Below are 95068 nucleotides of genomic sequence, written 5' to 3'. Positions count from 1 at the left end.
TAAAGCTTTTTTAGAAAGAGCTCTAATTGATGGTTTTTTCTCTTTTATTAAACTCATTATTAACACAATTAAAATTTCTTTTATCTTTTTTCTTAAAGAAAAATCTGGTAGAATATTAATGACCATAGTTTTCACCTCCCGGGGTTTGGATGTTATCTCTTTCTAATCTAATTCTAACCCTGGGAGGTTTTTCTTTTCAAAAACTGATTACAGGTCAGAAGTTATAATGCTTGATTGATTGTTTGTTTAATATTAAAATATAAAAATCATGGGATTTATTATAAGTTTAAAAAAGAAGGAGGAGTTTTATGCCTCTTGCACAAAGATCTGTAGAAGAGTTTATAATGTTGTTGGCCTCTAAGGAGCCAGCACCTGGGGGAGGCTCTGCTTCTGCCTTACTTGGGGCAGTTGGCACTGCTCTTTCCTCGATGGTAGCAAATTTAACGGTTGGTAAGGATAAATATAAAGATTATGAGGAGCATTTACAAGAATTTTTAAAAGAATTAGAAAGTCTTAATAAGGATTTTTTATCCCTTATAGAGGAAGATACGAATGCTTTCAGCAGAGTGGCGAGAGCATATAAAATGCCTAAGGAAACAGAGGAGCAAAAATTAGCAAGAAACGAAGCTATTGAAAAGTCTTTAAAAGAAGCTACTTTGGTTCCTGTTTATATTATGGAAAAATGTATTTCTACCTTGAGACTTATAGATAAAACTTTCAATATGTTGAATCTTAAGGTCATTAGTGATATAGGGGTATCTGTGTTGTGTTTGAGATCCGCTCTTCAAGGTGGATGGCTCAATGTAATGGTGAACCTAAAAAGTATTAAAGATGAGGAATTTAGAGAAGAAGTAGGGAAAAAATGTGAAGATATGTTAAAAGAGGGGCTGGAACTGGCAGATAAAATCTACAGTGATGTGGAGAAGTTAATCTTAAAATAGTAGTTGAATTCCTTGGGGAGGGGGTTTTTTCTTATCTTTAAACACTCTAACTTTTCATTGGTTGTTTAGGTAATAACTATTAGAAAAAGGATATTATAAAACGATTGTTTTAATGATATACTTGTAATAAAATAATAGAAAAAAAGGAGGAGTTTGAAATGGGATTTGTAGACCATCGTCCTCAGAAGATTTTAAGGAGTAAAGAAGAACTTTTGAAACATCTCAAAACTTTCAAGCTTGATTTGAAATTTTCAGTAGGTATTTGGTATTTTTCTCCATCTGCAAATAGGTTTCACGAGCCTTATGGTGAACCGAAAGATATAAAGCAGAGATTAGAGATGATAGCAGAAACTGCAAAATATGGAGTTAAAGGTGTAGAAGCCCATTATCCTAATGAAGTGAATGAAGAAAACTTACATCTATATAAACAGTTGGAAAAGGAAACAGGAATAAGGTTAGTAATGGTAGCTCCCCACATCTTTTATTCAAGAATGTATGAGTTTGGCTCCTTATCCAATCCCATAGAAAAGTATAGACAGAAGGCAATTGAAACCTTAATATCCACTTTGAAGATTGTTAAAGAGGCAAATGCGGATGTTTGTGTTATTTGGCCAGGAATTGATGGATATACTTATTCTTATGGTCATCTCTATTATCACATGTGGTCTAATTTTGAGTCTGCAGTAGCTTATGCTATGGATCAGGTTCCAGGAGTTAGGGTAGCTATTGAGCCAAAACCATATGAACCTGCTCCTAATAATATATATAGAACTACTGCAGATGGTATTCTTGCTGCCAGAGATATTGAGGCTCAGCTTAAAAATCCAGAGAATTTAAAGATTCTTCAAGAGGGGCATGCATTAGTAGGGTTAAATCCAGAGGTTGGACATGTAAGGATGGGCTTTGAGGATTTGCCTTATGCCTATATGAGGGTTGCAAGAGAAGGAAGACTTTTCCATACTCATTGGAATAGTCAGCCCATGGGAAACTACGATCAGGATCTAAATGTAGGTGTAATTGATTGGGATAATACAGAGGCTCTTTTATATGCTTTGAAAATGGTTGGTTATCAAGGATATTTTGGAATTGATATAAATCCTGAGAGAATGCCAGTTTTGAAAGCAATAGAGATTAATACTAAGGTCATGGAGATAATGAATGAGCGAATAGAAAAACTTCCTCATGAAAGGATCCTTGAGTGTTACTTTGACCCAGAAAATCACCGTGGTGAATTAGAATTAATCTTAGCAGAAAGTAAAAGATAAAAAGAGGGGGGGGGAATTTCTTTCCCCCCTTTAGATAGATTTTACAATTGGTCAAAATCTGAAGAAAAACAAAGAAAAGAAATAATTTTAGGTAAAAAACCAGGTAAACTCTTTCAAATCCCCTTTTGACTCTATATATAGTATATGTTAATATTTAGTAACACTATATGTAGTAATGAGGTTTATATGAGATGTCCTTTTTGTGGTAATCCAGAGACAAGTGTCTTAGATACAAGAGAGATTGAGGATCAAACAGTTGTTAGGAGGAGAAGATTTTGCAATGTTTGTGGGGGGAGGTTTACCACCTATGAGAGGATCGAAGATAAACCTATATTAGTGATTAAGAAGGATGGAAGAAGAGAGCCTTTTGATAAAAATAAGCTTCTTTTAGGGCTTCAAAGGGCTACAGTAAAAAGGAATATTGAGAATGAAAAGTTGGAAGAGATAATAGATGATATCTTAAGAGAGATAAGAAAACAAGGACTTAGTGAGATTAGATCAAAGGATTTGGGTATGATGGTGTTGGAAAGATTAAGAAAATTGGATGTGGTAGCCTATATTAGATTTGCTTCAGTTTATCAAGAGTTTAGCTCTGTAGATGAATTTTCTAAGCTTCTTTCAGAATTGGAAAAAGAGAAAAATCTTTGAGGAGGGTTTTTTATGGGAAAGGATTTTAATGATTTAATTAGGGAGTATTTGGATAGGAGTGATTGGAGAGTAAATGAAAATTCAAACATGTCCTATTCTTTGCAAGGCTTAAACTATTATTTATATTCAACGTTAATTGCAAAATATTGGTTAGAAAGCATATATCCCAAGGATATAGCAAGGGCACATCAAGAAGGAGATTTCCATATTCATGATCTTGGTTCTCTTTCTGTTTATTGTGTAGGATGGGATTTAGAAGACTTATTGATAAGAGGTTTTGGGGGAGTTGAAGGAAAGGTTGCAAGTAAACCTGCAAAACATTTCAGGACTGCTTTAGGACAGATTGTGAACTTTATGTTTACCCTCCAAGGAGAGGCAGCAGGAGCCATTGCTTTTTCCAATTTTGATACCTTTTTGGCTCCCTTTATTGCTTATGATGGGCTCAGTTATAAAGAGGTTAAGCAAGCCTTACAAGAATTTGTTTTTAATCTAAATATTCCTACGAGAACTGGATTTCAATGTTTAAGTGAAGACACAGAGATACTAACTTGTGATGGTTGGAAAAAATACTATGAGGTAAAGGAAGGAGATTTGATCTATACCTTTAATATAGAAAGGAATCAGATAGAGATAAAGAAAGTAGATTATGTCCATAGGAGTTATTATGAAGGTATTATGTATAACCTAAAAGGGGAAAGTCAAGATCAGCTTATATCTCCAAGACATAGAGTAGTAAGAAAGCTCGATAATTCAGATAAATTTATATTACAGCCTATTGAAGAGGTTTTGGAGACCTCATCTTCTCTCCTAATTCCAGTATTTGGAGAAAATGTTAATTTTGATTATCCTATCCCTGATGATAAATTGCAATTAATAGCAAGAGCGTTGAGAGAAGATAAAGAAGAAAATGAGGAAGGTATTTATCAAGTAAGAGAAGGAAGCTCTTCTATCCACACTTTAGTTAAGATAAAGGAAAAAGAGTTTCCAGTCTTTTTATATAAACTAAGTAAGAGACAAGCGGGGCTTTTTATAGAAAGTTTTGTGATGGATGAGATAGATGGAAAAGATGTAGTTCAAATTGTAGTAAATAGTGAAAATCTTGCCCAAGGTTTTTCTACTATTGGCGTTTTAGCAGGTTTTAACGTGTCTGTAGGTAGAGAAAAGGATAAATTTATAGTTACCTTAACAAGGAAGGCTATAGACTCTATAGAGGAGATTAGGAAGGTAGATTATAATGGAATAATTTGGTCTGTACATACAGAGAATGAAACGGTAATAGCAAAGAGAAATGGACAAGTCTTTATTACTGGCAATACTCCCTTCACAAATCTTTCCTTTGATCTTATAGTACCTCAGGATCTTAAGGATAAAAAGGTTATAGTAGGAGGGGAAAGGAAAGAAGCAAGGTATGGAGAATTTCAAAAAGAAATGGATATGTTGAATGAAGCTTTTGCAGAGGTTATGCTGGAGGGAGATGCTAATGGAAGAATATTTACCTTCCCTATTCCTACTTACAGTATTACAAAGGACTTTCCTTGGGAGAAAAGTACTCTAACAAAAATATGGGAGATGACAGCTAAATACGGTACTCCTTATTTTAGCAATTTTGTTAATTCCAATATGGATCCTTCTGATGTGAGGTCCATGTGTTGCAGGCTTAGATTGGATAATTCTATGGTAAGACAGAGAGCCTTAAGTTTTACTTTACAAACCAACAATAAATCAGTAGATGAATTGAAACATAGAGGAGGAGGTCTTTTTGGGGCAAACCCATTAACAGGTTCTATAGGAGTTGTAACTATAAATCTTCCAAGAATTGGCTATTTATCAAAGAGTGAAGAAGAGTTTTTTGAAAGGCTCTCATATCTTATGGATCTTGCAAAGGAAAGCTTAGAGATTAAGAGAAAAGTCATAGAAGATTTAACACATAAAGATTTGTATCCATATTCTAAGGTTTATTTATCAGGAGTTTATGAATTAACGGGGCAGTACTGGGGTAATCACTTCTCTACAATAGGTATTGTTGGAATGCACGAAGCTTGTATGAACTTCTTAGGAGAGGGTATTGAGACTCCTTCAGGAAGAGAGTTTGCTATTAAAGTTTTGAAGTTTATGAGGGAAAAACTATTGGAGTATCAAAAGGAGACAAACAATTTGTATAATTTAGAGGCAACTCCGGCGGAAGGTACTTCTTACAGGTTAGCAAGAATAGATAAAATGAAGTTCAAAGATATATATACTTCTGGTAAAAATGAGCCTTTCTATACAAATTCTACCCAACTTCCTGTGGATTACTCTGCAGATCCTTTTGAGGTTTTGGAGCACCAGGATGAGCTTCAAAGCCTATATACCGGTGGAACAGTACTCCATATATATCTTGGAGAGGCAATTGAGGATATTAATCTTGTAAAAGAAGCAGTTAGACTTATCTCTCATAATTACAGACTTCCTTATTTCACACTAACTCCAACCTTTAGTATTTGCCCAGAACATGGATATTTAAGGGGAGAAAAGAAAACATGTCCTTATTGTGGCAGAGAAACAGAAATTTACTCAAGGGTTGTAGGTTATTATAGACCTGTAAAGAGTTGGAATAGAGGAAAGCAAGAAGAATTTAGTCTTAGGAAGCCATTTGTTATTGCGTTAAAGGAGAGGAAGAAAATTGAAAATCTCAGGCTACCTGGGATTTAGTCTTATAGATTATCCAGGAAAAGTAGCATTTGTTATATTCACTCAGGGGTGTAATTTTAGATGTCCTTTTTGCCATAATCCGGAGCTAATATCTACAAGAAAAAAGGGATTATACTCTGAAGATTTTATTATAGAGGAGCTATTAAAGAGGAAAAAAATAATAAATGCAGTGGTAATAACAGGGGGAGAGCCAACCATTCAGGAGGACCTCCCCCTCTTTCTATTTAAGTTGAAAAAAAGAAGACTAAATATAAAGCTGGATACAAATGGAAGTAACCCTAAAATGCTTATGGAAATTGTAAAGAGTAGATTAGTTGACTATGTAGCTGTTGATTTTAAAACAAGTAGAGTGAAATATCATTTGGCTATAGGTTTAGAAAAGGAGGAAGGAGAAAGATATTACAAAAAGCTTCTTGAGTCCCTAAAGATTTTAAAAGAAGGAGATATCGAGTATGAGGTAAGAACTACAGTGGTGCCCGAAATTGTGGAGGAGGAGGATTTAAAGTTGATTAGAGATGAAATAGGAGATGTCCCCTATTATCTACAAAGGTTTAATCCCGAGAATGCTCTAAGTTTTGAATTTAGAAAGAAGATTTCTTATCCTGATGATAAGCTAATAGAATTTAGAGAAAGGTTGCACTGTGAATTAAGAGGAGTTGTTAATTCTTTTCAGAATAAGGAGAGCTAAAGCGGAGGCTATAGTCCCCTGAAGGAAATTTACTTGATAACTGCCATAATCTATAATAAGCCCTGAGAGAAAATAGGAAACAACTTGAGCAGTAGATATTACCAGATTGTTTATCCCTACAAAGCTTCCTGCTTTTTCCTTTGGTATATAGCTGAGAAGTAAGCTATAAGGGACAATCATGAGAATTGAGGAACTTATCCCATAAATAATTAAGGTAGGGTAAATATGGATCAATCTACTGCTTTGGGAAAACAAGAAGCTACTAATGGCAAATAAACCAAGACCAATTGCAGTAATCTTCCCTTTTGAATGCTTGTCCGCAATATAGCCAATAGGAATTGTTGATAGCCATGATATTATTCCAAAGAATCCTAAGGCTAAGATATAATCTTTCAGTGAGGCGGATAGAGCATCTCTGAAGAAAAGTAAAAGGAAGGAACTAACAGAAGATATCCCATACCATATTAACCACTGTAGTGAGAAAAGCTTAATCCATGTTTTTCCTTTAAAGTAATTAAAGTCTATATCAGGTTTCTTAAAGTTTTGAGGATCCTCCGTAAGAAGAAGTAGAGAAAGAGCTGATAAAATAACTCCTATATAGATGATTAGAAATCTTAAAAATTCGCTATGGGATAAAAGGACTAAAATAACATAAAGTCCTTGAGCAAAATATGATGTAAAATTAGTTATGCCTGTTGCTGTTGCGAAAAAATTTTTAGGGATGAGATCAGGTACTAAGCTCTGGAAAGGAGCAAAGGCAGAATAGAAGAAGATAGAAACGAGTAATAGGTTAATATAAAGATTATAAACATCCTTTGTATGCTCTAATCTTAGAAGAGCCAGAATAAATAATAATAGGCTAAAAATTATTAAGTATTTTCTACCTCTTAGAATTTTTCGCATTTTATCAGATATTATTCCAATGATTGGGGGTATTACTATTCCAACAAAACTGATTATAGACATAAGAATTCCTATATGGGTTTTGGATGTAGTAAATTTATTTAGAAAAAAGATAAGATAAAAGCTTCTAAAGGCTGAAAACAAAGAGAAGCCTATATTCCCCACACCCAATATAGCAATCTTTTTATATACTTCTCTGACTTCTTTTATCTTTTCCATTTTTGTTAGTTGATTATAACATATTTTGAAAATTAATATTTTTTTGGTATTATTTTTAGAAAAAAGAAAGAGAGGGTTATTTATGGAAGAAATATACGAAAAATTAGAGAGACTTAAAAAATATATAAGGGATCTTGGGAAGGTTGCTGTTGCCTATTCTGGGGGTGTTGATAGTACTTTTTTATTGAAAGTATCAAAAGAAGTTTTAGATAATAACGTTATAGCTATAACTCTTGTTTCTCCTTTATATCCACGTTCTGAAATAGAATTTGCTAAAAATATGGCAAAGGAATTAGGAGTGAGACATATAATTATACAAGAGGAGAATATTTTTAAAAATGAGGAGTTTATAAAAAATCCTCCAGATAGATGCTATATTTGTAAAAAAATGGAGTTTAGAGAAATAATTAAATATGCAAAAAAGAAAGGGATAGAATACGTTTTGGATGGAAGTAATGCGGATGATTTAAAAGATTATAGACCTGGAAGAAGAGCTCTCTTAGAGCTTAATGTAAAAAGCCCCCTCTTAGAATTGGGATTCACAAAGGAAGAAATTAGAAAACTTTCCTTAGAATATGGATTACCTACTTACAATAAACCGTCTTTTGCCTGTCTTGCTTCAAGAATTCCATATGGTGAGACTATTACTATGGAGGAGCTGAAAAGAATTGATGAGGGAGAAGAGTTTTTAAGGGGTTTAGGGTTTAAGCAGGTTAGATTAAGAAGTCATGGAAGTATTGCAAGAATAGAAGTGGATAGTGAGAGCTTTAATATAATACTGGAGAGGAGAGAAGAGATTCTTGAGAAATTGAAAAAATTGGGCTATATATATGTTACTTTGGATTTAGAAGGTTATAAAATGGGAAGTATGAATAAAATTTTAAAGGAGAAAAGCTATGAATAGAGAAAAATTAAAGGAATTGCTTTTAAGGTTTAAGGATGGAGAGATAGGAATTGAAGAGGTTGTTGAAAAGTTAAGCGTTATGCCCTATGAGGATCTTGGCTTTGCAAAGGTTGATCATCAAAGAGGTCTTACAAGGGGTTTTTCAGAGGTAATATTTTCCCAGGGAAAAACTCCAGAGCAAGTAGCAATGATTATGGAAAGAATTTTGGAAAGGTCTAATAGGGTTTTAGCTACAAGGGCAAGCAAAGAAATTTTCCAATATGTGAAGGAAAGAATAAAGGATGCAGAGTATAATGAACTGGCAAGAACCATAAAAGTGGTGAGGGAAGATATAGTTAAAAAAGGAAAAGTAATTGTTGCCTGTGCAGGAACGGCGGATCTTCCTGTGGCTGAGGAGGCTGTAGAGACTGCGGAGATTATGGGAAGTAATGTGGAAAGGGTATACGATGTGGGAATTGCAGGTCTTCATAGATTATTAGATAAAATAAGTTTGTTAAGAAGCGCAAATGTAATAGTTGCTGTTGCAGGTATGGAGGGTGCATTGCCCAGTGTTTTGGGAGGGCTTGTAGATAAGCCTGTTATAGCTGTTCCTACAAGTGTAGGTTATGGTGCTAATTTTAATGGTCTTTCTGCTCTTTTAACTATGCTGAATAGTTGTGTGCCTGGAATTGCAGTTGTAAACATAGATAATGGTTTTTCAGCAGGGTATTTAGCCAGTATGATAAATCTATTAGTGGAGGGAAAAAGATGAAGATATTATATTTTGATTGTTTCTCAGGGATAAGTGGGGATATGATTTTAGGTGCCTTAATTGACTTAGGTGTTTCTCCTGATCTCTGGTTAGAGCATTTAAGAAAAATTCCTATTGAAGGTTATGAAGTAAAAATAACTAAAAAAAGGAAAGGATTTTTATATGGAACTGATGTAGATATTATAACTCGGGAAAGTCAACCCCATAGACATTTACATCATATTTTGGAGATAATTGAGAAAAGTGAAACCTCTGATTGGGTTAAGGAAAATTCAAAAAAAGTATTTGAGAAGATAGCAATAGCGGAATCAAAAATTCACAATGAACCTATAGAGGAAGTACATTTTCACGAGGTAGGAGCTATAGATACTATAATTGATGTAATGGGAAGCTTTATTGCATTAGAGCTTTTAGGAGTGAAGGAAGTATATTCATCGCCACTCCCCTTAGGGAGAGGTTTTGTAAAGGCTCAGCATGGAGTAATTCCTGTACCTGCCCCTGCTACTTTAGAAATATTAAAAGGTATCCCTGTTTACTCTAATGATATAGAGGGAGAACTTGTTACGCCTACTGGAGCTGGAATAATATCAGTTATTGCTAAGGAGTTTGGAAATATTCCCCTTATGAAGATAGAAAGAATTGGATATGGCACAGGAAAGAAAGATTTTAGTATTCCAAATTTGCTTAGGGTTTTCTTGGGTGAAAAAATAGAGGCACCAAAAGAGGAAAAAAATCTTGTTATCGAAGTGAATATAGATGATATGAATCCGCAAATTTATGGCTATCTTGTGGAAAAATTATTTGAGAATGGTGCTTTAGATGTGTTTATGACTCCAATATTTATGAAAAAGGGAAGACCAGGGGTACTTTTAACAGTTTTGATTGAGCCTTGGAAGGAAGAGGTTATATCAGAAATAATTTTTAAAGAAACTACCACTATTGGTTATAGAAAATACTATGTAAATAAGAGAATGATGGATAGAGAAATAAAAGAGGTAGAAACAAAATGGGGAAAAGTTAGAGTAAAATTATCAAAATATGGTGGTATAGAAAAGTTTGCACCTGAATATGACGATTGTAGAAAAATTGCTGAAGAGCATAATATTCCATTAAGGGAAGTAATAAAAGAAGTGGAAAAATCTGTAAGGGGCGAGTAAATCTCGCCCCCTTTACTTACTAAGTTCCTGAGAGGGAGCCTGCAAGAAGCCCTCTCATAAAGTATCTACCAAGAAAGATGTAAACAAGTAGCGGGGGAAGAGCGGTTAGAAGGGCTCCAGCCATTTGTATATTCCACTCTACAAAATAACTTCCTGCAAGATTATTTAAAGCGACGGTTATTGGCTGTACTGATGGATTTGGTGCGACAACAAGTCCAAATAAAAAGTCGTTCCAAATGGATGTAAATTGCCAGATCATAACTACTGCAAAACCCGGCATTGATACTGGAAATATTATTCTTCTGTAGATTCCTGCAAAGCCAGCCCCATCGATCTTCGCCGCTTCTATTATCTCTGAAGGGATGGTAGCATAGTAGTTTCTAAAAATAAGAGTAGTTATAGGGATTCCATATACCGAGTGGACAAAAATGAGTCCCAGAATAGAGCCATAAAGCTTTGTTTTTTGGAGCACTTGGACCAGTGGTATAAGGATGCTTTGATAAGGAATAAACATACCGAAGAGAAGTATGGGAAAGATTATATCTGCCCCTTTAAATCTCCATTTTGTAAGGACATAACCATTCATGGAGCCCAAGAGGGCGGAGATTATAGTAGCAGGTATAACAAGGTATATACTATTCATAAAGTTTTGTGAAAGCCCTCTTAATCCTCTTTGTGGGTTTCCTTTCCATGCAGTGATAAAGCTTTCAAAACTTAGATTTTTTGGTAGTTTCCACATATCTCTTAAGTTAACTTCCGCAAAGCTTTTAAAACTTGTAGCCAATAATACATAAACTGGCATCAAATAGAAGATAGCAAAGATTATAAGGACAATATAGATTAAAAGTCTTGAAATTTTCATTATCTTTTTACCTCCGACCTTAGACTATATCTCAAATAAGGAATTATTAATACTGCTACGGAGATTAATAAGATTATGGCAATACTTGCCCCTTGGGAGAAGTAGTTTCCTCTAAAAGTGGTATCGTACATAAATAAAGCAGGAACATCACAAGAAAAACCTGCCCCACTCCCAGTCATTGCAAAAACTAAATCAAAGATCTTAAGAGATATATGTCCTAATACGATGATAGCACCAAGAGTAATTGGTCTTAGGAGAGGAAGCACAATAAATCTATATACTCCCCAGGTGCTTGCACCATCTACTTGGGCTGCCTCAAAAAGCTCTGTAGGTATTCCTCTGATACCTGCCAAATACATAGCCATAACATATCCAGACATTTGCCATACTGCAGCAATTACTACCGCCTTTATTCCAATTCTTGGGTCTGTATACCATCCACTTTTTAAGAAAGAAAGTCCAATCTTATCCAGCAACATATTTATTCCTACACTTCCACCAGCACCACCTGTCCCAGGATTTAGGAGCCATCTCCAAACAACACCAGTCACTACAAAAGAAATTGCCATAGGGAAAAGATAGATATTTCTAAAAATATTCTCTCCCTTTATTTTTCTATCTAATAATATGGCAAGAAAAAGACCAATTATTAAACTTGATGTGATAAATAGTATGGTGAAAACAAAAAGATTTTTGATAGATATTTGAAATCTATAATTCCCAAAAAGTTCTATATAATTTTTTAGTCCTACAAAGGTATAATCAGGAAATACATTATTCCAATTAACTAATGAAACTACTCCTGTCCACGCAATAAATCCATATACAAAAATTGCTATAAGAATTACAGAGGGTAATAAGAATAAAATTGGAACAATCTTCTCTTTGTTTACTTTTTTCATATTATTCCCCCTTAAAAAAGAAGGGGAGAGGATTTTCTCCTCTCCCCTTTTATTTTTACTATTGTTTTACTCCTTGCTTAACTGCAATATTTACTAAAGCTTTTTGGGTTGTCTTCACATCAGGTCTTACTACAAATAGGGAAATTACATCTTTGAACTCTGTTACCCATCCTTCAGATGCTGCAGCACCATGCATTACACTTGGTACAATTTTGTAAGTTTGCCAGTACTTCATTGTTGCCTGTTGATAAGCAGGGAATTTAGAGGCATCCACGTCAGTTCTTGCTGGAATTGATCCCTTCTTAATATTAAATGCTTCTTGTCCTTCCTTAGAACCTAAGATCTTTAAAAAGGCTATTACATTCTCTCTGTTCTTTACGCCCTTTGGTAATCCAAAGCTATCGGATAATGCATCAAATATATCCGCATTGTTTGGAGCTGAGTACCAGCCAAAATCATTAAATCCTTTTGCGAGGAAGTACCCTACAGCCCAATCTCCCATTATATTCATTGCCGCTTTCCCTTCTACAAGTAATGCACATGCCTCATCCCATGTGCGGGCAGAATGGTCTGGATTTACATAAGTAAGCATCTTTTTGAAGGTTTCTAATGCGTCTGTTACTCTTGGGTCCGACCACTTTGTCCTTCCATCCCAAAGCCCTTTATATCCTTCAGCTCCTAATTTTCCTATGAGAACTGTTTCAAAAACATGGGCAGCTTCCCATCCATCCTTTGTTCCAAGGGCAAGAGGAATAATACCTTTCTCTTTTAATGCTTCTGCTACTTTGAAGAACTCATCGAAGGTTTTAGGGGGTAATAGATTATTTTCATTGAAGATCTTTTTATTGTACCAGAGGACATTTGCTCTATGGATGTTTACAGGAACAGACCAGTACTCACCATTGTAGGATACTATATCAAGAATTCCCTTAGGCATTACTTTTGTCCAACCTTCTTGTTTATAAATGAAAGTGATTGGTTCCATAAATCCTGTTTTAACCCATGTATCAATTAACTCATGTCCTGCATGAACTTGGAATGTATCTGGAGGATCTCCACCAAGCATTCTGGTTTTTAATACTGCTTTTGCATTGGCACCTGCGCCACCAGCAACTGTCGCATTAATAATCTCTACATCAGGATATTTTTTATGGAAGATATCAAATAGTGCTTGAAGCCCTTCCGCCTCTCCTCCTGCAGTCCACCAGGAGAAAATCTCAATTTTACCTTTTAACTGTGCAATCGAGGGTAAAACAAGGAGAAGTAAAATCAAGGAAAATATTACTAAGCCCTTCCTCCACATAACTAAACCCTCCATTTTTTAAATTTTTTTAGGGGAAGGAACAGTTTAAATTGGAAAGCTTTTTACCACCTCCTAACTTTTATTTCTGAAAGAAACTTACATAAATATTTTAAACCTACATTTTTTTAAAATCAATATTGACAAATTGCACATATGTGGTAAAATATCATTACAAAAAAATAGGAAAGGAGGAATTATGAGAAGAGGATTTGGTTGCCGTAAATGGACAGTCTTGACTTCTCAAAGCTTATTGAGTGCTCTTATTTTGTCTGTTTTGGCAAAGAAAAGCCTTCATGGTTATTCTTTACTTGATGAGTTAAAGGAGATGGGGATAGATACAAGCTTGATTCATCATACAGTTATCTATAGATTACTGAGATTTATGGAAGTTAATGGACTTGTAAAGTCTGAATGGGAAACTGGAGGAACAGGACCTGCAAGAAGAATTTATATGATTACTGAATTGGGGATTGAGTATCTAAAAGATTGGTATATGAAGGTAAAGGATGATCTAAACATAATGGAGAAAATAATGAAGAATATAGAGGAAAGTATTTTGAAAGGAGGTGAATAAAAATGTTTGGATGGAGAGGAAGAGGATTTAGAGGTTGGTCTCCTGATTGGCCCTATGTAGGGATTGGTAGAGGTGGTCTTCCAAGATGCTGGTATCCTGGTTTTTGGGGTTGGTGGAGATATAGATATCCTTACACCTATTCCAAAGAAGATGAACTAAATTTTTTAAAAGAAGAGGCGGACGCCTTAAAGGCATACTTGGCGGATTTAGAGGCGAGAATAAAAGAATTAGAATCTAAGTAATTCTGAAAAATGGGGGAGAAAATAATCTCCCCCATTTTATTTTTTTGGCGGAGAGGGTGGGATTCGAACCCACGAGGCAGTTTCCTGCCTACTCGCTTTCGAGGCGAGCGCCTTAGTCCACTCGGCCACCTCTCCCTATTCAGACCTTAAAGCCTGAATAGGATCAAGATTTCCAGCCCTTACAGCGGGCACAACCCCAAAAACTAATCCAACAAAGAAGGAGAACAGAAATCCTAAGATAATTATATTTAAATTTATAGAGAAAGGAATATCAAAATTTTTTAGAATATTTCCTGCAATAAGGGCTAAGAAGATTCCAATAAGTCCTCCTAAAATTCCTAATATAGACGACTCTATGAGGAATTGAATTAGTATATCTTTTTTCCTTGCCCCAACTGCCTTTCTTATTCCAATCTCCTTAATTCTCTCCATTACTGATACAAGCATTATATTCATTATCCCAATTCCTCCAACTATGAGGGAAACTCCAGCAATTCCTGCTAAAGTTAAAGTTAGTATGTTTAGTATTTCATTCATTGCGGAGAGCAAATCTTCTTGTTTAGCAATTACAAAATTAGTTCTTCCTCTTCTCTGCTTTAATATCAAAATTAATCTTTGTCTAAAGCTTTCCAGCTCTTCCCCCCTTTTAACCTCTATTGCTATAAAATTAATGTTTTGACTACCTCTTAAAGTTAAAGCTAAAGTTAGAGGTATTATTATTCTTCTATCCAAGTCGTTCATATTAGAGGAGATACCTTTTTCCTTTAGAACGCCTATAACTCTATAGTTTTGTCCTCCAATATTTAGTTCTTTTCCTATGGCGTCTTTGAAACTTCCTGCTATATCTATGGCTATTTTGGGACCAATGATACATACTTTCTCCCTTCCTTCTATTTCAGAGTCTGTAAAAAATCTTCCTGCAAGAAGTCCCTCCCTTGATATTATTAGTCCGTCCATATCAGTTCCAACAATTGAGCCAGAAATTTCAACGAATTTATATTTGATATCTAAGCTAAGATTAACTGACGTAGAGACTAATAAATCATCTTTGAATAGTAGTTTTAAATATTTTAGATCGTCATAGGTAAAGGGCTTGGGGATACCACGGGATGCTCGAGAGGAATTACGGAAAGAATTGAAATCTCCTTGGGTTTCTACAGCGGAAGGGAATATAATTAAAGTATTTGTACCTAAATTTTCCATGACTTGGGTGACCCTATTTTTGGCTCCCTGCCCAATGGATATGAGGAGAATAACTGTAAATACACCTATAATAATTCCTAATATGGTTAGAAAGGATCTTAATTTACTTGTTCTTAAAACATAGAAGGCGCTTTTAAAAGCCTCAATTATTTTCATAAGTAATCCCCCGTACCTTGCTCTTATTTTTAAGATTTTTGGGAGGTGAAAGAATTATAAAGTCTCCCTCTTTTATTCCTTTTAAAACCTCAATCTTATCTCCTAATATATCGCCTAAAGTTACCTCTTTTTCTATGGCATGATTATCATTAATAATATAGGCATAGGTTTTTCCTTCCTTAAACTCAATAGCACTTAGAGGAATGACTAAAGCATTTTTCTTTACCCCCACATATATATTACAAGAAACGGACATCCCCTCTTTTACCTTATCACCTAATGTAGGCACTCCAATCCTTACCTCATAAGCATAGGTTCCATCCTTTCCTATGGATGGTGAAAAGGATACGCTTTTTACATAGCCTTCCCACCACTTATCTCCTAAGGCGTCTACTTTTACATCAGCTTTTTGTCCTTCCTTTATCTTCATAACATTTGTTTCATCAACTCTTACCACTGCGTTTATTGAACTTATGTCCACGATGGTCATGATGCTATTTGTAGTAGATCCTCCTATCATCCCTAAAAGGGAGGAAAAATTGGAAAGACTTCCCAAATTTAATAAATTTGTAGAGGAGGATGAAGTATTTGGGGATACTTTTTGCCCCTTTTCTGCATTTACACTAACAACTATACCATCTATGGGTGATTTTAGGTATTTTTCTTGCAGCATCTCTTTCAAATTGTTGTAATAAATTTCTAAGAGCCCTCTTATACTCTCAAAGGACATACTATTGTTACTACTATTATTAGTTTGCATACCTAAGAAATTGCCTAATATGTTTCCTCTTGAGGATAGAAGCTCTTGGGTTTTTACAAGCTCCAGCATAAGCTCCAAATTCTTAATTTGGCTCTCTATTTCTTTAGTATCAAGAGTGGCTAAAATGTCCCCTTTTTTGACTCTTTGTCCCTGTTTCACCCTTATATCCAAAAGGGTTGAGGAGAATTTAGGATAAATATCTACTTTATTATTGAAAGATATATAACCTGAGGCAGAAATGATAATAGGTAAATCTTCCCTTTGAGCTTTGTAATAGTATACCTCAATAGGTGGCTTAAAAAGGTCTGTTGTAAAATAAACTGTAATAATTGTAACAAGTATTATTGCAATTCCTATTATTGATTTTTTCATTTAGCTCCCTCCAACTTATTCAAAAAATTCTCTAAGTAATTTACATAACCTTTTGTCCATCCTGCACAAAGTTCTAAGGCTTGCAAAATGACGCTATCATATTCATCCCTTATTGGTGATACATAATCCTTAAAAAATTTAGGATCTGCCTTAAAGTTTTTAACCTTGTTAATATCATCTCCATAATACTTTATTTGTAGATCCCAGAGTTTGCCCATAAATCTTCGAGAAAGCCATGCCGCTTTTACACCTGCCTCTTCAGGATTTGTAATCTCCAAGGGTTTTGCCTCTTTAAGCACCTTTATATACTTTGGATTTCCTGATTTTATTTGATACTCTTGGTAATCTTCTAAGGTATAATGGTGGTTTTCTCCCTGCATTATGAGTTTGTCAAGATTAAATATTCCAAAAACTACATTTTCTAAAGGCATGGGATAGGCATGAAAGGGCATTGATAAATCTTGAAGGTAGTGAAGACTATAAGCAAAGAACCTGAATCCCCAATAATAATCTCCTTTTTGAAAAGCCTCTCTTGCTAAGTTCCAAAAATGTATGATCCTTTTTGGTGCTTCACCAAGCTTTAATGCCCCCTGAAAGGTTATAAAATACATATGTCTCCAACCAGAGCTTCCTCCCATAAGTTTTTGCATAGAACTAAGATTAAGGTTTTCATCCATGCCATTATCAGGTTCTGTTACATATCTTGTAATTATAGTTTTTGCAGAGATTTTTTCTCCAATTTTCTCTCCTCTATATGGAATTACATAATTGGGATTATAAGGAGAAGGATCGTTATAAGTATAGGGTGTTACAGGTATATTATTGTATTTATCAAGCCAAGGAAAATTCTCCAAAATTATCTGGGTCATCTCAGCATGGGCAGACCAGGAAAATATGGGCATTATAAATAAAATTATCCCTAAAATTAAAAGCAATACTTTCTTTTTCATAAATTTCCCTCCTCAATTAATATATTCTTTCTTCAGTATCAGGATCAAAAAAGTAGAGCTTTTCAGGAAGCTCTAAATATATCTTTTCTCCTACTCTAAATCTATAGTCTTCCTTTGGTATTTTAATCTTTATGGTTTTTTTTGCAACGTCTATATGTAATGTTTGAAATTTATCAGACGGCAAGTTCTCAATAAAATATAATTCTCCTATTAATCCTTCCCCTCTATCATTTATCTTTACCTTAGACGGTGAAAATCCCCATATAATTTCCTTTTTATTAAAATCAAAATTTATAGGAATCTCTATGTTTTCAAAAATAATTTTTCTGTCTATCACTTTACTTCTAAAAATATTCATAGGAGGATCTCCCACAAAGCTTGCAACGAAAGCATGTTTTGGATCTTCGGTAAGATCCTCGTAGGTTCCCACTTGTAGTATTCTTCCTTCATGCATAACTGCTACCAGATCTCCAAGGGCAAAGGCTTCTTTCTGATCGTGGGTCACGTAAACGGTAGTTACCTCAAATCTAACCAAAAGTTTTTTAATCTCTGCTCTTGTAATAACTCTTAGCTTGGCATCCAAATTTGATAGGGGCTCATCCATAAGCATTATGGTAGGATTCCTAACTATACATCTTCCAATTGCAACTCTTTGCTTTTCTCCTCCTGACAATGTACGAGGTTTTCGAGGAAGTAGATCTTCAAAACCTACACCAAGGATCTTTGCAGTCTCTTTTATTCTTTCATCGATCTCCTCTTTAGGTCTCTTTCTAATCCAAAAATAAAAAGCTAAATTACCTCTCGCCTCATAATGAGGATATAGAGCATAATCTTGAAAAACCATGCCTATGCCTCTATCCTTTGGGGGCAAGTCATTAACTATTTTTTCATTGAAATAAATATTTCCATAATCAGGCTTTTCAAGACCTGCTATTACCTTGAGAAGTGTGGTTTTTCCACAGCCAGTAGGTCCTATAACTGATAAAGTTTTACCTTCTGGAATTATGAGGTCTACATCTCTTAATGCATAAATTCTTCCCTCTTCCTCTATAGGAAGATCTTCAAGAAGCTTTTGCTTTTTTTCTCTTTTAAAAAGAGTGAATTCAAACTCTCTTTTAAAAGTTTTTGTTACTCTTTCTAATCTTACCCTTACCCCATTTTAATCTCTATCCTCTCCATTCCCTTACACATAGTATAGGTATCCTGTCCTAAATACATAGATGGGCTAAAGTTTTCTAAATTGTAGATCCTATCAAACTTATCCTCTTCTACTTCGCTATAAACTACTTTACCTATTACTAATACATGATCTCCTTTCAGATCTTTTATATCTTCTAAAGTGCACTCTATATGGGCAGGGCATTCCTTAATGACAGGAGCTTTTATCTTTTTTGCACTTATAGGGGTAAGATTAGCTAATTTAAACTTTTCATGATCCCTACCTGAATATCTCCCACATATTAATGTAGCTTTAGAAAGCTCATAGGAGGGTATATTGATAGCAAATTCTCCCGTTTCTTTAATTAATTGAAGAGTAAATCTTTCAGGTCTCAGACTCATGACTACTAAAGGTGGATTAATGCTAAAGGGAACAAGCCAAGATACTGTCGTTACATTAGGTCTTCCAATTTTACTAATACTTGTTATTAAAAAGGCTGGTAATGGATGTAAAAGGTATATAAAGTTGTGTTTTAACTCCTTCATACTATCACCTCATAATTTTAATATCCATTCCCAATCATACTTGGTAGATACAAAAGTGCCTTTATTATAATTTAGTTTTTCTGTTTCTAAAGCAACTACCATTTGTTTTGCAAAAGCATCTTGATCCTTTTTGCTCATGTAATCTTTTAATGCAGAGTAAGGGAAGCCTATGAATAGGGTTTTACCATTGAAGGGATCCTTTTTATCTTCTACCATTACTATAATGTTTATCATGGTCTTTGGAGGGAGGGTGATATCATTCAAGATAGGCAAAAGCTCTTTTAATACCCTATTTGCCAGGGTGGGATAAGGGAGCCCGTCCTTATGGGATTGTGTATAGCAGGATATAACAAGTCCAGTTATAGGATGGTATACACAAGATCCGAATTTAAAAGTTTCATCAAAGGCTTTGACGTTTTTCTCGAAGTTTGATTTATAGACTTTACTGAAGGATTCTATATGTAGAACAAATATGGTGGCTGGTCTTGTCTTTTGATTTGTTTGGGTTTGGGTTGAGGTTTGAGCATAAACAAGCCCTAATACCATGATGATAATAAGAGACAAAAATAAATACCTTTTCATAATTTTACACCTCCAAATTCCTTTTTTCATATTATACACCATTATTAAGTTGAGATTAATTTTAAACTATGATAAACTTTATAAAAGATTATTTTTTTTGTGAGCTTAAAAATTAATGGAGGTAGGAATATGATAAATGATATTGAAAAGTTCTTATCTTCATATGGTTGGAAAATATATCCTGGTTCCTTTAGAAAATTTTCTGAAGATAAATATTTATTTGTTGGTAAAAAGGATAAAGAGAAAAAAATAGGATTAGTAAATGGTCAATCACTTTTACTTTCTTTCCCTTATTACTCTCAGGATTTATACTATGGACCTCAAAAGATCTATATAAATTTTTACCCGTTAACTTTTGAAAATTATTTAAAACTAAAAAAGGTTTATAATCTAAGTCCCACTGTTTGTGATAAGAAAACATCCTTTGGTACAGGAGATAGATTAGGGCTTGTTTCCTCAGCTCACCTTAGGGTACTTAAAGATTATGAGGTTTTTCCTGTGATTATTCAGCAGTCCCCAAGGGAACTTATAAAAACTCATAGAGATTTTAAGGATGTATTGTTAAAAGGTGTTTTAGGATTCTTAGAGTCTGGATATAATGGAAATTTTGGGGCAGATGCGGATCATATAAAGGATGAGGAATATTTAAAATCCGCTATAGAGGCAGGCTATACAATGTATACCATAGATATTAGTGATTTTCTCGTAAAAATATCTTCTTTAGATAAAGGGGATATTTATGATAGAGTAAGAAATATTTCGGATTTTGGGAAAAAAATTATTAATAAGTATGCAGGGAAGAAACTAAAGGAAAAAGATTTTGAATATGAATTTAATGAAGATAGGCTAATTGAATCTGCAATTACCTATGAAAATGGACTCAAGTTTATTGAGAAGGTTTATGCTATTCTTGAGGATAATCTTAAAGACTACAATCTTGAGGTATCTATTGATGAAGGGGAGAGAGATACAACCTTAGAGGACCATTTGTTTGTGGCAGAGTATCTTCATGAGAGAGGTATAGACTTTTGGAGTTTAGCTCCTAAGTTTCCTGGGGAATTCCAGAAGGCTTTAGATTATAAAGGAGATATTAATAAATTTGCTGAGGAATTAAGAAAGCATTATATAGTTGCTAAGAAGATTGAAGGATATAGATTAAGTTTGCATTCTGGAAGTGATAAGTTCAGTATTTACAAAGATTTTTCTAAAATTACTGAGAAAAACTTTCATATTAAGACTTCAGGTACCAGTTGGTTACAGGCAATAAGACTTATTGCAAAATTTGATAAAGAATTGTTCTTGGAATTGTATCATATAGCATTAGAAAATTTAGAGGAGAGTAAAAAAGCCTACAAGGTAGACATAAAAAAAGAAGATTTTCCAAAGGAACCTAATTTAGATCTCTTAGAATTTTTCGAAAAGCCAGAGGTCAAACAGTTATTCCATATATCTTATGGAGCTCTCTTAGATGAGAGAAGGAGTGAAATTTACAATATATTAGATAGATATGAAGAAGAGCATTACGAGCTTGTAGCAGAGAATATTAAAAAACATTTAGTAAAGATCTTTGAGGAGGTTTGAGATGGTTAGGATTGCCATTGTAAATTCCAGTAGCTTTGGTAAATATTTTCCTGAGCATATAGAAAGGTTAAAGGCTTTAGGAGAAGTAGAGAGGTTTGAATTTCCAGAGGATATTGCCGGAAAGACATTAGCGGAAAAATTAAAGGGATTTTCTATTATTATTGCCAGTGTTAAGCCCTATTTTAATGAAGAATTTTTTAGGTACAAGGATGAGACCATTCTTATTGCAAGACATGGTATAGGATACGATAATATCGACATTAAATCTGCAACAGAAAAAGGAGTTATTGTTACTAAGGTAACAGGAGAGGTGGAGAGGGAGGCTGTAGCAGAAACTGCAGTGGCTCTTCTTATGGCTGTTATGAGGAAGGTGAGAGAGGCATCTTTAAAGGTTAAAGAGGGAAAATGGAAAGAGAGAGCAAGATTCATAGGTTGGGAGATAAAAGGAAAAACGGTGGGAGTTATAGGCTTCGGGAATATTGGAAGTAGAGTTGGGGAAATCTTGAAAAATGGTTTTAATGCAAGACTTGTTGCTTATGATCCAAAATTACCACCGGATGAGATTAGGAAGAGGGGAGCAGAACCTGTTTCTTTGGAGGAACTTTTAAAAACTTCAGATATTATTTCTCTTAATGCATCATTAAGTGCAGAAAATTATCATATGTTATCTGATAGAGAGTTTTCATTAATGAAGGATAATGTCTTTATAGTGAATACAGCAAGAGGAGAGCTAATAGATGAGAAAGCTTTAATAAAAGCTATTGAGTCGGGAAAGGTTGCAGGAGTAGGTATGGATGTGGTGGAGGGAGAGCCTATTGATGAAAATCACCCGCTTCTTAAGTACGAGAATGTATTAATAACTCCCCATATTTCTGCTTACACCTATGAATGTTTAAAGGGTATGGGAGATAAAGTGGTATCAGATGTGGAAATGGTGCTAAGAGGTGAAATACCAAGTGAAGTGATAAATAAAGAGGTAATTGAAAAATTTATGAAGAGGAGGGGACATGGAGGACTTAATTCTTGCTGTTGATATTGGTACCACCAATGTAAAGGCTGGGGTTTTAGATTTTAATGGAAATATTCTTCGTATTGCCAGTAAAGAGGTCCCTCTTGAAAGGGATGATACAGGAAAGGCGGAGCATAACCCCGATACCCTTTTTGAGACTTTTATTAAGATTTGTAGAGAAGTTTCAGAAGGATTTGAAGATAGAATAATCTTGTTAGTGCCCTCTACTTATATGTTCGCCTTACTTCCTGTAGATAAGGATTTAAAGCCTCTTACTGGGATTATTACCCTTTTAGATACTCGTTCTCAAGAGACCTTTGAAGAGTTATCTAAGGTTGTTGACTTTGAAGAGATTTATAACAGAACAGGATGTCCCCCTTTATTCCATTACCCATTTGCTAAGATCTATTGGTTGAAGAAGAGGCATAGGGAAATTTTTGAAAAGGCAAGATATTTTTTATGTTCAAAAAGTTTTATAATCTCTAAACTGATAGGAGAGGTAATTTCTGAACCAAGTGTTTCTGCAGCAACCCAAATGATGAATATAAATAAATTGGATTGGGATGATTACGCACTAAGCTTCTTAGAAATAAATTACAGTAATCTTCCTAAGCTTGTCTCCTCAGAGACCATACTGGGAAAGGTCTCTAAGGAAGTATTAAAAATGATGAACTTGAAAAGGGATGTAGAGCTTCTAACAGGGGTATATGATGGGGGAGCTGTAGGTCTTGGAATAGGAGCCATGGGAGGCTCTGTGGGGGTCATAAATCTTGGAACAACAGGGATGCTTAGAGTAACTTATGATAAGCCTGTAGTGGATAAGGATAAAAGCATGAGATTTCAGGCTTACTATCTTTGTAATAATAAATGGTATATTGGGGGAGCAGTAAATAATGCTGGTATAATCTTGAGATGGTTTAGAGATAATATATTTAATTTGAGCTATGAAGAACAAACTCTTCTTGCTGACCAAGATAATTCTAAAAACCTCTTCTTTTTACCCTTTATTACTGGAGAAAGATATCCAGAGATTGGAAATATTGCATCTGGTGTGTTTTTTGGACTGAAGAGTTTTCATACAAAAAATCATATGATTAGGGCAGGTATGGAAGGAGTTACTTATTCTCTAAAGCTTTCCTATGATGCCCTTTTGGAAAACGGAATAGATATTTTTGAGTTAAGAGCAGGAGGCGGAGGGTCAAAATCTTCATTATGGATGAATATATTTGCAAATGTATTCAATAAGCCTATAAAAGTGATTGATTCTGAAGAATCTGCCCTTTTAGGCTCTGCAATTCTTGGAACTTACTCCTTAGGGGTTTATAAAAACCTTAAAAGCGCGACTGATAAACTGGTAAAGATTAAAGAAGTTTATATGCCTTCAGAAGACCTCGCCCAATACTACTCAAAAAGATACGAGTTTTTTAAGTATCTGGTAAGATATATGAAAGAAGCCTTCGAAAGGCATAATAAATTATAAAGGAGGTAATCTTAATGAAGGGAGATATTGGTTTAATAGGATTAGCAGTTATGGGGCAGAATTTAGCCCTAAATATAGCAAGAAAAGGTTACAAAGTATCTGTATATAATAGGACTTCCTCAAGGACTGAAGAATTTGTAAAGGAAAAGGTTAAGGATGAGAAAATAATCCCTTGTTACGATATTAAAAGTTTTGTAGAATCTTTAGAGACCCCAAGAAAGATTATATTAATGGTTAAAGCAGGACAGCCAGTTGATGATACTATAAAGGAGCTCCTGCCCTACTTAACTCCAGGAGACTTAATTATTGATGGAGGGAATTCTCATTATTCAGATACTTCCCGAAGATTAAAAGAATTAAGAGAAAAAGGTATTCTTTTCTTAGGAATGGGAGTTTCGGGGGGAGAATATGGAGCTCTTCATGGTCCCTCTTTAATGCCAGGAGGCACAAGAGAGGCTTATCAATTAGTGGAGGAAATATTGTTAAAGATTTCAGCACAAACCGAGGATGGACCCTGTTGTACCTATGTAGGAGATGATTCCGCAGGACATTTTGTTAAGATGGTACATAATGGTATAGAGTATGCATACATGCAGGCAATTGCAGAAGTTTACGATATTATGAGAAAGGTTTTGAAAATGAATAGTAAGGAGATAGGAGATGTTTTTGAGGAATGGAATAAAGGGGATTTAAACTCCTTTCTAATGGAGATATCTTACAAAATAATGAGATTTATTGATGAGGAAACTGGAAAGCCTCTTGTGGAACTAATTTTGGATAAGGCAGAACAAAAGGGAACTGGGAAGTGGACAGCCCAAACTGCTCTTGACTTAGGTGTCCCAACACCTTCCCTTGATCTTGCAGTATCTGCAAGAACTCTTTCCCATTTCAAAGATATGAGAAGAGAACTCTCTAAGAGATATGATAAGGTTGTTTCTATCTTTTCATTAAATAGGGATGAGGTTTTAGAGGATTTAAGAAAATCTCTTCTCTTTGCCATGTTCATGGCTTTTTCTCAGGGCTTGTGGCTGATTAGTGTTGCAAGCAAGGAATTTAATTACAATATTGATCTTACTGAGGTCGTAAGAATTTGGAAAGGAGGCTGTATAATTAGGGCAAGACTACTAAATCTTTTTAGGGATATTATTAAGGAAAATCCAGAAAATGTTAATCTCCTTAATAGTGATAAGGCATATAATTTTATTAAGGAGAAATTAGAGTCTATCAAGAATGTGACAAAAATCTCAAAAGCATACAATATTCCTACATTAGTCTTGAACTCTTCCTTAGACTATTTCTTGTCTATAACAGAAGAGAATCTTCCTGCAAACTTAATTCAAGCACAAAGAGATTTCTTTGGTGCTCATACTTATCAGAGAATTGATAAAGAAGGAATATTCCATACTGTTTGGGAAGAGTTTTAAAAAGGAGGTTGAAATCTATGAGTTATGTAGAGGAACTATTTTCTGTAAAGGATAAGGTAGCTGTTTTTACTGGTGGTGCAGGAGTCTTAGCAGGTGCTATTGCAAAAGGATTGGGAAAGGCAGGAGCAAAAATAGTTGTTACTGACATAAGTCCTCTTGATGCAAGACTTGAAGAACTAAGGAAGGAAGGAATTGAGTGTGAAGGCTATTATATGGATGCATTGGATAAGAAGAGTGTAGAAGAGGTAGCACAAAAGGTAAAGGAAAGGTTTGGAAGAGTGGATATACTTTTAAATGCTGCAGGAGGAAATGATCCATCCGCAACTACATCTAAGGAAGTATCCTTTTTTGATCTAAGCATTGAAGCATTACAAAAAGTAGTTAATTTAAACTTGTTTGGTGGTGCTATAATTCCAAGTCAGGTTTTTGGTAAATTGATGCTGGAGAATGAAGATGGTGGAGTGATAATTAATTTCTCCTCTATGTCAGCTTTTAGACCTCTTACAAGAACTGTAGGATATTCTGCAGCAAAGGCAGCAGTTAGTAATTTTACACAATGGTTAGCAGTATACATAGCCCAAGAGTATTCACCTAAGATTAGAGTTAATGCAATTGCTCCAGGATTCTTACTAACCAATCAAAATAGATATTTACTATTAAATGAGGATGGTAGTTTAACTCCAAGGGGACAAGCTGTAATAGACCATACACCTATGGGAAGATTTGGAGATCCTGATGAGCTAATTGGAGCAATAATTTGGCTCTCCTCAAAGGCAAGCTCCTTTGTAACAGGTGCAGTAATACCAATAGATGGTGGATTTAATGCCTACTCAGGGGTATAATAGATAAAAAGCCCCCCAGAAATTTTTGGGGGGCTTTTTACTCCCACTCCGCCGTTACTACACTATCTAATTCTATAATTTTTGAGATAATTTCATCCTTTGTAATTTTGGCAGGTAATTTCAAATCAATAATTAAAGTAACCTTTTTACTATTCTCATCTATGGGAGGTCCCAATTCAATCCTTTTTATATTTACTCCCAAATTTCCAAGTAATGTCCCTATTTCTCCAATAGCACCAGGTCTATCCTCAATTAAGCACTTCAATATTACTGGTTTATGACTACCTAAAAATCTTATTTCTAATTCTGCAGCTACAGCTAAGGTTACCACTACTAAGAGAGTAGTAACTATGGCTGGAAAATAGAGACCTGCTCCCACTGCGAGTCCTATTCCTGCAACAGTCCAGATGCTTGCTGCTGTGGTTAATCCCTTTATAGTAGTACCAGCCCTAAATATGGTTCCTGCCCCAATAAAACCTATTCCTGTAATTACCTGAGCTGCAATTCTTCCTGGGTCCGAAGGTGATCTACCAGGAAAACCATAAGCAGATACTATCATTACTAAAGTAGAACCGAGACAAACTAAAATATGGGTCCTAAGACCTGCAGGCTTTTCCTCCTTTTCTCTCTCCCAACCTACAAGTCCTCCCAAAAGCATGGAAATAATAAGCCTTATTAAAACTTCAACCCCACTTATCATGGCTTAATTATAACATATTATTGACACCATCTTCCTATAAATCTTATACTTTTCCAAAGGATGGTGATAACGATGAAGATAATTTTAATCTTTATGCTTTTAATATTTTTGATTAATATTCTCTGGGCTCAGGAGGTTCCAGTAATTGAGAATAGAAGCAAGGTTATAGCAAGAGTAAGGGGAGTAATTCTTGGTGAATTTCCTCATGTGGAGCTCATCTTAGAGATTTTAAAAAGTGAAAATGTAGAGGGTTATAAAAATTTTGCAAAGGAAAATCAAATCATTTTAGCAACTCCATTTTCACAAACCCAGGATCTTTTTCTTTGTTATTTCTTGAGACCGTCAGATGAGGTTTTGTGCTTACTGGAATTTGTTGGGGATGAAAGAAAAAGAGGATGGATTATAAGAAGCATTAAAAGGTTAGGGAGGGAAGAGGATTTAGAGGATGTTATAAAATATTTCCTTATAGGAAAAGGCTTTATTAAAGAGGGGGAAGACTTTTCCTTTGAGATTGTGAAGAAGGATGAAAATGGGTGGGAAGTAGAGGTAAATTTATCAAGATTAAGAATAAGAATTGTTTTAGATTCTTCCTTATCTATATTATCTTTCTCTTTACTATAAACGTAATATATCCCCAAACATGGAGCTTTCAAGGAGAAGGTATTATTACTCCATCTTATGTTTGGGTAATAGGGGATACTGATCTTTTTCAAACACAGAACGTAATATACCCTGGCTTAAATTATCAAATAAAGGGAAGATTTACTCTAAATCAAATATATGAAGATCTGAATTTTAATTTCAACTATTCTACAGGCTATACTTCCCAAGATCAAATCTATCTAAATATTAAATACAAAAATATAGAAGGTATATTTAGTAATAATTTTCAAGATTCTTTAAGTTACTTAACCTTATGGAATAAAAATATAAATGGTTTTGAGCTAAGATATAAAGAGGGAAGTTTCTCTTTAAAAGCTCTGCTAACAAAGTCTGAAAGTTCTAAAAAGCAGAAAATTTTTTATGGTAATGATTCATCAGGACCCTATATTATTTCTGATTTTAATTTAGTACCGGGAAGAGAAAGAGTTTATTTAAATGGCAGATTGTTAGAAAGAGATGTGGACTATATTATAGATTACGAGTATGGGATCTTGTATTTTTCAGAGGTTATATCTTCCCAGGACTTAATAGTTATAGAATATGAGGTTTTTGGTTTGATTCGTCAGATTTACAATCTTTTAGGCCTGAAAATAGATTATAAGGATTTTTCCTTTTCCTTTCTTAATCTTGACGATCCTAATTCAAAGACCCAAAGAAGATTTTTAGAATTATCTTTTTTAAGAAGTTTCAATGAAAGTTACATAGGTTTTTCGGTTTCCCAAGGCTTAATGGAAAATGCCCTCTTAGGAAGAGCATATAATTTTTCTTTTAAATATAAAAGCCAAGTATTAAATTTGGATGGACAGAGCTTAAAGGTTGATGATAACTATCCCTATATAAAGGAGATAATGGGGAATTACGAGGTTATTCCAGGAATTTTTAGGAACAAGATAAATCTTAAGTATAGCCCTTTAAGTTCTTTAAAATACAATATGAGCTTTTTAAGGGAAGACTATGAAAATTTTTATCAAAGCATAAATCAGGATTTAACATTAAATTTAGGAAAAATTTAACATCTACGGTTATTGGGGAAATGAGATAAAAAATGTGGAAAAAGATACAAAAAGAATAAGGGGTGAGTACAAGGATATTCCTATATCTTTTTATGTTCAACAGTATAAGGAGGGAGATAAGAAAGAGATAACTAAAAATATTCTACTGTCTCCCCAAATTTCCTCTGGGAATATAAGCTTTAGTTATCAGGTAAAGGATACTTACACAAAGGAGGAGCTTTGGATAACCCAAACTACTATTCAGTTAAATCTTAATTTTCGATATAAAAATGTAAGTTTAAATTTGGGAGAGACAAGAGATTCATCGAAAAATTTAAACTTAACTATTTCATTATCTGCAAATCAATCCTTTATTTCTGATGGCTATCAAACAGATTTTACTTTGACATATATACCTATCCCTGGCTCTCTCTCCCTCTATATTAATGGTGTAAAATTGGAAAATGGAGATACCTTTACTTATTATCTTCCTTCTCAAGAACCTATTACCTATCAGGTAGAATTTCAATTAATAGATAATATTCTACAAGTATTTTTTATAGATGATTCTGGGAAAAATCCTCCTCCTTCTGGTCTTTCCATATATGTTACCTATCAATATCTCCTTCCCCAAACAAGTTATTCTAAGAAGGATAGTGTAACTGTTAATTATAAATGGAATAAAATAAATACTACATTTCAGTATAATTTTGTGGAAAAAGATGGTTCTTATTCTCGTATTTTTTCCTCCTCCCTTTATGGAGAATTATTTCCTAAATTTTGGTCAAATTTATCCTATGTTACCTATGTAGATGAAAATAGAAGAAATTTATCTTTAAACATCTCCTATAGACCGGAAAAATTTGAATTTTATTCATATTATAATTATCAGGAAAGTTTAATAGGAGTTGTGGAGAATTTATCTATAACAGGCAAATATAAATCTTCTTCTTGGGAATTACAGGGGGGTTACAACGAAAAAAAATATAATCTTACAAATTACAATCTATATGTGAAAAATTTTAATGGAAATATAAGTTTTCCATTATTAAAAGGGCAATTGGGTTTGTCTTTCTTTAATGAATTCAGAGAAGGAAGCCTTGTATTGAAATATCTTTCTTCTTCCTATGGTATATCATATAGTAGAGATATTATAGGGATTAGCTCAAAAATTTCCTTATTGAAGGAAATTTTTTCTGACAATTCTTTTAGATGGAAAAATGTATGGGAAGTTTATCCTTTTGCTGAAAATACCAGTAAAATCTTTTTAGAAAATATATATTATCAGGAGCTTAATAAATTTTACTCTTCTTGGAGGATAGGAGCTATCATAAACCTAAATTGGTAATATCCTACCTTACAGGTATAAATTTATTGACACTCATTCTAATAAGTAGTATTATTATCACGGAATTTTATAATGAAAGGAGCGGTAAAAGTGGCAAGAAAAAAATTTTATATAACTACACCTATATATTATTCAAATTCGGAGCCACATATAGGAACCGCTTATTGTACTGTGGTAGCAGATACCTTTGCACGTTATTATCGACTGAAAGATTATGATGTTTTCTTTCTTACCGGGCTTGATGAGCATGGTCCCAAATTAGCAAGAACTGCAGAAGAGAGAGGATTTACTCCTCAAGAATTTGTAGATATGATGGCAGAAAAATTTATATCCGCTTGGAAAAAGCTCAATATTACTTATGATGACTTTATAAGGACTACGCAGAAGAGACATGAATCTGTAGTCCAAAAAGCCTTTGAAAAACTATATGAGAAAGGTTATTTATACAAGGGTAGTTATGCTGGATGGTATTGTATTCCTTGTGAAACCTTTTGGAGTGAAGATGAGTTAAAAGATGGTAAGTGTCCAAATTGTGAAAGACCTGTAGAATGGCTTGAAGAAGAAACTTATTATTTCAAGCTCTCCGCTTTTGAAAAACCTTTATTGGAATATATTGAGAAGCATCCAGAGTTTGTTTATCCTGAAACAAGGAGAAATGAGGTTATTAGCTTTATTAAACAGGGGCTTAAAGATATAAGTGCTACAAGGTCTACAGTAAAATGGGGAGTTCCTGTCCCCTTTGATCCAAAACATACAGTTTATGTGTGGTTTGATGCCCTTTTAAATTATGTAAGTGCTCTCGGTTATTTAAGTGAGGATAGTACAAGATTTGAAAGATATTGGCCTGCAGATGTCCATTTGATTGGAAAGGATATATTAAGATTCCATGCTATAATTTGGCCTGCCATGTTAATGGCTTTGGATATCCCTCTTCCTAAAACAGTTTTGACTCATGGTTTTTGGACTATAAGGGGAGGAAAGATCTCTAAATCTAAGGGGAATAGAATTGATCCTAATGAGTTGATAGATATTTATGGGGTTTCTGCTCTTAGATATTTTCTTTTAAGAGAAGTACCTCTTGGTTTAGATGGAGAGTATTCTGATCAGGCTTTTCATAGGAGATATCAATCAGATTTGGCTAATGACCTTGGCAATTTACTTAACAGGGTACTTACTGTTACAGAAAGATATACAGATGGAAGGGTGCCAGAGGGAGGTGAGTATACAGCAAAAGAGAAAGAACTTATTGATATAACAGAGGAAGCTATAAAGAAGGTGGAAAGCTCAATGGAAGCCTTTAATCCTGCTCAAGCTTTAGCAAATATTTGGGAGATCATACAGGCGGGCAATAGATATATTGATCAAAGTGCTCCATGGAACTTAGCAAGCTCTGGAGATAAGGAGAGACTAAATACAGTAATTTATACTCTCTTAGAGACATTAAGAAAAATATCTATTCTTCTTTATCCTTTTATTCCAGATACAGCGGAGGAGATACAGGAGCAGTTAGGTTTTGGGGATAAAGAGTTTGCATGGGATCTACTTTGGGATGTCTCTATCCCTGTAGGTCAAAAGATTAAAAGAGGAAAAGTTTTGTTCCCTAAGGTGGAATACAAAGAGGAGATAAAGGAGGAGAGTTTGAACTTGATAAGCATACAAGATTTCCAAAAGGTAGATTTAAGGGTAGCAAAGGTGATATCTGCAAGGAAGGTAGAAAATAGTGATAAATTATTGCTATTAGAAATAGATTTGGGAACCGAGAAGAGACAGATTGTGGCAGGTATTGCACAGTATTATAAACCAGAAGATATGATAGGAAAGAAGATAATTGTGGTTGCAAATTTACAGCCTGCCAAGATAAGAGGTTACGAATCACAGGGGATGCTTCTTGCAGGTAAAGATGAAAAAGGAAACTTAGCTGTTTTGACGATTGATGGAGATTTGGAGCCAGGGGCAAAGGTGAGTTAGTATGCCTTTAGCTTTATATAGAAAGTGGAGACCGAAGTTATTTGAAGAGGTAGTAGGACAAGAGCATATTGTAAAGACATTACAAAATAGTATAAGGCTTGGTAAGATAGGACATGCTTATCTTTTTGCAGGTCCAAGAGGTACTGGAAAAACTACTATGGCAAGACTCTTTGCAAAATCCTTAAATTGTGTGGAAGGACCAACCCCTACTCCTTGTCTTAAATGTCCTTCCTGTATAGAGATTGCAGAAGGAAATAGCATAGACGTAATTGAGATAGATGCAGCATCTAACAGAGGAATTGATGAAATAAGAGATATAAGAGAGAAGGCACGTTTGCTTCCTGTAAGGGATAGATTCAAGGTATATATTATTGATGAGGTACATATGCTTACTACAGAAGCCTTTAATGCTCTATTGAAGATATTGGAGGAGCCTCCAGAGCATGTAGTATTTATTTTAGCAACAACAGAGCCTCAGAAGGTTCCCTTGACAATACTATCTCGTTGTCAGAGGTTTGACTTTAGGAGATTAACAAGAGATGAGATAGTATCTCAATTAGAGAAGATAGCAAAAGAGGAGAATGGGAATATAACAAAAGATGCTTTAAGGCTTATAGCTATGCAGGCGCAAGGATCTATGAGGGATGCCATATCTTTATTGGAGCAATTATTGGTTTATGCTCCTCAAGAGATAGACGAGGAATTAGCAAGGGAGCTTCTTGGTCTCCCTACTTACGAATTTGTTTATGAGTTTGCAAAAGCCTTAGGAGAATATAATATTAACGATGGTTGGAGATTCATTCAGCAGGTATTCCAATTAGGTAAAAATCCACAGCAATTTGTAAGGGAGTTATTACAGCATTTTAGAAATTTGCTCCTTCTAAAAGTAGAGCCAAAGCTTGCAAACATTATGTCTCTTACCCAGGAAGAGTATGAGGAATTAATGGCGGAAACTCAAATTTATACCTTAAAAAGACTGCAAGATATTATAAATGTACTTCTTGATTTAGAGAATAGATTAAGGGATTTAACAAATGCTCCCCTTTTAATGGAGATGTCACTGCTTCCTCTATTTATAAAACCTGAAGAGTCTGGACAAGAAGTAGCTCCTCAGGCTCCTCAGGAGGTAAAACCAAAGGAGTCTGTAAAGGAGCCTAATATTAAGGAAAAAGCTCCTGAGGAGGATAAAAAGGAGACCAAAGATGCTTCCTCTATAACTATAAAAGAGATAAAGGAAAATTGGAACTTAATCATTGAAAGAGTAAAAAAGAGAAGGCCATCTGTTTCCGCCCTATTAAGATATGCGCATCCTGTGAATTTTGATGAGGGCGGAAGATTGCTTATAGGTTTTCCAAAGAATTTTAACTTTTTTAAGGAGAGATTGGAAGAATCTCCAAATAAACAATTGTTGGAAGAGGAAATAAAGAAAATATTTAATGTCTATATACCTATTAAGCTCATATTGGTTGAAGAAAATGTTTCAAACTTATTGGAGGAAGATGGAGGAAAAGAAGAGATTGGCCCTGAGGAAGTAAGGAAGATATTTAATGGTAGGATTGTCAAAGATGAAGAAGAAAGTCAATAAAAGAAGGAGGGTTGAAAGTGAAAAATCCTTTTGATGCAATGAAACAGCTTAAAAAAGTAAAAGAGATGATGGATAAGATAAACCAGGAGCTTGCTGAAACATTAGTGGAAGGGACTGCAGGTGGTGGCATGGTAAAGATAGTTATGAATGCCTTAGAAGAAGTTAAAGAAGTAAAGATAAATCCAGAGGTTGTTGATAAAGAAGATGTAGAAATGTTGGAGGATTTAATATCAGCAGCAATAAGGGATGCATTAACAAAGGCAAAAGAAGTTTCTGCTGAGAAGATGGGAAGTCTTGCTCAAGGTCTTCCTTTGCCACCAGGTCTTTTCTAATACATGGGAGAAAAAAGTTATTTTGATAGATTAATTGAAGAACTTTCAAAACTTCCAGGAGTAGGTCCAAAATCTGCTCAGAGGATAGCTTATTACCTTCTTAAACAGCCCGATAGCTTCGTAGAGAATCTTGGAGAAATCCTAATCCATCTAAAGAAGAAGGTAAAATATTGCTCCATATGTTTTAATCTTTCCGAAAAGGACCCATGTGAGATCTGTTCTAATCCTGAGAGGGATCATTCTGTAGTCTGTGTTGTAGCAGAATCTAAAGATGTTTGGGCAATGGAAAGAACAAATGAGTATAAAGGAGTATATCATGTATTAGGGGGATTAATTTCTCCTCTTGATGGAGTATTTCCTGAAGACCTGAGAATTTTAGAATTAAAAAGACGTGTGGAAAGGGGAGATATAAATGAAGTGATTCTTGCAACAAACTCAACAACAGAAGGAGAGGTTACTGCAGTTTACATTGCTAAATTATTGAGGGATTATCCTATAAAGATCACAAGAATAGCTTACGGAATTCCAGTAGGAACTGAGCTTGATTTCGCAGACGAATTAACATTGATTCATGCTCTAAAAGGTAGACAAGAATTTAAATTATCAAAAGATTAGGAGGGATAAAGAGATGAAGGAAATGTTAGAGATTAGATGGCATGCCAGAGCAGGACAAGGGGCAAAAACAGCCTCTTATCTTTTGGCAGAAACTGCCTTAGATGCAGGTAAATTTATTCAAGCTTTCCCAGAATACGGTCCTGAAAGAACAGGAGCTCCAATGAAGGCTTTCACAAGAATTAGTGATAAGCCAATAAGAATTCATAGTCAGGTTTATAATCCTGATGTGGTAGTAGTTTTGGATAAGTCTCTAATAGGAAAGGTTAACATTTTAGAGGGACTTCCTTCGGATGGAATAATTTTAGTAAACACCACTCAATCACCAAAGGAAGTAAGGGAGCAACTTGGAATCTCTGATAGGAAGATATATACGGTGGATGCTACAGGGATTGCTCTTGCTACTATAGGTAGACCAATTCCTAATACTCCAATGCTTGGAGCATTAATAAGGGTGGTTCCTATAATTTCTTTGGATGATGTTTTATCTCAATTAAAGAAAAAATTTGAAGGTAAATTTAAGCCTGAGGTTATAGAAGGAAACCTACAGGCAATAAAAAGAGCTTACGAGGAGGTAAAGGGAGAATGAAATTACCAGGATGGAAAGAATTAGTTGAGACTGGACCTATTATTAAAGAGGCTGGAAATGCCACTGAGTATAAAACAGGTGATTGGAGAACCTTTAGACCTGAAATAGATTACAGTAAATGTACCACCTGTATGTTTTGTTGGCTTTTCTGCCCAGACTCTGCAGTAAAGTTTGATGGGAATAAAGTATACATAGACTATGATTACTGTAAAGGTTGTGGAGTATGTGCAGCTGAATGTCCTGTTAAAGCTATTACTATGAAAGAAGAACAAAAATAAAGGAGGGAAAAGAATGAAAGTTAAAGGGAGAAAGATTGCAATAGAGGGTAACGAGGCTGCTGCCCTCGCTTTAAAACAAGTAAATCCAGATGTTGTGGCAGCTTATCCTATTACTCCTTCTACGGAAGTTGTACAAAAGTTCTCAGAATATGTTGCCAATGGGGAAGTAACTACCGAGTTTGTCCCTGTTGAGAGCGAGCACAGTGCAATGAGTGCTTGCATTGGTGCTTCAGCAGCAGGAGCAAGAGTGGCAACTTCTACTGCTTCCCAAGGGCTTGCTCTTATGTGGGAAATGCTTTATATAGCATCATCTATGAGGCTTCCTATTGTTATGACGGTTGCTAATCGTGCTCTTAGTGCTCCTATTAATATTCATGGGGATCATAGTGATGCAATGGGAGCAAGAGATGCTGGTTGGATACAAATCTTTTCAGAGAATGTTCAAGAGATTTATGATAATATCTTCCAAGCCTTTAGAATTGCAGAACATCCAGATGTAAGATTACCAGTAATGGTTGGTTATGATGGCTTCATAACAAGCCATTCTGAAGAGATTTTGGAACTTTTGGAGGATGAGGAAGTAAAGAGGTTTATAGGAGAATACAAACCAAAGTTTTCTTTATTAGATATAAATAACCCAATAACCATGGGACCCCTTGCTCTTTTTGATTCCTACTTTGAATTTAAGGTGGCTCAAGCCTATGCTATTGAGAATTCTTTACCAATAATTAAAAAGGTTGGAAAAGAGTTTGGGGATCTAACAGGAAGATATTATGATGTAATTGAGAAATATTATACTGATGATGCAGATTATATAGTTGTTGCTATGAGTTCTACCTGTGGTACTGCAAGAGTAGTTGTGGATGAATTAAGGGAAAAAGGAGAAAAAGTGGGATTGCTTAAGATAAGGGTATTTAGACCATTCCCCTTAGAGGATGTTGTTGATGCTTTAAAGAATGCTAAAGTAGTAGGAGTACTTGATAGGAGCATGGTTCCTGGATCTTTTGCAGGACCACTCTATCATGAGATTACATCAGGAATGTATCATTTAGAAAAAAGACCTGTTTTCCAGCCTTATGTATATGGACTTGGAGGTAGAGATATAACTACGGAACATATCAAGGGAGTATTTGAAGAGCTAAAAGAGATAGAAAAAGCTGGTAAGCCTAAAGGTCTAAAATATATTGGGGTAAGAGAGTAGGAGGTGTAAATAATGGCAATTAATTTAAGAGAATTAGCATTAAAGGGAGAAAAATTAACTAGTGGACATAGATTGTGTGCTGGTTGTGGGGCTAGTATCATAGTAAGAATGGTTTTGAATGCTGCAGAACAGCCTGTTGTAGTAGCAAATGCTACAGGATGTCTTGAAGTGGCAACTACAATATTCCCATATACTGCGTGGAATGTGCCATGGATACATAGTGCCTTTGAAAACTCTGCAGCCACTATTTCCGGTGTAGAAGCAGCTTATAGAGCCTTTAAGAAGAAGGGTAAGATTCAAGAAGATATAAGATTTATAAGTTTTTCAGGAGACGGAGGTACATACGATATAGGGCTTCAAGCTTTATCAGGAGCCATTGAAAGAGGGCATAGAGCATTATTTATTTGTTATAATAACGAAGCCTATATGAATACTGGTATTCAAAGGTCCGGTGCAACTCCAAGAGGAGCATTTACTACCACTTCTCCTGCAGGAAGCGTAATACCAGGCAAACCGCAAAAAAGGAAGAATTTAACAGAAATGATGGTGGCAAATGGAGCAAAATATGTGGCTCAAGCCTCTCCAAGCCATTGGAGAGATCTAATGGAAAAAGTAAGAAAGGCTCTAAATACTGATGGACCATCCTTTATAAATATTTATTCTACATGTCCAAGGGGTTGGAGAACACCTGATAATTCTGCAATTAATATGGCAAGGCTTGCAGTAGAGACTGGAGTTTGGCATCTTTATGAGGTTGAGGATGGGAAGTACAAGATAAACTATAAACCTGCAAAAGGATTTAAGCCTGTGGAAGAGTATTTAAAGGTGCAGGGAAGATTTGCTCATCTTCTTAGACCAGAAAATGCAGAAATTTTGGAGGAATTTAAAAAGGATCTACAAAGGGAATGGGAACATCTCTTAAGAATGGAAGAGGCAACTAATAAATAGCTCTTTGAGAAGGGGATAGAGCTTTTTCTCTATCCCCTAATTTTTTTGTAAGAGGTGTATAAAATGGATTTAGAAAAATTTATTAAACTTAGAGAAAAAGTAATAGAAAATGTGGGAAAAGTTATTGTAGGTAAAGAGGATGTCGTAGAATTAATTTTAATCTCTTTTATTTGTGGGGGACATGTTCTATTGGAGGATGTGCCTGGTCTTGGTAAAACTCTAATGGTAAAAACCTTTGCTAAAACTATTGGCGGAAGTTTTAAGAGAATTCAGTTTACTCCTGACTTACTTCCTTCTGATCTTACTGGCATCAATTTTTATAACCAAAAAATTAGTGACTTTGAATTCAAGCCAGGACCTCTCTTTGCAAATATTATATTGGCGGATGAAATAAATAGAGCAACGCCAAGAACCCAATCCGCCTTATTAGAAGCTATGGAGGAAAGACAGGTTACTGTAGATGGGGTAACAAGAAGACTTCCTGAACCCTTCATGGTGCTTGCTACCCAAAACCCTGTAGAGTCCTTTGGTACCTTTCCTCTTCCTGAAGCTCAGTTAGATAGATTTTTCATGCGAATTAGAATAGGATATCCAAAAAGAGAAGAAGAGATTGAGATAGTTGAGAGAAATAAAAAAGTGGATATATTAAAGGATGTTGAACAGGTTGTTTTTCCTGAGGAGATAGAATACGTTAAGAGTAATTTCCCAAATATAAAAATGTCTTCTTCGGTTATGGATTATCTGTTAGATATTGTAGAGGAGACAAGAAAGAATCCTAACATACAATTAGGAGTAAGTCCAAGAGGAACTATTGCCCTTTTTAAAGCAAGTCAGGTTTATGCAGGCTTTAGGGGAAGAGATTATGTGATACCTGAGGATATTAAAATCTTGGCTCCCTATGTACTAAATCATAGAATTATAACTATGGGGACAAAAAGTAAGGATATATATGCTTTTGTTAGAAATTTATTAGAAAACATTAAAGTTCCTCTTGAAGAGGTAGATTAAAAAATGACTTATCTTTTCTTTTTTCTTCTCTTCTTAGGTATACTTATTAATCAATTATCAAAGAAATACATATTTAAAAATATATATTATTCTCGAGAAATTTCCAAAAAAGTATTAGAAATTGGAGAAGAGTTTAAGTTAATAACAACAGTAGAAAATAGAAAATTTTTCCCTGTTACTTTTTTCCAGATAGAGGAAAGATTGCCATCCGCTTTAGATTATAAGTTTAAGGTCAGAAAATTAAAAACGCCTGACTTCCTATACCATACTATTTCATTATTTTTGTTATCTTATCAGAAGGTAAAAAGGATATATTCTGCCTATTGCAATAAAAGAGGAAGATATATATTTGGGGATGTAACTTTGATAAGTGGAGACTTTTTAGGTCTTAATGTGGTTGTAAAAAGTTTAAGACTTGATCAGGAAATAGTTGTACTTCCCAGGAGACTTTCCTTGGAGAAGGATATAATTCCTTACGGAAGCTATAATGGTAATCTTTCTGTAAGGAGATGGATTATAGAGGATCCAACCATGATAATTGGAGTTAGAGAGTATACTGGACAGGAACCTGCAAAAACTATTCATTGGCCCCTTTCATTAAAGCATAATAGGCTTATGGTTAAGAATTTTGATTATACTGTAGAGAATACATCCTTAATCATATTGAACATTGAAACCTTTAAGCCCCATTGGAGAAGTATAGATGAGGAGAAAATAGAAAAAGCCATCTCTTGTGCGAGAAGCTGTGCAGAAAGGTTTGAGGAAGAAAATATACCTTATGGATTAATGACAAACTCCATACTTTATGGTTTTCCTGCAAGAGAGATCTTTATACCACCTGGAAATTCTGATTACCATTTAAAAAATCTTTTGGAGCATTTGGGAAGAGTTTCCTATTCTATCAGTATGTCCTTTGAGGAGCTCATCGAAAGCCTTAATAAAAAGCATCTTCTTTTTTCAACATATGTCATAATAACTCCCAAAATTTTAGATTCTTATATACCTTATATAAATTCTTTGAAGACAGAACTTACAGAGGTTATACTAATTACCTTTGACCCCCAAAATATTAATCATATATCCAATAATATATTAAGATATCTTTGGAGAGGGGTCTATGAAGCTTAATATTATAAAAATCATAAAAGATTTATCCTTTATCTTTGGATTTTTGGGATTTTTCCTTAGCATTTTCGTAAAAGATACAGGCATAAATGAATTAATTTTTCTTTGGTTCCTTCTAATTAGCATAGTCTCTTATGTTTTAAGGGGAAGAAATATTTTCCCTTACACTATTTTTCTTCTTCTATTACCCTTATTATTTTTAAAAAATCCCTTTGATTATGTGGTTGTAATCTTTCTTTTTTTATTTGTATTTAGAAATTATGGGATTAAGACTTTTAAATTGAGATATGGGAAGATTGAGGAGGAGTTTAAGAGATCTCTATTTATAATCATATTTACAGTTTTCGTCTCCTTCATACTTATCTATATTTATAAGCTTCCTATAAATATTGATGAACTGATGCTACCATACTACATCTTATCTTTAATTTCATCCATTTATCTTTTAAGAACCCTAAGATTTTTAGAATACAATAAAGAAGAAAAAGAAATAGAAAAGCTAAATTTGAGGGATTTATTAATAACTATTGGAATTGCAGTGTTTTTAAGTTTTCCTATGATAAGATCTCTTCTTTTTAAGCTAATCTATTATATATACTTAGGAATAGGATACGCTATTGCAGCTTTTGCAGTAATCCTCCTCTTTCCAATAGGGTTATTAATAAGGGCGCTCTTCAGAATATTTTCCTCTTTTTTAAGTGAGAGGGGGATTTACTCCGCAGGAGAACAAAGATTTCTTCAAAATTGGAATATAAAAAACACAATGAGGATATTAAATCCGAGAGAAAGTAGAGATGTTTTTGCCTTTTTAGAAAATCCAACAACTTTAAAGATATTGGTATCTATTCTAATCCTTTTAGCTTTTATTATTATATACAGGTTAATTAGGAGTTATTCTTTCTCTACAGAAAGGGATAGAGAGGAATATGAGGAGGAGAAAGAATTCGTTCTTCCTAAATTAGAGAATCCTTTAAAGAAAATATTTAGGAGAATTACCGATAAGGAGAGGATTAGAGAATATTATAAGAAATATTTGATGGCTTCTAAGGAGAAGGGAATAATTCTTGAGCCAAGTGATACAAGTTTGGATGTTTACCAAAAAACATTGGGAATTTTTAATGTAGATCTTTTAAGGAGAATAAGAGAGATCTATATAAGGGCAAGGTATTCTCATTATGATATTGACAAAAAATCTGTTAAAGAGTTTATAGACATGATTAAGAAAATAATATGATGGGGGGATAAGTTTCTATCCCCCCTTAATCTTTATGTATATTTTATTCCTGTATCCTTTAGATGGTCTATAATATCCTGCACATATCCAAAGGCTACTGCAACCACTGTGTCCGCTCCTCCATAATATATTGCCATTCTTCCTGTTTCTGAGTCTACTAAAGCTGCACAAGGGAATGCTACATTAGGTACATCTCCTACGCACTCATAATATTCTTGAGGTGATAACAAATATTCTCTTGCTCTATACTTTACTATCCATGGCTTTTCTAAATCAAGAAGGGCAGCTCCAAAGCTGTATACATATCCATTACAGGATAGAAGTACACCATGATATATGAGAAGCCAACCTTCACTGGTTTCAATGGGTGTTGGTCCTGCTCCTATCTTTAGAGATTGCCATCCTGAATACTGGTGCCCTGCGGACATTACATGCCTATGACAGCCCCAATGAATCATATCAGGACTTTCACTATAAAAGATATCTCCAAAAGCGGTATGTCCTTGATCGGATGGTCTACTTAACATGGCGTATTTTCCATTAATTTTTCTTGGGAATAAAACCCCATTTCTGTTATACGGTAAGAAGGCATTCTCAATCTGATAGAATTCTTGGAAATCATAAGTATAACCTACTCCTATAGTGGGACCATAGTATCCATTACACCAAGTTATCCAATAAGTATCTTCTATTTTTGTTACTCTTGGATCATATTTATACTGACTTATCAGAGGATCTCTGGTTTTTTGAATGAAATTTATAGGCTCCTCATCAATTTGCCAGTTTAATCCATCATTGCTAAATCCTCTATGAATATTCATGGCTCTACTTTTGTCATCTACCCTAAATACTCCTGCAAATTTATCTCCAAATTTTACAACCGCACTATTAAATATGCTGTTGGATCTTTTTATATGATTTCTTTTAATTATAGGATTTTTAGAATAGCGCCAAATTACGTCTTTACAGTCTTTAGGCTTGTCTTCCCATGGTAAATTTGGAATAGGTTCTGTATAAATCTTTATTCCCATCTTTTCACCTCTCATTTAAAAATTTTAGATATTTATTCCCATTTTTCTAAGGGTTTTACATTTCCAAAGGTAACTTTCACCTCCTTTCTTGGCATAGCCCACCTAACTGCATTGCATATAACTTTTTGTACCTCTTCTTGATAATAGATGGGATAAGTTTCATGCCCAGGACTAAAGTAAAAAATTCTTCCATTTCCTCTATAGAAACACATACCACTTCTAAAAACTTCCCCACCTTTAAACCAGCTGATAAAAACTAATTCATCAGGTCTTGGAATATCAAATCTTTCTCCATACATTTCTGAATGTGGAATCTCAAAATATTCAGGTAGCCCCTCTGCAATAGGATGTCCTGGCTCTACCACCCATACTCTTTCTTTTTCACCCTCTTCTCTCCATTTTAGCCTACAACTTGTCCCCATAAGTTTTTTAAATATTTTGGAGAGGTGAGAAGAATGCAGTGCAATAAATCCCATTCCTTCTAATATCCTTTTGTGAATTTTTTCTACTATATCGTCTCTTACCTCTTCATTTGCCATATGGCTCCACCAAACAAGCACTCCCGTAGAATTTAAAACTTCGTCGGAGAGACCATGATCAGGCTCGTCTAAGGTCGCAGTTTTTACTTTAAAGCCTTCTTTTTTTGTAAATTCTGCAATTATGTTGTGGATGCCAGATGGATAGATTCTTTTCGTTTCTTCATGCAATTTTTCATGCCTAAACTCATTCCAGATAGTTACTATATTTCTCATAATTTTTACCTCCTTTTCTAAAAAATATAGCCAATTATAGGATAAAATTCAACCTAAAAAGAAAGTTTTATTACCATTTGACACAAAGTGTATTTTTAGGATAAGCTTTAAAAAATAATTTCATTTTGAGGTGTGGTGGAAATGGATATAGTAGAGAGAATAAGAAAATTAAAGAAGGAAAGGAATGCAATAATATTAGCCCATAATTATCAGCTTCCTGAAGTTCAGGATATTGCAGATTTTGTAGGGGATTCTTTAGAACTTTCTCGTATCGCTAAAGAAGTAAAAGAAGAGGTAATAGTTTTTTGTGGTGTGCACTTTATGGCTGAAACTGCAAGTATTTTAGCACCAGAAAAGACAATTATTTTACCAGATATTAATGCAGGATGTCCTTTAGCGAATATGATTACCTCAGAGGATATAAAGAAGCTCAGGGAAAAATATCCAAATGCCTTAGTGGTTGCATATGTTAATACTTCTGCAGAGGTAAAGGCGGAAAGTGATTATTGTTGTACCTCTGCAAATGCTATCTCTGTAGTGGAAAAGGTTCCTTCCGATGAGGTTATTTTTGTACCTGATCGAAATTTGGGATATTATGTTAGTAAACATGTAAATAAGAAGATGTATATTTGGAATGGATTTTGTCCTACGCATCAAAGAATCCTACCTCAAGATATTGAAATTATGAAAAATAAATATAAAAATGCAAAAGTGGTTGTGCATCCTGAGTGTAGAAAGGAAGTTTTGGATATGGCGGATAAAATAGCCAGTACCAGTGGTATTATTAAGTTTGTAAAGGAAGATAACAATAAAGAATACATAATTGGGACCGAAATGGGAATTCTTCATAGGTTGAGAAAAGAAGCTCCAGATAAAATTTTCTATCCTGCATCTTCTTTAGCTGTTTGCCCTAATATGAAGAAGATAACCTTAGAAAAAATTTTATGGGCATTAGAAGATTTAAAGCCTATTGTTAAAGTGGAAGAACCTATAAGATCGAAAGCTTATAGGGCTATTGAAAAAATGTTAGCCTTATGAGAGAAAGAGATTTTGATGTTATTATAATTGGAAGTGGTGTAGCAGGCTTAATTTCTGCTTTTTATTCTCCTGCTAACTTAAAAGTAGGATTATTTACAAAGGGTAATTTAGAGGAGAGTAGTACCTATTATGCCCAAGGTGGTATTGCGGTTGCCTTAAATAATGATGATTCTCCGGAACTTCATTTTGAGGATACAATTAATGCAGGTGCAGGACTTAATGAAGAGAATATAGTTAAAATAGTAGTAGAGGAAGGTATTGAAAGGATAAAGGACCTAATATCCGCAGGAGTAAAATTTGATAGAGTAAACGGATTGGAATTTACAAAAGAGGCAGCCCATAGTAGGAGAAGGATAATTCATGCTCGTGGAGACTCTACAGGGCTTGAGCTTGCAAAAACACTCATTTCTATCATAAAAGAAAAATCCAATATTTCCATTTTTGAAAAATATTTTTTAATAGATCTTGTTTTGGATAACGATAAAGCAATTGGTGGAATATTTTTAAATGAGAAGGATGAAGTGGAATTAGTCTATGCCAAATATGTAATTCTGGCCACAGGAGGGGCAGGACAGATTTATCCCTATACTACTAATCCTATAACTTCTACAGGAGATGGTATAGCTATTGCTTATAGAGCCTATGCCAGTATCATGGATCTTGAATTTTATCAGTTCCATCCTACCGCTTTGAAGGTTAACCTACCTCAGAAATTTTTAATCTCTGAAGCAGTAAGAGGTGAAGGGGGAATATTGGTAAACGGCTATGGAGAAAGGTTTATGCTAAACTATCATCCTCAGGGAGAGTTGGCACCAAGGGATATAGTTACAAGAGCAATCTATTTAGAGATGTTGGAAACAGAAAAGGATATATTCTTGGATTTTCGTCCTATAGGTAAAAGCAAGATAAAAAGAAGATTTCCAAACATTTTAAGGGTTTGTAACCAATACGGATATGATATTACAAAAGATTTAATTCCTATAGAGCCTTCCGCCCACTATCTAATGGGAGGAATAGAAACCGATGAATGGGGAAGAACAAGGATAAAGAATCTATACGCATGTGGAGAAGTGGCTTGTACAGGACTTCATGGAGCAAATAGGCTTGCCAGTAATTCTCTTTTGGAGGGTATAGTTTTTGGAAAAAGATGTATAACTGCTATAAGTCAAGATTTAAGCTCTAATAACATAAATACATCTATAAAATTAATTGAAAAAAGCCCTAATATTTCCTTTACAAAGAAAGATTTAAGAGAATTAATGTGGAACAATGTAGGAATCTTAAGGGAAGAAAAAAGGTTGAAAGATGCGGTAAAGATTTTGGAGATATGGAACAAAGAATTAGAAGGGACTTTTATTAAAAATAGAGAGTTTTTAGAATTAAAAAATATGGTGCTGGTCTCTTATCTTACTGCAAAATCCGCCCTTTTAAGAGAGGAGAGTAGAGGTGCCCATTTTAGAATAGATTATCCCATAACAAAAGAGGAATGGAGAAAGCATATAATTTGGCAAAAGGGAGAGGAGGTAATATTTCGTGATGTCAATTCCCCACCATCTTTTAAGAGAAATAATTGAGAATGCATTAAAGGAAGATATTGGTTTTTCTGATATAACTACTGATAGTATTGTCCCTGAAAATCTTAATATTAGGGCTTATATAATTGCAAAAGAAGAAGGAATTATAGCAGGTCTTCCTGTGGCAAAAGAAGTTTTTAAGTTCTTGGATGAAGAGGTGAATTTTTCTCAGAAAGTTTCAGATGGAGAGAGGGTTGAAAGAGGGAAAATCATAGCGGAGATATACGGGAAGGCAAGAGCAATTCTTTCTGGGGAAAGAGTTGCCTTAAACTTTTTGCAAAGACTTTCTGGAATTGCAACCTTTACTAATTATTGTGTTTCCCTTGCTAAACCTTATAATGTAAAAATATTGGATACAAGAAAAACTACACCCATGCTTCGTATCTTAGAGAAATATGCAGCAAAGGTTGGGGGAGGGGAAAATCATAGGTTTGCCTTATATGATATGGTTTTAATAAAAGATAATCATATAAGGATTGCAGGGGGAATTACAGAGGCTGTAAGAAGGGTAAGAGAAAAGGTACCACCTTTTTACAAAATTGAGGTGGAGACAGAAAATTTAGAGCAAGTAAGGGAAGCTTTAGAAAATAAAGTAGATATTATTATGTTAGATAATATGGATATTGAGACTATTAAAAAGGCAGTAGAAATTATTAATGGAAAGGTATTAATTGAAGTATCAGGAAATATAAAGCCAGAGGATATTAAAGTTATTGCTCCCTTAGGAATAAACTTTATATCAATGGGGAAATTAACCCATTCTGTAAAAAGCCTAGATATAAGTTTGGAAATAGAGGGAGAATGAGTGGAATTGTTGAAAGAATAGGTAGAGAAGAAATAATAGTAAATAGTTCTCACTATCAGGGAATTGAATATAAAGATCATCCATATCTGCTGGGAGTCCAATGGCACCCAGAAAGGTTAAATAGTGAAGAGTCTAATAAAATTTTTCTAAGTCTGAAAGAAGTAGTTAAAGAATGGTAAACTTAAAACTTTCGGGATTTTCTAAGATATTTTTTATATATTTTAAAAACTCCTCAAAGTCAGTTAAATTATTTTGAATTATTTGATATAGCTCATCCACTGAAACTTCAGAATAAAAATGAACCAATCTATTTCTATATCCAGCCATTTTTAAAAGTTTTTCCTGGGCAAATTCCTTAGGTATGATATTCTGTTCTCCTAATGCTAAAGCTATTTCTTTATATGTAGATATTCTTATCCCCGGAATTCTTGATAAAATATGATTTCCTATTTCAAAAACTGCTTCTAAAGCTCTTCTTAAATAGTGTTCTGCAATGGCAAAATTCTCGTCTGTTTTAAATTCTTCCAAGGACATACTTTTAAACTTGAAGAGCTTATTAATATCTTTCTCTATTTAAAGGACTTCTTTTCATAATCTCTCCAATAAAACTCTATCTTGTTCATCTAATAGTGGTTTAAAATCTATATACTCTTTGATGATCCTCTCTTTATACTCATATACAAATTCTTCAGATATACTGTATATTATTTTTCCTGTTACTACTACCTCAAATTTTAAAGTTAATGGAGCTTTATCTAAAAAAACAATATCTATTTCTCTATCGAACATTTTGCTAAATATTAAATATAACTCTTCATAGATTTTTAAAGAATCTCTTAAAACTTCAGTATTTTCAAAAACAATTCCAAGATCTATATCACTATCCTCTTTCTGTGTTTCTGAGCCATAAGAATCAAAAAGATAGAGAATAGCTATCTTTAATTCTTTTAATCTTTCTATAATATTTTTATCTAATGTAATTTCCATCTATACTAATCTATACTCTTAGGTGCTCTCATTAAAACTACTACATTCCCTATTACATCTTTCTTTAGGTATAACTATTTGCGATTTCTTACCAATTCTAACTACAAACATTTTACAATATATAGTTATATTGTCAAATGGCGAATGAAGCCCTGACCTATAATCAGTTTTTGAAAAGAAAAACCTCCCATAAAATCCAAACTTAGTTATTCCAGTAAGGAAAGATAAGGATCTGTGAGGGAGAAGTTTAGTTTTTCTCCCCTATTGCATTTTTTAACATTATATTCATTAGCTATATATATTCACTCTTGACAATTTTTATAGAGATTATAAACTATATATGGCTTTAGCAGTCTTACCATGGGAGTGCTAAAAAATTTAAAATGAGGTGAAATTATGGAGGAAAAAGAATTGGTAGAAAAAAAGGAAGAAACTACAACTGAAGATTGGGAAATAAAGTATGTAAGGCTTCAAGCGGAATTTGAGAACTTCCGCCAGAGGTTAAGAAGAGAAAAAGAGGAGTGGCAAGAGATTGCAAATGCCCGCCTCTTAAGGGAGATTGTTAACATTCTTGATAATTTTCATTTGGCTTTGGAAACCATGAAAAAGGCAAGGAAAAAAGATGCAATCATAGAAGGTGTTAATATGATTTATAAACAGTTTGAAAACTTACTCCTAAATGAGGGAGTTGTTAGAATGGATGTTATTGGAAAGCCCTTTGATCCCAATCTCCATGAGGCTGTGGGGATTGAGGAGGTGGAGGATGGAGATGAGAATGTGGTTGTTAGAGAAGTTTCTCCTGGTTACTTTTTTAGAAATAGGGTTTTAAGACCTGCAAGAGTTATAGTATCTAAGAAAATTGAAAAAAAGGAGGTAGAAGAAAATGGGAAAGATTGTAGGAATTGATTTAGGAACTACCAACTCACTTATTGCATATCTTGAGGGAGGAAGACCTGTAATAATACCTAATGCGGAAGGTAGCAGGTTAACTCCATCGGTTGTTGCTTTTACTAAGGATGGACAACTTTTAGTGGGAGAGCCTGCAAAAAGGCAAGCCATAGTTAATGCGGAAAGAACTATAAAATCTATTAAGAGACATATGGGAACAAACTATAAAGTAAAGATTGATGACAAAGAATATACTCCTCAGGAAATTTCTGCAATGATCCTGAGGAAATTAAAGAGGGATGCAGAAGCATATTTAGGAGAACCTATTGAAAAAGCTGTTATAACTTGTCCTGCCTACTTTAGTGATGCCCAGAGACAAGCAACAAAGGATGCTGGTGCTATTGCAGGTTTAGAGGTGGTAAGAATTATTAATGAGCCTACTGCAGCTGCTCTTGCCTATGGCCTTGATAAAGAAGGACATCAAAAGATCTTAGTCTTCGATCTTGGTGGTGGAACCTTTGATGTGTCCATATTAGAGATTGGAGAAGGAGTGTTTGAGGTTATTGCTACTGCAGGAAATAACAGGCTTGGTGGGGATGACTTTGATGAGAGGATTGTGAATTGGCTCATTGAAAACTTTATGGAAGAACATGGAATTAACTTAAGAGAAGATAGAACTGCCCTTCAAAGACTATATGAAGCAGTGGAAAAAGCCAAGATTGAGCTTTCTTCCAAATTATCTACAGAAATTAATCTTCCCTTCATAGCTATGAAGGGGAATACTCCACTTCATTTAGTATATACTCTTACAAGGGCAAAATTTGAAGAGCTTACAAGAGACTTGGTTGAGAAAACTCAAGAACCAACAGAGAGAGCATTAAAAGATGCAGGACTTTCTCCATCCCAAATTGATAAGATCATATTAGTGGGTGGAGCTACAAGAATGCCTTGTATCCAAGAATGGATTAAGAAATATTTTGGGAAAGAACCTCAAAGAAATGTTAACCCAGATGAGGCAGTAGCTCTTGGTGCAGCTATTCAGGCAGGGGTTATAGGAGGAGAGATAAGGGATATTGTACTTGTAGATGTAACACCTCTTTCTCTTGGAATTGAGACCCTTGGTGGTGTGTTTACAAAGATTATTGAAAGAAATACTCCTATTCCTGTTTCCAAGAGCCAGATCTTTACAACTGCTACAGATTACCAAACCAGTGTAGAGATCCATGTTCTTCAGGGAGAAAGAGCCCTTGCAAAGGATAATATTTCCCTTGGAAGATTCATATTAGATGGAATTCCTCCTGCTCCTCGTGGAGTACCTCAAATTGAGGTGACCTTTGATATAGATGTAAATGGAATTGTGCATGTATCTGCAAAGGATAAGGCAACTGGTAAGGAGCAAAGAATAACTATATCTAATGCTATAAGGCTTTCTGAAGCTGAGATTAAAAGGATGACTGAGGAAGCAAAGAGATTTGAGGAGGAAGATAGAAAGAGAAGAGAGGAGATTGAGACAAAGAACCAGGCGGAGCATCTCATCTATACTGCAAGGAAAACCATAAAGGATTATGGAGATAGGGTAAGTAAGGATTTAGTCCAAAAAGTAGAAGATAAGATTAAGAATTTGGAAGAGTTAATTAAGCCAGAAAGAATAAATGTAGAACAGGTAAGGAAGGGAATGGAAGAACTTACCCAAGCCCTTGGTGAGATTGGGCAGGTAATGTATCAATCCGCCGGCTCTTCCACAAATCCAGGAGGAAATCCTGGAGGTTCTTCAAACCAGGGACCTGATGGAACAATTATTGATGGAGATTACAAGGTGAACTAATATGGCTACCAAAAAGGATTACTATGAGATTCTGGGTGTGCCAAGAAATGCCACCCAGGAAGAGATAAAACAGGCATATAGAAGATTAGTAAGGCAATACCACCCGGATCTGAATAAGGATCCGGGTGCTCAGGAGAAGTTTAAAGAGATTAATGAGGCTTATGAGGTCCTATCGGACCCACAAAAAAGAGCCCAGTATGATCAATTTGGAAGTGTAGGAGATTTTGCAGGATACGGAGAACAAAGTTGGGGACCTCAGGACTTTGATTTTGGAAGCTTTGGAAGAACCTTTGAAGATATATTCTCGGACTTTTTTGGAGACAGCATCTTTGGAGATATTTTTGGAAGAAGGGAAAGACAAAGGTCTCCAAGAAAAGGTGCAGATTTAAGGTATGATCTAACAATAACCTTGGAGGAGGCAGCCTTTGGAGCAGTAAAGGAGATCTTTATCCATCGTACTGAAACATGCCAAAGATGTAAAGGAAGTGGAATAGAGCCTGGAACAAGCCCTATAACCTGTGATCTATGTAGAGGAACAGGACAAATAAGGGAAACAAGAAGAACTCCCTTTGGTCAGTTTGTACAAATAACCACATGTCCTAAGTGCCATGGAACGGGTAGGATCATAACAAGCCCTTGTAGGGAGTGTCATGGAACAGGAAAGGTTAAGGCAAGAAGAAGAATTGAAGTAAAGATCCCTCAAGGAGTGGATGAAGGGCACGTAATAAGGCTTGCAAGAGAGGGAGAGCCAGGAGAAAATGGTGGTCCCAATGGAGATTTATACATCTATATCCATATCCAGCCTCATAAATACTTTAAGAGGGAAGGGCAGGATATACTGTTGGATCTTCCTGTAGATTTCCTCACTGCCATTCTTGGAGGAGAAATAGAAGTCCCTACCTTAGAAGGTAAGGAAAAGATCTTTATAAAGCCAGGAACCCAAAGTAATGAAGTAATAACATTAAAAGGGAAAGGAATTCCATATCTTGAGGGGAAGAGAAGAGGGGACCAGAAAATAAGAATTTTAATCTCTGTCCCTACCAATTTAACTCCAAAAGAAAAAGAGTTATTATTGGAGCTTGCAAAGGTAAGAGGAGTAAAGGTGGATAGTGAAAAGAATTTTTTTTGAGCAGATAAGGGATGCCTTTAGGAAAGCTTAGTAAGAATTTTCCCTCTTATACTCTTTAACTCTTATTAGTAGTACTAATGCTATTAAAATAAAAGAAAGACATATACCAAATAAAAATTGAAATCCCAAGAAGTTTATTATTAATCCATTTAAAATATGCATAAGGGAAGAAAGAGAGATGGAGATAGTGTTATTTATTGCCATATAAATAGGAATATTCTCTCTTTTTGCTAAGGCGGAAAGTAGAAAACCTCCTATGGTCATATTAGCGTTAAAGTTCAGCATGACAAAGGTATAACCTATAAAGGGAGCATATAGATGTCTTATAAGGGTAACTATAAAAAGTCCAAAGGCTCCTAAAAAGGTCCCTAAAATAAGTACCTTTTTATAGCCTATTCTTCTACTTAGCTCTCCAAAGGAAAGTCCTCCCACTATGTTTGCTAATATGGAAAGAAAGGTAAAGGCGGATACTACGTTGGAATCCACCTTAAAAGTTCTTACAGTGTAGACAATAAAATAGGATATAGAGGTTAAAGATAGGAATATGAAAACAAAAGAAGTGACCGCAAGCCTAAAATTTTTGTCCTTTGAGAGAAAGGAGAAGGAGTATTTTATAAATTCAGTAAAGGATAGAGAATTTTCTATAGTCTCTTCCTCTTTTTCATCAATGATATAAAAAAGATATGCATCCGCTAAGAGAATGATAATTCCTGCAAGGAAGATAAGCATAAAATTGTAGGGAAAGGAGAATTTAGAAAGGAAAATATTTAGAAGATATGTACTTAAAAGGGCAATGATATTTCCTATGGCATTTCCTGTAGCAACAACTCTTCCCCTTTCTTCATAGGGAAGGATTTTATCTAAAATGCTAAAGTAGAAGGGACCATAGGCTCCTACAAAAAAGTTGAAGATTCCCCAGAAGAGAATAAAGATATAAATGGAGAAAATATTTCCAAGGTATTTAATAAAGAAAGGTAATAATAGGATGAATATAAGGAAAATCATTCTTTGTGTAAAAAGAAGTTTTGCAAAAGCTCTATTTTTTACCTTTAGTCTCTGCACATATCTTGCTACAAAAAGAGATGGTAGAAAGCTTCCTAAGGTGGCTAAGAAGTTTGTTAGGCTTATATGAATATTGGATGCAGAAAGCCTAATTAAAAAGTATGGAATAACGGTATTTATGTTAATAAATACCATTCCATTAATAAAAAGAATAGGGTCAATAAAGGCAATTATTTTATTCTTTTTTGAGTACTCATGCATTTTGGTACAAAATAAAAAAGCCCCCCAAAATTGGGGGGCTTAGGAGTTTCAGAAATTAGAAGGAGACGGAAATAACGTTCTCTACTCTGAAGTCTGTTGGTGCTACATTATCATACCAATATACTCCATCTCCATCAGCATCGGTAATATCATAATTCTTGTATACTCTGAACTCATTGTTTGCTGGACCTACTGGTGTGACTAACTTAGCAAATAATGCGAAATCAGCTTTAGCTGTGTCATATCCTGCTCCAGCAGAAAGAGTTCCAACAGGTAAGCCCTTGCTTACTGTTCCATATCCGAAGAATTTTCCAGTATATTCTCCGTATAAAGTTACATTTGGAATGGTAGTTACTGTTGCGGATACTTTATAGGTTTTATCTCCTTTATACTGTCCATATAAAGATACACCAGAAACTGGAGTTAATGTACCGCCAACAATCCAATTAGGAGCGACAGATGCATACTCTCCAAATACGCTAACCATTGAAACTGGTGTTGCGCTTGCGCCAAATGCATAAGAATTTGTTCCATGATCACTTACAAATAATCCGTAGAATGTAACTGGTGCAAAGCTTCCATCTGCTCTTACTGCAAATACTCCCTTTGTATAAGTGAGAGCATCAGTTTGATCTGGTTTGTATCCAACAGTAACCTTTACTGGTGCATTAACTACTACACCAATACCATCTTGTCTTTTTAATGGTTGTTTTACTAAATTTGTCCCGCCAACAGAAAGTGTTCCTCTATTTAGAGATAGATCTACGAGCCCTGCTATGCCCTTAAAAGTTAGACGGCCAGTAGTAGTAAAACTATTATTAACATTTGTAACTACTGTTTTTGTAGCTGTGTGAACAACTGGTATGGCACCAGTATAGGTATTACCGCTACTATCTGTATATGTTGTAACTGTATATGTTACGTCAGTAACATATGTTATATCTTCAGTAGTGACACTTACCGAACTAACATCAGAAACAGCATCAATTTCTGCAACAATGTTTCCTACAGTTTTATTATCTCCAGAAAGACTAAATTTAAGGCTTAAACTTGCAGAAGGTACAAAGGTTACTGGCCATGGAGAAAGTTGTGATTTGAAGCTTAAGGAACCAGAAGCAGATGTTGTTACTGTGATAGCTGCAAATGCAGGAACCACAAGAAGAGCAAGAACCAATAAATAAACTAATTTTTTCATTTCTCTTTGACCCCCTTAGGTTTTATAATTTTTTTTATAAATTTTTTTGAAGAAAACTCCCTGGCAAGTAAGCGTTTACTTCCCTTGCCAGTTACGCTTTCTTCATTTGGCAACCTAAGGTCTGTTCACCTCCTTTCTTGCCATGAAGAAAGCTAACTGATAGTTATTTTACCTAAAAAATTAATCTTGTCAAGATCTCTCTAACTTTTTCTAAATTTTTCAAGTCCGCCTTTTGACTATCCTTTGGGGTTTCCAATATAAATGGTATATTTAAGTCTATAGTTTTTTCCAGGATATAAAAAAATCCATCTTCTCCAATCTTTCCTCTTCCAATATGCTCATGTTTATCCTTTCTACTTCCTAAAGGGTAAAAGGAGTCGTTTAGATGAATAAGAGAAAATCTTTCCGTAGGGATTGCTGAAAAGAATATATTAAAAGTTTTATTGCATGAGTTTTTATTTCTAAGGTCATAACCTGCAGAAAAAAGATGGCATGTATCAAGGCAAAAATAAACAGGAAATTCTTTATGTATTGAAGCAAGATCTTCTACAGAGCTTCCCCATCCATCATAAAGTCCTGAACTATTTTCAATTATTAATTTCTTTTCTCCTTTATAATTGAGAAAGATATATTCTAAAGCCTTAAAGAAATTAGATTTTGCCTTCTCCTTTCCTCCTCCTTTACTACTTCCTGTATGTACTACAACTCCTTCCCAGTTCTTTTCATCACAAATTCTAAGCTCCTCTATGATTAATTTGCAGGAGAGCTCAAAAATTCTTTTCTCTGGTGATGCCAAGTTAACTACGTATGGTGCATGAATAAAAATAGGGGAGATGAAAAAGTCTGGAAGAGGTTTTTTCGATAGGGAAAAACTTCTTGGATTTTGAGCAAAGATTTGGGCAGTATTTATTTTTAATTCCTCTATAATTTCAGATATATTTTTATCCCTATATAAGTGTACTCCTAATTTTACTTCCATGTTTTAATTTTATACCTATTTTAAAAGGCTATCAAAGAAATTTTGATTAAAATTATTGACAGAAAAATTTATATTTTATAAAATTAAAATTGAAAATTATAAAGAGGAGATTTATAAATTTATGGCCCATAAACTGCCAAGATGTCCTATATGTGGAAGAGAGATGATTATAACAAGGCTTAAATGCCCAAGGTGTAACATTACCATTGAGGGAGAATTTTGGGTAGGAAAGCTTGCCTCTCTCTCTCAAGAGGAACAGGAGTTTTTGGAACTTTTTCTAAGAACTCGGGGAAATGTGAAGGAGATGGAAAGGATATTAAGACTTTCTTATCCCACAGTAAGAAGTAGATTAGACAATATATTAAGATCCATAGGACTTCCTCCTATCGAGGAAGAGATTAAGACAAAGGCTCAAGAGGTTATAGATAAATTAGAAAGGGGAGAGATCACGGTTCAAGAAGCCCTAAAGATTTTAGATGAGGAGAAGAAAGAGGAGGAATGATATATGAGGGGGAAGGTAATTTTAGCTGTAATTTTGATTGCTCTTGGTATCTCTCTTACTGCCAAGTATTTTGGTATTCCATTTCTTAGTGATCTTTGGAAACTTTGGCCTCTTATCTTTGTTTATTGGGGTGGAAGAATTTTATATAACTCTTACAAATGGGAGAGAGAAAGGAGGAAGAGGGAAAAGATGAGAGAGGAAAGGTATAGAATTTTGAAGATGATTGAAGAAGGAAAGATAAGCTCAGAGGATGGAGAGGAGCTTTTAAAAAAATTAGAGGAGAACTATGATTTTAAGAGTAGTGAGAAAAGACTTTTAAGAATATATATAGAGGAGGAAGGAGTAAATAGAGTTAATATTACTATTCCCTTATCCTTTTTAAAATGGGGCTTAAAATTTGCTAATAAATATTCTGTACAATATGGAGGGGTAGATCTTTCACCTGAAGAGATAGAAAAAATATTAAATGATCCTGATTTTAGGGGGAAAATTGTGGATATTCAATCAGATGAGGATTCTACAAGGGTTATTGTAGAAATAATATAGTTTAGAACTTGATTATTTCATATTTCCCCCAAATTCCAAGGTGTTTTTCTAAGATGATTATTACTTGGTGAACTTGGGGAAAGCTTTTAGCAAATTCTATTCCTAAATTTATATCTTCAGGAGTTTGTATCATATTTCCTACAGCTGTGGCAAGGGCATCAGAAAATATGGTAGAGTCAGATACAATTACTACTGCATCCGCCTTCCCAAAGCTTAAGGATGGTCCAACGGTTGCAGAAGAGGTGCATATGCCAAGAGTAGAATCTTTTGGAATGAGAAGTCCCAGTTTGTTGCTCCAGGGAGATTTTCCTGCAAAGATGGCAACCCTTCTTTCCTTCTTTGTGCTTAAGAAAATATCTCCCCCATTTTCTACAATGACCTGCGAAGTATATTTTAATAGATCTTTTCCTACAAATTCCGCTATTGCGCCTGCAACACTTGCCATGGGACCTACTCCTGCCTTTTCTGCCCAATAGGACATCTCCTTTGCAATCTGAGGTGCATTGGGAAGAACTTTGTGGGGTTCTAAGGTTATTTGAAAAATTGGATCAATTTTAATATATTCTTCTAATTCCTCTCTGTAATATTCTAAAATTCTTTTTGCTTCCTTTTCTAAATTTTTTTCTGCTAAAATGTAAAGGTCACTTTCCTTTATTTTTACGGTAAATCCAATAAGGTCTTCCGCTTTCATATATTTTCTATATTCTCTTCTTACATACTCATTTGACATTTTAAGACCTCGGTAATAAAATTATTGTCGTTTAGAATTTTGAAATATTATATTATGAAAAGAGGTGTAACTGAAGCTTGTTTAATTATATGAGTAGTTTAGAAGCAGGTTTATCTCCTATAAAAAGGGGAACTCCTGCAGGTTTTTTTGTTCGTAGTTTTTTGTTTGTAATCCTTACTGGTACTTTTCTCTTGATGCTTCCTATTTCTTCAAGAAGTGGTAACTTCACAGATTTTGTAACTGCTTTGTTTACTGCCACTTCTGCCACTTGTGTAACAGGTCTTGTGGTTGTAGATACGGGTACCCACTGGTCCCATTTTGGTCATTTAGTTATCATGTTGCTTATACAAATAGGTGGATTAAGTTATGTTGTGCTTGTTACTTCACTTATGCTCCTTTTAAATAGAAAGATACCATTAAGAGAAAGAATAATGATACAATTTTCCTTGAATGCTTTATCTTTAAGAGGTATTGTTAGGTTTTTAAAGGGAGTTCTCATTACAGTTCTTTCTGTTGAGGGTTTAGGAGCTTTACTACTATTTTTTGTTTTCATCCGAGATTATCCTCTTATTAAAGCTATTAAGTTCGCTGTCTTTCATTCTGTTTCTGCTTTTTGTAATGCAGGATTTGATCTAATTGGTGGATTTAGAAGTTTTACAGGATATGTGGATGATATTTTATTAAATTTGACAATCACATCCCTGATTATTATAGGTGGTATCGGTTTTTTGGTTATTTATGACATTTATCAAAAACTTACTAAAAAGAAGAATCATTTAGCCCTTCATTCAAAAGCTGCCCTTCTAACTACTTTATTCTTAATTGTTATAGGTACAATTATGATATTCATTTTAGAGTATAACAATACTTTGAAACCTCTATCTTGGAAGGGAAAGATATTAGGAGCATACTTTCAAAGCGTCACTCCAAGAACTGCTGGATTTAATACTTTAGATATTGGCAAGATGAGACCTGCCACTTGGCTTTTTTTAATTCTTCTCATGTTTATAGGAGCATCACCAGGAGGAACTGGAGGAGGTATAAAAACCGTTACTTTTTTAGTTCTTTTACTAAGTGTTTATACTACTATATTGGAAAGAAAGCATGTTCATTTCAAGAATAGAAGCATTAATTGGGAAACGGTTAAAAGAGCTTGGGCAGTTTTCTTCTTCTCTTTGAGTTTAGTAATTCTTTCTTGGTTTTTGTTGCTTCTTACAGAGCCTTTTGAGCCTTTAAAGATTCTATTTGAAGTAGTATCTGCCTTTGGAACTGTTGGGCTTTCTACTGGAATAACTCCACAGCTTTCAACCTTTGGAAGGTTGGTAATTACTTTTACTATGTTTTTGGGAAGAGTTGGCACGGTAACTGCAGGTCTTGCACTATTAAGCTTTGTAAATCATAAGAAAACTGTAGATTATCCTACAGAGGAGGTAAGCGTAGGTTAATATGAAGTCACTATTTTATAAAAGTGCTATTTCAGGGGAGAGATTTCATGATTTTGGAGTTATTGGGCTTGGTAGGTTTGGTTCTGCTTTGGCTATTACCTTGGAAAGATTAGGGGCTTCTGTTCTTGCCATAGATATGGATGAGGAGAGGGTAGAAGGAATAAAAGATTATGTTTCTTATGCTAAAGTTGTGGATGCTACAAATATAAATGCTTTAAGGGAGGCAGGAATACAGAATTGTGATGTAGTAATAATTGCTATTGCCAATGATATTCAATCTTCTGTTCTTGCTACCTTATTAGTTAAGGAATTAGGAGTTAAGTATGTAGTGGCTAAGGCTGTTAATGAAGCTCATGGCAAAATTTTAGAAAAGATTGGGGCGGATTTAGTTGTTTATCCAGAAAGACAAATGGGCGAGATTTTAGCTCAAAAACTTGTGGTTCCTAATATAATAGATTTTATGGAGCTTTCTGGTAATGTAAAAGTGTTTGAGGTAAAACCAACTCCATCTATGATCGGTAAAAATATTGAGAGTCTTCAATTACGTAGAAAATATAGTTTATCAATCCTTGCTATTCATCGAGGTGGAGATATCATTGCAAATCCCCACCCCGATGAAATAATCAGAGAAGAAGATATTCTTTATATTGTAGGGACCTTAGAAAATGTAAATAAACTTCTTTCCATAGAGAATATTTAAATAACTAACCTTATCTCCATTGCTTTGTAGGGACAGATCTCAACGCATATCCCACAGGTGGTACATTTTTGGGGATCAAAACTAACCATATAGGTTTTTTCGTCCCTTTGTAAGGCTTTAGTAGGGCAATAGCTTACACAATAACCACAATGGGTACATCTTGTCTCATCCCATATTACATCTTGAGACAAAGGCTGGATCTTTACTTCTAATTCTTTCAAATACTGGATTCCTTTTTGAAAGTTCTCTTCCTCTCCAGTAATTTCTAAGACCATTACTCCTTCCTCATCTGGAGTTATTGTTGCCTTAAGAATGTTGAAATCTAAATCAAATTTCCGGACCAGATTAACTATTACAGGCTTGTCCGCTAAATGTTTTGGAAAATGGAGCACAATTCTTTCAGTCCTCATTTCTCTTTTACCTCCTCCTTTATTTCTCTCCCAGAGAAGGGCTTAAATTTAATTCCTGATTCTGGTCCGGGAATGGGGGCAGATGGTTTTGTTAATAGGAATTTTCCAGTCTTTATCCAATCCTTTAATATGTTGGCAATCTCTCTTGCTTTTACATAACTGGAGAGGGGACTTGTAGGTACTTTTTTCCCTAATACTTCAATCTCTCCACTTCTTAGTTGTTTGTATGTTACTTCTGTAATTATGTCAGGTTCTCTATTTGGATAGGTAGAGCTATAGTCTACTACAGGGGCATAAATTTCATCATCACTTATAGATGTGTAGAAGGCTATTTCTTCATCCAAAATAGGAATAGGCACTCCAATACCTACTGCAAGAGATACCCCATAGCCTTTCATGCTTACTCCTCTTAGCCATTTAGGACTCATTCCTTTTAGATCTCCTATTACTGCAAGGGTGCCAGCTCCTACCTTTGGGACACCTCTTTCAGTTCTTGGAACATTAGGATTGTGTTGAGTTCCATGCCATGCTACATATCCTATTCCTCCTCCTAAGAATATCTTTGTTCCTATCCCAATAGTTTTATAAAAGGGATCATTTAGAAGAGGAGAAAGCTGTCCTGCACTACTATAGTTGGCATTACCAAGTTTTGGTTTTAAAAATCCCATATACGTATAGATAGGTCTATTCGATAGGTTTACTGCAACATTATAATTTTGATAGGCATTTCTTATATTGAAGAGGACTGCTTCGTTTAGATCGTTTATTGTAATATAAGCATTAAGACTTTTCCTTGGATAGCAGTCTGTACCATAGGCAGTAGCTGTTAATAGTATTTCTTTCCCAGAAACTAAGTCTTCTATAACATGTCCACCGCCATATTCAAAATCTCCTGGATAGTATCTATTTCTTGGATCATCATCGGGAAGAGCATTTGCTCCTAAGAATAGGTCTGCTGCAGCAAAACCTGCATAGGCGGGCACATTATTTAGATATACCTTTCCTCCTCCAAGCTTTATTCTTGGTTTAGTATGCCCTATATTAAAATATATACCTGAGGAACACATAATACCAAAGGTGCCAGTGGTAACTACATCTACCTCTTTTGCTGCTTTTTCTACTCCCTTCTCTCTTACTATATCAATCATTTCCTCCGCTGTAACAACTACTGCTTTACCCTCACGAATTTTCTCATTAATCTCTTCAATGGTTTTTGCCATTCTAATACCTCCCTTTCAAGTTTTTTGTTATATTTATTGCTCTGAAATGCCCTTTTCGGGCAAGGCATGATCCATACCACTGTCACCACCTCCACTATCCCTTTTATAATTTTTAAGTTGGAATTATACCAAAATACTCTGAATTAAGCAAGAATAATTTTAAAAATTTTAATCTTGTATTATCATAATTATTACCATATAATTTTTAAAATTTGAAAGTAAGGAGGGAAAAAAATGAGAAATTTTGTATTTCATAATCCGACAAAGATAATTTTTGGAATAGATGCAACCAATGAGGTAGGTAAGGAGACAAAGTTATATGGAGATAAAGTTTTATTAGTGCTTGGGCAAGGAAGTATTAAAAAAATTGGGCTATACGATAGAGTAGTTTTCCTACTTAGACAAGAAAATATTAAAATTTTTGAGCTGGAAGGGGTAAAGCCAAATCCCAGAGTAGATTTAGTAAGAAAAGGTATTGAAATGGTTAGAGAAAATAATATTAATTTTATCTTAGCTGTAGGAGGAGGAAGTGTAATAGATACAGCAAAGGCTATTTCTGCAGGGCTCTCTTATGAAGGTGATGTATGGGATCTATTTAAAAAGAGAATTCCAATAAAGCCATCTATTCCTATAGGTACAGTATTAACTCTTGCAGCTACAGGTTCGGAGATGAATGGAAATGCAGTTATATCTAATATGGAGACTGAGGAAAAATTAGCTATATCAAGTCCATATCTATATCCAAAGTTTTCCATATTGGACCCCAAAAATACCACAACAGTTCCCTTAAACCATACATTGTATGGAATTGTAGATATACTTTCCCATGTTTTTGAACAGTATTTTGATAAAGTGTCTGATGCGATACTTCAAGATAGATTTGCAGAGGCAATAATGAAGACTGTTATTGAAACTACTCCTAAATTAATTCAAAATCCTGAGGATGTGGAGGCGAGAGGAGTTATTCTTTGGTGTGGGACTAATGCCCTAAATGGAATAATTGGGGTTGGTAAAGAGCAAGATTGGGCTACCCATGCTATAGAACATGCCATAAGTGCCATATATGATATTCCGCATGGACTTGGACTTGCAATAGTATTCCCACATTGGATGAAGTATGTGATTGATGAAATTCCATGGAAGTTCGCACAATTTGCGAGAAATGTATGGGGAATTACAGATGAGGGAAGTGATTATGAGATAGGGTTAAAAGGAATAGAAAAATTAATAGAGTTTTATGAGAGCATTGGGGTTCCTACAAAACTTTCAAAGGTAGGTATAGATGATTCTCGTTTGGAAGAGATGAGTGAAAAGGCTGTTATGTTTGGACCTATTGGAAATACAAAGAAATTATATAAAGAGGATGTGCTAAATATACTAAGAATGAGCTTATAGTGAGGGAGGTAAATGAAATTGAGAAGTGATAGTGTTAAGAAGGGATTAGAAAAGGCTCCTCATAGATCTTTGTTCTATGCTATGGGATATACCCCGGAGGATTTAGAGAAACCTTTAATTGGGGTTGTAAATTCTGGAAATGAGATGATCCCAGGACATGTACATCTGGATATAGTGAGTAGATATGTAAAAGATGGAATTTTACAGGCAGGCGGAACACCAATGGAATTTAGAGTTATTGGTATATGTGATGGTATTGCAATGGGACATAAAGGAATGAAGTATTCTTTAGCTAGTAGGGAGCTAATTGCAGATTCTATAGAAGCAATGGTAGAAGCTTATCAACTTGATGGAATTATACTAATAACAAACTGTGATAAGATAGTTCCAGGTATGCTTATGGCAGCAGCAAGATTAAATCTTCCCTCTTTGATATTAAGTGGTGGTCCTATGTTGGCGGGAAGATGGAGAGGAATGGATGTAGATTTAATTAGTGTGTTTGAAGGTATTGGAAAAGTTAAGGCAGGTACTATGAGAGAAGAAGAATTATACGAATTGGAGCAGTATGCATGTCCTGGATGTGGCTCTTGTTCTGGTATGTTTACTGCAAATACCATGAATTGTTTGAGCGAAGCCCTTGGGATAGCTCTACCCTTTAACGGTACTCTTCCTTTTGCCTATGATGGAATGAGAAAAAGATTATCTAAAGAGGCTGGGAAAAGAATAGTACAGTTGGTAAAAGATAATATTAAGGCAAGAGATATATTAACAAGAGAAGCCTTCGAGAATGCTATAGCAGTAGATATGGCTCTTGGTGGCTCTACCAATACTGTTCTTCATCTTCTTGCTATAGCGAAGGAGGCAAAGGTAGATTTGCCTTTAGATGTCTTTCAGAGGATTAGTGATAGGACTCCAAATATTTGTAAACTCAGTCCCGCTTCTTCCCAGCATATTCAGGATCTTCACGAGGCTGGAGGTATTCCTGCAGTATTGAAAGAGCTTTTGAAAGGTAATCTCATAGAGCCAAATGCTTTAACGGTATCAGGGAAGACCATTGGAGAGATTGCAAAATCCGCAGAAATTAGAGATAGAAATGTTATAAAACCATTGGAGGAGCCTTATGCGAAGGATGGAGGTATAGTTATACTTTATGGCAATTTGGCACCAGAAGGAGCAGTAGTTAAGAAGTCCGCAGTAAGTCCCAAAATGTTAAAACATGAAGGACCTGCAAGGGTTTTTGACAGTGAAGAATCTGCAATTAAAGATATTTATGGGGGTAAGATTAAGAGGGGAGACGTAGTTGTAATAAGATATGAAGGACCAAAGGGAGGACCAGGAATGAGGGAAATGTTGGGACCCACATCTGCTCTGGCAGGTATGGGACTTGATGAGGATGTCGCTCTTATCACGGATGGAAGATTTTCAGGAGGAAGCAGGGGATCTGCTATTGGACATATTTCTCCAGAAGCAGCAGAAGGAGGTCCAATTGCTCTATTAAGGGATGGAGATATCATTGAAATAGATATACCTGGAAGAAGATTGAATGTAAAAGTTAGTGATGAAGAATTGGAAAATAGAAGGAAAAATTGGAAGCCTGTTAAAAAAGAAATAGAATTTTCCTATCTTAGAAGGTATGCAAAGCTTGTAACTTCTGCTAGTAAAGGTGCTGTATTAAGGGATATTTATGAAGAATAATATTTAAGTAAAAGGAGGATGGGCATGATTATAACAGTTGTTGATCATTATCCTAAAATTCCTAATCCACCAAGAGAGGCAAAATTGAGAAAGGCTATTCATGCTTATGATCAAGGTAAGATTAGTAAAGAGGAACTGGAGAGGGTTTTTGATGAGGTTACGAAAGAGGTTATAGAAGAGCAGATCTCTGCAGGAGTAGAATTAATAACTGATGGACAGATAAGATGGGAGGATGGTCAGAGTTATATTGCTAAAAAGCTTGATGGAATAGAGATTGGAGGACTTTTCAGGTATTTTGACAATAACACCTATTATAGACAGCCCGTTGTGGTAGGAAAAATAAAATGGAGAGAGCCAATTATTTTAGAAGATTGGAAAAGGGCTCAAGATTTTGCAAAGAATGTGCCCGTTAAGGCTGTATTAACAGGACCATATACATTGGCAAGATTAAGCAGAGATGAATATTATAAAAGCATAGCGGAATTGAGTAATGCATATACTGACGCTCTAATAGAGGAGGTAAAGCTTTTAGACAAAGAGGGAGTAAAGTATTTACAGTTTAATGAGCCTTCTATTTTATACTATCCAGAAGATTTTGATCTACTGGTAGATATTTATAACAGGATAAGAAGGTACTTTAGTGGTAACTTAGCTATATACACCTATTTTTATACTGTTTTACCTTTGAGAAAGGAGATATCAAGGCTTAATATAGATACCTTTGGGATAGATTTTGTATCAAGAAAGGAAAATTTTGAAATATTGAGGGATTTTCCTAAGAATTTGGCTCTTGGATATGGAATTGTGGATGCAAGGAATACAAAGTTGGAGACCCCAGAACAGATAAAAAGTTTAGTGGAAAAAGCATTAGAGTATGTTCCCGAAGAAAGGCTTTTTGTTAATCCCAGCTGTGGATTAGAGTATCTACCGAGAGAAAGAGCTTATGAAAAGCTTGTAAATTTAGCAAAAGGAGTAAATTTGGTAAGAGGTGAAAGAAGATGAAGGAGATAAAATTACCTATATTACCTGTTACAAGTGTGGGAAGTTTTCCTAAGCCAGATTATTTGGTTAAGGCAAGAAATCAGTATGCTAAAGGTCTCATTTCTTATTCCACATTGCATGAGCTGGAATTGAAAGCAACAGAAGAGGTTATAAGGATGCAGGAAGAAATTGGAGTAGATGTATTGGTCCATGGAGAGATGGAAAGAGGAGATATGGCAACATATTTTGCAGAGAACTTAGAGGGATTTACTATAAGTGGGCTTGTTAGATCCTATGGGAATAGATATTACAAAAAGCCAATAGTTATTGGAAAGGTGAAAAGAACAAAGCCAATTACAGTGGATATGTTTAAGTTTGCTCAAAGCCTAACTAAAAAACCAGTAAAGGGGATGTTGACAGGTCCTTACACTATTGCGGATTGGTCCTTTAATGAATATTATGATAATAAGAGGGATTTAGTTTTGGATCTTGCGGAGATCATTAATCAGGAGGCTTTAGATTTGGAAAAGGCAGGAGCTTTGTTTGTTCAAATTGATGAGCCTGCAGTTCCTACCCATCCTGAGGAAATTGACATTGCAAAGGAAGCCTTTAAAATAGCCACAAGGGGACTTAGAAGTTTTATAATAACCCATATATGCTATGGAGATTTTAGACCTATATGGAAGGATGTTGTTAACTTTCCAGTTCATCAGTTTGATTTAGAGTTTACAAACAATTATGACAAGCTTTATCCTCTTATAGAAAGTTTTGGATTTCCTAAGGAAAAATTTGTTGGGCTCGGAGTAGTAGATGTGCATTCTCATAGGATAGAGAGTGTAGAAGAAATTAAGGATAGAATTAGAACTGCCTTAAAATATTTTAGACCAGAACAGATTTTTGTTGACCCTGATTGTGGACTTAAAACAAGGACTTGGGAAGAAGCTCGTGCCAAAATGGAGAATATTGTTAAGGCTGTAGCGGAGATAAGGGAAGAGCTAATAAAAGAAGGATATCCCTCCGAGATAACTATTAAATTAGGGGATTAGTTATGGATAATTATGAATATATTTTGAGGCAGTGGGCACATTGGTTGGATGAGCTTTATGCTTATACTGTAATTTATAGAGCGGGTATTGAGGATTGGTTTTTCAGTGATGAGAAAAGCGCCCTTTATGATTCCTCTTTCCATTGGAAAAGGATAAGGGTGGGAGATTATTGGAATAGTGAGAAGTTTCCTGTATGGTTCTATACCAAGCTTTCCTTGCCAAAAAATATTTATGAATCTCCTGTTTATCTCTCCTTGGATTTTGGAGGGGAGGCACTTTTATACGTAAATAGCTCTCCTAAGGGTGGCTTAAATATCTATCATAAGGATATTCTTTTAACAGTTGACCCAAAAAGGGAGGAAAGTTTTGAACTTTTGGCAGAGGTTGTACCAAAAGGACTGTTTGGAGAACACCAGTATAGTCCTAAGTTTAATAGGGCGGAAATATATCAGAGGGATGAGGAGTTATACTCATCCTTTCTTTCCTTTTATACTTTATGGGAGCTCATTAAAAGTACCAATATAAGAGAGCTAAAAAGAGAGTTAATGAAGCTAATGGAAAATGCTTTTAGAGAGATTGAGCTTCCATCCTCCTTTGATGTCTTTTCTAAAATTGCTAAGGAAACCCGTATTTTGAAGAATGAATTAAATAAACTTTGGAATCCACCTAAATTCTCTGATTCTTATTTTCAACTACCAAAGGAGATAAGGGAAAAGATCATTCAAGAAGGAAATAAGTTGAAAGAAGAATTGAAAAGGTTAAGAAGTAAATATCCTGTAAATGGTAAAGTATATGCTTTTGGACATGCCCATATTGATTATGCATGGCTTTGGCCCAGAAAAGAAACTATAAGGAAGGCAAAAAGAACTTTTTCCACGGTTTTATCTCTAATGGAAGAATTTAGAGATTTTAAATTTTTGCAATCCTCAGCTCAACTTTACAAAGATATTAAAGAGGAGGAGCCAGAGCTTTATAAGAAAATTAAAGAAAGAGTAAAAGAGGGCAGATGGATAGTAGAAGGAGGAATGTGGGTTGAGAGTGATTGTCAGATAATAGGAGGAGAGACCTTAGTTAGAGAATTTTTGTATGCCCAAAGGTTTTTTGAAAGAGAATTTGGAAAGAAATGTAAAGTAGCTTGGCTTCCTGATACCTTTGGATTTAATGCTAATCTTCCTCAGATATTAAAAAAATCAGGGATAGATTATTTTGCAACTACAAAGCTCACTTGGAATGAGACTAATAGATTTCCTGTGGACCTATTTTATTGGAAGGGTATAGATGGAACAAAGGTTAAGGCTCATATATTTTGTAAGAAAAGTGGATATAATTCCACGATGGATATAAAAGAAATTCTTGATAATTGGGAAGATTTTGATCAAAAGGATATTTATCCATCTACTTTATACTCCTTTGGATATGGGGATGGTGGAGGGGGACCTACAAGAGAGATGCTGGAAAGGTGGGAAAAGATAAAGGATCTTCCTGGAATTCCTCAAGTTATTATGGAGTCGCCATTAAGGTTTTTTGAGGAAGCTCCAGATATTCTTCCCACCTATTTTGGGGAGCTTTATTTAGAACTTCATAGAGGAACATACACTACCCAAGGTAGAATAAAAAAGTTAAATAGGGATGTTGAAAATCATCTTATACTTTTAGAGTCATTGAGCACTCTTTCCTTCTTGAAATCAAATAATTATAAAGACTTGAGTGGTCTTTGGGAAAAATTCTTGAGAAATCAATTTCATGATATACTTCCAGGCTCATCTATTAGAGAAGTTTATGAAGATACAGAGAGAGAATTAAGGGAAATATTAAGAGAAGAAGCTTTGCTTCCACAAATAGTGGGGGATAGTTTGATACTTTTTGTTTATAACTCTACATCCTACCCACAGCCTTTAAAGGTGGAGATTGATTTAGATGAAAATTTGGCTGTCTATACAGAGAATGGAAATATAATTCCTTCTCAAAAGGGCGAAAAGAGGCTGATTTATTCCCCTGAGATTGAAATACCTCCTCTAAGTTATATTACTCTTCCTATAAAAGAAAAGAAGGATTGTAATATTATTTCTGACCTTATATTAAGAGATAATGAGATAGAAAATTTATATCTTATCCTTAAGGTTAATAGTGATGGTACCATTCAAGTTTATGATAAGGAAAGGAAAAGGGAAGTTTTTGAAGGAAGGGGAAATCAAATTTGGGCTTATCCAGATAGACCAAGAAGCTGGGAGGCTTGGGATATAGCTTTAGATTATGAAAAATATGGTAAAGAGGTAAGCAAGGTAGAAAGTATTAATGTGGTTGAAAAAGGACCTTTAAGGGCAAAGATAGAGGTTGTTAAAACCTTTGGAAATTCTACAATAAAACAAAGATATGTGGTTTATTCAAAGACTCCCAAGATAGATATAGAGACAGAAATATTATGGAATGAGAAGAGAGTGATGTTGAGAGCTTTATTCCCATTAAATATCAATTCATATATTTGTCATTATGAGATACCTTATGGAATTTATTATAAACTTACCCATGAGAATACCTCTTGGGATAAGGCAAAATTTGAGTTTCCAGTGCAAAGATTTATTAATTATTCTCAAGGTGATTTTGGAATAAGCTTGTTAAATAATGGGAAGCATGGACATAGCATTAAGGAGAATATTTTAGGATTAACTCTTCTAAGGTCTCCTGCCATTCCTGATTTCTATGCAGACTTAGGAGAACATAAATTTATCTATTCCATTTTATTACATGGTAGTGATTGGAAGAGGGATTGTATTAAGTTTGCAGAAGAGTTAAATAGACCTTTATTTGCAAAGGTTTTAAAGGGAAAGGTGACGAAGGAAACCTTCATAAATTGGGATGCTCCCAATATTGTATTTTCCGCTTTAAAAAGGTCTGAAGATGGGGATGGAATTATACTGAGATTTTCGGAATATTTTGGATGGGAGAGGGATATAGAACTTGAATTTTCATTCTCTGTAAAGAGGGCTTATGAATGCAATTTACTAGAGGAAAATATCAGGGAACTTCCTATTGATGGAAGAAAGATAAAAATAAAAGTAAAACCCTTTGAATTAAAAACTATAAAAATTGTTATATAATGATGGTAAAAATGTTTGTTTTATTGGGAGGTAGCAATGGCAAATTTAGCAATCTTGGGAGGAAAGCCTGTTAGAGAAAAGCCTTTTCCATCTTGGCCTATATTTGATGAGAGAGAAGAGAAGATATTAATTGAGGTATTGAGAAGTGGGAAGTGGGGAAGGGTAAACGGTAAGAAAAATGAGGAGTTTGAGGAAAAATTTGCCAGGTATCATTCTGCAAAATTTGGTATTACGTGTACTAATGGCACTGCTGCCTTAGAGATTGCATTAAGAGCAATGGATATAGGACCTGGTGATGAGGTGATTGTTCCAGCATATACCTTTATTGCTACCGCGAGTGCAGTTCTCATGGTAGGTGCAAAGCCTGTTTTTGTAGATATAGATCCTGAAACTTATAATATAGATACAAAAAAAATTGAGTCCGCTATAACCTCTAAGACAAAAGCAATTATTCCTGTGCATCTTGCTGGTTGTCCTGCAAATATGGACGATATCCTAAATATTGCTAAAAAATACAACTTAAGAGTGCTTGAGGATGCTGCCCAAGCTCATGGTGCTGAATGGAGGGGCAAAAAAGTAGGGGCTCTTGGTGATATGGGGATTTTTAGCTTCCAGTCCTCAAAAAATATGAATGCAGGAGAGGGCGGTATAATCCTTACTAATGACGAAGAGCTTGCGGAAAAGGCGTGGTCCTATATGAATGTGGGAAGGTCAAAAAAGGGAGAATGGTATATGCATTATTATCTATCAGGTAACTATAGATTAACAGAGTTTCAGGCAGGAATATTACTGGCACAATTGGAAAGATTAGAAGATCTAATGAGAATAAGGGAGGAAAATGCAAAATATCTAACAGAGAAGTTAAGAGAGGTAGAAGGTGTAGAGCCTTTAAAGGTAGATGACAGAGTTACGAGACATGCCTATCATTTATACATCTTTAGATACAATCCTAAATATTTTAAAGGACTCTCTAAGATGGATTTTGTTAAGGCGATGAATGCGGAGGGGATACCTTTAAAGCCAGGTTATACGGTACCTTTGTATAAATTGCCTGCCATAAAAAATTCTATAAAGGGAGCTTATGAGAACGTATATCTTCCTGTTACAGAAAAGGCATGTCAGGAGGAGGGGGTATGGTTTTCTCAGAATGTTTTATTGGGAACGAAAGAAGATATGGATGATATTGTAAAAGCCATAAGGAAAATTCAGGAAAATATTGATGAAATTATATCCTGAGAAGGGAGTGGATTTGATGATTAATCCTAAACTGCCTCAGATTTGGTATGGAGGAGATTATAATCCTGAGCAGTGGCCTAAAGAGGTATGGGATGAGGATGTTAGATTATTTAGGCTTGCCAATATAAATATAGCAACAGTTAATGTTTTTAGCTGGTCATTAATACAACCTGCTGAAGATAAATATGACTTCTCTATGCTTGACGAGATAATAGATAAGCTTTGGAAGAATGGTATTTATATATGTCTTGCTACTTCTACAGCATCACAGCCCCATTGGATGTCTGTAAAATACCCTGAAGTTCTTCCTGTTGATATAAATGGATTGAAAAGGTCCCATGGAGGAAGAGTAAACTTCTGTCCCAATAGTGAAGTATATAGACATTTTGCAGTAAAATTAGTGGAGAAGCTGGCGGAAAGGTATGCCAATCATCCTGCTCTTCTTATTTGGCATATAGCAAACGAATATGGCACTTATTGTTATTGTGAAAATTGCGAGAGAAAGTTTAGAGAGTGGCTAAAAAATAGATATAAAACCTTAGAAGAGTTAAATAAGAGATGGTATACCTCTTTCTGGGGACAGACCTATTATGATTGGAATGAGATTCCTGTTCCAACTTTGAGAAATGTACTTTTCCATCATTGGTTAACAGGGAAATTGTCTACTGTAGCTCAGGGATTGGTATTAGACTATTATAGATTTATGTCAGAAAGTATTTTGGAATGTTACAAATTAGAGTATGACGCAGTAAAAAAATATAATCCTAATATTCCTGTAACAACAAATCTAATGGGAACCTTTAAGCCTCTTAATTATTTTGAATGGGCAAAGTATATGGATGTGGTTTCTTGGGATAATTATCCTTTTGTAAATGATGATTATATAAGTGTTGCTTTTAGGCATTCTCTAATGAGAGGATTAAAACAAGGAATGCCTTTTATGTTGATGGAACAGACACCAAGCCAGACAAATTGGCATCCCTACTGTTATATTAAAAGACCAAAAGTTATGAGACTTATGAGTTATCAGGCAGTAGCTCATGGAGCAGATACTGTTATGTTTTTCCAATTGAGACAGTCAAGGGGTGGTCCTGAAAAGTTTCATGGGGCAGTTATATCCCATGCAGGGCATGAGAATACGAGAGTATTTCAGGAAGTAAAAGAATTGGGAGAGGAATTAAAGAATTTAGGGGATACTCTTCTTGATAGTAGAGTAAAAGCTCAAACTGCAGTCCTATTTGATTGGGAGAATTGGTGGGCTTTAGAGAATGCTCAAGGTCCAAGTACAGCTATAAGCTATGTGGATGGAACTGAGAAATACTTCCGTGCATTACATGAGAATCAATTAGGTGTGGATGTTATTGGTGTTGAGGATAATTTTGAGAAGTATAAGATTATAGTTGCTCCTCTTCTATATATGACAAAGGAGGAATGGGTAAAGAAGATAGAAGATTTTGTTAAGAATGGTGGTATATTTATCACCACAACCTTAAGTGGGCTTGTAGATGAAAATGATTTAGTAATTTTGGGAGGATATCCAGGACTTTTAAGAAGGCTTTTGGGAATTTGGGTGGAGGAGTTTGATGCTCTACCTCCTGAGGTATGTAATGAGATAGTAATTGAGGATGAGTATAGAAAATATTTCCCAAAGGATTATTATACCTGTAATATTGTTTTTGATGTAATTCACTTGGAAGGAGCAAACTCTATAGGTTATTATAAAAAAGACTACTATCAGGGAAAACCTGTAGTAACTTTAAATAAATTTGGTAATGGATATGCATACTATATTGGCTCAATGCCTGATAATGAGTTTTTGAAGGATTTTATCAAGTTTGTATCAGAAAGACATGGAGTAAAGCCTCTATTTGAAAACATCCCTTATGGAGTTGAGATTACTCAAAGGGTTAAGGACAATATTACATATACCTTTGTATTAAATCATTCTGATGAGAAACGTAGAATAAATATTGGTAATAAAAAGATAGACTTACTGAGCAATAAGGTGTACGAGGGAGAAATTGAGCTAAATCCAAGAGATGTATTAATTTTAAAAGAGGAGTAGAGCAATAGGGGGCGGGTAGTTAATCCGCCCCTTTATTTAAGCATCTTCAATTCATACTTTCTACTTCCTAATCCTATCTCTTCTGCATACTTTAATTGTACAGTCCAATCAATATAAGGATGAATTGCTCTTAGTTTATCTTCTCCAGGATTTAGGTTGCTTGTAAGGGCAGTGTCTTTCAAACCTATCTGTTGATTTATTAAGTCCACAGAAGCTTGATCTATAGCAACAATATCATGGCTTCCCAATATTCCTATATCGGGAACAATGTTTGCATCATGCCAACCAGCACAATCACAGTCTGGACTAACATCCATTACAAAGTTGATAAAAGCATACTTCGGCTCTTTTTGCTTTAGCATACCATAAGTAAACTCCACCATTTTTTCTTGTAATCCAATAGCAGATTCATTCCATAGTATTTTTATAGCGGATGTAGGACAGACCACTGCACACTCACCACATCCTATACAAAGATCTGGACGAGATAGCACAGATTTTTTATTTACTAAGGATAAAGCTCCTGTAGGACAATGCTTTACACATCGAACACAACCGATACAGAGTTTTGGATCAGGATCAGGCTTGAATTGAGCATGTTGCATCTGCTTTCCAGATCTTGGAGCAGCTCCCATACCAACGTTTTTAATAGCTCCTCCAAATCCTGCGGACATATGCCCTTTTACATGGGAAAGGGCAATTAGAAAGTCTGCGTCATGCACGGCTCCTGCAACTCTTATTTTTTTTAAATTTTTCAGATTTACTTCTACCTCTTTAAAATAATCTCCATATATACCATCCGCTATTATTAAAGGTGCCCCTGTAGAAGAGTAAGAAAAGCCATTGTATATGGCAGATTCTAAATGGTCTACAGCATTGGCACGTCCCCCTTTATAAAGGGTATTGGCATCTGTTAGAAATGGCTTTCCTCCTAATTCTTTTACAACTTCTACTACTTGTCTTACAAATATCGGTCTTATAAAAGCATGGTTTCCTGGTTCCCCAAAGTGTAATTTAATAGCTACTATGTCTCCTTTTTCCATACGTCCTTCCAATAGAGTTTTTGTTAATCTTTTTAATCTTCTTAATAGGGACTCATGTTCATTGCGGGCTCTCATAGATAAGAAATATACCGTGCTCACAAGGCTCCCCCCTTTCCTTATTTTTCCACCTTACCTTTTATTAAATACCAAATGTAAAGGTCTGTTTCACCTGGTTCCTTTCCAAATCTATATGATAGATCGAAAAATATTTTTTCAATCTCTAAATATCTTTTTTCTGTCCATCCTTTAGGAATCTCTGGTATTAATCCTTCCTCCCATAAGGTTCTTAAAATATGCTTGTCTAAAATGGCAACTTGTAAATTTCCTGTATTTCTCAAAAAATGACTTGCTTCTTTCCAGCCTATACCTTTTGCATTTTTTACCAGATATTTTCTTCCCTCATGGGTAGGCAAAGAAATTATCTCCCTAATTTTACCAATTAGTTTTCTATTCTCAACAATAAAATTACTTCTTGCTCTTGCAAATCTATGACCTACTTTTAGAAGTTCCTTCTCTAATTCTTCCTTAGTTAGATTAACAAAATTATTAATTCCAAGCAATTCTTGGGCTTTTATTCCTCTTCCTGCGGACCAATTTGCTGTCAGTACACAAAAGCTTAGCTCAGAAAATAGCTCCTCCTCTGTACCAAATTCTCCCAACTTTTTAAATTGAGCTATTCTCTCATCTACCAATGGTTTTGCTTTTTCTTCTATTTCTCTTAGCTTAGTTATTATATCTTTACCCATCAAGTTTATATTTTAAATCCTATTAATTGGGACAAATAATTTAAATTCTTCTTTATAATTGAGAAGATCTTTTTAGACTCTTCTATTTGATATTTCAAACCTAAGATAAAGTATATTAATGCGGAAAAACCAACAGCAGAAAGCAGGGAAATAGCAAGCCCAATCTGATTCTTAGGAAGAATCAAATAAAGCCCTTTATAAATAAAGAGTGCCAAGATGCTTATAAATATTCCCCAGATGGTGAAGAGCTTGATTTTTTCTTTTAGATCTTTACCAAAGGGATCAGAAATTTTTTGTTTTATGGAATTTATTAGTAGAAGTGTAGATATTATAGATGCACAGGATGTTGCAAGGGCAAGACCCATATGAGCTAAAGGCTTTATAAATAATGTGTTTAAAATTATATTCGATATAAGTGCAATAACAGAATTTACTACAGGAGTTTTAGTATCATGAAGAGAGAAGAAAACTCTCACAATTATTGTGTTTATTGACATAAAAGGAAGACCTAAGGAATAAAATATTAGTGATTCTGAAGTTCTTTTCGTAGCATATGCATCAAAGAGTCCTCTTTGGAAAGCAAGCTCTACAATAGGCTTACCAAGAAAGATGAAACCAAAGGTTGCTGGAATAATGAGGAAAAGTACTGCCCTTATACTCTTTTCCATGGATGTTTTTAATAAATCCAAATTTTCGTTTTGGGCGGAGAAGGCAAACTCAGTATACATTGCTGTGGCAAGAGCATTTATAAAGAGATTGAAAGGAAGTTGATAAAGCCTGCTTGCATAATTTAGAGCGGATATTCCTCCTTCAGGCAAAAAGGAGCCAAAGATTCTATCTACAGCCATGTTTATTAATCCTATGCTTTGACCTAAAAAGATGGGAGTTATGAGGATAAGGGCTTTTTTCATGCCTGGATATTTGGGATCGATTTCCCATCTAAGTGAAAAACCTATCTTCGATAGATAAGGTAGTAAAAGAATGTATTGGAATATTACATTTGCAAGGGTTCCCCAAGCAAGGATATAGACTCCAAGATATTTATGAAGGACGAAAATAGAAAGAATAAAGATGAGATTTCCTAATACACCTGCCAAATTAGGAATTATAAAGCTTCTATGTGCGTTATATAGTCCTGTTAAAATTCCATAGGTGCCCCAAAAGATTATTCCTGGAAGCATAATGTAGGAAAGATTAATGGCAAGGTTTTTAGTCTCTAAATTAAAACCTGGAGCAAGAATATAAATAATTATAGGAGATAAAATATAGGAAATTATTGTTACAAGGAGGAGAATAATAAAAATTGTGGATAATAAAATGGATACAAATTTTTCTGACTCCTCTTTCCCGTATTTTTCTTTCCATTCCGCATAAAGAGGAATAAAGACAGAAGACAGGGCTCCTGCAACGAGCCCTGCTAAAATATTTGGGAGAGCATTGGAAACTACGTAGGCATCGGTAAATTTCTTTGCTCCAAAGAATGCTGCGATCATCATCTCCCTTAGGAATCCTAAAAATCTACTGAAAAGTCCTAATAAGGTGATAATTATGGTTGCTTCAGTTACACTTTGTCTTATAAATAACCTTTTAAGATGGTTTATAACACTTTCTTTCTTCATAAAAGATTCTCCTTGCTTTCTGCTAATATTGTTAGTAGTTTTACAGCATTCATTACGTCATTTATATCCGCCATTTCATGGGGAGAATGTACGTATCTTGTAGGAATAGAAAGGGTTCCGCTAACTATTCCTTCTCCCGTTGTCTGGATTACTGCTGCATTTGTTCCTCCCCTCAATAATATTTCTCTTTGATAGGGAATATTATTCTCCTCTGCAATCTTAATGAGTTTTTCAACAACCTTTCTATGGCTAATAGATGCGCTGTCTTTAATTTTGATGGCAGGTCCCTTTCCTAAAACAAGAGACATCCTTTTATTTCCCTTTGGGGTATCTGAGTGGGCAGTAACATCTACAGCAATCGCCATGTCAGGTTTTATATTGAAGGCTACGGTACTTGCCCCTACAAGCCCCATTTCCTCTTGTACTGTAAAGGTAGCGTAAAGATCATGATAAGGTTTTGCCTTCCTCAAAACCTCTATAATTACTGCACACCCTATTCTATCATCTAAGGACTTTGATACAATTCTATCTCCTAAATCTATGAAAGGAGCATAGTATCCTCCAAAGGTTCCTGGAGGAACCAACTTTTCTGCAGATTCTTTATCCTTTGCTCCAATATCCACGAAAATTTTGTCAAAGGTTAAATCCTTCATGTTTTTGCTTAGCTCATCATAGGTTTCCCCCTCCACTCCAACAACTCCTAATACATTGGGAAATTGAATGGTAGTACCTAATAAGTTGTAGGGAGAAACTCCTCCGATAGCTTCTATCCTTATGAATCCATTTTCATCTATGTAAGTGGCGATTACTCCAATCTCATCCATATGGGCATCAAGAAGCAATTTCTCTCCACTTACTCCCTTTTTCCAAACTATTAAATTGCCTAATTTGTCTATCTCATAACCATCTATGAAGCCCTTTAACTCTTCCAATATTACTTCTCTTATTCTATCTTCTCTTCCACTAATAGAAGAGGTTTGGGTAAGTTTCTCTATTAAATCTTTCATTCTTCAACCTCCTTTTCAAGGATTGTAGAAAGAAGTTTTAATGTATTCTCGTAATCGGATAGGTTTATAACTCCTAATGGAGAATGAATATATCTTGATGGAATGGATATTACTAAGGATGGTGCACCAGAAGCAAGGGCAATAGGGCGGGCATCGGTCCCCCCTACAGTTCTTCTTTTTATCTGATATGGGATTTTATGCTCTTTTGCCATTTTTACTGCAAAGTTAAAAAGTCGCTCATCGTTTACATAGCCAGAATGGGCAGGAGTAATTACTGGACCTTTTCCAAGCTCTGTAGATCTTCTGTCTTTTGGAAATTCTGGATTATCTCCTGATGTGGTAGTCTCAATTACAAAGGCATAATCAGGATTTATTCTCTCTGCAGAGATTCTTGCTCCTCTTCCCCCTATCTCTTCCTGAACTGAGAAAACAAAATAGGTAGTATAGTAAAGGTCTAAATTCTTATCAATTAGATCCATAAGTATTGAACATCCGCCTCTATCGTCTATAGCTTTTCCAGAGAACCAATTCCCATTAATAATAGGTTTTGTTGAAAAAGCCACGTAATCTCCTATTTTTACTTTAGACTCTGCATCAGATTTTTTATTAGCTCCAATATCAACCTTGATTTCATTGAAGCTTGGCACATTTTCAATATCATCCCTTTGGAGATGTACAGGTTTGTATCCTATAATTCCAGGTATTTCTTTATCTCCTACTAATACTTTTTTCCCAAGAACAGCTCTAACATCTACTGCACCAAGAGGTATAATGCTCAATTTTCCATCTTCTTCAATATTGCTTACCATAAATCCCACTTCATCCATGTGGGCACATATCATAAGCTTTTTCTCGCTTTTTCCCTTTTTCCATAAAATTAAATTTCCTAATATGTCTTCCTCGACCCCATCCACTTTATCCTTCATCTTCTCCTTTATAAACTCCCTTACTTTCTTCTCGTATCCAGAAACCCCACTAATTTCCGTTAGCTCTTTTAAATACAATTTATTCACCTCCTCTTGCTATAAAATAGGCAAGTAATCTTGCAGTTTCTTCTAAATCTTTTATATGAACAACTTCATAAGGAGTATGCATGTATCTTAGAGGGATTGAAACAAGGATTGTAGGGATTCCTCCCTTTGTTATCAAAACTATATCGGTATCTGTATAACTAATAGCTCCTGATGGTTCTATCTGATAATTAACAGAGATTTTTTCTGCACAAGTTTTCAACCTTTCTAAATGTTCCTGGGAGATAACAGGACCAATATCAAAGACAGGTCCTTTCCCTGTTTCAATCTTTGGATATCCGGGACGGGCAACATCCCCATGGGTAACATCTAAAACAATGGCGAGATCTGGCTTTATTCTATATGCTGGACCCTTTACTCCTGGGGCTCCATCTTCCTCTCTTACATTAAATATAAAGTAACTTTCAGACTTTGAAATAAATTCATCTAATAATTCTAATGTATATAAAAGAACTGCACAACTTGCTCTATTGTCTAAGGCTTTACCTGATAAGTATTTCTCATTTAATATTAGTGGCTCAGAGGAAAAGGTGCCTATATCACCTATATTTACTTTGTCCGCATCATCCATCATATCTATAAAGAGGCTATCAAGGGTGGGAATTTGTTTTCTTGTTTCTGGAGTCTGTAGATGAGGCTCCAACATCCCTACAGCTCCGTAGGCTATCTCTCCATTCCTTGTGTAAAATCTAAGTCTTTGGGAGATAACTACTTTTGGGTCTATGCCACCAAAGGTGGAAAAACGGAAAAAGGTCCCTTCTTCCTTCTTTGTTAATACAAATCCAATTTCATCTACATGGGCAAAAACTGCAATTTTTTTGCCTTTTCCTTCCTTATTTACAATTAAGTTTCCTTGTGCATCTTCTTCAACCTTTACCTTGTTTAGCTTGTTAGCAATCTGCTTAATATAATTTGTAACTCTAAATTCATAACCAGAAGGACCATCTAATGAGGACAGATTTTTTAAAACCTCAACAATATCCAATTATTCAACCTCCTTTCAATTTTTATTTTCTTTTACTTCCTATAATTACTTCCTGGTCCAATTTTAAGATCTGTTCCATCACTTCTTTATAAGACTTATATTCTTCCAGTGGAATCTCTGTTTTTTCTAATCTAAAGACCCTTTTAATTCTAACTATGTTTCCTTCTTTTTCTACTTTTCTTTCATAAGTAACCCAAGGAGATTTTATAGAAATATCCTTAGGAAGAGAGCTAATGGAGAAACTCTCATCTATTCTGATTTCTACCTCTTCATTCTCTTCATAGGGATAGTGGTAATTAATGGGATATCTCCTTTCAGGTTTGCTTACTTCTACTGCGGATGTGAGAGGAGTGAATATTACAGGGTTTAAGTATATATTGTCCTTTTTGACATATTTATTGTTTTTAAAGGTAAGTTTTACATATACAGATGAATCTAAGTCATCTAAATTATCCATGGACCATTTTGTAAGGGATGAGCCAGGAAATTTATAATTTAAGCTTTCTATAAGTGACTCTTCCTTCTCAATGGAAGAAGAGGATTTATAGTTCCATCTTGTGTAAACTGCAAAAATCCCTCTATACTCTATATCTACATCCCCTTCTAAAACTCCTTCTTCATCCACATTTAAATAAACTTTATATGCTCTCTTATTATCTTCTGGCTTGCTTTGGGGAATTGTGGTAAAAATATAGCTTCCATCATCTTTAATGATCATGGCATCACATCCCTGATCCATAATGGGTACTTCTCCTAAAGGAGTATCTTCTGCTGTACCGTCTAAAAAGAGGAAATCTTTTCCCATAGGTACAGCACAGATTGCATGATCAAATTGAAATCCTGGGAGTTCTTTCTTTAATGATGTGGAAAACTTTGTATTTACGAGGGTATAATAAGACTCAATTCCTGCTAACCTCAGCATAGTTATAAGTAGGACCGATTTATCTTTGCAGTCTCCATACTTTACTTTAAATATTTCTTCCGCCTGATGGGGAAGAAGTCCTCTTATTCCATACTCCAATCCCACATATCTTATCTGTGATATTACATAATAGTAAATGGCTTTTATTTTTTCTAATCTTGTTTTCTTGTTTTCAGTAAGTTCTTTTACTTTGTCCTCAATAGCCTTATTAGGTCTCATTTGAGGATAGGAGATGCCAGCAACCCAATCTGCCAATGTATCCCAATCTTTGTATGTGGTTATCCAAAGCTGAGCAAGTAAATTGGCATAATAAGGCATGTATGGCTCTGGAATTAAAGGAGGCACGTTTTTGTATTCCCATGTATAAGTTACATACTCTCCCTCTTTCTCTATTTTAGGTTCCAAATTCACATTATATGTCCTATATCTAAAGCTTATATTTTGAGGTACTTTAAGTTGATATCTACTTAGAAGTATTGGGTCCTGCCATTGGAAGAAGTGGACATCTTGAAACTCCTTTCCTAATACACTTCTTGTATATTCCTCTACTATATAGAAGCATTCAATAATAGCTCCAGGTTCTAATCCTGGCATGGATATTACAATTTGTCTTTGATCTGTATAGAGAGGATAATCTTCGAAAACTGCATAATCTTTTATAGATACCGCTTCCAATTCCTCTCCATTCGGTTTAATAGTTCTTGCCCTTAATATCCTAACAGATTCAAAACTTGAATCATAATCTATGGTAAATTCTCCATATCTTTCTTTGCCTTTATCATTTTGAACCTTTATAATACTATGGTAAACATTGGTGCAGGAACCATCTTTATGGACGATTCTTCTTTGCTCATCTAAAAGGATAACAGCGGGGAAGTCTGAATATTCTATTGGTATTTGCTGTTTTAGGCATGAGGATATGTCGGGAGGAGAAATGGTCTCCTCTCTAAGATAAGATAAGTACTCCCTTAAATTTTGGTATCCAGGCTCTAAGTCTAACGCCTTTTCATAATTTTCAATGGCTTTATCCTTTTCTCCTTTTAGATGTAAAATATCCCCAAGAGTATAGTAAAGTTCTGGATAATAAGGGGAAATGTCTATAGAGGAGGAGATTAGTTCAAGGGCTTTTTCTTTCTCATCTTTTGCTATAAGTATATCCGCCTTTTCTAAATAGGCCCATACATCCCATGGATCCTTTTCTTCTAAGAAGTTGAGAATATTTTCTGATATCTCCCATTTTCCGAGATTTTTCGCTAAATAATAGTAAGCATATAATCCCTCATTATATTCTTTATCTTTTTCAATTATGCTTCCATATTTTTCTAAAGCATTATTATACTGTTTCAGGGCTTCATACCATCTTCCCCTTAGGTAATCTTTTAATAGACTGTCCTTGTATTTAGCCTCAAAGAATTTTATTTGTTCATCTGCCTCTTTTAGCCATCTTTTGCTTAAATAAATTCTTGCGAGAATATCCCTTGCAAAGAAGGCATTAGGATTTATATTTAAAGCATTTTTTAGATAAGATATAGATTCCTCATATCTTCCAAAACTATAGCTATAAAAAGCAAGATAAGTATATGCTTCTGAAAGAAATGGTATTTTTTCTACAGCCTCACTAATTAATCTTTTTCCCTCTTCTTCCTTTCCTATTTTTAGATACAGTCTTCCTAAGAAGTACTTTGTTATTGCAGAATCTGGAATAATTTTTAATGCCATATTAAGTAGATTTTCTGCTTTACTATATAAACCCTTCTCGGTTAGAAAGTATCCTGCAAAGGTATAATATGCAGGCATATAGCTTATTTCCTTTGCTAAAGAAAGCTCTGGATTTTCCTCTTTAAAATCTAAAATTTTCTTCGGATAATTTTGAGGTTCTTTTGAGACTTTAATACCATCAATAGGCTTTTTAGATGAGTCTAATAGGGAAAAGAAAAAGCCCCAGTCTCCATCAGAACTTGCCACTTTTAAAAGGAATTTGTGCCATCCCTCAGAAAGTTTAACTCTTAAAATATTTTGACCAAAAAAGGAGCTTCTTTTTGCGTCCTCTCTAAGGCAAGGATAGTCATCAATCCATAAGCTTATACTATCAGAACTGCCTATATTGATTAAAACCTCTAAGTTTTTAGGTATATAGATATAATTTAGAGCATAAGCAACACTCCACTCTGTATGATAAAAAAGATTATATAGGTTAACATATCCATTTTTGGGGGAAAATTTGGGACTAAACCACTTTACTTCTATTCCCCCCTTACCTATATAGCTCTTTTCAAAATTTATTTCTTTTTCTGGAGGATATTCCTTATAAAATCCAGAATTGCCAACATTATCAAAGGGACCAATTATCATCCAGTCACTTATGATGCCCTTCTCTTTTATAAAATCATGTAATCTTTCTATATCCCATATACTGTTTAAACCTTTCCAATAAAGAAAATCCAAATAGTCTGCCCTTTCCCTAAACTCACCTAAAAGCTTTGCAAAGTAAGAAGTTTTCCCTAAATCTTGCCAGTAGTCTTTCCCTAAAAGTCCTATGATATTGTGCCAGAAGGATATTGGGTTTAGATTTATTGCTCTTTCCCAATGATCCCAAGAATTTTGGGGATTATCCTCTAAAATCTCCATTATTGATAGACCAATATGAGAGAGATAATCTTCTTGGGAAAGAAAAATATTCTTGGCTAAATCCCATTCATTGTTTAATAGGACTTTCCATGGATCAGGCTTTGTTTGGGCGAAAAGAGGAAAGATTATTAAACATAGAATTAAGGAGAAAATCAATAAGTATTTTTTCCTCATTTTTCCACCCCAATTATTTCTCAGATTTTGAAGTATCTTTACTCTTTTCTAAAGACTCTATAATCTGTATTACCATTTTTATTTCTTCCTCATTAAGTCTTGTATTATTCCTCAAAAAGGATTCCAAGGTCATATGAAAATCCTCTGATGAGAATAAAAGGACAGGGCTTATTCCAAAACTATCTGCAATTTTCTGAAGAGCTTTTAAGGATGGATTTTTCAGCCCTCTTTCTATTAGTGATAAATAGGATAGAGAAAGACCTGTCTTTTTGGAGAGTTCTTCTAAGGTCATTCTCCTTTCTTTTCGTAATTTTTTAATCTTTTTCCCCACGTCCATAGTAATAATTTTAAACTTGAAAATATTTTTTGTTAAGATGTAAAATTACAATAATATGATAATTCCTAAAAAGTTTGGACATCAATAAATTTATGGAGCAGAAAAGTCTTTGGGAATTAATTGAGGAGAAGAAGGAAGAGAAGATTCTTGCCATTGATGCATCCAGCATAATTTATAGGGTATATTATGCTCTTCCTTCTCTAAAAACAAAAAATGGAGAGATGACTAATGCTCTTTATGGCTTTATTCGAATTCTTCTCAATGCTATTGACTATTTTAAACCTGACTATATTGTTTCCGCCTTTGATCTACCTCAGCCCACTTTTAGACACAGGATTTATAAAGAATACAAGGCACAGAGACCTGCTATAGGGGATGATTTAAAAAGGCAAATTCCATGGATTAGGGAATTTTTAAGACTTGTTAATATTCCTATAATAGAAGAACCTGGATTTGAAGCTGATGATTTAATTGCCACTTTGGTTTATCAAAATAAGGACAAAAAGGTATACATAATATCAGGAGATTTAGATCTTCTCCAATTAGTCTCTGAAAATTGCTTTCTAATTCATCCCCAAAAAGGAATCACTGAGTTCATTATTTACGATATAGATAAGGTTAAAGAGAGATTTGGGGTTCATCCTTCCAAAATTCCTTTGTATAAAGTTCTTGTGGGGGATAACTCTGATAATATTCCAGGAGTACCTGGAATAGGTCCTAAGAAGGCTATAAAAATATTGGAAAAAGTATCATCAAAGGATACTTTGAAGGTAAAGCTTAAAGAATTGGATGAAGGCACTAAAAAGGCTATAGAAGAGAATTGGAACGTCATAGAGAGGAATTTCAACTTAGTAACTTTACAGATCATTCCTAAGAAGATTGTTTTAAGACCTTTTGATAAGGAGGATCTTAAAAAAGAGGAAGTTTTAAATTTCTTGGAAAGATTTGAAATGAGAAGTCTAATATCAAAGATATTCCCTGAAATTAAGACTACTACACAGATCATTTTAGCCTCTCCTCCTGAAAACATTTATGAAGTTTCTTTGAGGGAGGGGGTTTTTGCTTTTAAGTTTTGTGGAGAGAAAAATATTGAGGGATTATCCTTCTCGATAAAGGATAGGGAAGGATTTTATTTAAATACTCTTGACTTGGAAAGGTATAAAGAAGATATAAATAAGATATTTCAAGATGAAAGAATAAAAAAAATAGGTTCTTATATACAAAAGGACTTGGTATTATTTCCATCAAAAATAAAAGGAGAGGTTTTTGATGTAAGTATTGCCTCTTACTTACTAAATCCTGAGAGACAAAATCATTCACTCCCTATCCTTATAGGAGAGTATTTTGGAGATACAAAATCTCCTCCACAGGTTCAGGCAGGCTATCTTATATCTTTGAAAGATATCTTAGAAAAGCGATTAATTCAAGAGGAGCTTGATAAGGTCTTCTTTTATATAGAGATACCTTTAATACCTGTACTGAGTAGCATGGAAAAAACTGGTATAAAAGTAGATTTGACATATATACAAAGTCTATCAAGGGAATGGGAGGAGAGGATTAAGAAATTAGAAGAAGAGATATACGACATGGCAGGGACCAGATTTAATCTAAACTCTCCTAAACAGCTTTCAGAGGTTTTATATGAAAGGTTGAAGCTACCAGCAAAGAAGAAAGGGAAAACTGGATATTCCACATCTCAGGACGCTCTGCAGGAGCTTAGGAATGTCCATCCCATCATTGATAAAATACTTGAATATAGAGAGTTTTATAAATTAAAAAGTACATATGTGGATTCTATACCTGAGCTTATAAATCCACATACGAAAAGGCTTCATAGCAGTTTTAACCCCACAGGCACATCAACAGGAAGATTAAGTAGTAGTGAACCTAACTTGCAAAATATACCTATAAGAAGTGAGGAAGGAAAGAAGATAAGAAGAGCCTTTATTCCAGAAGATGGTTATTACTTTATCTCTTTGGATTATTCCCAAATTGAGCTAAGAATTTTGGCTCATTTATCCCAGGAAGAAAAGCTAATTTCCGCTTTTTTAGAAAATAAAGATATACATAGGAAGACAGCCAGTGAGATCTTTAATATACCTGAAGATATGGTAGATGATACTTTGCGATCAAAGGCAAAAGCAGTAAATTTTGGCATTATTTATGGGATAACTCCAAAGGGGCTTTCTGAGACTACGGGACTTCCTGTAGAAGAGTGTGAGAGATTTATAAATAAATACTTTGAGCATTATCCTAATGTTTACAAGTATATTCAAGAAAGTTTGAATATTGCTCGAGAAAAAGGCTATGTGAAAACACTATTTGGGAGGAAAAGATATATTCCTGAAATAAATAGTGCAAATAAACAATTAAGACAGCTTTCTGAAAGAATTGCAATAAACTCTCCTATACAGGGAACTTGTGCAGATATTATTAAGTTAAGCATGATAGAAATCTATAAAGAGATAGAGGAAAGAAATTTAAGATCAAGAATAATACTACAGATTCATGATGAGCTAATCTTGGAATGTCCAGAAGAGGAGGTTGAATACGTAGGAGGAATGGCAAAAGAAAAAATGGAGAATGTAATAAAATTATCTGTTCCCCTTAAAGTAGATATCTCTATTGGGAAAAATTGGGCGGAGCTAAAGTGATATGTTTGTTTTAGGTATAACGGGAGGAATAGCTACAGGTAAAACTCTTGTAAGTAACATTTTAAGAAGATTAGGTATAGAAGTAATTAGTGCAGATGAGATCGTGCATAATCTTTATCAAGATCCATATTATTTAAAGAAAATTAGGGAGGCTTTTGGAGATGAAGTTTTTGATGGAGAAAAGTTAAATAGAAAAAAATTAGGAGAGTTAGTGTTTTCATCAGAGGAGAATAGAAAGAAAATTAATAGTATAGTACATCCTGCAGTATTAGAAATAATGAGGAGAGAGATAGAAGGAAGGAAAAAAGAAAAAGGTATTTTGGCTCTCGAAATTCCTCTTCTCTTTGAAGTAGGAATTTCAGACTGGTTTGATGAGATATGGGTGGTATATGCACCTATAGAAAAACAGATAGAAAGACTTATTGAGAGAGATAATTTGTCCTACGAATCCGCCATGAGTAGAATAAAGGCTCAACTCCCTATTGAAGAAAAGATTAAAAGAGCTCACTTTGTAATTGACAACTCAGGAAGCATTGAGAATACAATTAAACAGGTGGAGAGTAGGATCGAATATATCAATAAAATTTGTTTGACAAACTAATTTTTATTTTATATATTCAATGTTAACCTGAAGCAATGATGCTTCACAGCGGGGATTAGGGGGAAGAACCCTTTTTCCAAAACTTTAGTCAAGGAGGTTTTTCTCCATGAGGAAGATTTTAGTCTTTTTAATGATGATTTTTCTATTGATTTCCTTGGGAAACTCCGCTGTTCCTAAGAGAGGTGGTACTTTAGTCTTTGGTAGGGGTGGCGACTCAGTTAAGCTTGATCCTATAAATGTAACCGATGGAGAATCTTTAAGGGTGACCCACCAAATCTTTGATACATTAGTGAAATATAAGCCCAATAATACAGAGGTCGTTCCAAACCTGGCAACTTCTTGGACAGTATCCAAGGATGGTAAGGTTTGGACCTTTAGATTAAGGAAAAATGTAAAATTTCATGATGGGACAGATTTTGATGCAGAGGCTGTAAAATTTAATTTTGATAGATGGATGGATGAGAAAAATCCCTATCATGTAGGAGGAGAATTTGAGTACTGGGGATATATGTTTGGTGGCTTCCCAGGAGTAGTAAAATCAGTAACAGTTGTTGATAAATACACTATTAGATTTACTTTGGAAAGACCTCTTGCTCCATTCCTTTCTAATCTTGCAATGCCTTGTTTTGCAATTGCAAGTCCAACAGCTATAAAGAAATATGGTGAGGATTTCTTTAAGAATCCTGTAGGTACAGGTGCTTTTAAGTTTGTATCTTGGACAAAGGGTGACAAAATAGTTTTGGAGGCAAATAAAAATTATTGGGATGGTGCCCCTTATCTCGACAGAATAATCTTTAGATCAATTCCAGACAATTCCGCAAGATTTATGGAATTGGAGGCAGGTACTATAGACATTATGGATGGAGTAAATCCAGAAGATGTGGAGAAGGCAAGACAAAATCCTAATTTACAGGTTATATTGAGACCAAGTTTGAATGTAGGATACTTAGCTATGAATATGGATAAGAAGCCCTTTGATGATGTAAGAGTAAGACTTGCCATTAATTATGCCATAAATAAGAAGACATTGGTTGAAGCCTTCTTTGGAAAAGGTCTTGCTATGGTTGCAAAAAATCCTATTCCTCCTTCTCTCTGGGGATATAATGATAAAATAGAGGATTATCCATATGATCCTGCAAAAGCTAAAGAATTATTGAAAGAGGCAGGATATCCAAATGGTTTTAAGACTACATTATGGGCAATGCCAGTTCCTCGTCCCTATAATCCACAACCAAGGAAGCTGGCAGAGGCAGTCCAAGGTTATCTAAAGGCTGTAGGAATTGATGCAGAGATTGTTACTTTTGATTGGGGAACATATTTACAGAAAACAGAAAATGGTGAGCATGACATGGCATTCTTAGGATGGACAGGAGATAATGGAGATCCAGACAACTTCTTCTATGTATTATTAGATAAGGATAATGCAGTAAAGGGAAGTGCTGGGAATATTGCATTTTATAGGTCCGATGAGCTTCACGAGATCTTAGTTAAAGCTCAAACTATTACAGATAAAAAGGAGAGAACAAAACTTTATGAGAAAGCTTGCGAAATTGTTCATAGGGATGCTCCATGGGTTATAATAGCTCATACAACGCCTCCAGTAGTTGCCAAAAAGACTGTGCATAACTATATTCCTCACCCAACTGGAAGCGAGCCATTATATAAAGTTTGGAAGGAGTGATGAAGTAAATTACCCCCAAGGAGATTCTCCTTGGGGGTCTCATAAAAATTTATGAAAAGATATATAATACGAAGAATTTTATTAGTAATACCTATACTTTTGGGGGTTTCCTTTTTCTCCTTCATATTAGTTAGATTAATTCCTGGGGATCCAGCTCGCATTATCTTGGGAGAAAGGGCAACGGCGGATCAGCTGGAAAGGTTAAGAGAGGAGCTTGGTCTAAACAAACCTCTTTTAACCCAGTATGTTATCTTCTTATTTAAAGCCTTAAGAGGAGATTTGGGAAGATCCATATTCACAAGAGAATCTGTTTTTAAAGAAGTCATGAATAGATTTCCTGCTACCATTGAGTTAAGCTTATTTGCTATAATCCTTGCAAGTACTGTTGGGATTTTATCTGGGATTTTAGCAGCAGTTTATCAAGGCTCCTTTATTGATACAATTGTTATGGTCTTTGCTCTTGCTGGAGTTTCTATGCCTATATTTTGGTTAGGGCTTATGTTAATATGGGGAGGTGCTCTTCTTTTAGGTTGGTTTCCTCCATCGGGTAGATTAGATGTTACAATAGATTTGAAGACCATTACAAATTTTTATATATTAGATAGTATCCTTACTGGGAATTTTCAAGGATTTATCAATTCTATTTATCATTTAATCTTGCCAGGACTTGCATTATCTACAGTTCCTATGGCTACCATAGCAAGGATGACAAGATCAAGCATGTTGGAAGTATTGAGTCAAGAATACATATTATCAGCGAAGGCAAAAGGACTACCTAAAAGACGAATTATATTTCGTTCTGCATTAAGAAATGCTCTTATTCCTGTTATAACAGTGATAGGGTTGGAATTTGGATTTTTGTTAGGAGGCGCAGTTATGACAGAGACTATTTTTTCTTGGCCTGGAATTGGTAGACTGGTTTATGATGCAATAATGGCAAGGGATTACCCCTTAGTTCAGGGGTGTATTTTGCTCTCTGCTACTGTTTTTGTATTTATCAATCTTGTTGTCGATATATTATATGCTTTTATTGATCCGAGGATTAGATATGACTGAGAAGAGATACTCTCAAACTTTATGGAGAAGAGCTTTATTAAGGTTTAAAAGACATAAGACAGGAATTGTTGGCGGTATACTCTTATTAGTATTTATTTTTTGCGCTATTTTTGCAGAATATATATCTCACTATGATCCTTTAGCCCAGAATCTTGAGGAAAGATTAATGCCACCTTCCTTGAAACATCCCTTTGGTACAGATTATGCTGGAAGAGACATATTTAGTAGAATCATATATGGTACTCGTATTTCTCTCACCATTGGTTTTATATCTGTATCCTTAGCCTTAGTAGTAGGAACACTTTTAGGTGCATCTGCAGGGTATATTGGGGGATGGTGGGATATTTTAGTTATGAGACTTATTGATATAATGCTTGCATTTCCTGCTGTTTTATTGGCTATAGGTATAATGGCAATTTTAGGACCAAAGCTAACAAATGCCATGATAGCAGTGGGAATTGTCTCTATCCCTAATTATACAAGAATAGTAAGAGCGACAATATTGTCCATTAAGAATAAAGATTTTGTAGATGCAGCAAAAGCTTTAGGTTTAAAACCCATAAGGATATTATTTAGGCATATACTACCTAACTGTTTAGCTCCCATTATCGTACAGGCAACCTTAGGCATTGCTTCTGCTATCTTAGAGGCGGCAGGACTAAGCTTTTTGGGACTTGGTGCTCAACCTCCAACTCCAGAATGGGGAGCCATGTTAAGTGAATCGAGGCAATATCTAAGATATGCTCCCTGGACTGTATTCTTCCCAGGGTTTGCAATAATGGCATTAGTGCTTGCTTTCAATCTATTTGGGGATGCCTTAAGGGACGTTTTAGACCCAAGATACTATAGATAGCTCCTTTAGATAATCTTCTATATCTTTTCCTTCTAACATCCTTTTTGCAAATGCACTTCCCACAATTACCCCATTTACAAGTCCCTTTAAAGACTCAATGTGCTCCTTTTTGTTTACACCAAATCCCCAAACCAAAGGCTTTTCTGTTTCTTTTCTGACCTCTTTTACAAATTTCAATCCCTCCTCAGGAAGAGTATCTCTTTCTCCTGTAACCCCTTTCACTGAGATACAATATATAAAGCTCTCCGCAAGCTCTAAGATCTTTTTTCTTCTTTCTACTCTTGTAGTAGGTGAAAGAAATAGAACCAGATCTAATTGATATTTTTTAAAGATTGGCATTAGATTTTCTGCTTCTTCTAAGGGAAGATCTGGAATAACTAATCCCTTTATTCCTACCTCCTTAATATCTTTTAATTTTTTCTCTAAGTCATCATATATGGTGTTTAAATAGAGGAGAAATACTATAGGAATTTCTTGAGGTATCTTATTTTTACTTAACCAATCGAGAGTTTTTTCAAGGGTTACTCCCCTTTTAATTGCCTCATAGTTCACCTCTTCTAAAACTGGTCCATCCGCAACGGGATCGGAAAAGGGAATTCCCAGCTCTAATATGTCTATGTATTTTTTGTTTCTCTTAATCAGTTTTTCTAAGTAATCATAGGAAGGAAAACCTGACACAAAAAATGGTATAAATACTAAATTTTTCTCTTGAAATTTAGTCAAGTTCATCATTTTTCTCCCCCATTACTTTATAAATTATATCTAAATCTTTATCTCCTCTTCCCGAGAGATTTATAATAATAATTGGCTCTTTTTCAGGAAGTTCATCTCTATGATCCAATGGATATCCAATGGCATGAGCACTCTCTAAGGCTGGAATTATACCCTCTAACTTTGTCAAAGTTAGGAAGCCTTTAAGAGCGCTTTCATCTTCTGCATATACATATTTTACCCTTCCTGTTTTTGCCAAATAACTATGTTCTGGACCAACCCCTGGATAATCTAAGCCTGCTGAAATAGAGTGAGTTTCTAATATGTTTCCATTTTCATCATATAATAAATAGGTTTTAGCACCATGAATTACGCCAATTTTTCCTGCAGATATACTTGCAGAGTGTTTTTGGGATTTGAGTCCTTTTCCTCCTCCTTCTACTCCTATGATCTTCACATTATCTTCTAAAAAGGGATAAAAAAGCCCTATGGAATTGCTTCCTCCCCCAACACAGGCTATCAAATAATCAGGAAGTCTATTTTCTTTTTCTAATATTTGTTCTTTTGCCTCTTCACCAATAACTTTTTGAAAGTCTCTAACAATTTTAGGATAGGGATGAGGACCAACAACAGACCCCAAAAGATAATAACTATCATCAGGATGACTAACCCAATCTCTAAGGGCAGAGTCTATAGCGGATCTTAAGGTTCTTGATCCAGTTTTTACAGGAACAACTTCAGCCCCAAGAAGTTTCATTCTAAGCACATTCATTTTTTGTCTATTACAGTCTTCCTCACCCATATAGATGGTGCATTTAAGACCAAAAAGAGCACATACAGTAGCTACAGCAACACCATGTTGTCCTGCACCTGTTTCTGCTATTATTCTCTTTTTCCCTAAATACTTTGCAAGAAGAGCTTGACCAATAGCATTGTTTATTTTATGGGCTCCTGTATGGCATAGATCTTCTCTTTTTAGATATACTTTTGCCTTTACTAAGGAGGAGAAATTTTCTGCAAAATAAAGAGGAGTAGGTCTTCCCACATACTCCTTTAAATATTTTCTATACTCGGACCAAAATTTTTCATCCTTTTCAATCTTTTTATAGGCAGACTCTAACTGTAAAATGGGCTCCATCAAGGTTTCAGGTATAAATCTTCCTCCAAATTCTCCAAAATATCCCCTTTCATCTGGTAGACTCATAATATTTCACCTTCCTTAATAAGTTTGATATTTTATTTAGGTCTTTCTCAAAGTTTTCATTCTCCACACCACTGGAAAGGTCGATTCCCCATGGATGGATCTCTAATACTTCTACTATGTTTTCTTCGTTTATCCCACCAGCAATAATTACTTTGTACTCTTTTGAGATAGTGTAAGCTATATTTAAAAATTTCTCCCAAGAGATCTTAGGCTCGGTTTTTGTTCTATCTAAAAGAATATGGCAAAAAGAGTATTTTTCAATCTCCCTTTTTAATTGGTCTAAATTTGTATCATCCTTTATGCTAAATGCTTTTATAAGAAATAGGGAACTAAACTCTTTTAAGTACTCTGGACTTTCTTCTCCATGGAATTGCAGACCATTTATTGGAACTTCCTCTAAAACTTTTTTTACCTCTTCCTTACTTTGATTTTGAAAAACTCCAATCTTTAATAGTGAGTTTTTACCCATATGGGAGAGAATTTTCCTTGCAGTCTCTATATTTATATATCTTTTTGTATTTGGCACAAAAATTAAGCCTATAGCAGATCCTCCTTCTGCCAATACATGTAATGCGGAGAAAGTATCCTTTATACCACAAATTTTAATCCACATGGCTTTTAAAAGTTTGGATTATGTTCATAGAATACTTTTGTTAAATTGTTACTTATAGAAAAGCTAAGAAGTTCTCTAATTTTTTCCTTTGGATTGTTACTTGTTACAATACTTTCTCCAACTAATATTCCTTTAACTCCTGCTCTTGCTAAGATTTCTACATCTTTTCCATCTTTTATTCCACTGGCACTTATGACAATGATATCTTCAGGTATATGAGGAATAAGATCTAAAGTATTGGCGATATCTACTTTAAAGGAGGAAAGATCTCTATTATTAATCATTAATATCCTTGGATTCAGCTTAAGGGCTTTTTTCAAATCCTTCTCATCATATATTTCTATGATAGGTTCCATGTCTAATTTTTTAATTAGTTCATAAAGGTTTTCTAATTCTTTTTCAGATAGGATTCGGGCAATTAGAAGGATAGCATCCGCCCCTAATATTCTTCCTTCATATATTTGTTCATAAGGAGATTATAAAGTCCTTTTGTAGAATAGGCTTTTTTGTTTTTCTTCTAACTAATTGTAGGTTTACTGGGGTTGCAGAGAAGCTTTCGGAAGTTAAAACAGATATTGCGGAAACCTCATCTGTATCATTATATATTTCTGCCATCTCAGATACTGTAAAGTTTTGCATTAGTGGTCCCTTAACAGGAGAGGCGGGCTTTATTTCTGCTATTAGTCTTATGCCAAAAGGATTAAAGATATTGAAAAATTTATCCTTTTCTTTTTCTGGAAGATAATTTGGAATGATAAAGCTTCTATTTTTCAAGTATTTTCTTTTCTCTTCAACTAAATCTTCTAAGATTCCCATTTTATGTCGCCTCCCTCAAACTTTCTAAAAATTTATAAACCTTCCCTTCTAAGATATGTTCTTTTATTTTATCAAAACCCTCTCTTACATTCTTAACATTTCCTAAAATGTATAAGCCAAAGGCACTATTAAGAGCTATTATGTCGGTTTGAGCGGGGGTTCCCTTCCCCTTGAATATATTTAGTAGGATTTCTGCGTTTTCCTTTGGATCTCCACCTTTGAATTCTTCTGGAGGATATGTGGGAAGACCAATATCTGATGGATGGAAGGTAAAGTAATCAATACTGTTTCCTTTTACCCATGCCATTTCTGTTACACCACTTAAGGAGATCTCATCTATACCATCATCCTTCCCATGATAAAAAAGGATATTGTCTCTTCCTAAGATCTTTGCACATTCTGCTAACTTTTTAAGAACACTTGAGGAGTAAACACCTAATATCTGTGCTTTTAGATTTGCAGGATTTAGCATTGGACCGGAAAGATTGAAGATTGTACCTATCCCCAATTCTTTTCTTACTTTTCCTGCCTTTCCTACCACTGGATGGTAGTAGGGAGCGAATATAAAGCTAATTCCTTTGCTGTCAATTTCTTCTGCAGTCTTTTCTGGTTCTGAGTGAAATTTTAGATTTAGAGCCTCCACCACATCTATGCTTCCAGATTTACTGGAGGCTGCCCTATTTCCATGTTTTGCAACAGGAATACCCATACTTGCAAGGACTATAGCTACACCGGTGGAAATATTAAAGGTGTTTGAGTGATCTCCTCCTGTACCGCACACATCAATGGCAGGAGATTTATTGGGAACCCTCTTTGCTCTACTATGGAGAGCACTTATGAATCCTGCTAATTCTTCGGGAGTCTCGCCCTTTGTCCTAAGGGATACTAATATGCCTCCAAGTTGAGCTTCAGTTATTTCATCTTTTTCAATACTTTCTACTATTTTTTGTGATTCTTCAAAGGTTAAATTATTTCCGAAAGATAGTTTTTTAATTATCTCTCTTATCATTTTATTAAACCCCCTATCTTAAGAAAATTTTTTAATATTTCTTTTCCTTTTGGAGTAAAGGCAGATTCTGGATGGAATTGAACTCCAAAAACAGGATAATCTTCATATTGGAGTCCCATAATAATTTTGTCCTTTGTCCAAGCAATTATTTTGAGTTTTTCCGATAGAGAGTAATAATCTGCTACAAGTGAGTGATATCTAGTTGCAATGAATGGATTTTCTACATTATCAAATAAAGGATGAGGTATATGGTAGATCTCAGATACTTTTCCATGCATGGGAGTTGTTTTTATAATCTTTGTCCCAAAGGCATATGCTAAAGCTTGATGACCTAAGCATACTCCAAGAATAGGTAACCTATCTTTGAAATGTTTTATTACTGGAACACTTATTCCAGCTCTTTCTGGTACTGAGGGACCAGGAGATATTACAATACCTTCTGGTTTCATCTCTTCTATATCTTCTATGGTTATTTGGTCATTTCTGTAAACTACGACGGGTACAAATTCTGATAAAAATTGGTAAAGATTATAAGTAAAGGAATCGTAATTATCTATTAATAAAAGCATAGTCTAATCCCCCCGAAATTTTTACAGCCTCAAATAAAGCTTTCGATTTATTTATACACTCCTCATACTCTTTTTTTGGATCCGAATCGTAAACTATGCCAGCACCTGCTTGGATGTATAAATCCCTTCCCTTTAAAAAGAAGGATCTAATAACAATACAAGTATCTAAATTTCCATTTAATGATAGGTAACCCACACCACCTGCATAAGGTCCTCTTTTGTACTTTTCTAATTCTTCAATGATCTCCATGGCTCTTACCTTAGGAGCTCCAGAAACGGTACCTGCTGGGAAACATGCTCTTAAAACCTCCAAAGGGTGAGTATTCTCCTTAACCTTACATATAACTGAACTAACCATATGCATTACATGGGAATATCTTTCAATTGTCATGAGTTTTTCTACCTTAACACTACCAATCTCAGCTATTCTTCCCAAATCATTTCTTCCAAGATCAAGGAGCATTATATGCTCCGCCCTTTCTTTTTCATTATTTAGTAATTCCTCCTCTAAAGCTTTATCTTCTAATTCGTTTTTTCCTCTGGGGCGTGTTCCTGCAATAGGTCTAACTTCTGCCTTGCCATTTTCCACTCTTACCAAAGCTTCAGGTGATGCACCAATGAGATACATATCTTTAAAGCGTAAGAAGAACATATAGGGAGAAGGATTAATGAATCTTAGAGCTCTATATAGTAAGTATGGATCTAAGGAGTAAACGGTATGAAATCTTTGGGACAAAACCACTTGAAAAATCTCTCCATCTCTTATATATTCAAGGGCTTTTCTTACCATATTTTTATATTCTTCCTCTTCCGTTTCATGCTCTAATACTGGATTTATGTTGGAAGGTTCAAATCTTTTTGGAACTGAATTTAACACCTTTATTACCTCATTAGTTTTTTCTTTTGCCAAATCTAAAGAAAGTTTATAATCCCTCTTTATTTCTTCCTTTGATATAAGAGTTATAATGCTTATTTTCCTTTTTAGATGATCAAAAACTACCAAGAAATCAGTAAGTTGGAAACTTGCCCATGGAAATTTAATGTTATCCTCTTTTATATCTGGTAATTTTTCCCATTGTCTAACCATATCGTATCCAAAGAAGCCTACAAGTCCTCCTACAAATCTTGGTAAATTGTTAGCATTATATATTTTTTGCACAGGGAATTTCATAGAAAGTTCCCTTAAAATATCCCCTTGATAATAAGGCGGGAAGCTAAAAACCTCCTTAGGCTTCCAGCTTAGAAAGGAATACCTTCCTATTTTTTCTCCTCCCTCTGCACTCTCCAGAAGGAAAAAGTAATCTTCATCTTTAACTTTTGATATTAGGCTTCCAGGTGTTTCCCAGTCTCCTGGAAGCTCAACAATGTAGGGAAAATAATCATATTCTTCAAAATCCTTTGGTAATTCAAAATTTATCAAGACCAACACCTCCTTAAAAAAAAAAAGCCCTCTCATCCAAAAAGGACGAGAGGGCTTCTCTCTCGCGGTACCACCTTTATTAGGCAACATCGCCTCTCTCTTTTCGGGTACGGGAGATCACCATTGCTCCGATACCCTTTGCCCTGATAACGGTGGCA

The 95068-nt window shown here is 34.8% G+C and carries 83 protein-coding genes, 1 tRNA gene and 5 pseudogenes; 53 read left to right on the top strand and 36 right to left on the bottom strand.

What is annotated here, in order from left to right:
• Nucleotides 1-308: 308 nt before the first annotated feature.
• From CBR30_05875 to CBR30_05850, 6 genes and pseudogenes are all read left to right on the top strand, one after another.
• Nucleotides 309-941, top strand: a complete 633-nt coding sequence (locus CBR30_05875; GenBank protein PMQ01525.1) for a sugar ABC transporter substrate-binding protein — start codon at nt 309-311, stop codon at nt 939-941.
• Nucleotides 942-1099: 158 nt separating this feature from the next.
• A complete protein-coding gene (locus CBR30_05870) occupies nt 1100-2206 on the top strand; it encodes a xylose isomerase (protein PMQ01524.1) in 1107 nt (368 codons plus the stop codon).
• Between the two features lie 186 nt (nt 2207-2392).
• Nucleotides 2393-2854, top strand: a complete 462-nt coding sequence (locus CBR30_05865; GenBank protein ID PMQ01523.1) for a transcriptional regulator NrdR — start codon at nt 2393-2395, stop codon at nt 2852-2854.
• Between the two features lie 12 nt (nt 2855-2866).
• A pseudogene (locus tag CBR30_05860) lies at nt 2867-3481 on the top strand (hypothetical protein).
• 687 nt (nt 3482-4168) lie between these two features.
• Nucleotides 4169-5545: pseudogene (locus tag CBR30_05855) on the top strand (ribonucleoside triphosphate reductase).
• Nucleotides 5517-6233: an anaerobic ribonucleoside-triphosphate reductase activating protein gene (locus tag CBR30_05850; protein PMQ01522.1), complete on the top strand. Its 717-nt coding sequence runs from the start codon at nt 5517-5519 to the stop codon at nt 6231-6233. The pseudogene CBR30_05855 and the gene CBR30_05850 overlap by 29 nt, the downstream one beginning before the upstream one ends.
• Here the strand turns inward: CBR30_05850 and CBR30_05845 are convergent.
• Nucleotides 6192-7355 carry an MFS transporter gene (locus CBR30_05845; GenBank protein PMQ01521.1) on the bottom strand — a complete coding sequence of 388 codons (1164 nt, stop codon included), beginning with the start codon at nt 7353-7355 and terminating at the stop codon, nt 6192-6194. The two genes, CBR30_05850 and CBR30_05845, sit on opposite strands and share 42 nt — an antisense overlap.
• Nucleotides 7356-7446: 91 nt before the next feature.
• Between CBR30_05845 and CBR30_05840 the strand changes: the two genes are divergently transcribed.
• Genes CBR30_05840 through CBR30_05830 form a run of 3 tightly spaced genes read left to right on the top strand, consistent with a single transcriptional unit; the run spans nt 7447 to nt 10167 of the window.
• The gene (locus CBR30_05840; GenBank protein ID PMQ01529.1) at nt 7447-8259 is read left to right on the top strand and encodes a TIGR00268 family protein; all 813 of its coding nucleotides are present in this window, start codon (nt 7447-7449) and stop codon (nt 8257-8259) included.
• Nucleotides 8252-9010, top strand: a complete 759-nt coding sequence (locus tag CBR30_05835) for a 1-(5-phosphoribosyl)-5-amino-4-imidazole-carboxylate carboxylase (GenBank protein PMQ01520.1) — start codon at nt 8252-8254, stop codon at nt 9008-9010. The genes CBR30_05840 and CBR30_05835 overlap by 8 nt, the downstream gene beginning before the upstream one ends.
• On the top strand, nt 9007-10167 hold the full coding sequence (locus tag CBR30_05830) for a TIGR00299 family protein (protein ID PMQ01519.1): 1161 nt from the start codon (nt 9007-9009) through the stop codon (nt 10165-10167). The genes CBR30_05835 and CBR30_05830 overlap by 4 nt, the downstream gene beginning before the upstream one ends.
• A gap of 19 nt (nt 10168-10186) precedes the next feature.
• On the opposite strand, the gene CBR30_05825 is transcribed toward CBR30_05830, so the two are convergent.
• The 3 genes from CBR30_05825 to CBR30_05815 are packed head-to-tail and all read right to left on the bottom strand — an operon-like array spanning nt 10187 to nt 13234.
• Complete coding sequence (locus CBR30_05825) at nt 10187-11029, bottom strand: ABC transporter permease (GenBank protein PMQ01518.1); 843 nt, start codon at nt 11027-11029, stop codon at nt 10187-10189.
• Complete coding sequence (locus CBR30_05820; protein ID PMQ01517.1) at nt 11029-11931, bottom strand: sugar ABC transporter permease; 903 nt, start codon at nt 11929-11931, stop codon at nt 11029-11031. Before CBR30_05820 ends, CBR30_05825 begins: the two co-directional genes overlap by 1 nt.
• A 58-nt stretch (nt 11932-11989) precedes the next feature.
• Entirely contained in the window at nt 11990-13234 is a 1245-nt protein-coding gene (locus CBR30_05815) for an ABC transporter substrate-binding protein (GenBank protein ID PMQ01516.1), read from the bottom strand.
• 196 nt (nt 13235-13430) lie between these two features.
• Here CBR30_05815 and CBR30_05810 point away from each other — a divergent pair, with 196 nt between their 5' ends.
• Nucleotides 13431-13808, top strand: a complete 378-nt coding sequence (locus tag CBR30_05810; protein PMQ01515.1) for a hypothetical protein — start codon at nt 13431-13433, stop codon at nt 13806-13808.
• 2 nt (nt 13809-13810) lie between these two features.
• A complete protein-coding gene (locus CBR30_05805; protein ID PMQ01514.1) occupies nt 13811-14050 on the top strand; it encodes an rRNA methyltransferase in 240 nt (79 codons plus the stop codon).
• A 45-nt stretch (nt 14051-14095) separates the two neighbouring features.
• Here the strand turns inward: CBR30_05805 and CBR30_05800 are convergent.
• The 7 genes from CBR30_05800 to CBR30_05770 all read right to left on the bottom strand — a co-directional run bounded on the left by CBR30_05800 (nt 14096) and on the right by CBR30_05770 (nt 19777).
• Nucleotides 14096-14185, bottom strand: a tRNA-Ser gene (locus CBR30_05800).
• Nucleotides 14186-15409: an ABC transporter permease gene (locus CBR30_05795; GenBank protein PMQ01513.1), complete on the bottom strand. Its 1224-nt coding sequence runs from the start codon at nt 15407-15409 to the stop codon at nt 14186-14188.
• Nucleotides 15396-16541 carry an RND transporter gene (locus CBR30_05790; protein ID PMQ01512.1) on the bottom strand — a complete coding sequence of 382 codons (1146 nt, stop codon included), beginning with the start codon at nt 16539-16541 and terminating at the stop codon, nt 15396-15398. The genes CBR30_05795 and CBR30_05790 overlap by 14 nt, the downstream gene beginning before the upstream one ends.
• The gene (locus CBR30_05785; protein PMQ01511.1) at nt 16538-17491 is read right to left on the bottom strand and encodes a hypothetical protein; all 954 of its coding nucleotides are present in this window, start codon (nt 17489-17491) and stop codon (nt 16538-16540) included. Before CBR30_05785 ends, CBR30_05790 begins: the two co-directional genes overlap by 4 nt.
• 16 nt (nt 17492-17507) lie before the next feature.
• The gene (locus CBR30_05780) at nt 17508-18542 is read right to left on the bottom strand and encodes a sugar ABC transporter ATP-binding protein (GenBank protein PMQ01510.1); all 1035 of its coding nucleotides are present in this window, start codon (nt 18540-18542) and stop codon (nt 17508-17510) included.
• Between the two features lie 98 nt (nt 18543-18640).
• Nucleotides 18641-19195, bottom strand: a complete 555-nt coding sequence (locus CBR30_05775) for a flavin reductase (GenBank protein ID PMQ01509.1) — start codon at nt 19193-19195, stop codon at nt 18641-18643.
• 9 nt (nt 19196-19204) lie between these two features.
• Entirely contained in the window at nt 19205-19777 is a 573-nt protein-coding gene (locus CBR30_05770; protein ID PMQ01508.1) for a hypothetical protein, read from the bottom strand.
• 129 nt (nt 19778-19906) lie between these two features.
• On the opposite strand from CBR30_05770, the gene CBR30_05765 reads away from it, so the two are divergent.
• The 5 genes from CBR30_05765 to CBR30_05745 are packed head-to-tail and all read left to right on the top strand — an operon-like array spanning nt 19907 to nt 26113.
• The gene (locus CBR30_05765; protein ID PMQ01507.1) at nt 19907-21358 is read left to right on the top strand and encodes a hypothetical protein; all 1452 of its coding nucleotides are present in this window, start codon (nt 19907-19909) and stop codon (nt 21356-21358) included.
• Nucleotide 21359: 1 nt separating this feature from the next.
• The gene (locus tag CBR30_05760) at nt 21360-22391 is read left to right on the top strand and encodes a hydroxyacid dehydrogenase (protein PMQ01506.1); all 1032 of its coding nucleotides are present in this window, start codon (nt 21360-21362) and stop codon (nt 22389-22391) included.
• The gene (locus CBR30_05755; GenBank protein PMQ01505.1) at nt 22366-23847 is read left to right on the top strand and encodes a carbohydrate kinase; all 1482 of its coding nucleotides are present in this window, start codon (nt 22366-22368) and stop codon (nt 23845-23847) included. The genes CBR30_05760 and CBR30_05755 overlap by 26 nt, the downstream gene beginning before the upstream one ends.
• 14 nt (nt 23848-23861) lie before the next feature.
• Entirely contained in the window at nt 23862-25271 is a 1410-nt protein-coding gene (locus CBR30_05750) for a phosphogluconate dehydrogenase (NADP(+)-dependent, decarboxylating) (protein ID PMQ01504.1), read from the top strand.
• Nucleotides 25272-25288: 17 nt separating this feature from the next.
• Nucleotides 25289-26113 carry a D-mannonate oxidoreductase gene (locus tag CBR30_05745; protein PMQ01503.1) on the top strand — a complete coding sequence of 275 codons (825 nt, stop codon included), beginning with the start codon at nt 25289-25291 and terminating at the stop codon, nt 26111-26113.
• A gap of 37 nt (nt 26114-26150) precedes the next feature.
• Here CBR30_05745 and CBR30_05740 read toward each other — a convergent pair whose 3' ends face one another.
• Nucleotides 26151-26813 (bottom strand): magnesium transporter MgtC, encoded by a 663-nt coding sequence (locus CBR30_05740; GenBank protein PMQ01502.1) that lies wholly within the window; start codon nt 26811-26813, stop codon nt 26151-26153.
• A gap of 72 nt (nt 26814-26885) precedes the next feature.
• On the opposite strand from CBR30_05740, the gene CBR30_05735 reads away from it, so the two are divergent.
• The 14 genes from CBR30_05735 to CBR30_05670 all read left to right on the top strand — a co-directional run bounded on the left by CBR30_05735 (nt 26886) and on the right by CBR30_05670 (nt 40696).
• Nucleotides 26886-27434, top strand: a complete 549-nt coding sequence (locus tag CBR30_05735) for a hypothetical protein (GenBank protein ID PMQ01501.1) — start codon at nt 26886-26888, stop codon at nt 27432-27434.
• On the top strand, nt 27347-28489 hold the full coding sequence (locus CBR30_05730) for a hypothetical protein (protein PMQ01500.1): 1143 nt from the start codon (nt 27347-27349) through the stop codon (nt 28487-28489). Before CBR30_05735 ends, CBR30_05730 begins: the two co-directional genes overlap by 88 nt.
• 34 nt (nt 28490-28523) lie before the next feature.
• Nucleotides 28524-29816, top strand: coding sequence for a hypothetical protein (locus tag CBR30_05725; protein ID PMQ01499.1), 1293 nt, complete (start codon nt 28524-28526; stop codon nt 29814-29816).
• Between the two features lie 72 nt (nt 29817-29888).
• Nucleotides 29889-31784, top strand: coding sequence for a methionine--tRNA ligase (locus CBR30_05720; protein ID PMQ01498.1), 1896 nt, complete (start codon nt 29889-29891; stop codon nt 31782-31784).
• Nucleotide 31785: 1 nt separating this feature from the next.
• Nucleotides 31786-33369: a DNA polymerase III subunit gamma/tau gene (locus tag CBR30_05715; GenBank protein ID PMQ01497.1), complete on the top strand. Its 1584-nt coding sequence runs from the start codon at nt 31786-31788 to the stop codon at nt 33367-33369.
• Nucleotides 33370-33386: 17 nt separating this feature from the next.
• Nucleotides 33387-33701 (top strand): YbaB/EbfC family nucleoid-associated protein, encoded by a 315-nt coding sequence (locus tag CBR30_05710; protein ID PMQ01496.1) that lies wholly within the window; start codon nt 33387-33389, stop codon nt 33699-33701.
• A gap of 3 nt (nt 33702-33704) precedes the next feature.
• Nucleotides 33705-34316, top strand: a complete 612-nt coding sequence (locus tag CBR30_05705; protein ID PMQ01495.1) for a recombination protein RecR — start codon at nt 33705-33707, stop codon at nt 34314-34316.
• A 13-nt stretch (nt 34317-34329) separates the two neighbouring features.
• The gene (locus CBR30_05700; protein PMQ01494.1) at nt 34330-34902 is read left to right on the top strand and encodes a pyruvate synthase; all 573 of its coding nucleotides are present in this window, start codon (nt 34330-34332) and stop codon (nt 34900-34902) included.
• Nucleotides 34899-35180, top strand: a complete 282-nt coding sequence (locus tag CBR30_05695) for a pyruvate synthase (protein PMQ01493.1) — start codon at nt 34899-34901, stop codon at nt 35178-35180. The genes CBR30_05700 and CBR30_05695 overlap by 4 nt, the downstream gene beginning before the upstream one ends.
• A gap of 13 nt (nt 35181-35193) precedes the next feature.
• Complete coding sequence (gene porA, locus CBR30_05690; GenBank protein PMQ01492.1) at nt 35194-36381, top strand: pyruvate ferredoxin oxidoreductase; 1188 nt, start codon at nt 35194-35196, stop codon at nt 36379-36381.
• 12 nt (nt 36382-36393) lie between these two features.
• Nucleotides 36394-37329 carry a pyruvate ferredoxin oxidoreductase gene (locus CBR30_05685; protein ID PMQ01491.1) on the top strand — a complete coding sequence of 312 codons (936 nt, stop codon included), beginning with the start codon at nt 36394-36396 and terminating at the stop codon, nt 37327-37329.
• Nucleotides 37330-37392: 63 nt separating this feature from the next.
• Entirely contained in the window at nt 37393-38337 is a 945-nt protein-coding gene (locus CBR30_05680; protein PMQ01490.1) for a magnesium chelatase, read from the top strand.
• Nucleotides 38338-38340: 3 nt separating this feature from the next.
• Nucleotides 38341-39465, top strand: a complete 1125-nt coding sequence (locus tag CBR30_05675; GenBank protein ID PMQ01489.1) for a hypothetical protein — start codon at nt 38341-38343, stop codon at nt 39463-39465.
• Nucleotides 39455-40696 (top strand): hypothetical protein, encoded by a 1242-nt coding sequence (locus tag CBR30_05670; GenBank protein ID PMQ01488.1) that lies wholly within the window; start codon nt 39455-39457, stop codon nt 40694-40696. The genes CBR30_05675 and CBR30_05670 overlap by 11 nt, the downstream gene beginning before the upstream one ends.
• A gap of 32 nt (nt 40697-40728) precedes the next feature.
• Here the strand turns inward: CBR30_05670 and CBR30_05665 are convergent, their stop codons facing one another.
• Both CBR30_05665 and CBR30_05660 read right to left on the bottom strand, forming a co-directional pair.
• Complete coding sequence (locus tag CBR30_05665) at nt 40729-41727, bottom strand: glycosidase (GenBank protein PMQ01487.1); 999 nt, start codon at nt 41725-41727, stop codon at nt 40729-40731.
• A 32-nt stretch (nt 41728-41759) separates the two neighbouring features.
• Nucleotides 41760-42479, bottom strand: coding sequence for a trehalose utilization protein ThuA (locus CBR30_05660; protein PMQ01486.1), 720 nt, complete (start codon nt 42477-42479; stop codon nt 41760-41762).
• Between the two features lie 141 nt (nt 42480-42620).
• Between CBR30_05660 and CBR30_05655 the strand changes: the two genes are divergently transcribed.
• The 4 genes from CBR30_05655 to CBR30_05640 are packed head-to-tail and all read left to right on the top strand — an operon-like array spanning nt 42621 to nt 46075.
• Nucleotides 42621-43517, top strand: a complete 897-nt coding sequence (locus CBR30_05655; protein PMQ01485.1) for a quinolinate synthase — start codon at nt 42621-42623, stop codon at nt 43515-43517.
• On the top strand, nt 43514-45091 hold the full coding sequence (gene nadB, locus CBR30_05650; GenBank protein ID PMQ01484.1) for an L-aspartate oxidase: 1578 nt from the start codon (nt 43514-43516) through the stop codon (nt 45089-45091). The genes CBR30_05655 and nadB overlap by 4 nt, the downstream gene beginning before the upstream one ends.
• A complete protein-coding gene (gene nadC, locus CBR30_05645) occupies nt 45054-45896 on the top strand; it encodes a nicotinate-nucleotide diphosphorylase (carboxylating) (GenBank protein ID PMQ01483.1) in 843 nt (280 codons plus the stop codon). Before nadB ends, nadC begins: the two co-directional genes overlap by 38 nt.
• A complete protein-coding gene (locus tag CBR30_05640) occupies nt 45893-46075 on the top strand; it encodes a hypothetical protein (GenBank protein ID PMQ01482.1) in 183 nt (60 codons plus the stop codon). The genes nadC and CBR30_05640 overlap by 4 nt, the downstream gene beginning before the upstream one ends.
• Here the strand turns inward: CBR30_05640 and CBR30_05635 are convergent.
• A pseudogene (locus CBR30_05635) lies at nt 46062-46883 on the bottom strand (hypothetical protein). The gene CBR30_05640 and the pseudogene CBR30_05635 sit on opposite strands and share 14 nt — an antisense overlap.
• Before the next feature lie 396 nt (nt 46884-47279).
• On the opposite strand from CBR30_05635, the gene grpE reads away from it, so the two are divergent.
• The 3 genes and pseudogenes from grpE to dnaJ all read left to right on the top strand — a co-directional run bounded on the left by grpE (nt 47280) and on the right by dnaJ (nt 50756).
• Nucleotides 47280-47789: a nucleotide exchange factor GrpE gene (grpE, locus tag CBR30_05630; GenBank protein ID PMQ01481.1), complete on the top strand. Its 510-nt coding sequence runs from the start codon at nt 47280-47282 to the stop codon at nt 47787-47789.
• Nucleotides 47767-49596, top strand: coding sequence for a molecular chaperone DnaK (locus tag CBR30_05625; GenBank protein PMQ01480.1), 1830 nt, complete (start codon nt 47767-47769; stop codon nt 49594-49596). Before grpE ends, CBR30_05625 begins: the two co-directional genes overlap by 23 nt.
• A gap of 1 nt (nt 49597) precedes the next feature.
• Nucleotides 49598-50756: pseudogene (dnaJ, locus tag CBR30_05620) on the top strand (molecular chaperone DnaJ).
• Here dnaJ and CBR30_05615 read toward each other — a convergent pair.
• The 3 genes from CBR30_05615 to CBR30_05605 form a co-directional block, all read right to left on the bottom strand.
• Entirely contained in the window at nt 50753-51988 is a 1236-nt protein-coding gene (locus CBR30_05615) for a hypothetical protein (protein ID PMQ01479.1), read from the bottom strand. The pseudogene dnaJ and the gene CBR30_05615 overlap by 4 nt on opposite strands.
• A 55-nt stretch (nt 51989-52043) precedes the next feature.
• Entirely contained in the window at nt 52044-53183 is a 1140-nt protein-coding gene (locus tag CBR30_05610; GenBank protein ID PMQ01478.1) for a hypothetical protein, read from the bottom strand.
• A 172-nt stretch (nt 53184-53355) separates the two neighbouring features.
• On the bottom strand, nt 53356-54162 hold the full coding sequence (locus CBR30_05605) for an endonuclease IV (protein ID PMQ01477.1): 807 nt from the start codon (nt 54160-54162) through the stop codon (nt 53356-53358).
• A 121-nt stretch (nt 54163-54283) separates the two neighbouring features.
• On the opposite strand from CBR30_05605, the gene CBR30_05600 reads away from it, so the two are divergent.
• The gene (locus tag CBR30_05600) at nt 54284-54664 is read left to right on the top strand and encodes a hypothetical protein (GenBank protein ID PMQ01476.1); all 381 of its coding nucleotides are present in this window, start codon (nt 54284-54286) and stop codon (nt 54662-54664) included.
• A gap of 189 nt (nt 54665-54853) precedes the next feature.
• Nucleotides 54854-55210 (top strand): hypothetical protein, encoded by a 357-nt coding sequence (locus CBR30_05595; GenBank protein PMQ01528.1) that lies wholly within the window; start codon nt 54854-54856, stop codon nt 55208-55210.
• A 1-nt stretch (nt 55211) separates the two neighbouring features.
• On the opposite strand, the gene CBR30_05590 is transcribed toward CBR30_05595, so the two are convergent.
• Nucleotides 55212-55940, bottom strand: a complete 729-nt coding sequence (locus CBR30_05590) for a hypothetical protein (protein PMQ01475.1) — start codon at nt 55938-55940, stop codon at nt 55212-55214.
• Between the two features lie 89 nt (nt 55941-56029).
• Here CBR30_05590 and CBR30_05585 point away from each other — a divergent pair, with 89 nt between their 5' ends.
• Nucleotides 56030-57385: a Trk family potassium uptake protein gene (locus CBR30_05585; protein PMQ01474.1), complete on the top strand. Its 1356-nt coding sequence runs from the start codon at nt 56030-56032 to the stop codon at nt 57383-57385.
• Nucleotide 57386: 1 nt separating this feature from the next.
• On the top strand, nt 57387-58085 hold the full coding sequence (locus tag CBR30_05580) for a potassium uptake system protein (protein ID PMQ01473.1): 699 nt from the start codon (nt 57387-57389) through the stop codon (nt 58083-58085).
• Here the strand turns inward: CBR30_05580 and CBR30_05575 are convergent.
• Both CBR30_05575 and CBR30_05570 read right to left on the bottom strand, forming a co-directional pair.
• Nucleotides 58082-58495 carry a (Fe-S)-binding protein gene (locus CBR30_05575; protein ID PMQ01472.1) on the bottom strand — a complete coding sequence of 138 codons (414 nt, stop codon included), beginning with the start codon at nt 58493-58495 and terminating at the stop codon, nt 58082-58084. The two genes, CBR30_05580 and CBR30_05575, sit on opposite strands and share 4 nt — an antisense overlap.
• Complete coding sequence (locus CBR30_05570) at nt 58492-59715, bottom strand: hypothetical protein (protein ID PMQ01471.1); 1224 nt, start codon at nt 59713-59715, stop codon at nt 58492-58494. The genes CBR30_05575 and CBR30_05570 overlap by 4 nt, the downstream gene beginning before the upstream one ends.
• 234 nt (nt 59716-59949) lie before the next feature.
• Here CBR30_05570 and CBR30_05565 point away from each other — a divergent pair, with 234 nt between their 5' ends.
• From CBR30_05565 to CBR30_05535, 7 genes are read left to right on the top strand one after another with little or no spacing between them, the layout of a single operon-like run.
• Nucleotides 59950-61110, top strand: a complete 1161-nt coding sequence (locus CBR30_05565) for an NADH-dependent alcohol dehydrogenase (protein ID PMQ01470.1) — start codon at nt 59950-59952, stop codon at nt 61108-61110.
• Between the two features lie 12 nt (nt 61111-61122).
• Nucleotides 61123-62805, top strand: coding sequence for a dihydroxy-acid dehydratase (ilvD, locus tag CBR30_05560; protein ID PMQ01469.1), 1683 nt, complete (start codon nt 61123-61125; stop codon nt 62803-62805).
• A gap of 24 nt (nt 62806-62829) precedes the next feature.
• Nucleotides 62830-63807 carry a methylcobamide--CoM methyltransferase gene (locus CBR30_05555; protein PMQ01468.1) on the top strand — a complete coding sequence of 326 codons (978 nt, stop codon included), beginning with the start codon at nt 62830-62832 and terminating at the stop codon, nt 63805-63807.
• Entirely contained in the window at nt 63804-64832 is a 1029-nt protein-coding gene (locus tag CBR30_05550; protein ID PMQ01467.1) for a methionine synthase, read from the top strand. Before CBR30_05555 ends, CBR30_05550 begins: the two co-directional genes overlap by 4 nt.
• 2 nt (nt 64833-64834) lie before the next feature.
• Nucleotides 64835-67930 carry an alpha-mannosidase gene (locus tag CBR30_05545; protein PMQ01466.1) on the top strand — a complete coding sequence of 1032 codons (3096 nt, stop codon included), beginning with the start codon at nt 64835-64837 and terminating at the stop codon, nt 67928-67930.
• 36 nt (nt 67931-67966) lie between these two features.
• A complete protein-coding gene (locus CBR30_05540; protein PMQ01465.1) occupies nt 67967-69166 on the top strand; it encodes a hypothetical protein in 1200 nt (399 codons plus the stop codon).
• A gap of 16 nt (nt 69167-69182) precedes the next feature.
• Complete coding sequence (locus CBR30_05535; GenBank protein PMQ01527.1) at nt 69183-71231, top strand: beta-galactosidase; 2049 nt, start codon at nt 69183-69185, stop codon at nt 71229-71231.
• A 32-nt stretch (nt 71232-71263) separates the two neighbouring features.
• Here CBR30_05535 and CBR30_05530 read toward each other — a convergent pair whose 3' ends face one another.
• Genes CBR30_05530 through CBR30_05495 form a run of 8 tightly spaced genes read right to left on the bottom strand, consistent with a single transcriptional unit; the run spans nt 71264 to nt 81723 of the window.
• Nucleotides 71264-72349: a 4Fe-4S ferredoxin gene (locus CBR30_05530; protein ID PMQ01464.1), complete on the bottom strand. Its 1086-nt coding sequence runs from the start codon at nt 72347-72349 to the stop codon at nt 71264-71266.
• Between the two features lie 41 nt (nt 72350-72390).
• Nucleotides 72391-73020, bottom strand: coding sequence for a DNA lyase (locus CBR30_05525; GenBank protein PMQ01463.1), 630 nt, complete (start codon nt 73018-73020; stop codon nt 72391-72393).
• A 5-nt stretch (nt 73021-73025) separates the two neighbouring features.
• Nucleotides 73026-74639 carry a murein biosynthesis integral membrane protein MurJ gene (gene mviN, locus CBR30_05520; GenBank protein PMQ01462.1) on the bottom strand — a complete coding sequence of 538 codons (1614 nt, stop codon included), beginning with the start codon at nt 74637-74639 and terminating at the stop codon, nt 73026-73028.
• A complete protein-coding gene (locus CBR30_05515) occupies nt 74636-75646 on the bottom strand; it encodes an aminopeptidase (protein ID PMQ01461.1) in 1011 nt (336 codons plus the stop codon). The genes mviN and CBR30_05515 overlap by 4 nt, the downstream gene beginning before the upstream one ends.
• Complete coding sequence (locus CBR30_05510; protein PMQ01460.1) at nt 75643-76650, bottom strand: peptidase M42; 1008 nt, start codon at nt 76648-76650, stop codon at nt 75643-75645. The genes CBR30_05515 and CBR30_05510 overlap by 4 nt, the downstream gene beginning before the upstream one ends.
• A 1-nt stretch (nt 76651) precedes the next feature.
• On the bottom strand, nt 76652-77662 hold the full coding sequence (locus tag CBR30_05505) for a peptidase M42 (GenBank protein ID PMQ01459.1): 1011 nt from the start codon (nt 77660-77662) through the stop codon (nt 76652-76654).
• 22 nt (nt 77663-77684) lie between these two features.
• Nucleotides 77685-81386: a hypothetical protein gene (locus CBR30_05500; GenBank protein PMQ01458.1), complete on the bottom strand. Its 3702-nt coding sequence runs from the start codon at nt 81384-81386 to the stop codon at nt 77685-77687.
• Between the two features lie 13 nt (nt 81387-81399).
• Nucleotides 81400-81723, bottom strand: coding sequence for an XRE family transcriptional regulator (locus CBR30_05495; protein ID PMQ01457.1), 324 nt, complete (start codon nt 81721-81723; stop codon nt 81400-81402).
• 92 nt (nt 81724-81815) lie between these two features.
• Here CBR30_05495 and CBR30_05490 point away from each other — a divergent pair, with 92 nt between their 5' ends.
• From CBR30_05490 to CBR30_05470, 5 genes are all read left to right on the top strand, one after another.
• The gene (locus CBR30_05490; protein PMQ01456.1) at nt 81816-84377 is read left to right on the top strand and encodes a DNA polymerase I; all 2562 of its coding nucleotides are present in this window, start codon (nt 81816-81818) and stop codon (nt 84375-84377) included.
• 1 nt (nt 84378) lies between these two features.
• On the top strand, nt 84379-84978 hold the full coding sequence (locus tag CBR30_05485) for a dephospho-CoA kinase (GenBank protein PMQ01455.1): 600 nt from the start codon (nt 84379-84381) through the stop codon (nt 84976-84978).
• A gap of 106 nt (nt 84979-85084) precedes the next feature.
• On the top strand, nt 85085-86659 hold the full coding sequence (locus tag CBR30_05480) for an ABC transporter substrate-binding protein (GenBank protein PMQ01454.1): 1575 nt from the start codon (nt 85085-85087) through the stop codon (nt 86657-86659).
• Nucleotides 86660-86710: 51 nt separating this feature from the next.
• Complete coding sequence (locus CBR30_05475) at nt 86711-87715, top strand: peptide ABC transporter permease (GenBank protein PMQ01453.1); 1005 nt, start codon at nt 86711-86713, stop codon at nt 87713-87715.
• The gene (locus CBR30_05470; GenBank protein ID PMQ01452.1) at nt 87708-88568 is read left to right on the top strand and encodes a peptide ABC transporter permease; all 861 of its coding nucleotides are present in this window, start codon (nt 87708-87710) and stop codon (nt 88566-88568) included. Before CBR30_05475 ends, CBR30_05470 begins: the two co-directional genes overlap by 8 nt.
• On the opposite strand, the gene CBR30_05465 is transcribed toward CBR30_05470, so the two are convergent.
• From CBR30_05465 to CBR30_05435, 7 genes and pseudogenes are all read right to left on the bottom strand, one after another.
• On the bottom strand, nt 88545-89300 hold the full coding sequence (locus CBR30_05465; protein PMQ01451.1) for a tryptophan synthase subunit alpha: 756 nt from the start codon (nt 89298-89300) through the stop codon (nt 88545-88547). The two genes, CBR30_05470 and CBR30_05465, sit on opposite strands and share 24 nt — an antisense overlap.
• A complete protein-coding gene (trpB, locus tag CBR30_05460) occupies nt 89284-90483 on the bottom strand; it encodes a tryptophan synthase subunit beta (GenBank protein ID PMQ01450.1) in 1200 nt (399 codons plus the stop codon). The genes CBR30_05465 and trpB overlap by 17 nt, the downstream gene beginning before the upstream one ends.
• Complete coding sequence (locus tag CBR30_05455; GenBank protein ID PMQ01449.1) at nt 90467-91096, bottom strand: N-(5'-phosphoribosyl)anthranilate isomerase; 630 nt, start codon at nt 91094-91096, stop codon at nt 90467-90469. Before CBR30_05455 ends, trpB begins: the two co-directional genes overlap by 17 nt.
• Nucleotides 91097-91101: 5 nt before the next feature.
• Nucleotides 91102-91912, bottom strand: a pseudogene (locus CBR30_05450) (indole-3-glycerol phosphate synthase).
• A 1-nt stretch (nt 91913) separates the two neighbouring features.
• A complete protein-coding gene (gene trpD, locus CBR30_05445; protein ID PMQ01448.1) occupies nt 91914-92921 on the bottom strand; it encodes an anthranilate phosphoribosyltransferase in 1008 nt (335 codons plus the stop codon).
• Nucleotides 92918-93490 (bottom strand): aminodeoxychorismate/anthranilate synthase component II, encoded by a 573-nt coding sequence (locus tag CBR30_05440; protein ID PMQ01447.1) that lies wholly within the window; start codon nt 93488-93490, stop codon nt 92918-92920. Before CBR30_05440 ends, trpD begins: the two co-directional genes overlap by 4 nt.
• A complete protein-coding gene (locus CBR30_05435; protein PMQ01526.1) occupies nt 93471-94946 on the bottom strand; it encodes an anthranilate synthase component I in 1476 nt (491 codons plus the stop codon). Before CBR30_05435 ends, CBR30_05440 begins: the two co-directional genes overlap by 20 nt.
• Nucleotides 94947-95068: the final 122 nt, after the last annotated feature.

The organism is Dictyoglomus sp. NZ13-RE01 (assembly GCA_002878375.1).
Taxonomy (GTDB): domain Bacteria; phylum Dictyoglomota; class Dictyoglomia; order Dictyoglomales; family Dictyoglomaceae; genus NZ13-RE01.
The sequence above is the reverse complement of the archived record's forward strand: the minus strand, read 5'-3'. Positions and strand labels throughout refer to the sequence as shown.

Excerpts from the sequence above, each read along its gene's own strand:
- CBR30_05875 (PMQ01525.1), top strand. The coding sequence starts at position 309 with ATGCCTCTTGCACAAAGATCTGTAGAAGAGTTTATAATGTTGTTGGCC.
- CBR30_05870 (PMQ01524.1), top strand. The coding sequence starts at position 1,100 with ATGGGATTTGTAGACCATCGTCCTCAGAAGATTTTAAGGAGTAAAGAA.
- CBR30_05865 (PMQ01523.1), top strand. The coding sequence starts at position 2,393 with ATGAGATGTCCTTTTTGTGGTAATCCAGAGACAAGTGTCTTAGATACA.
- CBR30_05845 (PMQ01521.1), bottom strand. The coding sequence starts at position 7,355 with ATGGAAAAGATAAAAGAAGTCAGAGAAGTATATAAAAAGATTGCTATA.
- CBR30_05835 (PMQ01520.1), top strand. The coding sequence starts at position 8,252 with ATGAATAGAGAAAAATTAAAGGAATTGCTTTTAAGGTTTAAGGATGGA.
- CBR30_05830 (PMQ01519.1), top strand. The coding sequence starts at position 9,007 with ATGAAGATATTATATTTTGATTGTTTCTCAGGGATAAGTGGGGATATG.
- CBR30_05825 (PMQ01518.1), bottom strand. The coding sequence starts at position 11,029 with ATGAAAATTTCAAGACTTTTAATCTATATTGTCCTTATAATCTTTGCT.
- CBR30_05820 (PMQ01517.1), bottom strand. The coding sequence starts at position 11,931 with ATGAAAAAAGTAAACAAAGAGAAGATTGTTCCAATTTTATTCTTATTA.
- CBR30_05815 (PMQ01516.1), bottom strand. The coding sequence starts at position 13,234 with ATGTGGAGGAAGGGCTTAGTAATATTTTCCTTGATTTTACTTCTCCTT.
- CBR30_05810 (PMQ01515.1), top strand. The coding sequence starts at position 13,431 with ATGAGAAGAGGATTTGGTTGCCGTAAATGGACAGTCTTGACTTCTCAA.
- CBR30_05805 (PMQ01514.1), top strand. The coding sequence starts at position 13,811 with ATGTTTGGATGGAGAGGAAGAGGATTTAGAGGTTGGTCTCCTGATTGG.
- CBR30_05795 (PMQ01513.1), bottom strand. The coding sequence starts at position 15,409 with ATGAAAATAATTGAGGCTTTTAAAAGCGCCTTCTATGTTTTAAGAACA.
- CBR30_05790 (PMQ01512.1), bottom strand. The coding sequence starts at position 16,541 with ATGAAAAAATCAATAATAGGAATTGCAATAATACTTGTTACAATTATT.
- CBR30_05785 (PMQ01511.1), bottom strand. The coding sequence starts at position 17,491 with ATGAAAAAGAAAGTATTGCTTTTAATTTTAGGGATAATTTTATTTATA.
- CBR30_05775 (PMQ01509.1), bottom strand. The coding sequence starts at position 19,195 with ATGAAGGAGTTAAAACACAACTTTATATACCTTTTACATCCATTACCA.
- CBR30_05770 (PMQ01508.1), bottom strand. The coding sequence starts at position 19,777 with ATGAAAAGGTATTTATTTTTGTCTCTTATTATCATCATGGTATTAGGG.
- CBR30_05765 (PMQ01507.1), top strand. The coding sequence starts at position 19,907 with ATGATAAATGATATTGAAAAGTTCTTATCTTCATATGGTTGGAAAATA.
- CBR30_05760 (PMQ01506.1), top strand. The coding sequence starts at position 21,360 with ATGGTTAGGATTGCCATTGTAAATTCCAGTAGCTTTGGTAAATATTTT.
- CBR30_05755 (PMQ01505.1), top strand. The coding sequence starts at position 22,366 with ATGGAGGACTTAATTCTTGCTGTTGATATTGGTACCACCAATGTAAAG.
- CBR30_05750 (PMQ01504.1), top strand. The coding sequence starts at position 23,862 with ATGAAGGGAGATATTGGTTTAATAGGATTAGCAGTTATGGGGCAGAAT.
- CBR30_05745 (PMQ01503.1), top strand. The coding sequence starts at position 25,289 with ATGAGTTATGTAGAGGAACTATTTTCTGTAAAGGATAAGGTAGCTGTT.
- CBR30_05740 (PMQ01502.1), bottom strand. The coding sequence starts at position 26,813 with ATGATAAGTGGGGTTGAAGTTTTAATAAGGCTTATTATTTCCATGCTT.
- CBR30_05735 (PMQ01501.1), top strand. The coding sequence starts at position 26,886 with ATGAAGATAATTTTAATCTTTATGCTTTTAATATTTTTGATTAATATT.
- CBR30_05720 (PMQ01498.1), top strand. The coding sequence starts at position 29,889 with ATGAAAGGAGCGGTAAAAGTGGCAAGAAAAAAATTTTATATAACTACA.
- CBR30_05715 (PMQ01497.1), top strand. The coding sequence starts at position 31,786 with ATGCCTTTAGCTTTATATAGAAAGTGGAGACCGAAGTTATTTGAAGAG.
- CBR30_05705 (PMQ01495.1), top strand. The coding sequence starts at position 33,705 with ATGGGAGAAAAAAGTTATTTTGATAGATTAATTGAAGAACTTTCAAAA.
- CBR30_05700 (PMQ01494.1), top strand. The coding sequence starts at position 34,330 with ATGAAGGAAATGTTAGAGATTAGATGGCATGCCAGAGCAGGACAAGGG.
- CBR30_05695 (PMQ01493.1), top strand. The coding sequence starts at position 34,899 with ATGAAATTACCAGGATGGAAAGAATTAGTTGAGACTGGACCTATTATT.
- porA (PMQ01492.1), top strand. The coding sequence starts at position 35,194 with ATGAAAGTTAAAGGGAGAAAGATTGCAATAGAGGGTAACGAGGCTGCT.
- CBR30_05685 (PMQ01491.1), top strand. The coding sequence starts at position 36,394 with ATGGCAATTAATTTAAGAGAATTAGCATTAAAGGGAGAAAAATTAACT.
- CBR30_05680 (PMQ01490.1), top strand. The coding sequence starts at position 37,393 with ATGGATTTAGAAAAATTTATTAAACTTAGAGAAAAAGTAATAGAAAAT.
- CBR30_05675 (PMQ01489.1), top strand. The coding sequence starts at position 38,341 with ATGACTTATCTTTTCTTTTTTCTTCTCTTCTTAGGTATACTTATTAAT.
- CBR30_05670 (PMQ01488.1), top strand. The coding sequence starts at position 39,455 with ATGAAGCTTAATATTATAAAAATCATAAAAGATTTATCCTTTATCTTT.
- CBR30_05665 (PMQ01487.1), bottom strand. The coding sequence starts at position 41,727 with ATGGGAATAAAGATTTATACAGAACCTATTCCAAATTTACCATGGGAA.
- CBR30_05660 (PMQ01486.1), bottom strand. The coding sequence starts at position 42,479 with ATGAGAAATATAGTAACTATCTGGAATGAGTTTAGGCATGAAAAATTG.
- CBR30_05655 (PMQ01485.1), top strand. The coding sequence starts at position 42,621 with ATGGATATAGTAGAGAGAATAAGAAAATTAAAGAAGGAAAGGAATGCA.
- nadB (PMQ01484.1), top strand. The coding sequence starts at position 43,514 with ATGAGAGAAAGAGATTTTGATGTTATTATAATTGGAAGTGGTGTAGCA.
- nadC (PMQ01483.1), top strand. The coding sequence starts at position 45,054 with ATGTCAATTCCCCACCATCTTTTAAGAGAAATAATTGAGAATGCATTA.
- CBR30_05640 (PMQ01482.1), top strand. The coding sequence starts at position 45,893 with ATGAGTGGAATTGTTGAAAGAATAGGTAGAGAAGAAATAATAGTAAAT.
- grpE (PMQ01481.1), top strand. The coding sequence starts at position 47,280 with ATGGAGGAAAAAGAATTGGTAGAAAAAAAGGAAGAAACTACAACTGAA.
- CBR30_05625 (PMQ01480.1), top strand. The coding sequence starts at position 47,767 with ATGGGAAAGATTGTAGGAATTGATTTAGGAACTACCAACTCACTTATT.
- CBR30_05615 (PMQ01479.1), bottom strand. The coding sequence starts at position 51,988 with ATGCATGAGTACTCAAAAAAGAATAAAATAATTGCCTTTATTGACCCT.
- CBR30_05610 (PMQ01478.1), bottom strand. The coding sequence starts at position 53,183 with ATGAAAAAATTAGTTTATTTATTGGTTCTTGCTCTTCTTGTGGTTCCT.
- CBR30_05605 (PMQ01477.1), bottom strand. The coding sequence starts at position 54,162 with ATGGAAGTAAAATTAGGAGTACACTTATATAGGGATAAAAATATATCT.
- CBR30_05600 (PMQ01476.1), top strand. The coding sequence starts at position 54,284 with ATGGCCCATAAACTGCCAAGATGTCCTATATGTGGAAGAGAGATGATT.
- CBR30_05595 (PMQ01528.1), top strand. The coding sequence starts at position 54,854 with ATGAGAGAGGAAAGGTATAGAATTTTGAAGATGATTGAAGAAGGAAAG.
- CBR30_05590 (PMQ01475.1), bottom strand. The coding sequence starts at position 55,940 with ATGTCAAATGAGTATGTAAGAAGAGAATATAGAAAATATATGAAAGCG.
- CBR30_05585 (PMQ01474.1), top strand. The coding sequence starts at position 56,030 with ATGAGTAGTTTAGAAGCAGGTTTATCTCCTATAAAAAGGGGAACTCCT.
- CBR30_05580 (PMQ01473.1), top strand. The coding sequence starts at position 57,387 with ATGAAGTCACTATTTTATAAAAGTGCTATTTCAGGGGAGAGATTTCAT.
- CBR30_05575 (PMQ01472.1), bottom strand. The coding sequence starts at position 58,495 with ATGAGGACTGAAAGAATTGTGCTCCATTTTCCAAAACATTTAGCGGAC.
- CBR30_05570 (PMQ01471.1), bottom strand. The coding sequence starts at position 59,715 with ATGGCAAAAACCATTGAAGAGATTAATGAGAAAATTCGTGAGGGTAAA.
- CBR30_05565 (PMQ01470.1), top strand. The coding sequence starts at position 59,950 with ATGAGAAATTTTGTATTTCATAATCCGACAAAGATAATTTTTGGAATA.
- ilvD (PMQ01469.1), top strand. The coding sequence starts at position 61,123 with ATGAAATTGAGAAGTGATAGTGTTAAGAAGGGATTAGAAAAGGCTCCT.
- CBR30_05555 (PMQ01468.1), top strand. The coding sequence starts at position 62,830 with ATGATTATAACAGTTGTTGATCATTATCCTAAAATTCCTAATCCACCA.
- CBR30_05550 (PMQ01467.1), top strand. The coding sequence starts at position 63,804 with ATGAAGGAGATAAAATTACCTATATTACCTGTTACAAGTGTGGGAAGT.
- CBR30_05545 (PMQ01466.1), top strand. The coding sequence starts at position 64,835 with ATGGATAATTATGAATATATTTTGAGGCAGTGGGCACATTGGTTGGAT.
- CBR30_05540 (PMQ01465.1), top strand. The coding sequence starts at position 67,967 with ATGGCAAATTTAGCAATCTTGGGAGGAAAGCCTGTTAGAGAAAAGCCT.
- CBR30_05535 (PMQ01527.1), top strand. The coding sequence starts at position 69,183 with ATGATTAATCCTAAACTGCCTCAGATTTGGTATGGAGGAGATTATAAT.
- CBR30_05530 (PMQ01464.1), bottom strand. The coding sequence starts at position 72,349 with ATGAGAGCCCGCAATGAACATGAGTCCCTATTAAGAAGATTAAAAAGA.
- CBR30_05525 (PMQ01463.1), bottom strand. The coding sequence starts at position 73,020 with ATGGGTAAAGATATAATAACTAAGCTAAGAGAAATAGAAGAAAAAGCA.
- mviN (PMQ01462.1), bottom strand. The coding sequence starts at position 74,639 with ATGAAGAAAGAAAGTGTTATAAACCATCTTAAAAGGTTATTTATAAGA.
- CBR30_05515 (PMQ01461.1), bottom strand. The coding sequence starts at position 75,646 with ATGAAAGATTTAATAGAGAAACTTACCCAAACCTCTTCTATTAGTGGA.
- CBR30_05500 (PMQ01458.1), bottom strand. The coding sequence starts at position 81,386 with ATGAGGAAAAAATACTTATTGATTTTCTCCTTAATTCTATGTTTAATA.
- CBR30_05495 (PMQ01457.1), bottom strand. The coding sequence starts at position 81,723 with ATGGACGTGGGGAAAAAGATTAAAAAATTACGAAAAGAAAGGAGAATG.
- CBR30_05490 (PMQ01456.1), top strand. The coding sequence starts at position 81,816 with ATGGAGCAGAAAAGTCTTTGGGAATTAATTGAGGAGAAGAAGGAAGAG.
- CBR30_05485 (PMQ01455.1), top strand. The coding sequence starts at position 84,379 with ATGTTTGTTTTAGGTATAACGGGAGGAATAGCTACAGGTAAAACTCTT.
- CBR30_05480 (PMQ01454.1), top strand. The coding sequence starts at position 85,085 with ATGAGGAAGATTTTAGTCTTTTTAATGATGATTTTTCTATTGATTTCC.
- CBR30_05475 (PMQ01453.1), top strand. The coding sequence starts at position 86,711 with ATGAAAAGATATATAATACGAAGAATTTTATTAGTAATACCTATACTT.
- CBR30_05470 (PMQ01452.1), top strand. The coding sequence starts at position 87,708 with ATGACTGAGAAGAGATACTCTCAAACTTTATGGAGAAGAGCTTTATTA.
- CBR30_05465 (PMQ01451.1), bottom strand. The coding sequence starts at position 89,300 with ATGATGAACTTGACTAAATTTCAAGAGAAAAATTTAGTATTTATACCA.
- trpB (PMQ01450.1), bottom strand. The coding sequence starts at position 90,483 with ATGAGTCTACCAGATGAAAGGGGATATTTTGGAGAATTTGGAGGAAGA.
- CBR30_05455 (PMQ01449.1), bottom strand. The coding sequence starts at position 91,096 with ATGTGGATTAAAATTTGTGGTATAAAGGATACTTTCTCCGCATTACAT.
- trpD (PMQ01448.1), bottom strand. The coding sequence starts at position 92,921 with ATGATAAGAGAGATAATTAAAAAACTATCTTTCGGAAATAATTTAACC.
- CBR30_05440 (PMQ01447.1), bottom strand. The coding sequence starts at position 93,490 with ATGCTTTTATTAATAGATAATTACGATTCCTTTACTTATAATCTTTAC.
- CBR30_05435 (PMQ01526.1), bottom strand. The coding sequence starts at position 94,946 with ATGAGAGGGCTTTTTTTTTTTAAGGAGGTGTTGGTCTTGATAAATTTT.